Below are 109,880 nucleotides of genomic sequence, written 5' to 3' on the forward strand. Positions count from 1 at the left end.
GGGTAACCCGCCGTCTCTGATCAATCTGCCGTCGGGGTGTGCGTTTCATCCCCGCTGCCGGTGGGCCGGCGTGAACGGTGACCGGTCCCGCACCGAGATCCCGGAGCTGGGCCCTGCTGGTGCGCCGGGTCATCTGGTGGCGTGTCATCTGCCGGTCGCCGCGCGGGAGCGGATCTACCGGGACGAGGTCGCGCAGGTGGGGGCGGCTCGATGAACGGTGTGACGAACGGGCAGGCGGCGGTGGCTGGCGACGCCAGCCGGCTCGCGGGCGAGCCGCTGCTGTCGGTGCGAGGGCTGACCAAGCATTTCCCGGTGCGGCAGGGATTGCGCGCGCGGGGTGCGGTGCGGGCTGTCGACGGGCTGGACTTCGATGTGCGTCCGGGCGAGACGCTCGGCCTGGTCGGGGAGTCCGGGTGCGGGAAGACCACGACCGGGCGGATGCTGGTCCGGCTGCTGGAGCCCACCTCGGGCAGCATCATGTTCGCGGGGCGGGACATCACCCACGGCGGGCGGCGTGAGTTGCGTGCGCTGCGGCAGGACCTGCAGATCATCTTCCAGGACCCGTACGCCTCGCTGAACCCCCGCCACACCGTCGGGCGGATCGTGGCCATGCCGTTGCAGGTCAACCGGATCACCCCGCCCGGCGGCGTGAAGAAACGCGTCCAGGAACTCCTCGAACTCGTCGGGCTGAACCCGGAGCACTACAACAGGTACCCGCACGAGTTCTCCGGCGGACAACGCCAACGCATCGGCATCGCCCGCGCCCTCGCGCTGAAACCCAAGCTCATCGTCGCCGACGAACCCGTCTCCGCGCTGGACGTGTCGATCCAGGCGCAGGTCATCAACCTGCTACGCGACCTGCAACGCGACCTCGACCTGGCGTTCGTGTTCATCGCCCACGACCTCGCCGTCATCCGCCACTTCTGCCACCGCGTCGCCGTCATGTACCTCGGCACAATCGTCGAGATCGGCGACCGCGACGACATCTACACCCGCCCCCAGCACCCCTACACCCGAGCGCTGCTCTCCGCCATCCCCGACGTCACCACCCTCGGGCCCGCCGGCCGGATCCGCCTCACCGGCGACGTCCCCACCCCGTTGAACCCACCATCGGGCTGCCGCTTCCGCACCCGCTGCTGGAAAGCCACCGACCACTGCGCCACCGAAGAACCCGCACTCACCACCCGAGACGACGGCGGGCAACTCACCGCCTGCCACTACCCGGAGAGCGGACCGGTCGGCATGCCGACCGGCGAACCCGGCAGCAACGAACGCACCTGACCCACGACGGAGCCGGGGACGACCCTGCCCGGCGCAGGGATCAAGCCTGACTGTGCCCTGAGCCGGGCGCGGTCGCCCCCGGCCGCCGATGCCGGAGTCCGCGCCGGTGACGATCGCGACCCCGGTCGTAGTGCCCGTATCGCTGGGGCATGACCGCGCACTACCCGCGCGCGGCGACCTCAACCGGGCGGACGACCCCGACTCGGCCGCCGGTTTCGTCGGAGGCGGTGGCTAGGGTACGGACGTGATAGCCGATGAGTCCGATGCCGTGACCGTTCGCTTCCTGCGCATGATGAGCGCCGAGCTGCACGCCGAGCGGGCGGGCGCCGACTCGCTCGGCCGCACTGTCGAGCTGGCCCGGCAGTGGTGGGGGACCGCCGACGACCGGCTCGCCGACGCCCTGCGCGAGCTGCACGGCGAGCCGGCCGAGCCGACGGGTCGGGTGTCAGACGGTCCGGACGGGCACGGCGAACTCCGGGGCCTGCGAGGTGAGCAACGCCGTCCGTGACGGCACGCGCCACTGCTCGTCCAGCGCCGACGCCAGCTCGTCCAGCATCCGGCGTACGGTCGGCGCCGCCCCGGCGTGCATCGCCTCGATGACCACGAGGACCTCGACGGTGGCGGCCCGTACCGCCGAGGCGCCGCTCTGCCGGTGGCACCAGCGCCGGGCGTGCGCGTGTCCGCCCTCGTCGGCGAAGATCACCTCGCCGGGCGCGGGCTGCTCGGACTCCCCACCGAGGCCGAGATAGGACTCGGTGCCGTCGGCCGGGCGCACGGTCAGGTCGCCGTCGATCCCGGCCAGGTCGAGCACGGCGACCGGGACCGCGTACCCGACGGAGAGCGCGTTGCCGAGGTCCACCAGCGGGTGCAGCCGGGGCAGGTCGCCGTCGCGGCGCAGCCGGCGCAGCAGTGACTCGGCCGCGCAGCGGTAGCGCGTCGGTGGGCAGCCCATCCGGGTGAACGCGCGCCGCCACGCCTGGATTTCCGGGAAGCCGCCCTCGGGTGCGGCGGCGAGCCGGTCCCGGGCGACGTCGAGGTAATCGACGAGCTGCGGCGTAACGTCGGGGTCGGGCGTGATCCCGGTGGCGTGCAGGACCCCGCAGGTCAGCTCGGGGAAGGAAGACCAGATCTCGGGGGAGTGCCGGAAACGCACTGGTGAACTCCTTGTCGGCGAGTGCTAGGCGGCGAACGCGAGGCCGAGGCCCAGGGCGAGGAAGCTGCCGGCCACGGCGTGCCGCAGCAGCGCCCTCAGCCGGGGCCGGGCCAGCACGCGGCGGCGCAACGCGCCGGCGAGCACCGCGTACCCGGCGAACACCAGCAGCGTGACCAGCATGAACACCAGGCCGCAGGCGAGCATGCGGACGGGGGCGGCGGGCGTGCCCGGGGGTACGAACTGCGGCAGGAACGCCACGAAGAACACCGTCACCTTCGGGTTCAGCAGGTTCAGCAACACCCCGTCGCGGAACACCGCCGACGCCGGGCGCGGCGGCCGGTCCGCGTCGACGGTGAACGCGCCCCGGTCGCGCCACGCCGACCAGGCCATCCAGAGCAGGTACGCCACGCCCAGCCAGGTCACCACGCGGAACGCCGGGGTGCCGGCGCGCAGCAACGCGGCCAGGCCGGTCACCGCGGCGATCACGTGCGGAACGAGGCTGAGCGTGGCACCGGCCGCGGCGGCCAGCCCGGCGCGACGTCCCGCGGTCACGGCGGTGGCGAGCGTGTGCGTCACCCCGGTGCCCGGAGTGACTGCGACGACGAGTGCGGTCAGCAGGAAGGCGATGGTCACCCGTCCAGCCTCTGGCCATAATGGTCCGGTGGACAGGGCCAAAGCCGTCGTTTCCGAGAGGTCCAAATCGGTCGGCGCGGACTTCCTCCAGCTCGATGTGGGCGAGGCCCCGCCCGGCGGCCGCGCGGACTGGCTGGCCGCCCGGCTGCGCTCGGCGATCGCCGACGGCCGCGCGCCAGTAGGCACCCGCCTGCCACCCAGCCGGGTGCTCGCCGCCGAGCTGGGCGTCTCACGCGGCGTGGTGACCGAGGCGTACCAGCGGCTGGGCGAGGACGGCCAGGTCGCCGGGCGCGGCCGGGCCGGCACCGTCGTGGTGGCCACCCCGGCCGCCGTGCGCGCCCGGCCACCCGAGCCGAGGAGAGCACCGGAGGTGTTCACCGGCCGGCCCGGCCTCGACGTCTTCGAGGCGCTGCGCGCCGCCCCCGCGCGGGTGGACCTGACGCCCGGCGTACCCGATCTGGCGGCATTTCCCCGCGCGGCCTGGCTGCGGGCCGAGCGGGCCGTGCTGCACCGGGCCACGCCCGCCGCGCTCGGCTACGGCGACCCGACCGGCACGCCCGCGCTGCGGCGGGCCGTCGCGAACTGGCTGGCCCGCAACCGGGGCATCCGCGCCGACCCGGCCGAGGTGGTGGTAGTGGCCGGGGTGTCCCAGGCGCTCGGCCTGCTCGCGCGGGTGCTGCACGAGCGGGGTACGCGCACCGTCGCGGTGGAGGACCCCGGCTCGCTCGGCGTGCGGCAGCACCTCACGTACGCGGGGATGGCGACGCTGCCGGTGCCGGTGGACGACAGGGGCCTGCGCGTCGACGAGCTGGAGCGGTCCGGCGCGCCGGCCGTGCTGCTCACCCCGGCGCACCAGTTCCCGACCGGGGTGGTGCTCGACGGTGAGCGGCGTCGCCGGCTGCTGAGGTGGGCGCGCGACGGCGGCCTGGTGCTGGAGGACGACTACGACGCCGAGCACCGCTACGACCGCCCGCCCGTGCCGGCGCTGCGCGGCATGGCCCCCGACCGGGTCTGCTACACCGGCAGCATCTCCAAGCTGCTCGCCCCGGCCCTGCGGATCGGGTGGACGCTGGTGCCGCCGTCGCTGCACGCCGACGTGGTGGACGCGAAGCGGACGGCGGATCTGGGCAACGCGGCGCTGCCGCAGCTCGTGCTGGCCGAGCTGATGGAGTCGGGCGCGCTGGAGCGGCACCTGCGGCTGCTGCGCCACCGGCACGTACGCCGCCGCGACGCGATGATCCGGGCGGTCCGCGCGTACCTGCCGGGGGCGGTGGTGCACGGCGCCGCGGCCGGGCTGCACCTGACGGTCACGCTGCCCGGCGACGTGGACGACCTGGCGCTCGCGGCGGAGGCGCTGCGCCGGGGCGTCAAGGTCCATCCGCTGTCCTGGCACGGCCAGCGTCCGCAGCCGCCGGGCCTGGTCCTCGGGTACGCGGCGACCCCGCCGTCGGAGATCGACCGAGCCCTGTCCACAGTCGCCGATGCCCTCCACGCCCTTCCTTGATCAACGAGGGAGAGGTGGGGGGTAGAGGGCGGCCAGGGCGGTGGCGGTTTCGGCCAGGCGGGCGCGCAGCTCTTCCGGGGACAGGACCTCCACGTCGGCGCCGAGCCGCAGCAGGTCGCCGTGGGCGTGGGTGAGCGACTCGATCGGGATGACCGCGCGCACCCAGCCGCTGTCGTCGGGCGGGCCGGCGCTCGCCTCGGCGGCGGCGACCACCACGTCGCTGCCGATCTCGCGCAGCCGGGCGAACCCGCGCGGCGACAGCCGGATGTGCGCCTCGTCGCGGTGCAGCCCGGCCCGGAACGCCACCACGTGGGCGCGCCACCAGGCCGGCAGGTCGAACTCGGGCCGCTCGAACGTCTCGTCCAGCGGGGCCAGGTCGAGGATCTGGTTGACCCGGTAGGTGGCCGGTCCGGCGCGGTCCGGGCGGGCGGCCACGAGATACCAGCGCCCGCCCTTGAGCACCAGCCCGTACGGTTCGAGCACCCGGATCGTCTCGCCGCGCCAGCCCCGGTAGCGCACCCGGATCCGGTGCTCCCGCCACACCGCCTCGGCCGCCTCGGCGAGGTACGGCGACGGGTCGCCGTCGGAGTACCAGCCCGGCGTGTCCAGGTGGAACCGCTGTTCCAGCCGGGCAGCCCGGTCGGCCAGCGGCGCTGGTAGCGCGGCCCGCAGCTTGAGCTGCACGGCGGTGACGACCGACTGGTAGCCCAGCTTGGCGGCCGGTCCGGGCAGCCCGGCGAAGAGCAGCCGGTCGGCCTCCTCTGCGGTCAGCCCGGTCAGCCGGGTCCGCCAGCCCTCCACGAGCCGGTAGCCGCCGTCGTGTCCGGCCTCGCCGTACAGCGGGATACCGGCGGTGTGCAGCGCCTCGACGTCCCGGTAGATGGTGCGTACCGACACCTCGAGGCGGGTGGCCAGGTCGGCGGCGGTGAGCCGGCCGTGCGCCTGCAGGAGCAGCAGGATGGACAGGAGTCGACTGGCCCGCATTCTGCTGACACTAGCTGTCAGGGGACCGCCCCTACCGTCCCGATCATGGCTTTCCACGACAAGGAGCTGACGGTGCCGGGGACGATCGAGGTCGCCGGCCGGCACGTCAAGCGCTACCACATCGACCAGCCGGACCGTCGCCTCGAACCACGTGTGGTCGAGGCCGCGTACGCGTACCTTCCCAAGCTGCTGCCCGGTCCCGACGGCGGCACCCCGCCGGCGAGCTGGGTGGTGCTGCACCGGGGCGCGGACAGCGGCGCGTACCTGCTGGCGTACACCTGGTTCTTCGACAACGTGGTCGAGTGCCGCATCGCGATCGCCGGGCAGCCTGCGCTCGACTGCCCGGACGACGATCCGGCGCGCTTCGTGGACCTGGAGCGTCCCGGGGTGGGCTGCGTCTGGGAGCTGGGCGTGCTGGAGCACGAACGCGCCGCCTGGATCCGGCACGTGCTCGTGCCGGACGAGCCGGACCTGGCCGGCTACCTGGCCGACGCCCGGCCCGAGGGGCCGGTGGGATTCTGATGGGCGACTTCGACTTCCTCGTCGGCACCTGGGACGTGACCAACCGGCGTCTGCGGCAGCGCCACGTCGGCAGCGACGACTGGGACGAGTTCGCCGGTTTCAGCGAGGCCCGCTCGTTCTTCGACGGCGCGGGCAGCTTCGACGAGATGCGCTGCCCCAGCCGGGGCTTCTCCGGCTCCAGCGTGCGCGTCCTGAACCCGGCGACCGGGCTGTGGTCGATCTACTGGATGCACAGCGCGCGGGGCGTGCTGGAGCAGCCGCCGGTGGTGGGCCGGTTCACCGACGGCGTCGGTGAGTTCCACGCCGACGACACCGACGAGGGCCGCCCGGTGCGCTGCCGGTTCCTCTGGTCGGCGATCACCCCGGTCTCCTGCCGCTGGGAGCAGGCGTTCTCCACCGACGGCGGGCACGCCTGGGAGACCAACTGGATCATGGAGTTCCGGCGGACGGCATGACCGGCGGGGTGGTGGTCCGGTAGATCGCGGTCAGCCAGACGTCGAGCAGCACGTCGACCACGTCCCGCTCGGCCACCGCCGGGCCGTCCCCGGCGAACGTGGCGTACCAGACCCGTTCGTTCATCGAGTTCAGCGCGATCGAGAGGTCCCGGGCGGGCAGCCCGTCCGGGGCCGCGCCGCGTGCGCGTTCGGTCTCGATCGCGGCCTGCACCGCGCGGACCCAGCGTTCCAGCACCTCGGCCCAGAGCCGCCGCACCTCGGCGTTGGTGCCGCGTACCTGGGCGCAGGCCAGCACCACGTCCCGGTGCCCGCCGAACGTGGCGTGGAACCGGGCGATCAGCTCCCGCCAGTGGGCGCGCGGGTCCTCGGCGAGCCGGTCGAACACGCCGCCGGCCGCCGCGTCGGCCTCCTCGGTGACCCGGTCCAGCAGCGTGAGCAGCACCGCGTCCTTGGACGGGAAGTAGAAGTAGAACGTGGGACGGGAGATGCCCGCGCCGCGCGCCAGGTCGTCGATGGAGATGTCGCCGAACGCGCGCTGCCGCAGCAGCCGCTCGGCGGTTGCCAGGATCGCGGTCTCCCGCTCGTCGCCGGTGGAGCGGCCGGTCCGCCGCCCGCGGCTGGGCGCGGCGCCGGCCGGCGTACGGGCGGTGGTCATGTCGGCTGATGCTACACCCGCTCAACACCCTGTCGATTAAGCTCGACACGGTGTTGACTGCGCTCGACGGCGATGGATAGTGTCCGGTCCACCGCCGGTGCGAACGGGAGAAACCGATGGCCGCAGACCACGTCGACGTCCTCATCGTCGGGGCCGGCCTGTCCGGCATCGGCGCCGCCGTCCACCTCGGACGCGAGTGCCCCGGCAAGACCTACGCGGTGCTGGAGGCCCGGGGCGCCATCGGCGGCACCTGGGACCTGTTCCGCTACCCGGGCATCCGCTCCGACTCCGACATGTACACCCTCGGCTACTCGTTCAAGCCGTGGACCGACCCGAAGGCCATCGCCGACGGCGACTCCATCCGGGCGTACGTGCGCCAGACCGCCCGCGAGTACGACGTCGAGCGGCACATCCGCTTCCACCACCGGGCCGTGCGCGCGGAATGGGACAGCGCCACCGCCCGCTGGACGGTCCACGCCCGCCGCGACGACACCGGCGAGGACGTCACCATCACCTGCGGGTTCCTGTTCACCAACTCCGGCTACTACCGCTACGACTCCGGCTACACGCCGCGTTTCCCCGGCGTCGAGCGGTACGCCGGCACGCTCGTGCACCCGCAGCACTGGCCCGACGACCTGGACTACACCGGCAAGCGGGTCGTGGTGATCGGCAGCGGCGCCACAGCCGTCACCCTCGTGCCGGCGATGGCCGAGCGGGCCGCCCACGTCACCATGCTTCAGCGCTCACCCACGTACGTGATCGCGCTGCCCTCGCGCGACCCGTTCGCCGACGCCGCGCGGCGCTGGCTGCCCCCGAAGGCCGCGTACACGGTGGCGCGGTGGAAGAACGTCGCGCTCGGAGTGGCCAACTTCCAGCTCAGCCGGCGTGCCCCCGGCGTGGTGAAGCGGTTCCTGCGCCGGGCCGCGAAGGGCCGGCTGCCCGCCGGGTACGACGTCGAGCGGCACTTCTCGCCCCGGTACGACCCGTGGGACCAGCGCCTGTGCGTGGTGCCGGACGGCGACCTGTTCACCGTGCTGCGCGAGGGACGCGCGTCGGTGGTCACCGACACCATCGACACGTTCACCGAGCACGGGCTCCGGCTCGCCTCCGGCGAGGAGCTGCCCGCCGACATCGTGGTCACCGCCACCGGCCTGAACCTGCTCGCGCTCGGCGGCATGACCCTGGCGGTCGACGGTGCCGACGTCGACCTCGCCTCGACGGTGGCGTACAAGGGCATGATGCTGTCCGGCGTGCCGAACTTCGCCATGACGATCGGCTACACGAACGCCTCGTGGACGCTCAAGGCCGACCTCGTCGCCACCTACGTCTGCCGGCTGCTGCGCCACCTCGACGAGACCGGCCAGCAGATCGTCACGCCGCTCGCCCCGGACACCGACGACCTGGCGCCGATCATCGACCTGCAGTCCGGCTACGTGCTGCGCGCCGTCGACCAGCTGCCCAAGCAGGGGCCGCGCGCGCCGTGGCGGCTGCACCAGAACTACCCCCGCGACGTACGCCTGATGCGGCACGGCCCGCTCACCGACGGCGTACGCTTCGCCCGCGCCGGTGTGCCCGCCGCCGCCACCTCGGGAGGAACCGATGCGTGACCTCGTCTTTCCCGGCGGCACCGCGGTGCTCACCGGCGCGGCGAGCGGCATCGGCGCGGCGCTGGCCCACGGCCTGGCCCGGCGCGGCGCCGACCTGGTCCTGCTCGACCGCGACGCCGACGGCCTGACCTCGGTCGCCGCCGCGATCTCGGCGGCGCACCCGGACCTGCGGGTCGAGACGCACGTGGTCGACCTCGCCGACGCCGAGGCCACCGAACGGGTCGCCGCCGAGATCCACCGCGCGCATCCCCGCATCCGGCTGCTGATCAACAACGCCGGGGTGGCGCTGGGCGGGCGTTTCGACCAGGTCACAGTGGAGGAGTTCCTCTGGGTCGTCGAGATCAACTTCCGGGCGGTGGTACGCCTGACCCACGCGCTGCTGCCCGCGCTCAAGGCCGAACCCGGCGCGCACCTGGTCAACGTCTCCAGCCTGTTCGGCATCATCGCGCCCGCCGGGCAGGCCGCGTACGCGGCGAGCAAGTTCGCCGTCCGCGGCTTCACCGAGGCGCTGCGGCACGAACTCGTCGACGACGGCGTCGGCGTCACGTCGGTGCACCCGGGCGGCATCCGTACCCGGATCGCCAGCAGCGCCCGGGTCGGCAGCGGCGTTGACCGGGCCGAGTACGAGACCGGGCTCAGGCAGTTCGAGAAGCTGCTCACCATCGACCCGGCGAAGGCCGCCGAGGCGATCCTGCGCGGCGCGAAGCGGCGTCGCGGCCGGGTGCTGATCGGCTGGTCGGCGAAGCTGCCCGACCTGCTGGCCCGGGTCGCCCCCGCCGGGTACGGCCGGGTGCTCGCCCTGGGCATGCGCCCGTCCCGCCCGGCGGCGGCCGTCGCAGGGGCGCCGGCGCCGCGGGCCGAGACGCCCGCCGAGGAGGCCGCGCGGGAACCCGGACGCACGGCGTGACAGCGGCCCTCCCGCCGGCCGACGAGCGCACCGTCGACGGCCGGCGCGTGCGCTGCCGGATCAGCGGCGACGGGCCGCCCGTGGTGCTGCTGCACGGCATCGGCCGTACCCTCGACGACTTCACCGCCCTGCACGCCGCGCTGGCCCGCGACCACCTGGTGCTCGCGGTGGACCTGCCCGGGCACGGCGGCTCCGCGCCGCTGGACGGGCCGCACACGCTGCCCGCCCTGGCCGGCGCGGTCGCCCGGTTCCTCGACGTGGCCGGGGTGACCGGCCCGGCGCACCTGGTCGGCAACTCCCTCGGCGGGGCGGTGGCGATGCGCCTCGCGGTCGACGCGCCGCAGCGGGCGGCCAGCCTGGCGCTGCTCAACAGCGCCGGCTTCGGCCGGGAGGTGACGGTGGCGCTGCGGCTGCTCGCGATCCGCCCGCTGGCGCCGCTGCTGCTGCGCCCGCATCCGGGGATCGCCCGCCGCAGCGAGCGGGCCATCTTCTTCGACCCGGCGTACGTCACCGAGGAGCGGATCGCCACCGCTCTGGCGCTGGCCCGCCGGCCGCACGCCGCCCGGGTGATGCTGGAGCTGGTACGCGACCTGGGCACCTGGCGCGGGGTGAAGCCGCGGTGGCGCGCCGAACTGCTCGACGCGGTGGCCGCGCTCGACCTGCCCACGCTGCTCGTCTGGGGCGACCGTGACCTGATCCTGCCCGCCACGCACCTGGCGTACGCCGGCAGCCGGCTGCCGCACGCGCGCCGCCATCTGTTCCGCGACACCGGGCACATGCCGCAGATCGAGCGGACCGCCGAGGTGGAGGCGCTGCTGCGGGAGTTGTGGGCCTGACCCGCGGTGGCCTGCGCCACTGCCCGGACCCGCGCCGGATCGGCGCGACCAGCCGCGGAGCAAGCTTAGATACATGACGCATCCCAGCCGGACCGCGCCGTCCGCCGCCGAGCGGGCGTACCGGCACCTCAAGCAGGCCATCCTGGAACAGGTCTACCCGGGCGGCCAGCTCGTGAGCGAGGGCGAGATCGCCGACGCGACCGGCGTGTCCCGCACCCCGGTCCGGGAGGCGCTGCTGCGGCTGGAGACCGAGGGTCTGGTCAAGCTCTACCCGAAGCGCGGCGCGCTGATCCGGCCGGTGTCGGCCCGGGAGATCGCCGACGTCATCGAGGCCCGCCGGCTGGTCGAGCTGCACGCCGCCGAGCGGGTCTGGGACCGCCGCGCCGAGTTGCGCGCCGACCTGGCCCGCCGGCTGGGGGAGATGCGACGCGCGCACGCCGCCGGTGACATCAGCGCGCTGATGGGCGCCGACCGCTCGTTCCACGCCGCCGTGGTCGAGGCCGCCGGCAACGAGATCCTGGCCGAGCTGTACCACCGCCTGCGCGACCGGCAGCTGCGCATGGGCGAGGCGAGCTTCCGGCTCTCACCCGGCTGGGCCGAGGTCGCCCTGGCCGAGCACGCCGGCCAGCTCGCCGCGCTCGACGGCGACGACCCGCAGGTGTGGCGCGACGCGGTCGCCGGGCACATCGACACCGCCGCGCGGATGCTCGGGACGCTGCGGTGAGCGTGTCCCGCCGGCCCGCGGCCCTGGTGTACGCGGTGGCGCTGACCGCGTACCTGACCGCCGTGTTCCACCGCAGCTCACTCGGCGTCACCGGGGTCGACGCGGCGGATCGGTTCCACATCAACGCCTCCGCGCTCGCCACGTTCTCCGTCGCCCAGCTCGCCGTCTACGCCGCCATGCAGGTCCCGGTCGGGGTGCTGCTCGACCGCTACGGCTCGCGCCGGCTGCTGCTGGCCGGCGGCGCGCTGATGGTGGCCGGGCAGATCGTCTTCGCGGTCGCCACCGACGTGCCGGCCGCCGTCGCCGCGCGGGTGCTCGTCGGCCTCGGTGACGCCATGACCTTCATCAGCGTGCTGCGCATCGTCGCGTTCTGGTTCCCCGGCCGCCGCAACCCGCTGCTGGTGCAGCTCACCGGCACCGTCGGCCAGCTCGGCGCGGTGCTCGGCGCCGTACCCCTGGTGCTGCTGCTGCACCGCGCGGGCTGGACCCCGGCGTTCCTGACCGCCGCGGCGCTCGGCGCGACGGTGGTGCTGATGATCCTCGTCGCGGTACGCGACACCCCGCACGCCGAGCACGCCACCGCGCTCGCGCCCGACCTGGCGACCGTGCGCCGCCAGCTCGCCGAGGCGTGGGCCGAGCCGGGCACCCGGCTGGGCCTGTGGACGCACTTCGTCACGCAGTTCTCCGGCTCGGTGTTCGCGCTGCTGTGGGGGTACCCGTTCCTGGTGCAGGGCCAGGGCTTCTCGCCCACGGCGGCGGCCGGGCTGCTCACCCTGATGACGATGGTGACGCTCGTGTGCGGGCCGGTGCTCGCGCATCTGTGCGCCCGCTTCCCGTTCCACCGCTCGGTGTTGGTCTTCGCCATCACCGCCGGCACCGCCGGCATGTGGGCGGTGGTGCTGGCGTGGCCGGGTCGGGCGCCGCACGCGCTGCTGGTGGCGCTCGTGGTGGTGCTCGCGGTCAACGGTCCCGGTTCGATGATCGGGTTCGACTACGCCCGCTCGTTCAACCCGGTGCACCGCATCGGCAGCGCCACCGGCATCGTCAACGTCGGCGGTTTCGCCGCCTCGATCGTGCTGATCCTGGCCGTCGGCCTGGTGCTCGACCTGGCCACCCCGGCCGGGCACGACGCGCCGCCGCTGTCCGCGTTCCGCTGGGCGTTCGCCGTGCAGTTCCTGCTCTGGGCGCTCGGCGCGGCGCAGGTGCTGCGCTACCGCAACGCCGCCCGCCGGATCGCCGCCGACCGGGCCGCCGCGACGGCCGCGGCCCCCGTCTGAGTACGCGGCCGGCCCGGAGCGGCTTCGGCGCGGGCGGCTCAGCGCCGGTGCCGCACCAGCGAGTCGAGCATCAGCGTCAGCCCGGCGCCGACCAGCCACACGTCCTTGGCCAGCCCGATGCCCTCCTGGCTCGGCCGCAGGCTGCTGCCCTCCCGCATGCCGGGCGTCTTCAGGTAGAGCTGCACCAGCCCCGCGCCGAACGCGGTGAGCGCGGCCCCGGCCAGCAACGACGGCACGAACGGGGCGAGCAGCGCCGCGCCGAGCGCCGTCTCGCCCCGGGACAGCAGCACGGCGAACCGGTCCGGCGGGATCTGCCTCAGCTGCGGCATCGCGCCGGCCGCCATGCCGTGCATGCCCGCGGCGGCCTCACCCTCCAGGCCCCGCTTGCCCAGCCCGGAGTTCAAGATGTACGCGCCGATGGCGACCCGCAGCGGCGCATGCGACAGCCTCATGATCACTCCCGTCCCACCTGGTAGAACCGGCACACCGGGTACCCGGTCATGACCAGGACAATCCGGCGGGCTTCATTGGTTCGCGGGTCATGATCAGCGGTAGGTTCGGGGTGCAGAAGCACGCAACAAGGGAGGCACTGTGAGCCAGGAAGTCCGGGGAGTCGTGTCGCGGCGCAAGGGCGCGCCCGTGGAGGTCACCACCATCGTGGTGCCCGACCCGGGACCGGGCGAGGCGGTGGTCCGCATCCAGTCGTGCGGCGTCTGCCACACCGACCTGCACTACCGCGAGGGCGGCATCAACGACGACTACCCGTTCCTGCTGGGCCACGAGGCCGCCGGCATCGTCGAGCAGGTCGGCGACGGCGTCACCGACGTGGCACCCGGCGACTTCGTGGTGCTCAACTGGCGCGCGGTCTGCGGGCAGTGCCGGGCCTGCCGCCGCGGCCGCCCGTGGTACTGCTTCGCCACCCACAACGCGACGCAGAAGATGACGCTCACCGACGGCACCGAGCTGACGCCCGCGCTCGGCATCGGCGCGTTCGCCGAGAAGACGCTCGTGCACGCCGGGCAGTGCACCAAGGTCGACCCGTCAGCGCGGCCGGCGGCCGTCGGCCTGCTCGGCTGCGGCGTGATGGCCGGCCTCGGCGCGGCCATGAACACCGGCAACGTGACCCGGGGCGACTCGGTCGCGGTGATCGGCTGCGGCGGCGTCGGCGACGCGGCGGTGGCCGGCGCGGCCCTGGCCGGCGCGACCACGATCATCGCGGTGGACACCGACTCCCGCAAGCTCGACTGGGCGCGCAAGTTCGGCGCCACCCACACCGTCAACGCCTCCGAGGACGACGCGGTGGAAGCCATCCGCGCCGCCACCGGCGGCTTCGGCGCCGACGTGGTGATCGACGCGGTCGGCCGCCCGGAGACCTGGAAGCAGGCGTTCTACGCCCGTGACCTGGCCGGCACGGTCGTGCTGGTCGGCGTGCCGACGCCGGAGATGACTGTCGACCTGCCGCTGCTGGACGTGTTCGGTCGCGGCGGCGCGCTCAAGTCCAGCTGGTACGGCGACTGCCTGCCCAGCCGCGACTTCCCGATGCTGACCGAGCTGTACCGGCAGGGCCGGCTGGACCTGGACGCGTTCGTCACCGAGGAGATCGCCCTCGACCAGGTCGAGGAGGCGTTCAGCCGGATGCACCACGGCGACGTGCTGCGCTCGGTGGTGGTCTTCCCGTGACCGCCCGCGTCGACCACGCCGTCACGTCCGGCACGTTCTCCCTGGACGGCCAGACGTTCGACGTCGACAACAACGTCTGGGTGATCGGTGACGACGCCGAGTGCGTCGTCCTCGACGCGCCGCACGACGTCGCGGCCATCCGCCAGGTGATCGGCGACCGGCGGGTGGTGGCGATCGTGGCCACGCACGCCCATGACGACCACGTGCGGGTCGCGCCCGAGCTGGCCCGGGCCACCGGCGCGCCGGTGCTGCTGCACCCGGCCGACCGGGTGCTGTGGGACATGGTGCACCCGGACACCGCCCCGGACGGTGAGCTGACCGACGGGCAGACCATCACCGTCGGCGGGACCACGCTGCGGGTGCTGCACACCCCCGGCCACAGCCCCGGCGCGTGCAGCCTGTACGCGCCCGACCTGGGCGCGGTCTTCACCGGCGACACCCTGTTCGCCGGGGGACCGGGCGCCACTGGCCGGTCGTACAGCGACTTCGGCACCATCGTCGAGTCGATCCGTACCCGTCTGCTCACGCTGCCGCCGGAGACGGTGGTGCACACCGGGCACGGCGACGACACTACGATCGGGGCCGAGGCGCCGCACCTGGACGAGTGGATCGCCCGGGGCCACTGAGGACCACACACCCGCGCGGGTCCGGCCGGAGCAGTCCGGTCCGGGCCCGCGTGCGGCGTCTTCCGGCCCGTCCGCGCCCGGGTGGCGCCGGGTGTCCGTCCGCTTCGGACGGGTCCGGAAAACCGTGTGGCCGGGCGACGTTCCGCCCCGGTGACACTCGCGTCCGTGCCCGTCGCCACCCTCACCGACGCCCAGTCCGCCACGCTGCTGGACCGCCCGGCGGCGCTCGCCGTCATCGTCGGGCGCCTCGCCGCCTGCCGGTACGAGGAGGTCGTCGCCGCGAGCGGCTGACGCTCAACTTCCACCCGGACCGGGTGCTGCGCGGCGGCCGTACCGTGGTCCGGGCCCTCGATGCGGTGACGCTGCAGCACCTCAAGCAGCTCCGGCACGCGCTGGTCCGGCGCGGCGTCTCGCCCTGATCGTCCCATTCCTCGCCCTTCACCCAGGATGCGGACCGGGTGCCCGGAATCGCGGGTGACCTGGACCGCAGCCTCGGCGCTGCCCGGCATTTCCGGAATGACCGACACTGCGGTCTCGTTGTGTCCCCCATACCGTCGGAACCCAAACACCTACCCGGCGGTAGTCCCCCGAGGGGCGCTCATCCCGGAGCGCGTCGTAACGATCGAAAGGGCAACCATCGTGAAGCAGCACTTCACTCGATGGCTCCCCGCCATCGCGAAGACCGCCGTGGCGAAGACCGCCGTCGCGAAGACCGTCGCCGTCGCCAAGAACCGCCGCGCCCTGCTGAGCGTGGCGGGCGTGGCCGTCCTGGGCGGGCTGGCCGTCGGCCCCACCGCCGTGGCCGCGCCCGTGACCAGTGGCCCGCACGCCGGCGCCAAGGCCGCCATCGACCTGGCCACCGGCAAGCAGACCTCGACCGAGGCGGTCAAGCCCGGCCAGACCACCGGCCTGGACAAGCTGCCGACCAGGGCGGACCGGCCGGCCAAGGAGAAGCTCGTGCCGCACGGCGTCGAGGGCGCGCAGTCGCGCATCCCGCTCGACGACGCGCAGCTCGCCAACGCCAAGGCCATCGTCGAGGCGGCCAAGGAGACCGGCGTGGGGGAGCGGGGCGCCGTGATCGGCGTGGCCACCTCGCTGCAGGAGTCGAAGCTGTACAACCTGGGTCACCTCGGCGCGTACAACGACCACGACTCCGAGGGCCTGTTCCAGCAGCGCCCGTCGTCCGGTTGGGGCACGTCCGAGCAGATCACCGACCCGGAGTACTCCAGCAAGGCGTTCTTCAACGCGCTGAAGAACGTCGGCGGCTGGCACGAGCTGCCGCTGACCACCGCCGCGCAGACGGTCCAGGTGTCCGCCTACCCGTACGCGTACGCGCAGTGGGAGGAGCAGGCGGCGGACATCGTCCAGCAGGTCTGGTGACCCACCCGTAGCGAACGGCCGGCCCTCCGGGGTCGGCCGTTCTCGCCGATCTTGGAATTGTGGTGCCTCGCATACCTCAGATACCGGACATCCTGGGCGCCACAACTCCAAGATCGGCGGGGCGGGGTGGGCGGGTGGGGGGCGTTGTAAGCCGGTGCGCGACGGGAGTGGCGCCGGGGAGCGCCCCCGGGGAACAAGCCCGGGGCGTCGGTCGTTGCAGATGCACCCGGCACGCCCCGCGCTGCCGGATCCCCCCGAGAACTTCGAGCGCCTGACGGTGCCCACGCATCCCCCCGGATGCGTCGACCCCCGAACGGAGCCCACCATGAACACGATCCTGCGCAAGAGCATCCTCGGTATCGCCGGTCTCGCCTTCACCGGTGGCGTGTTCGCCGGTCCGGTCGCCGCCCACGCGGCGGAGACCGCCAAGCCGGCCGCGGCAGCGGTTCAGGGCGTGAGCCCGCAGGGCGAGCAGTCGCACGTGGACCTGAACGACGAGCAGATCGCCAACGCCAAGGCCATCATCGCGGCCACCAAGAAGGCGGGCCTGCCCGAGCGGGCCGCTGTCGTCGCGATCGCCACCGCGCTGCAGGAGTCGAAGCTGGAGAACCTGGGTCACCTGGGTGACCGCAACGACCACGACTCGCTGGGCCTGTTCCAGCAGCGGCCGTCCAGCGGCTGGGGTACGCCGGAGCAGATCACCGACCCCGAGTACTCGACGCTGGCGTTCCTCAAGGGCCTCAAGCAGGTCGACGGCTGGCAGGACATGCCGCTGACCGAGGCCGCGCAGACCGTGCAGGTCAGCGCCTACCCCGACGCGTACGCGCAGTGGGAGAAGCAGGCCGCCGAGATCGTCGCCGAGCACTGGAACAAGTAAGAACCACCGAAAGGCCGGTACCCGGATCGGGTGCCGGCCTTTCGCGTGCTCTCAGCCGCCGTGCGCGGCGAGCCACGACAGCACCGGCTCGACCACCTCGGGGGCCAGCGGCTGCTTCGCCTCGTCCCGGTACGCCCGCAGCGACGGCGGACCGGGCTGGCGCCGCAGCACGTGGGTGACGTCCGGCAGCACACCGGTCCGCACCGGCCCGCCCGCGTGCGCGGCGATGACCGGCAGGTCCGCCGGGTCGGTCTGGAGGTCCTTGTCGCCGGTGAGCGCGAGGATCGGGGCGTCGACGCGGCCCAGGTCCGGCCGGGGGTCGTAGCGCAGGAACTCCCGGAACCAGCGGGCGTTGAGCCGCTGCCCGCCGACCCACGCCACGTCCTTGTCGGTGGCGAGGATCTTCTCGTGGTTGCGGGCCACCTTCGCCACCAGGTCGGTGCGGGTGAGCCGGAGCACCAGGCGTACCGGCGCGGGCAGCGTGGGCAGCAGTCGTCCGGCCTGCCAGCGCAGCACCTCGGCGCCGCTGCGCCCGGGCGCGGACAGCAGGACCAGGCCGGCCACCGGTACGCCGCGCGCGGCGAGCGCGACAGCGGTGAGCGCGCCCTCGCTGTGCCCGACCAGGAACATCCGTCCGGCGTCCACGGCCGGGTCGTCGCGCAGCGCCGCGAACACGGCGGCCGCGTCGTCGACGTTGTCGAAGAAGCCGGTACGCAGGAACTCGCCGGTGCTCTCGCCGACGCCCCGCCGGTCGTACCGGGCGACCGCGATCCCGGCCCCGGCGAGCGCTGCGGCCAGGTGCCGCTGGATGCCCAGGGGCAGGCGGCGGTGGTCGCCGTCGCGGTTGATCGGCCCGGAGCCGGGCAGCAGCAGCGCCACCGGGTGCCCTCCGGCGCCGTCGGGCAGCGTGAGCGTGCCGGACAGCCGCTGCTCGCCCGAGTCGACGACGAGCGGACGGTCGATCGTCACGGCAGCACCGCCGCGGCCAGGGTGGAGGCGTCGTCGGCGCCGATGAGCAGGGAGTCGTACGCCTGGCCGGTGAGGGTGATGCGGACGGCCGGCTGGCCGCCGCGGACGCTGACGAACTCCTTGCCGGCCCTGCCGCGCCAGGTGCCGACGTTGCGCGTGCGGGGCACGCCGAGGCCGGGCGCCCGGATGCCGCGGGTGGCGCGCGCCCCGTCGGGCACGACGACGGCGCCCGCGACGGCGGAGCGGGGGAACGACAGGTCGCCGCGCAGGGCCCAGATCTTCTCGGCGGTGGTGAGCCGGACGTCGATGCGGTCGGGGGTGATGTCGATGGTGGCCATCGGCGCGCTCCTCGGTTCTGTTATCGTCGGTGAGAACATTACCGGAGGCGATAACAAAAAGGGGAGCGACTGTGGCACTCGACACCGTGGAGCTGCTGATGCACCCGGTCCGGCTGCGCATCGTCCAGGCGTTCCTGGGGGGCCGCACGCTGACCACCGCCGACCTGCGCAGCGAGCTGAGCGACGTGCCGCCGGCCACGCTCTACCGGCAGGTCGCCACGCTCGCCGAGAACGGCGTGCTGCACACGGTCGGGGAGCGGCGGGCCCGCGGCGCGGTCGAGCGCAGCTACCGGCTCCACGAGGCCGCCGCGTCGGTGGACCCGGACGAGGCCCGGGCCATGAGCCCGCAACGGCACCGCCAGGCGTTCCTCACCTTCGTCGCGGGCCTGCTCGCCGACTTCGACGGCTACCTCGACCGCGGCGACCCCGACCTGGCCCGCGACGTGGCCGGCTACCGGCAGAACGCGTTCCACGCCACCGACGCCGAGACCGCCGAGTTCGTCACCCGGTTCCGCGAGCTGTTCGCCGAGTACGCCGCGCTCGGCCCCGGGCCCGGCCGCACCCGGCGGCTGCTCACCACCGTGCTGCTGCCCGGCGCCGATCAGGGGCGGCCCGCCGAGCGCCGGTGACCGGCCACGATGTCCGCCACGGCGGCACCCAGCGCCAGCACGATGATCCCGGCGGCGAGCAGCAGTGAGTGGCGGAACGCCGTACCCCAGTCGCCGTGGTCGTCGGCGATCGTGGAGAAGAACAGCGCGCCCACCGCGGCGATGCCGGCGGCCGAGCCGATGCGCTGCCCGGTCTGCAGCATGCCCGCGCCGCTGCCGGCCATCGGCACCGGCACCTCGGACAGCGTGAGCGTCTGGTTCGGCGCGATCACCAGGCCGCTGCCCAGCCCCGCGACGAGCAGCGGCAGCGCGGTCCGCAGCGGCACGTTGTCGTGCGGCCCGCCCGCCAGCACCAGGTCGGTCGCGATCAGCCCGGCCACCACCGCCAGCAGCCCGATCGCGACGAGCGGACGGCCGTACCGGGTGACCACCCGGCCGCCGAGCGCGGAGGCGAGCGCCGAACCGAGCGCGAACGGCGTGATCGCCAGACCGGCCACGAGCGCGCTGTAGCCGAGCCCCATCTGCAGGTAGAGCGTGAAGATGAAGAAGATCGCGGTGAACCCGGCGAAGTAGATCAGGCCGATCAGCGCGCCGAGCGTGTACGAGCGCACCGTGAACAGCCGCAGGTCGAACAGCGGCTGGGCGCGCCGGGCGTACCGGTGCTCCCAGAGCGCGAACCCGGCGAGCAGCAGCAGGCCGACCGGGATCAGCAACCACTTGCCCGGGCCCCGCCACTGCTCCCGCTGCACCAGCGGCAGCAGGATCACCGTCACCCCGGCGCCGAGCAGCAGCACGCCGAGTGGATCGAGGCGGCCCCGCCCGGCCGGGTTCGTCGCCCGGGTCGGCATCAGCCGCCAGCCGAGCAGCATCGCCACGATCCCGACCGGGATGTTCACGAAGAACACCCACCGCCAGCCGTGCTCCGCGCCGCCCAGCTGGATGAGCAGGCCGCCGAGCAGCGGCCCCACGGCGGTGGAGATACCGATCGTCGCGCCCAGCAGGCCGAACGCGCGACCCCGGTCGGCGCCCCGGAACAGCTCCTGGATCATGCCGCTGACCTGAGGGTTCACCACACCGGCGGCGGCGCCCTGGACGAGCCGGGCCACCACCAGCCACTCCGGCGAGCGGGCCAGCCCGGCCAGCGCGCTGGTCAGCGTGAACAGGCCCACCCCGACCACGAACGCGGTACGCCGCCCGCGCGCGTCGCCGAACCGCCCGGCCGGCACCAGCACCAGGCCGAACGTCAGCGCGTACCCGGACAGCACCCACTGCAGGTCGCTCGGTGTGGCGTGCAGCGCCCGGTCGATCGACGGCACCGCGACGTTGACGATGCTGACGTCCAGCAGCGTCATGAACGCCGCGATCAGGCCGACGCTCAGCGCGCGCCAGCGACGCCGATCGTCGTACCCGGTGTCCGGCACGATCCGATCACGCCACCTGGCGCGCGCACCACCGCGGCCCGAAGTCCAGGCCGGACATGGGGGAGTCCTCGCGGTGCAGCAGCCCTCGCTCGGTGAGCGAGTGCAGCGGCTCGCGCAGTTCCTCCTCGGTCATCCCGGTCTCCTGGGCGATCAGGTCCGGGTAGGGGACGTGTCCCTGCACCTCCAGCGCGGACACCGCCTGGTACACCCGTTCCTCGACCGCAGACAGCTGGACCTGAGGCATCGCTTCCCTCCTCGGCGTGGACCGTCCGACCCGCGGACGGCCGGCGACCGGCGGTTACCCGGACGGGCCACGATGATGCTCACCCGTTCGACTGTCGTGCCGGGCGGGGCGGCACGGCGGTGCCCTAGGCTGCACCAGTGATCATCTGGGATCTCGTCGTGGTCGGCGGTGGGCCCGCCGGACTCTCCGCCGCGCATGCCGCGGCCCGCTCCGGCGTCCGCACGCTCGTGGTCGAGCGGGCCACCCACCCCCGGTACAAGACCTGCGGCGGCGGCCTGATCGGCACCTCGCTGGCCGAGGTCGCCGACCGCCTCGAGGTGCCCGCCCACGACCGGGTCGACCGGATCACGTTCACCCGCGACGGGCGGCGCGCGTTCACCCGCCGGCACCCGTCGCCGCTGGTCACGATGATCCGCCGGGAGGAGTTCGACGACCGGCTGCGCGCCGCCGCCGTCGCCGCCGGGGCTCAGGTCCGCGAGGGCGTCGCGGTCCGCGCGGTCGAGCAGGACCCCGACGAGGTACGCCTGCGTCTGGCCGACGGCGAGGTGGTGCGCGCCCGTGCCGTCATCGGCGCGGACGGCTCCTCCGGCGTCACGGCACGCCACGTCGGTGTCCGTTTCCGCCAGGTCGACCTCGGCCTGGAACTGGAACTGCCGGTGGACGGTGCCGAACGGGAACGCTGGCGCGGTCGGGTGCTGCTCGACTGGGGGCCGCTGCCCGGCTCCTACGCGTGGGTGTTCCCCAAGGGCGACCGGCTCACCGTGGGCGTCATCTCGGCCCGGGGCGACGGCGACCGCACCCGCGCCTACCTGCGCGACTTCACCGACCGGCTCGGACTGTCCGGGGTGACGCCGGAGCACGACTCCGGTCACCTCACCCGCTGCCGCGCCGACGACTCGCCGCTGCGCCACGGGCGGGTGCTGGTCGCAGGCGACGCGGCCGGGCTGCTGGAGCCGTGGAGCCGGGAGGGGATCAGCTACGCGCTGCGCTCCGGCCGGCTGGCCGGGGAGGCGGTGGCCGTCGGTGACCTCGGCGCGTACGCCCGGGAGGTCGGCCGGCGGCTGACGCCGGAGATGCGCGCCGGGCACCGGCTGCTGGAGACGTTCGAGCGGCGGCCCGACGTGTTCCACGCGATGCTCGCCAGCCCGCCCGGCTGGCGGATGTTCGTCCGGTTCTGCCAGGGCCGGGCGAGCTTCGCCGAGATGCTCGACCGGCGGCCGGTACGCGCCGGGCTCGCGGTGCTCGACCGCCTGCCCGCGAGGGCGCGGGCCGTGGCCGGTTAACCTGGCGCGGTGACCGACTGGGATCTCGTCTGCGGACGCGACTTCGCGGTGCCGGACGGCCGCGACCTGGACGACCTCGTCGCCGAACTCGCCGCCGCGCTGCGCGACCCCGACCCGGCGGTCCGGGACGGCGCGCCCTACGTGGTGCTGCGCACCTGGATCGCCCGGGACGTGATCGACGCCGGCCGCCGGGCGAAGCTCGGCGCGATCATGGCCGAGCGGTTCACCGACCCGGAGATCCAGGCCCGCACGTTCGCGCCGCTGGTGCTGGACATGATCGTCAGCCGGGGTGACCTCGACCCGGCCTGGCCGGCCGCGTTCCGCGCCTGGTACCCGGCCGAGACCGACCTGCGCGGGTACGACGCGATGCTCGGCTGGCTGCACGCGGTGGCCCACGGCGCCGACCTGCTGGCCACGTTCGGCCGCCACCCGTCTGTCGACCCGGCGAGCATGCTCGACCTGGCCGCGGCCCGCCTCGTCGCGCCGACCGGCCACCTCTTCGCGCAGCAGGAGGACGACCGGCTGGCCCGCGCGATCGCGCTGGTGCTGGCCCGGCCCGGCCTGTCCGGCGCCGACGCGCTCGGCTGGCTGGACCCGGTCGCGGCCGGCTACGCCGCGCTGCCCCGGGGCACCACACCCGCGCACGCCTCGAACAGCATGCGGACGTTGCGGGCGCTGTACGTGCTGCTGGACACCGGCATCGGGCCGAGCCGGGACGCCCCGGCGCTGCCGCAGCCGCACCGCGACGCGGTCAAGGCACGCCTGGCCGAGGTGCTCGCCCCGGTCTTCCAGCACGGCTGAACGCCCCGGGTCAGGGGACGATGACCGCCCGCCCGTGCACGTCGCCCCGGCGCAGCGCCTCGTACGCCTGCGGCGCCTCCGCGAGCGGGAACGTCTGCACGTCGGCGTGCAGCCGGCCGTCGTGGGCCAGCGCGATCACCTCGTGCAGTTCGGCCCGGGTGCCCCAGAACGGCACCGCCACAGCGGCCTCGAACGGCACGGGCGGCGGTTCGTCGGCGACCGGCCGGACCGGCAGCGTGCCGCCGGCCAGGCCGACCAGCAGCAGCTGACCGCCGGTGGCGACGACCTGCCGGGCGGTGTCCAGGGTCGCCTTCGCGCCGACGAAGTCGAGCACCACGTCCGCGCCGTCCGGGGCCGGCCCGACCAGCTCACGGATCTTCTCCACCGCGTCCGGGCCGGCCTGCACCACGTGGTGCGCGCCGAGCCGGCCGGCCAGGTCCAGCGCCGCGGCGCTGGTGTCGACCGCGACGATCCGTACCGCTGTGGTGGCGAGCAGGATCTGCAACCCCATGTGCCCCAGCCCGCCGATGCCGATCACCACACAGGTGGTGCCGGGCCGCAGCCGGGGCCGGGCCAGCTCCACCGCGTGGTACGGCGTCAGCCCGGCGTCGGTGAGCGGCGCGGCCTGGGTCAGGTCCATGTCGCCGACCGGCAGCAGCCGGGACGCGGGAACCACGACGTACTCGGCGAGCCCGCCGTCGCGGCTGAGCCCGATGCCGCCGACCGGGGTGACGCGGCACCGGTTCTCCTCGCCCCGCAGGCAGGCACGGCACCGGCCGCAGCCGATGATCCCGTAGACCGCGGCCCGTTCTCCGGGCGACCAGCCGACCACCCCGGCGCCGACCGTGTCGACGGTGCCGGCGATCTCGTGCCCCAGGGTCATCGGGATCGGGAACACGCCGGCCGGGGCGTCGAGGATGTGCAGGTCGGAGTGGCAGGCGCCGACCGCGCCGACGCGCAGCAGCACCTCACCGGGGCCGGCGTCGGGCGTGGGCACCTCCGTGTGCTCCAGCACCCCGGGTGCGGTCATCCGTACTGCGCGCATGTCTCCTCCACCTCGTCGCCGACGGTCGTCGCGGCGGCATACCCCTGCCGTGGTGGTTGATGCGCCGGCGGGACGGGCGGGCGCACAATGCGGTCATGAGTGAGCCGGCCGAGTCGTTCACCGACGAGGAGTACGCGTTCCTGCGGCACGTCCGCTTCGGCGAACTGCCGGCCCGGGTACGCCCGGAGGACCTCACGGGGTCCGTGGAGACCGAGACCCCGCCGGACCGGCCGGACCCGGTCGGCGGGGAGTCGGAGTGGCACCTGCGCGCGGGCGGCTGACGGGGCCCGGGCCCCGTCAGCCGCACGGTCAGAAGACCGGCACGCCGTCGCGGACCAGCTTCCAGTTGGGTACGAAGAAGTCGGCCGGGTCGATGACGCCCTTGGCCTGCGCCCAGTCGATGAGCAGCTGGCGGGTCTCCTGCTGGGCGTTGTAGACCTGGGTCTTCACGATGCCCGGGAAGTTGCCGCCGCCGCTGCGCCGGTAGTTGTTCACCGCCACCACGAACCGGGCGTCCGCCGCGACCGGGGTGTCGGTGCCGGCCAGCACCAGCCGGGTGACCCGCTGGCCGACCGGCTTGGCGATGTCGATGTCGTAGTCGACGCCGGAGAACACGTCGTAGTTGTAGTCCGGCACCGCCGGGTCGCTGATCGTCTCCGGGTTCACCGGCGCGCCCGACGGCAGCGTGACGAAGTACTTCGCCGAGTACTCCAGGTACGCCTTCACCTCGGCGCCGGTCAGCACGACCGCCTCCAGCGTGTTGTCGTACACGTAGAGGCCCGCCACGTCGCGGATGCGCACGTCGCCCTGCGGGAACACCGCGGTACGGCTGAACGGCGCGGCGATGGACAGCACCGGCAGGCCCGCGTACTCGCCGCCCGCGAGCGCCTCGGTGACGACCTCGGTCTGGACGTGGTTGATGAAGTCCAGGATCGGGGTGTCCTTGTACCGCGACTCGGCGGCCGACAGCTCCACGCTGGACTGCGCGACGACGCGGTTGACGTACTCGACGGTCTTGGTGTGCTGGCCGCGCACGGCCGCGAGCACCGCCGGGTCCTCGACCACCGTGTTGGTGTTGAGCGTGGTGGCCGACTTGGCGGTGACCTTCCAGCGGCCCTTGTCCCGGGTCAGCGTGAAGTCCATCCGGGTCAGCCGCTGGCCCCACTTCGACGGCTCCGAGGTGAGGACCCGCTCGCCGGTGGTGAGGTTGGTGACGAACTTCTCCGGCACCTCGTTGTGCGCGTGGCCGAACAGGATCGCGTCGATGCCGGGGACCTGCTCGGCGATCAGCGCGGTCGGGTTCTCGTTCGGCAGCTCCGGGCCGTAGCTGGAGGTGCCGCTGTCGCCGCCGTGCGCCGAGATGACGACCAGGTCGGCGCCGCGGCGGCGCATCTCCGGCACCCACTTCGCGGCGGTGGCGACCATGTCGGCGAAGACGAGGCGGCCCTCGACGTTGCCCTTGTCCCAGATGGCCACGCCGGGGTTGGTCAGGCCGAGGATGCCCACGCGCAGCTTCGGCGCGCCGTGCCCGCCGAGCTTGACCTCCTTGATCACGTACGGGAGGAACGCCGGCTTGCCGGTCTTCGCGTTGAGCGCGTTCGCGGCCAGGGCCGGGAAGCCGAGCTGCTCGATCCAGGTGGCCAGCAGCGGCAGGCCGTAGTTGAACTCGTGGTTGCCGAGCGTCACCGCGTCGTACTTGAGGATGTTCATGGCGCGGGCCATCGGGTGCGTCTCACCGGTGCTGGTGATCGGCTCCTGCTTGGCGTAGTACGTGGCCAGCGGCGTGCCCTGGATGGTGTCGCCGGCGTCGAGGACCAGCGTCGCTCTGCCCTTGCGCTCGGCGCGGATCTGGTTGACCAGGGTGGCGAGCTTCGCGACGCCGACGTCGTTCTGCTTGCTGTCGTCGAACTCCGCGTCCTTGTAGTAGTCCCAGTTGTAGACGTTGCCGTGGGTGTCGGACGTGCCGAGGATCGTCAGGTCCCAGGTCTTCGGCTGCTTCGGCTTCGCCTCGGCGGGCGCGCCGGCCAGCAGGGGAGCGGTCGCGGCGGCGGCCGCGACGGCCAGCACCTGGCGCCGGGAGGCGCCGGAGGAGGAAGTCATGAGGTGCCTTTCCAATGGGGGGTACGCGCCTCGTGGGCGCCGTTGCGCACCATAACCACCACATGTCGCGTGCGCCACACCGGCCCGTTTTGTTTCCCCTACGGTCACGGTGCTGCTGTTTCCCCTCCGGTCACCGGGGTAGGGGCGCAGACATGAGCGAGGACCAGTTCACCCAGCAGCACCCGGCCGAGCAGTACGGACAGCGTGAGGGACAGCCGTCGCAGCAGCAGACGCCGCCCGGCAGCGAACAGCAGATGGGGCCGAAGCCCGACCACGGCGAGCAGTCGTACCGGGGCAGCGACCGGCTCACCGGCAAGCGCGCGATCATCACCGGCGGCGACTCCGGCATCGGCCGGGCCGTGGCGATCGCCTTCGCCCGCGAGTGCGCCGACGTGCTCGTCACCTACCTCGCCGACGAGGAGGAGAAGGACGCCCGGGAGACGGTCGCCCTGATCGAGCAGGCCGGGCGCACCGGCGTCGCGGTCCGGTGCGACCTGCGCGAGGAGGCCAACTGCCGTGACCTCGTCGACCAGGCGCTGCGCGACCTCGGCGGCGTCGACATCCTGGTCAACAACGCGGCGTACCAGATGTCGCAGGACAACGGCCTGCTCGACATCACCACCGAGCAGTTCGACCGGGTGTTCAAGACCAACGTGTACGCCATGTTCTGGCTCTGCAAGTTCGCCGTGCCGCACATGAAGGAAGGCTCGACGATCATCAACACGTCGTCGATCCAGGCGTTCGACCCGTCGCCGCAGCTGCTCGACTACGCCACCACCAAGGCCGCCATCGCGAACTTCACCAAGGCGCTCGCGCAGAACCTCGCCGAGCGGGGCATCCGGGTCAACGCGGTCGCGCCCGGTCCGATCTGGACGCCGCTGATCCCGGCCACCATGCCGGAGGAGAAGGTGAAGCAGTTCGGCACCGACACGCCGCTGGGCCGTCCCGGTCAGCCGGCCGAGTTGGCGCCCGCGTACGTCTACTTCGCCTCCCAGGAGTCCAGCTACGTCACCGGCGAGATCCTCGGCGTCACGGGCGGCCGCCCGACGAAGTGAGTGTCCGGTCCGGCTGCGTCTCTGGTCCCGGCTCGCCCATCCGGCCGGTCCGGCTTGTCCCGGCTCGGTCGTCTGGTCCGGCGCGACTCGGGCGTCTGTCCGTCCGGCCCGGCGCGGCGGGGGTCGTCTGGTTCCGTTGCTCAGCGGGGCCAGACGGCCATCCGGCGGCGCACCTCGGCGATGCGCGGCGCGTCCAGGCCGTAGCGGGTGAACCGGCGGTCGGCCAGCCCGTCCAGGTAGCGGCCGGCGGCGCGCACGTCCTCGTCGTCCAGCGCCGGGTCCACCTGCCGGGCCAGCTCCAGCAGTTCCGCCACGCTGTACCGGTCCAGGGCGGCGGAGACGTCGATGTAGTCGCGTACCTCCCGCCGGTTGACCAGCGCGGCGGTCTTGTTGGCGATCAGGTCCCGCACGTCCATCACCGGCCCGAAGTCCATCACCACCGGGCTGCGGTGCCGGTCCAGGCGGGCCAGGCTGAGGCGGATCTGCCGGCCGTCCCGGCTCACCACGAAGTCCCGCAGGTCCCGGTCGAAGCCGTCGAACACCTCGCCCAGCCCGCCCGGATCCGCCTCGGCCACCCGGTAGCCGGCCCGTTCCAGCGCCGCGCGTACCCCGTCGGCCGCGGCCGCGGCGGCGCCCTCCACGTCGGCGAACAGGTCGACGTCCTCGGTGGGGCGGGTGACCAGGCCGTGCGCGGCCCAGGCGACACCGCCGCCGAGCACGAACCGGTGCGGGCCGGCGGCGGCCAGCGCCACCCGGGCCACCTCCCGGTAGAAGTCGTGCGGATGGGTCACGCCGGGCGCAGGCTCCGGTGCCGGCCCTCCCAGGCCAGGCGTACGCCCCGGGGCAGGTTCAACAGCGGCCACAACCGGCGCAACGTGCCCCCGTGGATCAGCTCGCGCAGATCCTCCACCCGGGTCGTCTCGCGCAGCACGTTCTCGTACATCCAGAGCAGTTCGTCCGGGTCGGCCAGGTCGAACGCGCGCTCGCTGCTCCACATGAGGCGTACCGGCAGTTCGACGATGCCGGTGGTGGGGCCGGTCAGCTCGTCCAGGGTGCGCGCCACCACGGCGGGTCGCCCGGGCCGGGCGAGGTACGCGTGCGCGGTGGCCGACATGGCATCAGGGTAACCCCAACCCGGCCCATCACCCCCCTCCCTTCCCGCCCTTGTCGCGTCGGGCGGGCCCACCCCAGCCCGTTGATCAAGAAGTTTGTGTCTGCCTCAGGCCTCACGGGTGACCCAAACTCCTTGATCAATGACCGTTCACTCGAGGCCTGATCGATCATGAGGTTGACGGTGACAAAACGGACACGAGGTGCCGTCAACCTCATGATCGACGCTTCCGGGTCACGGGAGGGTGAGCCGGGGTGTCGGGTGGGGTGGGTGTCTGGTTTCGGGGTGGTGGGGGACACCCGGGTGGCGGAATCGGTGGCGGGGCGGGGGCGTTATACCTGGTGAACGACCGCAGCAGCATCCCCCGGCGCCCCCGGAATGATCCCGGGGCGGCGGTCGTTGGACATGTCTCCGGCCCCCGCAGTCACGGGCAGCGAGCCGGATCCCCCCGAAGACTTCTCTGAGCGCCTGACGGTGCCCACGCACTCGCCCCCGGGTGCGTCGACCCCCGAATGGAGCCCCCTCATGAACACGATCCTGCGCAAGAGCATCCTCGGTATCGCCGGTCTGACCGTCGCCGGTGGCCTCGCCGCCGGCCCCCTCAACCACGACACCAGCACCCCCACCACCCGCAACGCCGCCGCGGTCACCACCACCCAGGCCGCGAAGCTCGACAGCGCCGCGCTGATCCCGCACGGCGTGCAGGGCACCCAGTCCCACATCGACCTCGACGACGAGCAGACCGCCAACGTCAAGGCCATCATCGCCGCCACCAAGAAGGCCGGCATGGACGAACGCGCCGCCGTCGTGTCGATCGCCACCGCCCTGCAGGAGTCGAAGCTGGAGAACCTCGGCCACCTCGGCGACCGCAACGACCACGACTCGCAGGGCCTGTTCCAGCAGCGCCCCTCCAGCGGCTGGGGCACGGTCGAGCAGATCACCGACCCCGAGTACTCGACCATGGCGTTCCTGAAGGGCCTGAAGCAGGTCGACGGCTGGCGCGACATGCCCCTGACCGTCGCCGCCCAGACCGTCCAGGTCTCCGCCTACCCCGACCACTACGCCCAGTGGGAGCAGCAGGCCGCCGACCTGGTCGCCGAGCACTGGAACAGCTGACCCGGCGGTGACCGGGGTCACGAGGAACGAGCGGAAGAACCGTGACCCCGGTACCGTTGTGCAGAGCGTCGGTGTGTCCAGTGTCCCCGGGCCTCACCTAAATTGCCTTCGCGGAATACCGTTCGGCTGGAGCCGCGTCGCGCCACTCGCCGAGAGGCGACATGCACACCGACGCCCAGAGCCGCCCCGGCCATTCGGCCGGGGCGGCTCTGTCTGTGGGCTCGACTCGCACGCCTCCGGCGGCTGGCCTAGGGTGAGAAGGAAGAGGTGAGAGCCGTTCTCGACGCGGAGGGGGTGCCCGGGTGGGTCTGAAGACCTTCATCCAGGGGTGGCCGGTCTACCGGCAACTCACCGGCACCGATCCGCTCGGTCGCGGCGCCGCCGCCCAGTCGGCGCGCTCCGCCGCGCTGACCGCCCGCACCGAGACCGCCGACGGCATGGCCCGCTCGGTCTGCCCGTACTGCGCGGTCGGCTGCGGGCAGCGCGTCTTCCACTCCGACGGCAAGGTCACCCAGATCGAGGGCGACCCGGACAGCCCGATCTCGCGCGGCCGGCTCTGCCCGAAGGGCTCGGCCAGCAAGAGCCTGGTGACCAGCCCGCTGCGCCAGACGAAGGTCCGCTACCGCCGGCCGTACGCGACCGAGTGGGAAGACCTGGACCTCGACGTCGCGCTCGACATGATCGCCGACCGGATCCTCGCCGCCCGCGCGGAGACCTGGGAGGACGTCGACGACGAGGGTCGTCCGCTGAACCGGACGCTCGGCATCTCCAGCCTCGGCGGCGCGACGCTGGACAACGAGGAGAACTACCTCATCAAGAAGCTGTTCACCGCGATGGGGGCACTCCAGATCGAGAACCAGGCCCGTATTTGACACTCCGCCACCGTCCCCGGTCTGGGGACCAGCTTCGGTCGCGGCGGCGCCACGGACTTCCAGCAGGATCTCGCCAACGCTGACGTCATCATCATCCAGGGCTCGAACATGGCCGAGGCCCACCCGGTGGGTTTCCAGTGGGTGATGGAGGCGAAGAAGCGCGGCGCGAAGGTCTTCCACGTCGACCCGCGGTTCACGCGCACCAGCGCGCTCGCCGACACGTACCTGCCGATCCGGGCGGGCACGGACATCGCGCTGCTCGGCGGCGTGGTGCGCTACATCCTGGACAACGAGCTGGACTTCCGGGAGTACGTGCTGGCGTACACCAACGCGGCCAACATCGTCAGCGAGCGGTTCGCCGACACCGAGGACCTGGACGGCCTGTTCTCCGGCTACAACCCGGACACCGGCTCCTACGACCACGCCAGCTGGCAGTACGAGGGCCAGGAGGACAACGCCAAGATCCGGGGTACGGGCAAGGAGCGTGACTCGGCTTCCGGGCTGGAGCACGAGTCGCACGGCGAGCCGGTGCCGGCGCAGGCCCCGCGGGACGAGACGTTGCAGCATCCGCGCTGCGTCTACCAGATCCTGAAGCGGCACTTCTCCCGCTACACGCCGGAGATGGTGGCCCGGGTGTGCGGCATCCCGGAGGAGAAATTCCTCGAACTGGCGCGTGCCTGGACGGAGAACTCGGGGCGGGAGCGCACCGGCGCGCTCGTCTACTCGGTCGGCTGGACGCAGCACAGCGTGGGCGTGCAGTACATCCGCACCGGCTCGATCATTCAGACGCTGCTGGGCAACATGGGCCGTCCGGGCGGTGGCATCCTGGCGCTGCGCGGTCACGCCAGCATCCAGGGCTCCACCGACATCCCGACGCTGTTCAACCTGCTGCCCGGCTACCTGCCGATGCCGCACCACGCCGACCACCCGACGTTCGACAGGTGGGTGGACAGCATCCGGCACCCGGGGCAGAAGGGCTTCTGGGGCAACTCGCGGGCGTTCGCGGCGAGCCTGCTCAAGGCGTACTGGGGTGACGCGGCGACGCCGGAGAACGACTTCTGCTACGGCTACATGCCCCGGATGACCGGCGACCACGGCACGTACCAGCAGGTCCTGAACATGATCGACGGCAAGGTGAAGGGCTATTTCCTGCTCGGCCAGAACCCGGCGGTCGGCTCGGCGCACGGCCGTGCCCAGCGCCTCGGCATGGCCAACCTCGACTGGCTCGTGGTCCGCGACCTGTTCATGATCGAGAGCGCCACGTTCTGGAAGAACGGCCCGGAGGTCGCCACCGGTGAGATCGTGCCGGAGGAGTGCCGTACCGAGGTGTTCTTCCTGCCGGCGGCCTCGCACGTGGAGAAGGAGGGCACGTTCACCCAGACGCAGCGGCTGCTGCAGTGGCGGGAGAAGGCCGTCGACCCGCCGGGCGACGCCCGCTCCGAGCTGTGGTTCTTCTACCACCTCGGCCGCGTGCTGCGGGAGAAGCTGGCCGGCTCCACCGAGCGCCGCGACCGGGCGCTGCTGGACCTGGCCTGGGACTACCCCACGCACGGTCCGCACGCGGAGCCGAGCGCCGAGGCGGTGCTCAAGGAGATCAACGGGTACGAGGTGGCGACCGGCCGCCCGCTGAACGCGTTCGGCGAGGCCCGCGACGACGGCTCGACGGCGATCGGCTGCTGGATCTACTCCGGCGTCTACGCCGACGGGGTGAACCAGGCGGCCCGCCGCCGGTCCCGCCACGAGCAGGACTGGGTGGCCGCCGAGTGGGGCTGGGCGTGGCCGGCGAACCGCCGCACGCTCTACAACCGCGCCTCCGCCGACCCCGAGGGCCGGCCGTGGAGCGAGCGCAAGAAGTACGTCTGGTGGGACCCGGATGCCGGCGAGTGGACCGGCTACGACGTGCCGGACTTCGAGAAGACGAAGCCGCCGTCGTACCGGCCGCCGGAGGGCGCCTCCGGGCCGGCCGCGCTCGCCGGTGACGACCCGTTCGTCATGCAGGGCGACGGCAAGGCGTGGCTGTACGCGCCGAGCGGCGTCCTGGACGGCCCGCTGCCGACGCACTACGAGCCGGCCGAGTCGCCGATGCGCAACCCGCTCTACGGTCAGCAGGCCAACCCGACCCGCAAGATCTACGAGCACCCGATCAACCGGATGAACCCGAGTCCGCCGGAGCCGCACAGCCAGGTCTTCCCGTACGTGTTCACGGTCAGCCGCCTCACCGAGCACCACACGGCCGGTGGGATGAGCCGTACCGTGCCGCGCCTGGCCGAGCTGCAGCCGGAGATGTTCGTCGAGGTGTCCCCGGAACTGGCCGGCGAGGTCGGGCTGGCGCACCTGGGCTGGGCGCACCTGATCAGCGGCCGCGCGGTGATCGAGGCGCGGGTGCTGGTCACCGACCGGCTCACTCCGCTGCGGGTGGACGGGCGGATCATCCACCAGGTGTGGCTGCCGTACCACTTCGGCACCGAGGGCCTGGTCACCGGCGACTCGGCGAACGACCTATTCGGCATCACGCTGGACCCGAACGTGCTCATCCAGGAGAGCAAGGTCGGCACCTGCGACATCCGGCCCGGCCGTCGTCCCACCGGTCCGCCGCTGCTGGACCTGGTCGGCGACTACCAACGGCGGGCCGGGATGACGCCGGACCGGAAGATCCCGCTGGTGACCACCGACGCGGCCGGCGGGGACGACGCCGCCGGCAGCACCGACGAGCAGTCGCCCGCCGCGCACCAGGACGGGGAGCCGGATGCCTGACGCCAACAGCCTGTACGGTCCGCTGGACCCGGCCCCCGACGCGGGTTGGGTCGAAGCGCCGCCCCGGATGGGCTTCTTCACCGACACCAGCGTCTGCATCGGCTGCAAGGCGTGCGAGGTGGCCTGCAAGGAGTGGAACGGCGTCCCGGACTCCGGGTTCGACCTGCTCGGCATGTCGTACGACAACACCGGCGCGCTGACCGCGAACTCGTGGCGGCACGTCGCGTTCATCGAGCAGCCCCGCCCGGCCGGGCACCGCACGCCGCCGTTCGCCGGTGACCCGACCGGCCCGGCGACCAGCCCCGCGTCCGCGGCGGTCGGCGCGGGCACGGCCCCCGACACCGGCACGAATCCCGGTCTGCCGCCGGGGCGGCCGGAGGCGGCGGCGCGGATGGCGGCCGGTCCGGAGTTCCTCGGCATGCCCGGCGCGCAGCCGCCCGGGCGGGACAGCGGCGCGGAGACCCGCACCGACTTCCGCTGGCTGATGATGTCCGACGTGTGCAAGCACTGCACGCACGCGGCCTGCCTGGACGTGTGCCCGACCGGTTCGTTGTTCCGCACCGAGTTCGGCACGGTGGTGGTGCAGGAGGACATCTGCAACGGCTGCGGCTACTGCATCTCCGCCTGCCCGTACGGCGTGATCGACCAGCGCAAGGGCGACGGCCGGGCGTGGAAGTGCACGCTGTGCTACGACCGGGTCGGCGCGGGCATGACGCCCGCCTGCGCGCAGGCGTGCCCGACCGAGTCGATCCAGTACGGCCCGCTCGACGAGCTGCGGGAACGGGCCGCCACGCGGGTCGCCGCGCTGCACGAGCGGGGCGTGCCGGAGGCGCGGCTGTACGGCCACGACCCGACCGACGGCGTGGGCGGCGACGGCGCGTTCTTCCTGCTGCTCGACGAGCCGGAGGTGTACGGGCTGCCGCCGGACCCGGTGGTCACCACCCGGGACCTGCCGAAGATGTGGAAGCGGGCCGGGTTCGCCGCGCTGGCCATGGCGGCGGCTGCCGTCGCCGCGTTCGTCGGAGGATCGTCGTGAGCCCGGACCGCCCGGTCGGTGACCTGTTCCGCCGCTTCCGCGAGCGCCTGTCCACGGAACCGGAGGACCGCGGCGCCGCCGAGCGGGAGAACGGCAGCCGGGCCACCGCGGCCGGTCCCGGCGTGGGACGCACCGACGCGGGTTCCCGCGACGCGCGGCTGGCCCCGCACCCGCCCCGCGACGCGGCCCCGCGCCGGCGCGGCAAGGGTGGTGGTGAGCAGCTCAACGTCCCGCCGGCCGAGTTCACCTCCTACTACGGCCGGCCCGTCCTCAAGCCGCCGGTGTGGCGGTGGGACATCGCCGCGTACCTGTTCACCGGCGGTCTCGCCGCCGGCTCGTCGCTGCTGGCCGCGGGCGGGCAGCTCACCGGCCGCCCGGCGCTGCGCCGCGCCGGCCGGGTCACCGCCCTGGCGGCGGTGGGCGCGAGCACGTACTTCCTGGTCAACGACCTGGGCCGGCCGTCCCGGTTCCACCACATGCTGCGGGTGGCGAAGGTGACCTCGCCGATGTCGGTGGGCACCTGGATCCTCAGCGTGTTCGGCCCGGCCGCCGGGCTCGCCGCGATCGCCGAGGCGGCGCCGCTGCTGCCCGAGCGCGGCGTGCTGGGGCTCGGCCGCCGGCTGCTGCCCCCGGCCGGGCACACCGCCGGTGTGGTCGCCGCCGTCACCGCGCCCGCGCTGGCCACGTACACCGGGGTGCTGCTGGCGGACACGGCGGTGCCGTCGTGGCACGAGGCGTACCCGGAACTGCCGGCCATCTTCGCGGGCAGCGCGCTGGCCAGCGGCGCCGGTGTCGGGCTGGTGGCCGCGCCCTGCGCCCAGGCCGGTCCGGCGCGGCGCCTCGCGGTCGCGGGCGCGGCGATGGAGCTGTGGGGTTCGCACCGGGTGGAGAACCGGCTCGGGCTGCTCAGCGAGCCCTACACGCAGGGCACACCCGGCAAGCTGCTGCGCGCGGGCCGCGCGCTGACCGCCGCCGGTGTGGTCGGCGCGCTGGTCGGTCGCCGCAGCCGGGTGCTGTCCGCGCTGTCCGGCGGCGCGCTGATCGCCGCGTCGGTGTGCACCCGGTTCGGGATCTTCCACGGCGGCGTCGCCTCCGCGCGCGATCCGCGGTACACGGTGGTGCCGCAGCGCGAACGCGCCGACCGGCGGGCCGCCGACCAGGTCTGACACCTCCCCGGGCGGCCTCCCGTCCGCTGTGGTTGACTGCTGCGTGGAGGCGTTCAGGCGGCTGGTGCCCCTCCCGGTCTTCAAAACCGGTGTGGTCCGGGACCCGGGCCAGGCGGGTTCGATTCCCGTCCGTCTCCGCCAAACCGTTCCCGGGAGTGCGCGATGCGTGAGGTCGACCCGCGACGGCGGGTGCCGCGCACCGACGCGCTGCTCGCCGATCCCGCGCTGGCCGCCGCCGCCGTGACGCTGGGCCGCGACCGGGTCAAGGCCGCGATCGTCAGCGCGCAGGACCGCGCCCGCCGCGGCGAGCTGACCCCCGAGCAGGTACGCGACGCGGTGCTCGCCGACCTGCCCGGCCGTACGCCACGCGCCGTGCTCAACGCCACCGGCGTCGTGCTGCACACCAACCTGGGCCGTGCCCCGCTCGCCCCGTCCGCCGTGGACGCGCTCGTGGCCGCCGCCGGGCACACCGACGTGGAGCTGGACCTGCGTACCGGACGGCGGGCGCGGCGCGGCCGGGAGGCGCTGGACGCGCTCGCCGCCGCCGTGCCCGACGCCGGGGCGGTGCACGTGGTGAACAACGGCGCCGCCGCGCTGGCGCTGGCCGCGACCGCGCTCGCCGCCGGCCGGGAGATCGTGGTCAGCCGCGGTGAGCTGGTCGAGATCGGCGACGGGTTCCGCCTGCCCGACCTGCTGGCCAGCACCGGCGCGCGGCTGCGCGAGGTGGGCACCACCAACCGCACCACGCGCGCCGACTACGAAGCCGCGATCGGCGAGCACACCGGGTTCGTGCTGAAGGTGCACCCGTCGAACTTCGTGGTCACCGGCTTCACCTCGGCGGTGCCGGTCGCCGAGCTGGCCACGCTCGGCGTACCGGTGGTGGTCGACATCGGGTCGGGCCTGCTCGCGCCCGACCCGCTGCTGCCCGACGAGCCGGACGCCGCCACCACGCTGCGCGCGGGCGCGCACATGGTCACCGCCAGCGGCGACAAGCTGCTCGGCGGTCCGCAGGCCGGTCTGCTGCTCGGCGACGCCGACCTGGTGCACCGGCTGCGCCGGCACCCGCTCGCGCGGGCGCTGCGCGTCGACAAGCTCACCCTCGCCGCGCTCGCCGCCACCCTGTACGCCCCGACCACGCCCACCCGCGACGCGCTGCACGCCGACCCGGTCCGGCTGCGGGAGCGGGTGGAGCGGCTGCGTGACCGGCTCGGTGAGGACGGCTGCAAGGCCGAGGTGGTGCCCAGCGCGGCAGTCGTCGGCGGCGGCGGGGCGCCCGGCGTGGAGCTGGACTCGTGGGCGCTGAGCCTGCCCGAGCGGTACGCCGAGCCGCTGCGCGCCGGCGACCCGGCGGTCCTCGGACGGGTGCTGCAGGGCCGGCTCCTGCTGGACCTGCGCGCCGTGCCGGAGGGCGCCGACGACCGGGTCCGCGTGGCCGTGCTGAGCGTGGAGGACTGACCGGCATGTGGGTGGTGGCCACCGCCGGGCACGTCGACCACGGCAAGTCGACGCTGGTGCGGGCGCTGACCGGGATGGAACCGGACCGGTGGGCGGAGGAACGCCGCCGGGGCATGACCATCGACCTCGGCTTCGCCTGGACCACGCTGCCCTCCGGCGGCACCGTCGCCTTCGTCGACGTACCCGGACACGAGCGGTTCGTGCCGAACATGCTCGCCGGTGTCGGCCCGGTCCCGGCCGCGCTGATCGTGGTGGCCGCGGACGAGGGCTGGATGCCGCAGTCCGCCGAGCACCTGGCCGCGCTGGACGCGCTGGGTGTGTCGTACGGGCTGCTCGCGGTGACCCGCGCGGACCTCGCCGACCCAGGGCCGGCGACGGCGCGGGCCCGCACGGAGATCGCCGCGACGTCGCTGGGCGAGGTGGAGGCGGTGCCGGTCTCCGCGGTCACCGGCGCCGGCCTGCCCGAGCTGCGCGCCGCCCTGGACCGCCTGACCGCCCGGCTGCCCGACCCGGCCGCTGACGCGCCGGTGCGGCTCTGGGTGGACCGGGCGTTCACGGTACGCGGCAGCGGCACCGTGGTCACCGGCACGCTCGGCGGCGGCCGGCTGCGCGTCGGCGACGAACTGGAGCTGGCCGGCACCGGCGAGGCGGTGCGGGTACGCGGACTGCACTCCCTCGGCGCCGCGCACACCGCCGTCGAGGCGGTGGCCCGGGTCGCGGTGAACCTGCGCGGCCTGCCCCGGGACCGCGTCGGGCGTGGCGACGCGCTGCTCACACCCGGCCGGTTCGGGCGTACCGACCTGCTCGACGTGCGCCTGTCCGGCGACCCGGCCGCCGACCTGCCGGCCACGCTCATGCTGCACGCCGGCTCGGCGGCGGTGCCCGCCCGGGTCCGGCCGCTGGGCCCGGACACGGTCCGGCTGCGCCTGGCCCGGCCGCTGCCGCTGCTGATCGGGGACCGGGCGCTGCTGCGCGACCCCGGCCGGCACCACGTCTGCGGTGGCGTCACGGTGCTGGACGTGGACCCGCCGCCGCTGCGCCGCCGGGGCGCGGCAGCGGCCCGCGCGGCCGTGCTCGCCGGGCTGGACGGGCGCCCGGACCTGGCCGGGGAGCTGCGCCGGCGGCTGCTGATCCGGGCCGGGGACCTGACCCGGATGGGCGTGCCGCCGACCGCGACGCCGGTGGCCGGGCAGTGGCTGGCCGACCCGGAGCACTGGCGGGACCTGGGCCGCCGCCTCACCGAGGAGGTGACCCGGTACACCGCCGAGCATCCGCTGGCCGCGGGCGTGCCGGTCGACGTGCTGCGGCACCGGCTCGACGTGCCCGACCGCGCGCTGGTGACGGCGCTGCTGCGCCCGCCGCTGCGGCTGCGCGACGGCCTGGTCACCGCCGCCGGGCAGCACACGCTGCCCGATCCGGTGGCGCGGGCGGTGGACCGGGTCCGGGCCGAGTACGGCGACCGACCGTTCCAGGCGCCCGAGGCGCACCACCTGGCCGACCTCGGGCTCGGCCCCCGCGAGATCGGCGCCGCCGTCCGGGCCGGCGCGCTGCTGAAGCTGGCCGAGAACGTGGTGCTGCTCCCCGGCGCCCCGGACGACGCGGTGCGCGTCCTGGCCGGGCTGCCGCAGCCGTTCACGCTCAGCGCCGCCCGGCAGGCGCTCGGCACCACCCGCCGGGTGGCGGTGCCGCTGCTGGAGCTGCTGGACCGGCGCGGCGCCACCCGGCGGCTGCCCGACGACGCCCGCGAGGTGCTCCGCCCGCCGGGCTGACGCAACAGGCGTCGCCCGCCCGCTCCGGTCACCTACCGTGACGCCATGGACCCTTCCGCGGTCTGGCGGGACAAGAACCACAAGTGGCGGATCGAGGCGTACCGCGCACCGGATCTGAGGTTCGCCATCTACGCCACGAACGGCCCCACCGAGTCGGCGCCGCTGTGGCTGTTCGGGATGGCCGCGCTGGCCCGCTGGCTGATGACCCACGCGATCTCCCTGGACGACCTGGAGACGGACTGACACCCGGACGGGGGACGGCCGCCCGATCCCCGCCCCGGGCGGCGCCGCCGGTCGTACGGTGCGGGCGTGAAGGACAGGGGACTGCGTACGTTCATCACCGTGCTGGCCGGACTGGCCGTGATCTACTTCGGCTTCTCGGGAAGCCGCGACAGCGGCGGGGAGGGCGGCGTCTCCGGCGGCGTGGTGCTGCTCGCGCTGCTCGCCTCGCTGCTGGCCTGGAACCTGACCAAGCCCGGGCCGGCCAAGTAGCGCTCTCAGCGCGCCGTGGCGGCGCTGCGGCTCACCTCGCCGGCCGACTCCTCGCCCAGCGCCACCCGCACCAGCGCCGACGCCAGCCGCCCGAAGTCGGCCTCGCCGACCAGCCCGACCAGGTCGCCGGGGCTCGCCGGCAGGCCCAGCCGCTTCGCCCCGGCCAGCGTGCGCCGGTCGGCGTACGGGCGCACGTCCGGCCACACCGACTGCGCCTCGCGCAGGAAGATGTCCGCCCCGGTGGGGCCGATGCCGGGGAACTCGGTGAGAAACCGGCGCAGCGCGGCCCGGTCGGCGCCGGCTTCCTGGTGCAGCCGGCGCAGGTCGCCGTGCCAGCGGTCCAGGCAGAGCCGGGCGCCGGTGCCGAGCATGGTCGCGGTCCGCTCGTCGTAGCGCCGGTAGTGGCCCCGGCCCAGCGCGTCGACCCGGTCCTGCCAGCTCGCCGCCTCCATCGTCTGCGGGGTGCGGTAACCGGCGGCGAACAGCTCCCGGGCGGCGGCCACCGCCACCGACGCCCGGATCCGGGTGCTCAGCAGCGTGGTGAGCACCAGCAACTGGTAGAGCGGGCCGGGCCGGTCGGCGAGGGTGATCCCCGCCTCCTCCGCGTACGTGCGGGACTGCCGGTCCAGCAGGGCGCGCGCGACGTTGCGATCGTCTGGCATCCATCCGGCTTACCCGTCCCGGCCCCGGCCAGACCCCCGCGCCGATCCGGAATGCGCCGGGCGGCGACGGGTACGCCTGTCTGGTGCGCGGCCGACGGCCGTGCGCCCCACCGGGAAGGAGAGAGCCGTGGTCAAGCCGCAGCAGGAGGAACTGCGCCGGAACGATCTCGGCGCCACCAGCCAGGACAGCCGCAAGACGGCCACCCAGGCGGGCGGCCGTTCGCGGAGCCGGGGCACGTCGAACGCCGACGCGGGACGGCCCGTTCCGAAGGGTCAGGTGTCGCCGTACGGCCCGGCCGGTGAGCCGGTTGCCGACGACGAGAGCTAACCGCGAGCCGACGCCGGCCGCAGCCGCCGCCAGGTGGCTGCGGCCGACAGCCCGTACGCCAGGTGCGGGATCAGGTCGGAGACCCAGTCGGCGCGCCGCCAGGTACGCGGGTCAGTCACGCCCAGCACCGTCATCGAGCCGTCCGAGGTGGCCATCACCCCACCGCCGAGCAGCACCGTGGCCAGCGGCAACGGGATCCGCCGGTGTCCGGCGAGCAGACCGAACGCGGCCCCCGCGGCGATGCCTGTGGCGTACCCGAGCAGTGGCCCCAGACCGGAACGGCGGTTCGCCGCCTCGTCGCCGGGGCCCAGGTCGACGTGCGTGACGTCGGCCAGCCGTCCGGCCACCGACTCCGGGGTGCTGCTCGCCGGCCGCGCCCGCAGCGCCATGTCGAGGTAGGAGACCGCGTTGAGCACGGCGCTGCCGACGGCGCCCGCGATGGCGCCGTCGACGGCGGATGCCGCTCTCACTTCGGGTCACCCGGTTCCCGGTTGCCCTTGGGGCCGTAGGTCCGTTCGCCCCGGACCACGCCGCGTTGCCCACGGTCGTCCTGCAGGATCCGGTTGGCGACCTGGTTGGCCTCCTTGTCGGTGGCGCGCCCGGACTGCTCGACGAGGTCGCGCAGCCGTGCCCGTTGCTTGTCGTACGCGTTGCTGCCCGGACGGGGTCCTGCCATCACTGCCTCCTCGGGTCGCCGTCGGCTGACGAACCCGTCTACCCGCCCGGGCCGGGGCCAACCGTGCGCTCAGGCCGGGGCGCGGACGACAGCGACCGGGCACGCGGCGCGGTGCAGGATCCCCTGGCTCACCGAGCCGAGCAGCAAGCCGCTGAGCTCACCGCGGCCTTGCCGGCCCACCACGACCAGTTGGGCGTCCCGGGACGCCTCGGTCAGCGCTGTGACCGGGCGGGCCCGCACCGCCTCCCGGTTGATCGGCACGTCCGGCCAGCGCTCGGCGACGCCGGCGACCGACTCGGCCAGGACCCGCTCCTGCTCGTCGGCCTGCGCCGACCGGCCGCCCGGGTGGGCGTGCAGCACACGCAGCGGGGCGCCGCGGTGGGACGCCGTTTCGGCGGCGAACTCGACGGCGGCGCGGGACAGCGCGGAGCCGTCCACCCCGGCCACCACCGGGCCGGTGTCGCGGGCGGCGCCCCGGGCCACCAGCATCGGGCAGTCGGCGTACGCGGTGACCTGCAGCGCGACCGAGCCGATCACCAGCGAGGCGAACCCGCCGAGACCTCGGTCGCCGAGCACGATCAGCGCGGCCGTGGGGGACTCGCCGATCAGCACGGCGGCCGCCTCCCCGTCGATGATCTCGCCGGTGATGCGCAGCCCGCGCTCCTGCGCCTGGGCCGCGTTGACCGCGTCGGCGACCAGTTGCTCGGCCTGGTGACGCAGGCCGGCGTGCGGCGGCGCCCCGGCCGGAGCGGCCACCGGTACGCCCAGCAGCGGCCAGATGAATCCGTGGACCACCCGCAGCGGCCGGTTGCGGCGGGCGGCCTCCCGGGCGGCCAGGAGCACGGCCCGGGTCGCCGGCTCGGAGCCGTCCACCCCGACCACCACGGCCGCACCGTCAGCGGAGTTCACCAGGTACCTCCTCGTGGCCGGCGCTCCCGCGGCCAGTATCGCGGCCGGCGGGACCGGCCCGGGGCGATACCGCGCCGGTCGCCCGGTCGGTACGCTGGCGGACAGCGCCCAGGGAGGGAGGCCCGTCGATGGATCAGCCGGACGGACCGAGCACCGCCCGCATGATCGACTACTGGCTCGGCGGCCGGCACCACCGTCCGGTCGACGTCGCCGCGGCCGCCGCGTTCGAGGCGGCGTACGGGCCCTGCGCGGCGATCTTCCGCTCGCTGCGCGGTTTCCTGGGCCGGACCGTGCGCGCCATGGCCGGCGACGGCGTGGACGGCTTCCTGGTCTTCGGTGCGGGCGTGCCCACCTGCGGAAACGTGCACGAGGTCGCACCGGAGGCGACGGTCCTCTACACCGACGTCGACCCGGAGACGGTCCGGCTCGGCCAGCGCCTGCTCGCCGGCAGTGACCGCGCCGGTTACGGCTACGGCGACGCCACCGACATCGGCACCGTCGACCGGGCGCAGCTGCACCGTTTCGTGCCGGGGTGGGGGAGACGGCCGGTCGGAGTGGTGTTCCTCGGGCTGGCCGCGTTCCTGGACGACGACACGCTCGCCCGTACCCTGGACGAGTTGTACCGGGCGGTCGCGCCGGGCAGCCGGCTGGCGATCGACTTCGACAGCGAGGAGCTGACCGGGCACCCGCAGGCGCTGGCCATGATGGGCCCGGCGTTCCGGATGCGCGCGCCCGAGCGGTTCGCGCCGCTGCTGGGCCGCTGGCGTCCCACCGACGAGGGCGTCGTGCCGGTGGCCCGGTGGCGGCCCGAGGGTGAGCCGGAGCCGGTGCCGGACGCGTTCTACGGCGCGTTGGCGCTGCGGCCGGCGGACTGAGCCGCGCCGGTCGAGGCGGGCCGTTCGGCGGTCGGGGGTCCTTCGTATGATGTTTGCTCTGTAGCAATAGTCGTCATCGGAGGATGAGCATGCCGGAGGCGTCCGGATCGGTGTCACGTGCCCTGCGCACGGCGCCACCCGACCAGCTGGTGGAGACCGCGGACGCGGTGCTGCGCCAGACGCTCGGGGCCGCGCGGGCGGAGGTGTTCGTCGCCGACTACCGCGCCAGCGGCCTCTGGCCGGTGCTCGACCCGGACGTGCCCGACGGTGGCCCGTTGCCGGCACACACCGTGGCGCAACGCTGCTTCAGCAGCCAGGAGCCGGTCCTGGACATCATCGACGACGGCCGCTGCCGGGCCTACCTGCCGCTGTCGGTGTGGGGGGAGCGGCTCGGCGTCCTGATGGTCGAGCTGCCCGGTGACCCGGACGCGGCCACAGTGGAGGCGGCGCGGGACGCCGCCGGCGAGCTGGCCGTGGCCATCCGCGCGGCCGACCGGGAGACCGACAGGTACCGCCGCGCCCGGCGGCGGGAACGGCTGAGCATGGCTGCGGAGATGCAGTGGGACCTGTTGCCGGGGCGCAGCGTGCGCCACGGCGACGCGTTGCTGGCCGGGCAGCTCGAACCGGCGTACACGGTGGGCGGTGACCACTTCGACTGGTCGGTGGACTGTGAGCGGCTCACCCTCACCGTGCTCAACGGCACCGGCAGCGGGCTGGCCGCGTCGCTGCTCACGGCGATGACGGTGAACGCCATGCGCAACGCCCGGCGTTCCGGCGGCAGCCTGGTCGAGCAGGCGGAGCTGGCCTCGGACACCATCTACTACCAGCACCGGGGCGGCCGGCACGTGGCCACGCTGCTGCTGGAGCTGGACAGCCGCCGGGGCGTGGTGCGGGCGGTGGACGCCGGTTCCCCGCAACTGCTGCGGCTGCGGGGGAGGCGGGTCACCCCGATCGCGTTGGAGCAGCAACTGCCGTTGGGCATGTTCGCCGAGACCCGGTACGACGTGCAGGAGTTCACTCTGGAGCCGGGCGATCGTCTCTTCGTGGTCAGCGACGGGGTGTACGCGGCGGAGCCCGACGGGCAGGAGCCGTACGGCGTCCGGGCCATGGCGCGCGCGATGCGGGCTACTCGGCTGCAGCCGGCGACCGAGGCAGTTGGTACGGTGATGCGCGAACTGCATGCGTACCACGCCGACGCGGATCTCCGTGACGACGCGGTCGTCGTCTGCCTGGACTGGCGCGGTTCCGGCCGGTCCGACGACGTCACGGGGCAGTGATCGGGGCGGCGGAGCGAACACGAGCGGGACGATCGCAGGGGACAGCGGGTGGAGCGACCTCCGAATCTTGCCGCGGCCATCGAGTCGGCTGCCGAGGCGCTCATCGGTGTGCTCGACTCCGCGACCTCACGGCACACCGTCAGCGTCTCGCCGACGCAGCTGCGGGTGCTGTCGCTGATCGTGTCCCATCCGGACACCAACGTGAACCGGCTGGCCGAGCTGCTGGACGTGGTCCCGTCGTCGGCGAGCCGGCTCTGTGACCGCCTGGAGGCCGTCGGCCTGCTGCGCCGGGTGGCCGACCCGCGTGACAGGCGAGAGGTGCGGCTGATCCCGACCGCGGCGGCGGACACGTTGCTGCGCGACCTGCAGCAGCGCCGGCACCGTGCGGTCCAGGCGGTGCTCGACCGGATGCCCAACCGTGCGCAGCACGAGCTGCTGCTGGCGCTCGTGGCGTTCAGTCAGGCCGCCGCGGCGGTCGCGCCGCAGGCGGGCTCCGACTCCACCGCCCGGACCGCCTGAGTCCCACCCCGGCGCTGATCCTGACCAACGGCCGTGATGGTCAGCTAGTGTCCTAGGATGCCATAGCGGTTGTGACGGTCCCCACCCTCACAACACTGAGCAACGGCGCAGCGCGGCCAGCGGCCGGAGCGGGGGAGCCCGATATAGTGGCAGCGCAACTGAGCGGCCGGTGATCACCGGCCGCGTCGGGGGAGGTCCCAGCCCGGGATCACAGAGGGCGCCGGCGTCTGACCGGCCGGCAACGCGCACGTCCCTCCAGCGGCCGCTCGTCCGGCTGCCGGACCGTGCTGCGAAGGGAGGGTTCGGTGTCGCGTCGGCCGGCTCCAGCGGAGCACCCGGATTCCGGGGACGCCACGGTCGTGGGAGACCGCGTCCTCACGCTGCCCAACCTGATCAGCTTCGTCCGGCTCGTCGGCGTGCCGATCTTCCTCTACCTGTTCCTCGTGGTCCGCGCCGACGTCGCGGCCATCGTGGTGCTCGCCGTGGGCGGCACCAGCGACTGGGTGGACGGCTGGATCGCCCGCCGGCTGGGGCAGGTGAGCCGGCTCGGCGAACTGCTCGACCCGCTGGCCGACCGGCTCTACATCCTGGCCACGCTGCTGGCCTTCACCGCGCGGGAGGTGGTGCCCTGGCAGTTCACCGGGGCGCTGCTGGCCCGCGAGTTGCTGCTGCTGGTCTCTCTCGGGGTGCTGCGCCGCTACGGCTACGGCCCGCCGCCGGTGCACTACGTGGGCAAGACCGCCACCTTCCTGCTGCTGGCGGCGTTCCCGATCCTGCTGCTGGCCGACGCCGTGCCGGACATCGGCACCGCGGCCGGCGCGATCGGCTGGGGCCTGGGCTGGTGGGGTCTGGTCCTCTACTGGGTGGCCGGCGCGATGTACGTGGTGCAGGCGAGCCGTCTCGTACGGCAGATGCGGGCGCGGCGCGCGGAGGTGGCGGCGTGACCGGGCCGGCGTCCGGCGACGCGGAGAAGGAGCGCGACCCGTCGAGCCGGGTGTACGCGCCGGACTTCCTGACCGAGCTGTTCCGCAATCCGCTGGACCCGGGGTACGGGGACGCGGCGGCGCGCCGGGCGGCGGGTGGCATGTCGCGGGTGCGGCAGGTGCTGGGCCGTCCGGTGAGCCTGCTCGTCCTGGCGGTGATCGGGTTCCTGTTCGCGGTGGCGTACCGGGAGACGATGGCGGAGGAGCCGAGCCGGGCGACGGCGCGGGCGGGGCTGATCGCCGAGATCAAGGGGCGTGAGGCGGCGACCGACCGGTTGACCGAGCGGGCCGAGCAGTTGCGCGAGGAGGTCGGCCGGCAGCGGGACGCGGCGCTGAGCGGTTCGCAGGCGTCCCGGTTGCGCACGCTGGAGGCGGGCACCGGTCTGGCTCGGGTGCGCGGTGACGGCGTGGTGGTGCGGCTGGCCGACGCGACGGCGGACCAGGACGGCGTGACCAGCGGGGACGCGGGCCCGTCCCGGGTGCTGTACTCGGATCTGCAGAAGGTGGCCAACGCGTTGTGGGCGGCGGGCGCCGAGGCGGTGGCGGTGAACGGCCAGCGGTTGACCGCGACGTCGACGATCCGGTCGGCGGGTGAGGCGATCCTGGTGGACTACCGGCCGGTGACGGGCCCGTACGAGGTGCAGGCGATCGGGCCGCGGTCGATGCGGGACCGGTTCAACGAGAGCCGGGCGGCGGCGCTCATGCGTGAGGTGGCGCGGACGACGGGGCTGTCGTTCGGGGTGAAGCGGGTCGACGACCTCACCTTGCCGGCGGCGCCGCAGCCGCGGCTACGCTACGCCGAGCCTTCGGTCAGTCCGAGTCCGCGTCCGTCGGGTTCGGGGGCCGCCGGTTCGTCGAGTCCCGGGTCGTCCGGCCCGGGTGGTTCTTCCAGCCCCTCGGGAGGTGGCCGATGATCGCGGTGCTGGCGTTGCTCGCCGGTGTGGTGCTCGGGGTGTATCTGGACCCCACGGTGCCGGCGGCGTTGCAGCCGTATCTGCCGATCGCGGTGGTGGCCGCGTTGGACGCGGTGTTCGGTGGGGTGCGGGCGAAGCTGGACCGGATCTTCGACGACAAGCAGTTCGTGGTGTCGTTCATCTCGAACGTGCTGGTGGCGGGGCTGATCGTGTACCTGGGTGACCAGTTGGGCGTGGGTGGTCAGTTGTCCACGGGTGTGGTGGTCGTGCTCGGGGTGCGCATCTTCGGAAATGTGGCGGCGATCCGTCGGCACCTGTTCCGGGCGTAGGTTTGTGGCGATGAGTGAGGAACACAGGGAGACGGGGACGGGGTGGCCGCGTCCGGTGGAGCCGGAGCGGCCGTCGGGTCCGGCGGGTGAGCCGGATCCGCGCCCGGACGCGCCCGATCCGGACGAGTTGAGCCCGTTGGCGCCGGTGGAGCCGGCGCCGGATGAGTCGTCGGAGCCGGCGGAGCGGGAGGCGGTGCCGGAGTCCGAGCCGGAGCCGGGTGCGGTGGCGCGGCCGTCGCGGTCGCGGCGGTTCTCCTCGGCGGGTCTGATGATCGCGGTGCTGCTGGCGTTGCTGGGTTTCACGCTCGTGGTGCAGTTGAAGACGACGTCGACGGATCCGACGCTCGCGGCGACGCGGGAGGAGGATCTGGTGCGGATCTCGTCGGATCTGGATTCGCGGGAGCGGCGGCTGCGTCAGGACATCGACGCCCTGGAGGAGAGTCAGCGGCAGTTGCGCTCGGGTGAGCAGGGCCGGCAGGCGGCGCTGGAGGAGGCGACGCGGCGGGCGGACGAGCTGGGCATCCTGGCGGGTACGTTGCCGGCGGTGGGTCCGGGGCTGGAGGTGCGGTTCTCGGGGCCGGCGAAGGCGGTGTCGTCGACGCGGATCCTGGACGCGGTGCAGGAGCTGCGGGGTGCGGGCGCGGAGGCGATGCAGATCCAGGGCGCTGATGGTTCGGCGGTGCGGATCATCGCGTCGACGTATTTCGTGGACGGGGCCGATGGTGTTCTGGTGGTGGACGGGCGGCGGTTGACGGGTCCGTTTACGATCATGGTGATCGGGGATCCGGCGACGATGCGTACGGCGTTGAACATTCCTGGCGGGGTGGTCGCATCGGTGCGGGACGGCGGCGGTAACGTGACCTCCGAGGATCGTGAGGTTGTGGAGGTTTCGCAGCTGCACGCGCCGATCAAGCTGGACCACGCGCGGCCGGTTTCCTGACCGGGCGCGGCCGCGCCGGTTTTTCCGGTGCACCGATGACGAAGGACGCAGTTGGTGATTCCTGAGGATCTGCGGTACACCGCCGAGCACGAGTGGGTGGTCGGTGGTGACGGTGGTGTCGTCCGCGTCGGTATCACGCACTTCGCGCAGGACGCTCTGGGTGACATCGTGTTCGTGCAGCTGCCGGATTCCGGTTCGGTGGTGGCGGCGGGCGAGTCGCTGGGCGAGATCGAGTCGACGAAGAGCGTGTCGGAGATCTACGCGCCGTTGAGCGGCACGGTGGCGGCGCGCAACGAGGCGCTTGCCGACACCCCTGAGGTGATCAACACGGATCCGTACGGTGCGGGGTGGTTGGTGGAGATCACTCCGGATGATCCGGCGGCGGTCGAGGGGTTGTTGACCGCTGATGCGTACCGCGAGCTCACCGAGAGCTGAGTTCGTGCTGTTCCGGGCGGCGGCGTGGTTCCGCGCGTCCGGTTGCCCTGCATTTCGGCGCTGGCTAGGCTCGCCCAGTCGACCGAGAACCAATAGTTTGAGCGTTGCGGAATGCGCCTTCCCGGGCACGGGGAGCCAGCCGCCGGGTGTGGTGTTGCCCGGCGGCCAGACCCGCCATTTCCTGACGCCGACCGAACAGATCCGTGAGGTGGTCCCATGACGCGCCCAGACGACGAGTTCCCCCCGCTCGACGTCACTTCGACGCTCAATCTCGGTTCGCTCGACGAAGTGCTGGAGGGGCCGGACACCGATGTGGTGCCGAGCCGGATGTCCGGTTCTTTGCCGCCGGGTATGGCGTTGCTGGTGGTTCGCCGGGGTCCGAACGCGGGCGCCCGGTTCCTGTTGGACCACGACGTGACGACGAGTGGGCGGCACCCGGACAGTGACATCTTCCTGGACGATGTGACGGTGTCGCGTCGGCACGCGGAGTTCCACCGGGACGGTGGGACGTTCACGGTGCGGGATGTGGGCAGCCTGAACGGCACGTACGTGAATCGTGAGCGGGTCGAGGCGGCGACGTTGAGCAACGGTGACGAGGTGCAGATCGGTAAGTTCCGGGTGGTGTTCATCGCCGGTCCGCGCCCGGAGGGTGAGGCCGGCCGGGGGTGAACGAGCCTGCGGCTTCGACGCCGTCCGGGGCTGGGCGGGCGCCTGCGCTGATGAGTATCGGCGAGGTGCTGGCTCAGTTGCGGCCGGAGTTTCCGGACGTCACGATCTCGAAGTTGCGGTTCCTGGAGGCCGAGGGCCTGGTGGAGCCGCAGCGGACGCCGGCGGGTTATCGCAAGTACGGCTGGGACGATGTGGCGCGGCTGCGGTTCGTGTTGACCGCGCAGCGGGATCAGTATCTGCCGTTGCGGGTGATCCGGGAGCAGTTGGCCGAGTGGGACGGTTCTGGTCCGTCGCCGGGGCGGGGGCGGCCGAATCTGGTGGCTGTGGGTCCGGGTGGTGAGGTGCCGGGCCGGGAGCCGGTGGATTCGGTCGAGTCGTCGGAGGTGCGGCTGGACCGGGCGGGGCTGATCTCGCGTAGCGGCGTGGACGAGTCGACGCTTGCGGAGTTGGAGCGGCTCGGTGTGCTGGTGTCGGATCCGCCGGGGTGGTACGACGCGGATGCTTTGATCATCGCGAGTGCGGTGGCGGGTCTGGCGGCGTACGGGTTGGAGCCTCGGCATCTGCGGGCGTACCGGTCGGCGGCGGATCGTGAGGTTGGTTTGTTCGCGCAGCTTGTGGCGCCGTTGGCGCGGCAGAGTGATCCGGCGGCGCGGGCTCGTGCGGCGGAGACGGCGCGGGAGCTGGTGGCGTTGTCGCAGCGGTTGCACGCGGCGTTGGTGCGGGTGGGGCTGCGGTCGACGTTGGGCCGGTGAGGTTGTCGGTGAAGGGCCGGGTGTCGTGGACGCCCGGCCCTTCGTCGTGGGGTGGCGCGGAAAGATCTGGTCGGGGGAGCGTGTCGTAGGCTTGCCGGGGTAAGCCCCTCCGGCGAGGCGTGGTGCACGTAGCGTGTGGGACTCCTGTGTCCTGGTCCGTGTACCGTGCAGGGAGGGGCGCGGTGCAAGGTGACGACGACACGGAGGCGGCGGTGCGCGAGCTGAGCGTGGTCGGAGTTCGGGTGGAGTTGCCGAGCAACCAGCCGATCGTCCTGCTGCGGGAGGTCGAGGGGGACCGCTATCTGCCGATCTGGATCGGCGCGGTCGAGGCGACGGCGATCGCTTACGAGCAGCAGGGGGTCAAGCCGGCCCGGCCGTTGACGCATGATCTTCTGCGGGATGTGCTGGCGGCGTTGCAGGCGCCGTTGCGGGCGGTGGAGATCACCGAGTTGAAGGACAACGTGTTCTACGCGGATCTGCTGCTGGGTGACGGGGTGCGGGTGTCGGCGCGGCCGAGTGACTCGATCGCGTTGGCGTTGCGGGTCGGCGCTCCGATTCGTTGTGCGGAGCAGGTCCTCGGCGAGGCGGGGATCGTGATTCCGGACGAGCAGGAGGACGAGGTGGAGAAGTTCCGGGAGTTCCTGGATCAGGTGCGTCCGGAGGACTTCGCGGGTTGAGGTGTGCCCGGCCGGGTGGCCGGGGTCGGCGCGGCGGTGGTTGTCACTGTGGGTGATGGCTGGCCGCCGTGTGTCGTTGGTGCCGGGCGGTCGCGCGGCGTGTCGCGGTGTCTCCTGCGGGTGAAGTGCGGGCGGCGGCGATAGGGTTGCCGTGTCGAGGGGTGCGCGTGACGGGGAGTCGGCGCGGCACCGCCACGGACGCGGGGAGGTTGGTCCGGATGCACGAGCCGCGGGATCCTGGTCCGGGTGCGGAGCAGCAGGCGGGTGTGGGGCCTGAGTCGGTCGGTGACGGTGAGGTCGGCTACCGGGGTGTGACCGCGTGTTCGGCGGTGGGCATCAGTTACCGGCAGTTGGACTACTGGGCGCGTACGGCGCTTGTGGTGCCGAGTGTGCGTGATGCTTCGGGTTCGGGGACGTCGAGGTTGTACTCGTTCCGCGACCTGGTGGTGTTGAAGGTCGTGAAGCGGCTGCTGGACGCCGGGGTGTCGTTGCAGAACATTCGGAAGGCGATCGAGGCGTTGCGGTCGCGTGGGGTGGATGATCTTGCGGGCATCACGTTGATTTCCGACGGGACGACTGTGTATGAGTGCCGGTCGCCGGAGGAGGTGGTCGACCTGTTGCAGGGCGGCCAGGGCGTGTTCGGCATCGCGATCGGTGGGGCGTTCAAGGAGATCCAGGGTTCGTTGTCGCATCTGCCGGCGGAGCCGGTGGGTGGGCAGGAGCCGGCTGCTCCGGCGGTGGAGCCGGAGGCGGACGCGGTGGGTGACGAGCTGGCGGCGCGTCGGGCGCGGCGCCGGGCCGGGTGACCTGCGTCGCGTCTCGTTGACGGGATCGCGCCGCGCCCGAAAAGGGTACGGCGCGATTCGTGTTTTGGTGACGGGGTGTGCTGTGCGGGGGCCGGGCGGGCCCGGTCCGGTGGTCGGGCGCGGCCCGGTCGGTGTATCCGCAGGTCGCGGCTGGTCGGTGCGCAATGTCCGAAAGGGACGGTACGCGCTGCGGGTTGACCGGGGGTGCTCGGCTGACTGCGGTGTGTTCATCGTATTCGCGGCTGTTGTTGACTGTCCGTAGTTGACGGTTCTCGGGATCGGGACAGGGGCGGCGTGAAGCGTGGTGGGGGGCGCGCTATCGTCCGTTCCGATCGTCGGCGTGTCGACGTCACGGTGGAACGCTGTGTGACTTCGCGCGCCGGACGGTGAGCCCCTGACGCGGCGCTGCCCGCGGACCCCTGGTGGAAGGACCGAGCATGACGGTGACGAGCGAGACCACCCCGATCTCCCATTACGAGCGCATCGGCGGCGCGGCGGCGGTGAAGGCCGCTGTGGAGTTGTTCTACGACAAGGTGCTGGCCGATGCGGATCTCGCGGGCTACTTCACCGGGGTGGACATGGTGGAGCAGCGGCGGCACCTGGCGCTCATGCTGGCGGTGGTGCTCGGTGGGCCGAACGAGTACGCCGGGCGTGGGCTGGCCGAGGCGCACCAGCCGTTGAACATTCCGGGTGAGCACTACGCGAAGGTCGGTGAGCACCTGACGGCGACGCTGGTGGAGCTGGGCGTGCCGGCCGACGTGATCGCCGACGTGCAGGTCGTGCTCGGGCAGGTCCGCGATCAGGTCGTGTCGGCGGGGGATGCCTGAGCGTGGACGCGGCACGGCTGAAGCAGAGCTGGTCCCTGGTCGCCGCGCACGGCGACCAGGTGCCGCTCTACTTCTATTCGACGCTGTTCCTGGCGCATCCGGAGACCCGGCAGATGTTCCCGACGAACATGGCCGGGCAGCGGGATCGTCTGGTGGCGGCCCTGGGGCATGTGGTGTCCCACGTGGACCAGGTGGATCAGCTGGTCGGGTTCCTGCGGGACCTGGGCGCGGATCACCGGAAGTTCGCGGTGCGCGCGGAGCACTATCCGGCGGTCGGTGAGGCGCTGCTGGCGACGTTGCGGCATTTCTGCGGTGAGGCGTGGACCGACGAGCTGGCGGCCGACTGGACCGCGGCGTACGGCCTGGTGGCGCAGGTGATGACCGACGGCGCGCAGGCGGCGGAGTCGCAGTCGCCGCCGTGGTGGGTGGCGGAGGTGCTGTCGCACGAGCAGCGCACGTTCGACGTGGCGGTGCTGACGGTGCGCCCGCAGTATCTGCTGCCGTTCAGGCCGGGGCAGTCGATCGGGGTGTCGCATCCGGCGGTGCGGTCGTGGCGGTACTACTCGCCGGCGAACGCGCCGCGTTCGGACGGCACGGTGGAGCTGCACGTGCGGGCCGCGCCGGGTGGCGTGGTGTCGTCGCGTCTGGTGTACGGGTGCGCGGCGGGTGATCAGATCCATCTGGCGTCGCCGGTGGGTGAGCGGTTGACGTTGTGGCAGGCCGGGTCGTCGGATCTGCTGCTGTTGGCCGCCGGGACCGGCTGGGCGCCGGTGAAGGCGCTGGTGGAGCAGGTGGCGGCGGAGGGTTCCGGGCGGCGGGTCGACCTGTATGTGGGGGCCCGTTCGCGTACGGAGTTCTACGACAGTGAGGCGATCGACAAGTTGGCGGCGACGCATCCGTGGTTGCGGGTGTCGTACGTGGCCGGATCGGATCCGCAGCGGCCGGGGGAGATGGTGCGGCTGGCCGACCGGGTGCTGGCCGACGGGGACTGGCGGTCGAGGCACGTGTATGTGTGCGGGTCCGACGAGATGGTCGCTGATTCGGTGGCGGCGCTGACCGCGGCGGGTTACCAGCCGGGCCAGCTGCACCACGAGGGTTTCGGCAAGCACTGGTACGGCCCGTCCTGGCGGACGGTGGCCGGTTCCGAGGGAGCAGAGGTGATCCGGTGAGCGCGAGGAGTGAGCCGGGGTTGCGAGCCCCGCAGTCGCGAACAGAGGTGATCCGGTGAGCGCGAGCCCGATCAGCAGCTATGACTCGCAGCACGTGTCGGGTCCGGTGCAGGTGCGGCTGACCGCGGACCGGGTGCGTCGGTGGGAGTTCGGGTCGGCGGCGTTCACCCGGCGCGGGTACGACCCGGCGGACGTGGACCGGTTCCGGTTGCAGGTGGCCGACGAGCTGGATCTGCTGGCGGCGCAGGTGGGGGACCTGCGGGCGGAGAACGAGCGGCTCAACGACCATCTGGAGCTGCACCGGCACGGGGTGATCCCGAGCGCGGAGAAGGCGCCGGCGGCGCCGGCGGCGAAGGAGGTCAACCTGCTGTCGGCGGCGCAGCGGGAGGCCGAGCAGATCATCGCGCAGGCGCACGACTACGCGCGCCGGGTGGCCGAGTACGCCCGTACCCAGTACGAGAGTTACATGCGGGCGGCGGCGGAGGAGGCGAAGCAGGAGGCCGAGCGGGCGGTGGCGGAGTACCGCAGCGCCGCCGGGGGCAGCTTCGACGACTCGGTGGCGACGCGGGAGGCGTTGCGGATCTTCGGCGAGATGATGATCTCCCACATGCAGGCGGCGGCGCGGCATCTCGACGACGGTAGTGAGCAGTTGGCGCGCACGATGGAGCGGATCTCCCGGGAGTTGCCGGCGGCTGGTGGCGGCGCGCCGCAGCCGGCGTTGCCCCGGCATCAGCGGTGACCGTACCGCCCGGCCTGCGGTGCGGCGGGCCGGGCGGCACGGCTCAGGTGGTGACGGCGGTGATCGCTTCGGCGATGGGCGTGTCGCCGCCGACCAGTTCGAGGGTGTGCCCGGCGGTGCCGGGGGCGTAGAGCAGGGCCAGCAGGACCCGGGCGACGTCGGCGCGGCTGATCGCGCCGCCGGTGACGTGCCGGGCCAGCGTGATGCGGCCTTCGGGTTCGTCGTCGGTGAGCCGGCCGGGCCGCAGCACCGTCACGTCGAGGTCCCGGCCGGTGATGTCGTCCTCGGCGGCTTTCTTGGCCCGCAGGTACGCCGCCCACACGTCGTCGGTGCCGTCGGCGGGTGCGTCGTCCACGCCCATGGAGGAGACCAGCAGGTAGCGGCGTACGCCGGCCTGGACGGCGGCGTCGGCGAGCAGCACTGCGGCGCCGCGGTCGACGGTGTCCTTGCGGGCGGCGCCGCTGCCGGGTCCGGCGCCGGCGGCGAACACGACGGCGTCGGCGCCGGCCAGGTGGGCGGCGAGGGTGTCGACGTCGGTGTGTTCCAGGTCGCAGAGGACCGGTTCGGCGCCGGCGGCGCGTAGCGCGGCGGCGTGGTCGGGGTTGCGGATGAGCCCGAGCGCGGTGTCTGCGCGTCCGGCCAGTTCCCGCTCCAGCAGTTTGGCGATTTTTCCGTGCCCTCCGGCGATGACGACGCGCATGCGATCAACGTAGCCCGGCCGGGCGCGCCCCGCCGGGCGTCCGGGTGGGAGGTGCGGGTCCGGCGAGGGACCATGGACGGGTGAGTGAGGCGTTCGAGGCGTTGGCGCGGCTGGTGGCCGCCGGGGACGTGGTGGTGCTCAGCGGTGCGGGCCTGTCCACCGAGTCGGGCATTCCGGACTACCGGGGGCCCAGCGGCGCGTCCCGCCGGCACACCCCGATGACGTACCAGGAGTTCACCCGGGATCCGCTGGCGCGGCGGCGGTACTGGGCGCGCAGCCACCTGGGCTGGCAGATGATCGCGCGGGCCGCCCCGAACGAGGGGCACCGGGCGGTGGCGCGGCTGCAGGACGCGGGGCTGCTCGGCGGCATCATCACGCAGAACGTCGACGGGTTGCACACCGCCGCCGGCGCCACCGGCGTGATCGAGTTGCACGGCCGCCTCGACGAGGTGACGTGCCTGGACTGCGGCAACGCCACCGGCCGCGAGGAGCTGCATCGGCGCCTGTCGGAGGCGAACCCGGGTTTCGACGCGCGGGTGGCGCGCGTCAACCCCGACGGCGACGTGGACCTGCCCGACGAGGCGGTGACCGGGTTCCGCACCGTCGACTGCGCGCTGTGCGGCACCGGCATGCTGAAACCGGACGTGGTGTTCTTCGGCGAGACGGTGCCCGCGCCGCGGGTGGCCGACTGTTTCGCCCTGGTGGAGGGGGCCCGGGCGCTGCTGGTGCTGGGGTCGTCGTTGACGGTGATGTCGGGGCGGCGGTTCGTGCTGCGCGCGGCCCGCCACGGCATCCCGGTGGCGATCGTCAACCAGGGCGTCACCCGCGGCGACACCTACGCGGCGCTGCGCCTGGACGCGCCGCTGGGCGCCACCCTGCGCGCGCTGGCGGACCGGTGCGCGGCGGCCCCGGCGCCGGTGTGATCGACAACCCCGGGACATGAGCCGGAAACACGCCCGCTGGTAGCGTTGGGGGTGCCGGTACCACCCACGTGGGAGAGACCGCCGATCCCGGCGGCGCCGAAGGGGCAGATTCTCCCCGGAACCTCTCAGGCAAAAGGACCACGTGGGCAGGCGCTGTGGAGCGCGTCAGCGCGACTCAGGGGGAGGCCGACCCGTCGACCTCGCCCCCCAAGGAGCGCAGCGCATGACCGCAGAGCAGTTCGCCGACCGGCACATCGGCCCCGGCCCGGCCGACGAGCGCCGGATGCTGGAGGCCGTCGGTTACGGCTCCGTCGACGAGCTGATGGACGCCGCGATCCCCGAGGTGATCCGCTGGCACGGCACCCTGGACCTGCCCGCCCCGGCCAGTGAGCGGGAGGCGATCGCCGAGCTGCGCGCCCTCGCGTCCCGCAACACCGTCGCCGTGTCCATGATCGGTCTGGGTTACCACGGCACGCACACCCCGGCGGTGATCCGCCGCAACGTGCTGGAGAACCCCGCCTGGTACACCGCGTACACGCCGTACCAGCCGGAGATCAGCCAGGGCCGGTTGGAGGCGCTGCTGAACTTCCAGACCATGGTCACCGACCTGACCGGTCTGGCCACCGCGAACGCCTCGATGCTCGACGAGGGCACCGCCGCGGCCGAGGCGATGACCCTCGCGCGCCGCGCGTCCAGGAGCAAGAGCCCGGTGTACGTGGTCGACGCCGACGCGCTGCCGCAGACCGTCGCGGTGATCACCAGCCGCGCCGAGCCCCTCGGCATCGACGTGCGGGTGATCGACGTGGAGCGTGACGAGCTGCCGGCGGAGTTCTTCGGCCTGCACCTGCAGTACCCGGGCGCGTCCGGCGCGGTCCGCGACGACCGGGCGCTGGTCGACGCGGCGCACGGCGTGGGCGCGCTGGTGACGGTCGCCGCGGATCTGCTGGCGTTGACGCTGCTGCGCCCGCCGGGCGAGATCGGCGCCGACATCGCCGCCGGCACCACCCAGCGGTTCGGTGTGCCGATGGGCTTCGGCGGGCCGCACGCCGGTTACCTGGCGGTGCGCTCCGGGCTGGAGCGGATGTTGCCGGGCCGCCTGGTCGGGGTGTCCCGCGACGCCGACGGCAACCCGGCGTACCGGCTGGCGTTGCAGACCCGCGAGCAGCACATCCGGCGGGAGAAGGCGACCAGCAACATCTGCACCGCGCAGGTGCTTCTCGCCGTGATGGCCGGCATGTACGCCGTCTACCACGGCCCGGACGGGCTGCGCGCCATCGCCCGGCGTACCCATGAGGCGGCGGCACGGCTCGCGGCCGGGCTGCGCGCCGGCGGCGTTCAGGTCGCGGACGTCGCGTTCTTCGACACCGTCACCGCGACCGTGCCGGGCCGGGCCGCCGACGTGGTGGCCGCCGCCGCGGCGCGCAACGTGAACCTGCGGCTGGTCGACGCCGACCGGGTCGGCATCTCCTGCGACGAGACCACCACGCCCGCGCACCTGCAGGCGGTGTGGGCGGCGTTCGGCGTCGACGGGTTCGACGGCGAGGTGGACGCGGCCCTGCCCGGCGGGCTGGCCCGCACGTCGGAGTTCCTCACCCACCCGGTGTTCCACAGCCACCACTCGGAGACGGCGATGCTGCGCTACCTGCGCCGTCTGGCCGACTTCGACTACGCGCTGGACCGCGGCATGATCCCGCTGGGGTCGTGCACGATGAAGCTCAACGCCACCACCGAGATGGAACCGATCACCTGGCCGGAGTTCGCGCACCTGCATCCGTTCGCGCCGAACGCGCAGACCGCCGGGTACCGGGAGCTGATCGCGCAGCTGGAGGGCTGGCTGGCCGAGGTCACCGGCTACGACGCGGTCAGCGTGCAACCCAACGCCGGGTCGCAGGGTGAGCTGGCCGGGCTGCTGGCGATCCGCGGCTACCACCGGGAGCGCGGCGAGGCCCACCGCGACGTGTGCCTGATCCCGTCGTCGGCGCACGGCACCAACGCCGCGTCCGCCGTGATGGCCGGCATGCGGGTCGTGGTGGTCGGCTGCGACGCCGACGGCAACGTCGACCTGGTCGACCTCGACGCGAAGATCGACAAGCACCGGGACGCGCTCGCCGCGATCATGGTGACGTACCCGTCGACGCACGGCGTGTACGAGACCGGCATCGCGCAGTTGTGCGCGAAGGTCCACGACGCCGGCGGTCAGGTGTACGTCGACGGCGCGAACCTCAACGCGCTGGTCGGGTTCGCCAAGCCGGGCCGGTTCGGCGCGGACGTGTCGCACCTGAACCTGCACAAGACGTTCTGCATTCCGCACGGCGGCGGCGGCCCCGGCGTCGGGCCGGTGGCGGTGCGTTCGCACCTGGCGCCGTTCCTGCCCGGCGACCCCCTCGGCGCCCGCGCCGACGGGCGGCCGGCGATCTCGGCGGCCAACCACGGGTCGGCGGGAATCCTGCCGATCCCGTGGGCGTACCTGCGGATGATGGGCGCCGACGGGCTGGCCCGCGCCACCGGCGTGGCCGTCCTGGCCGCGAACTACGTGGCGGCGCGGTTGCGTAACCACTTCCCGGTGCTGTACGCCGGCAACAAGGGCCTGGTCGCGCACGAGTGCATCCTGGACCTGCGTCCGCTGACCAAGGCCACCGGCGTGAGCGTCGACGACGTGGCGAAGCGGCTGATCGACTACGGCTTCCACGCGCCGACGATGTCGTTCCCGGTGGCCGGGACGCTGATGGTGGAGCCGACCGAGAGTGAGGACCTGGCCGAGCTGGACCGCTTCTGCGACGCGATGATCGCGATCCGGGCGGAGATCGACAAGGTCGGCTCGGGGGAGTGGCCGGCGGGGGACAACCCGCTGTCCAACGCGCCGCACACCGCGGCGATGGTGTCGGCCGACGAGTGGCCGCATCCGTACCCGCGGTCGGTGGGCGCCTACCCGGCGGGCGTGGACCGGGCGGGCCGCTACTGGCCTCCGGTGCGGCGCGTCGACGGCGCGTACGGCGACCGGAACCTGGTCTGCTCGTGCCCCGCGCCGGAGGCGTTCGAGGACTGAGCGGCGAACGCCGGGGCGGTGGGCTCTCGCCGCCCCGGCCGGCGCGCCGGCCGGTCATGACCGGCGCGTACGCTCACTGACGCTGCGTGATGGCTCAGGCCACGAGAGCGTGACGGGCCGGACCCCGGTGCGGGGCGATGGTGCGTCCGTCGGGGAGCAGCTCACCGGTGTCCTCGAAGACGATGACACCGTTGCAGAGCAGGCTCCAGCCCTGCTCAGGGAAGCAGGCGAGGACGCGGGCGGCCTCGCGGTCGGTCGCGTCGGCGGAGGGGCAGGTGGGCTGGTGCTGACACATCGGGTTCTCCGGACTGTGGGGGCACTGTGTCATGGTTCACATGACCAGTGACGCACAGTACCAAGGAAAACTGAGCGGCAACGAGCAAGGATGCGTCTTGTTCACCGAGAATGGGCTGAACGGATGACCCGTAACGGGCCAGACGTTGTGGAAGCGCTCCCACAGGTGGAGGTCGATACCCCAGGCGCCCCGCCCGGATGCCGTCGCCGACTGGTCGAGACGGCCCGCCTGCACTGGTCCGCCACCGACGGCGGCGACCCCGCTGACCTGGCACAACGCTTCCTCGCCGCGCACGGCGTCACCCGCGACGACCTCACCCGCCCCGGCCGCCACGACCCCGACGACGCGGTCTGCGGCGCGGCGCTCTACCTGTCCGCCGCCGCCGGCGCGTACACCCTCGGCGTGTCGCCCGGCGCGCCGAGCCCCGCGCCGACGCTGCCCGACCTGGTCGTGGTCGTCTACCACCACACCGACCGGCCCACGCCGACCCCGCCACCGGCCCACGCCGGCGGGTGGCGGCTCGGACCATGGCGCGACAGCTGGACCCCGGCCGCGCACGCCGCCGCCGTCGACGCGGTCCGCGCCGCCATCGCCCGCGGCGACGTCTACCAGACCAACCTCGTCGGCCACGCCGCCGCCCCGTACACCGGCGACCCCCGGCCGGCGCTGGCCCGCCTCGCCGCGCTGCCCGGCGCCCGCTACGGCGGCACCCTGCACGGCCCCGGCTGGGCGCTCGGCTGCGCCTCCCCGGAAACCCTCATCGCCGTCGAACACGGCCGCCTGGTCACCCGCCCCATCAAGGGCACCCGCCCGGCCACCCCCGCCGGCCGCCGCGAGCTGCTCGCCTCCGCCAAGGAACGCGCCGAACACGTCATGATCGTCGACCTGGAACGCAACGACCTGGCCCGCGTCGCCCGCACCGGCTCGGTGCGCGTCGACGAGCTGTTCGCCGTACGCCGCTGGTGTGACCTGTGGCAGGCGGAGTCGACGGTGTCCGCGGCGCCCGCCGACGGCCTCGGCCTGGCCGACCTGCTGCGCGCGGTCTGCCCCGGCGGCTCGGTCACCGGCGCGCCCAAACGCGCCGCGCTGGCGCAGATCGCCGCGCTGGAGCCGGTCGGACGCGGCGCGAGCATGGGCGCGCTCGGCTGGGTCGGACCCGACCGCCTCGACCTGGGCCTGACCATCCGCACCGCCGCCGCCGACGGCGACCTGCTGCACCTGTGGGCCGGCGGCGGCATCACCTGGGACAGCGACCCGGCCGCCGAGGTCGCCGAGGCCGCCGCCAAAGCCGCCCCGATCCGCGCCCTGCTCGCCGGCTGACGGGCCGGCCCGCTCGCGGCGGCTCCGCCGGCCGGTAGCGGCCGTGCGCGGCGGCTACCGGCCGGCGGCGAACGCGTCCAGGGCGGCGACCACCCGCTCGCTGATGCCGTGCCCGCCGCCGTGCCCGCCGGACTCCACGATCTCCAGCCGCGCATCAGGCCAGTCCCGGGTCAGCAGCCAGGCGATGTCCGGCGGGCCGCTGACATCCAGCCGGCCCTGCACCAGCACCCCCGGAATCCCCGCCAGGCGGCCCGCGTCGCGCAGCACCTGCCCGTCCGGCTGGAAACCCCGGTTCGCGAAGTAGTGCGTCACCAGCCGGGCGAACCCGTACCGGAACACCGGATCGGCGAACCGCGGATCCGGCGCGTACCCGCCCGCGAGGGACACGTGCACGTCCTCCCAGTCGCACCAGTCCCGCGCCGCCCGCTCCCGCACCGCCGGGTCCGGGTCGTCGAGCAGCCGCGCGTACGCCGCCGACAGGTCACCGTCGCGGTCGGCCTCCGGCACCCCGTCGCGGAACCGCGCCCACTCCTGCGGGAACACCCGGCCCATGTCCCGGGTCAACCACTCGATCTCCCGGCTGGTGTTGGCGACCACGCTGAACAGCACCAGCTCGGTGACCCGCTGCGGGTGCCGCTGCGCGTACGCCAGCGCCAGCGACGACCCCCACGACGCGCCGCACAACAGCCACCTGTCGATCCCCAGGTGCGCGCGCAGCACCTCCATGTCGGCCAGCAGATGCCCGGTGGTGTTCACCGACAGGTCGGTGGCCGGATCCGACGCCAGGGGAGTGCTGCGCCCACAGCCACGCTGGTCGAACAACACGACCCGGTACGCGGCCGGGTCGAACAGCCGCCGCCACCCCGCGCCCGCGCCCGAACCCGGACCGCCGTGCACCACCAGCGCCGGCCGGCCGTCCGGATTGCCGCACGTCTCCCAGTACACGCGCTGCCCGTCCCCGACGTCCAGCATCCCGTGGGCGTACGGCTCGATCGGCGGATACATGCGGTGGCCTCCCAGCGTCGGTGTCCGCACACCCTACGAGCGTCGCCGCCCCGGCGGGTGCCCCCCGCGCAGCGGTAAGCAACGGATAGCCTTCCGGGCATGACTATGCGCCCGATCCGGATCATCGGCGACCCCGTGCTGCGCACCCCCAGCGAACCCGTCACCAGCTTCGACGCCGAACTGCGCGCCCTCGTCACCGACCTGATGGACACGCTGCTCGGCGCACCCGGACGCGCCGGCGTCGCCGCGCCCCAGATCGGCGTCAACGCCCAGGTGTTCGTCTACGACGCCGACGGCCGGCGCGGCCACATGATCAACCCCACGTTGGAACTGTCCGACGAACTCCAGGACGACGACGAGGGCTGCCTGTCCATCCCCGGCCTGTACTTCCCGACCCCCCGCGCCCTGCACGCCACCGCCCACGGCTACGACCAGCACGGCGAACCCCTCACCATCACCGGCAGCGGCTTCCTCGCCCGCGCCCTGCAACACGAGACCGACCACCTGCGCGGACGCCTCTACGTCGACACCCTGCGCGGCGACACCCGCCGCCGGGCCCTGCGCGAGATCCGCGCCGGCCGATTCGACTCACCCAGCCGCGGCCGCTGACGTCAACGCGCACTCGGTGAACCCGGCCACCCGGGAGAACCCCAACCGCTCGTACAGCCGCACCGCCGCCGCGTTGTCCGCCCGCACGTTCAACGTCACATGATCCACCAACGTCAGCAGCCGCGCGCACAACGCCGCCACCACCCCCGCGCCCAGACCCCGACCCCGCACGTCCGGATGCGTCGTCACGTTCCCCAACGCCGCCACCCGCCACCGCGGCGAGAACACGTGCACCCCCGCCACCGCCACCAACCGGCCCCGCTCCCGCACACCCACGTACTGGCCCGTGTCCAGCATCCGCGGATCGAACCAGTTCCCCGGATACGCCACCGCGTACAACCCGGAAAGCTCCGCCGCGTCCGCCGGCCCCAACGGCTCACCCACCGCCGGCACCGCCGCCAGCCGCCCCGGATCCGTCAACGCCATCCGGTGATGCGCCGCCGCCTCCGACACCACGAAGCAGCGGCCCACCGCCGCCTCCAGACCGGGGGACAGGTGCGCCCACATCCGCGCCGGCAACACCGGCGCCGCCTCCGCCAGCAGCCCCGCCAGGTCCGGCACCCGATCCGGCGCCGCGAACGCCAGCAACGTCGGCAACTCCACCCCGTGATACAGCAACACCACCTGGTCGCCACGCCGGAACCACGACGTGTACGGCCAGAAAAAATCGTCCAGATCACCCAACTGGTACGCGTGCAACACCGGATCCCGGCCCAGCAGACCCGCCAGCACCGCCCGATCGTGCTCCGCCCGCACCGCCACCGCGATCAGCCCGCCAACCACTGGTCGTAACCCAACCGGGCCACCAACGCCAGCACCACCACCAGCAGCACCACCCGCACGAACCCCGCACCCCGCCGCAACGCCATCCGCGCGCCCACCGCCGCCCCCACCACGTTGCACACCGCCATCGCCGCACCCAGCGCCCACCACACGTGCCCCGTCAACCCGAACACCACAAGCGCACCCAGATTCGTACCCGCGTTCACCACCTTCGCCATCGCCGACGCGTGCACGAAATCCGAACCCAGAATCGCCGTGAACGCCAACACCAGAAACGTGCCCGTACCCGGCCCGATCAACCCGTCGTACAGGGCGATGCCCAACCCGGCCACCGCCACCGCCACCACCACCCGCCCCGGCGTGCGCCGCGGCGACGACACCACACCCAGCGACGGCCGCGCCATCACGAACACCGCCACCGCCACCAGCACCACAAGCACCACCGGCCGGTACGCGCCACCCGGCACCGCACCCGCAAGCGCCGCACCCAACCCCGCCGTCAGCACCGCCAACCCCGCCGCCGGACCCGCCACACCCCAGTCCAGCTTCGTGCGCCGCGCATACGTCACCGCCGCCGTCGACGTACCGAAAATCGCCGCCAGCTTGTTCGTGCCCAACGCCGTCGCCACCGGCACACCCGGCGCCGCCACCAGCAACGCCGGCAACAACAACAGACCACCGCCACCCACCACCGCGTCCACCCACCCCGCGACAAGGGCAGCGGTCAGCAACGTCGTCAACGACAGGGCATCCACCGCCGCATTCTGCCCACCCCGCCACCAGCGACAACGCCACCTGTGGCAAGCCTCACCGGCCCCGACGACGCCGCAACCACACCCCCACCGACCCCACCGCCACGAACACCAGCATCGAACAGCACAACAGTCTCAGCACCCGGCAAGACTGCCACGACGACGTAGGGTGTCCAGGTGCGCCTGGCCACCTTCAACCTGCTGCACGGCCGATCCCTCACCGACGGACTCGTCGACCCCGACCGGCTCACCGCCGCCGTCACCGCCCTCGACGCCGACGTCCTCGCCCTCCAGGAAGTCGACCGCGACCAGAGCCGCAGCGGCAAACTCGACCTCACCGCCCTGGCCGCCCGCGCCCTGCACGCCGACCACCACCGCTTCGCCGCCGCCGTCGTCGGCACCCCCGGAGAACAGTTCCGCCCCCTCACCCACGACGACGACGGCCACGGCGAACCCCTCTACGGCATCGGCCTGATCAGCCGCCACCCCGTCCGCTCCTGGCAGGTCACCCGCCTACGCGCCGCCCCCGTCCGCTCACCCATCTACGCACCCGGACCCGGCGGCGGCCTCATCCTGCTCCGCGACGAACCCCGCGTCGTGCTCGCCGCCGTCCTCGACACCCCCCACGGCCCCCTCACCGTCGCCGCCACCCACCTGTCCTTCGTCCCCGGCTGGAACGTCTGGCAACTACGCCGCGTCATCCGCGCCCTGCGCACCCTGCCCGCACCCCGGATCCTGCTCGGCGACCTCAACCTGCCCGCCGGACCCGCCGCCGCGCTCACCCGCTGGCGACCCCTCGCCCGCCGCCCCACCTACCCGGCCGGGCAACCCCGCGTCCAACTCGACCACATCCTCGCCGACCGGCACGCACTCGACCGGCTCCCACCCGTCACCGCCGTCCACACACCGCTGGCCACCATCTCCGACCACCGGCCCCTCGTCGTCGACCTCGGCTGACGCTCAACCCAGCCCGGCCTGCCGCCGCGCCGCGTCCACCGCGTTACGGAACAACATCGCCACAGTCGTCGGACCCACCCCGCCCACACGCGGCGTGATCGCACCCGCCACCTCGGCACACGACTCGTCCACGTCCGGCAACAACCGCCGCCCCTCGTACCGCACCCCACCACCGACCACCACCGCACCCGGACGCACATGCTCCGGCCGCACGATCCCCGGCACCCCCGCCGCCGCGATCAGGATCTCCGCCCGCCGCGTGTACCGCGGCCAGTCCGCCACCCCCGTGTGCACCACAGTCACCGCCGCGTTCGCCGTCGGCCGCTTCTGCGCCAGCAACATCGCAAGCGGCCGACCCAACGTCGCACCCCGGCCCAGGATCACCACCTCCCGCCCCGCCACCGGCACACCGTGGAACGCCAGCAACGCCTCGATCCCCGCCGGCGTACACGGCAACGGACCCGGCAACCCCAACGCCAGCCGGCCCATGTTCACCGGATGCATCCCGTCCACGTCCTTGTCCGGATCCAGCACCGCCAACGCCCGGTCGTAGTCCAGATGACCCGGGATCGGATACTGCACCAGCACCCCGTGGACCGTGGCGTCCGCGTTGAAATCCGCCAGCACCGCATGCAGATCCGCCTGCGACGCCGACGCCGGCAGATGCACGTGCGGCGACACGAAACCCAGCTCCGCCGCCTGGCGCTGCTTGATCCGGATATAACCCGCGCTCGCGTCGTCGTCACCCACCAGCACCGTCGCCAGCGCCGGCGTCACCCCCGCCGCACGCAACTCGGCCACCGACGCGGCGACCTCCGACAACACCCGCTCCGCCACCGGAGCACCCGGCAACAACCGCGCAGAAGACATACGACACCTCGCCCGCGGAGGCCCAGGCGGTCGACCCCCACGACGAGCTCCCCGATGGTTCACCCATCCCCGTGCCGCCAGTCGCGTTCCCCCTCAGCCTGCCACAGCCTCCGCCGCCACCGCATCCACCACCGACTGCCACCCCGGCAACGCCGCCAGCAAACCGTCCGCCCGCCGCCGCCGATCCGCCGCCGACGCCACACCCAGATCCGCCAGCACCGCCCCGAACGCCCGCTCCCGCTCCGGCGCCACCGCGCCCGACACCACATGACACCGCGCGTACGTCACCAGCACCCAGAACATCGCCTCCCGATGCCGGCCCGCCGCGATCAGCTCAGCCGCACCGTCGAACACCACCGGACGCCCCGCCGCACCCAGATCCGCCCCGAACGCGAACCCCTCCCGCGGCAGCCGCGCCACCTCGTCGAACACCACCGCCAACCCGGCCAGATGCTCCCGCACCCGCGCCGCGTCCACGCCCACCCCGCCACCGTCGAGCGTGTCCAGCAACCCCGGATACCGATCGGCGAACCCGAACCGCGACAGCACGCGCTCCGCCCGCACGTACCGCCGCCGCACCGTCGGATCCACCAGCCCCGCCACCGCCGGCCACACCGCCAGCAACGACGTCGGAAACACCCACGCCAACACCTGCTCCGCGGTTGGCAGCTCGGCGTCGACCGCCCGCAACCCGGCCTCGATCCGCCGCCGCACACCCGCACACCGCGCCCGCACCCACACCGGATCCGCGAACCCCGCCGCCACCCGCTCCCGCACCGCGGCCAGCCGGCCCGACGGATCCGCGATCACCCCATCGGTACGCAACATCGGCGCGAACACCCACGACCCCAGCACATCCTCCGGGCCGCCCAACTCCGCCCACGTGATCGTGCTGACCTCCAGCAGCACCCCCCGATACACGAACTTGCCCACCTTCACACCGGGCTCCCGGCACACCAGCAACACATCCACGTCCGACCACGGCGGCAACAACGCGTCGTCCGGCGACCCCACAGTCGACCCGCTGAAGAACGCCCCCTCGATCGCCGGATCGACGCGCATCCGCTCCCGTACCCACCCGGCCGCCACCGCCCGTGCCGCACCCACCCGCATCCGCCCGATCCTGCCAGCCCGGCAGACCGCCGCGCGGCCCTCACCGCCGCGGCGCCAACCCCGACAACGCCCGGTTGGTGCGATTCGCCGCCACCGCCGCCCGCTGCTGACCCGCCGTCACCTCGATGTACGTCTGCGACGACGCCAACGACGCATGCCCCAGCAACCGCATGATCTCCGCCGCGCTCGCCCCGTCCTCCGCCAACCGCGTCGCGAACGTGTGCCGCAGCGCGTGCAACCGCGCGCCCCGGGGCACCCGGTCACCGATGCCCGCCCGCCGGTAACACGACTCCACCAGGTACTGCAGCCCACCCCGCCGCAACGCCTCACCCTGGCGGTCCACCAGGAACGCAGAGTCCGGCCGCACACTGCGCGCCCCGAAGCGGAGCCGCCGGCTGTCCAGATAACCCGTGAGCACCCGGTCCACGGCATCCTCGATCGGCACCGTACGCGGCCACCCGCCCTTGCCCGCCACGTCCACCCGCCGCTCGCCGTCGCGCCCCGCCACCGACGACACCCGCAGCGCCAGCAGTTCCGACAGGCGCAACCCGGCGCACAACGCCAGCGCCAGCACCGCCAGGTCGCGCTCCGGCCACGGGTCACGCTGCCGGCCCTCCGCGCGCGCCACCGCCGCCAGCAACTCCTCCGGGGTGTCCTCACCCCGGAGCGGCTTGGGTCGGGGGAGCGGCGTACGGGGCCGCCCCACCGCCGGCATCGGATTGCCCGGTACGACGCCCTCGGCCACCAGGAACGTGAAGAAGCTGTTCCACGTCGACCAGGCACGATGGACCGACGCGGCGGCGCGGGGAGCGGCGAACCGCGCGAACGCCGCGCGCATCACTCTGGGGGAGAGGGAGCTGATCGCAACCCGGTCCAGGGGGAGGGGAGTGGCGTCGCCGTCGGCGGCGATCAGCTCGGCCACCGCGGTCAGATCCCTCCGGTACGCAGCCAGGGTGTGGGGGGAGGGCTTGCGGGTGGCCCGGGCGGTCAGGAACTCTTCGATCAGAGCGCCTACCGTTTCGTCCGGTTTGTCATGCATAAGGGATATTATGCATGATTCTCGCGTCCCTGCCAGGGGGTCCTTTCGAGGGGGAGCGCGGCCCGCTCAGTCGATGATCAACTCCACTACGCCGAGGTGGCGGCAACCCGGGCGCTCCGATGCAGCCACATCCGCGTACTGGCAGCGGCAGTCACACCTGTCGGCACTCGGCCGGAGCAGGGAGGGCGGTGAAAGGGGCCGGTGCCCTCTGCGCTCCGGCGATCATGAAGTTGACTGCGGATGCTGTCCCATTTGTCGCCGCCAACCTCATGATCGCCGGATGGTGAACGGTTGAGAGGGCGGCGTCGGCGGGGATTCGCGCTCGGGCGGCCGGTGCCTGCGGTCAAGTGCCAGCGACGCCGCGCCTGGTTGTGCGCCAACTAGCCGGACCGCGCGGTGGATGACGAGAGTGATGCCGTGTCCCGGCGGTGCGACGGGGTGAACGATTGGACCTCCAGGCCCCGGAGGGCCAACCATCTCGCGAGAGTGCCTGGGGAGGGCCACCTGAAGCGCACTTGACATAATGTGCATTATCGAATCGCGGCTCAGGAGGGCTTTACGTCTTCGCCGAGGGTGTCCGACATGACCTTCAGAAGCGCGGCCAGCCGTGGCTGGTGACCTCCGGCCCGCAGTCTCGCGAGTGCCGCGTCCACCTCTGCCTTGACCGCCTGCCGCTGCGACACCTGCCCCGAGTCGAGCGCCTTCTGGACTCGCGGTGTCAGGTCGGCCAACAACGTCAGGGCCTCCGTGTCCGGCGTATCCGCGTCGTCGGACAGTTCCGGGGCCTGCTGCCGGAGGTCCGCGAATCGCCCTGCCCCGAACCGGGCCAGGGCGTCCGCCACGTCGTCCGCCGGCTGCCGCACCTGATCGAGGTCGAGCAGCTTCAGGGCCGGCCGCCCGTCGACCGGGCTCCGGCTGGTGAGCGGACGGTCGATCGTCGCGGCGGTGGCCGGCACCAGCAGCACCTTTGCGGCTCTCTGGTTCCGGCCACGGGACGGTAGCGGCTGGTCGAGCACGACAGCGTCGATCTCGGCCCATGCCACCAGCCGGTTGAGCCCGGCGACCCGCAGATCCAGTCCGTCGGCTCCGATGCGGAACCGGAACGGCCTGAGCTGGTAGGCGACGAACAGGCCGGCCGACACAAGCCAGAGGCCGAGAAGGATCCATCGTCCGGTCGACGCGGAAGTGTGGTACAGCAGCGGGAGCACGCCGACTCCGAAGACCGTGAGGCCCCTCCACAGCTTCTCTCGGCTCCTACGCAGCTCCATGCCGGCACCTCGTCCCTTGTGGCCTGTCCTGGGAGGGCCCTACATGGTGGCACGGGCGAGGCGCTCTCGTGATCATCCGAACGTCCCCGGAAAGACCAGCACCTCTCCCCTGCCTGCCGGTACGAAGATCAGCTCAGACCGGCTGCGGGTCGCGGCGCTCGGCCTCGCCGGGCTCCGGGGCTTCCTCGACGGCCCGCAGGTCGGGCATGGCGCGTACGGCGGGCGCGACGGCCGCGCCGACGGCGAGCGCCAGCATGATCGCCGCGAAGCTGCCGAACACCACCGGCGCCGGTACGCGGTCGATCAGCAGGCCGGACAGGGCCGGGCCGAACGGCGCCACGATCAGCGCGATGAAGCTGGTCGCGGCGTTCGCTCTCCCCTGCAGGTCGCCGGGGGTGAGCAGGGTCTGGAGGGTCAGCATGCTGATGTTGGCGGCCGGTACCACCAGGACGCAGGCGCCGGCGAGCGCGCCCAGGACCAGTCCGTTGTCCGTGGTGGCCATCGCGGCGGTCAGCACGGCGCAGGCCCAGACGACAGCGAGGATCAGCCAGCGGGTGGGTACCCGGGCGGTCAGCCAGGACGCGACGAGTGATCCGGCGACGGCGCCGAGGCCGACGCATGCCATGACGGTTCCGGCGGACAGGCCGGAGGCGCCGTTGCGGACCGGCACGACGATGATCGCCAGCAGGACGCCGGCGAACGCGAAGTTCAGGACGGCGCCGCAGAGCAGGGTGAACCGCAGCGACGGTTGCCGCCACAGGAATCGGACTCCGGCGACGGCCTGCTGGGGCAGGGACTCCCCCGGCGTGGTCGCCGACCGGCCGAGTGGGCCGCGTAGCAGGGCCACGGCGACCAGGGAGACGGCGTACGAGAGCGCGTCGACGAGGAACGGCAGTGCCGGGGCGAGGCCGAACAGGAAGCCGCCGAGCGGCGGACCGGCGAGGTGGACGACGCCGTTGCGGGTTTCGTTGAACACGGTGGCCGTACGCAGGTCCCGGGCTGGGACGACGGCGCGGGTGGCGGCCGCGGCGGCGGGTTGCAGCGCGGCGCCGAGGCCGGCGGTGGCGGCGGCGAGGACGGCGATGAGCAGGACTGGCGCGTGTCCGACGAGGGCGAGCACGGTGACGCCGGTGACGGCGAGCAGCGCGCCGGCGTCGCAGCAGAGCATGAGGATGCGCCGGTCGCGGCGGTCGGCGAGCAGGCCGGCGGGCAGGAGTACGAGGACCAGGGCGATTCCTTCGGCGAAGGCGACGAGGCCGGCGTCGGTGGCGGAGCCGGTGGTCAGCAGGACGAGCAGCGGCGTGGCGACGGCGGTGACCTGGGTGCCGAGTTTCGACGCGGTGCGGGCGACGGTGATGAGGAGGAAGTCGCGGTTGTGTCGTAGGCCGGTGGGCGGCATGGGGGCTCCGTGTGCGTGGTGGCGGGCGGGATGCCGGCTTCACCGGGCCGGGTTGACGACGGACCCGGGCGGGCGGTGGCCGCCCGCCCGGGTCGCCAGGCGGATCAGGTGTGGCTGGGGCTGGTGGCCCGTTCGCCACTGCCGTCTCAGCCGTTGCAGCAGGCGATGCTGATGCTGCTGGACTGCGGCGGGACCGCGTGGCGGGTGCCGTTCTGCGTGGCCATGGCCTGCAGGTTGAGGAGCTTCGTCATGGGGGTTCACCTCCTTCTCGGGTGTGGTGGATTGGCCGTCGGTGGTTCCGACGGGGTCTGTGGGTGTCGGCCGGATCTCAGCTCGCGGCGAGGAGGTGGCCGGTGGGTGCGACGTGGGTGGGCGCGTCGAGGAAGGGCAGTGTCACTGCGGTGCGGTGCAGCGCGGCGTGCATGGCGGACAGGATTCCGGCGCCGCCGGCGGCGAGGTCGGTGGAGATGCGCAGCAGGGTGTCGCCGGGGAACGCGAGGTGGCCGTCGAGGGCGTAGGCGTGCCAGGCGAGGCGGGCCAGGTGCGCGGGGACGTGGTGGGGCGCGTCGTCGCGGACGAGTCCGACGGGGCCGTGCGGGGTGGCGCGGCGCGGTGGGTCGTCGGTGAGCAGGGCGGCGGTGGCGAGAAGTCCGGCGCGGCCGTGGAAGAGGCCGGGCAGCAGGACGAATTCGACGTCGATGGTGCGGCGGACGGTGGTGACGATGTCGCGCAGCCACTGGCGTTCGCCGTGGCGGAGCAGTGTGTGCGCGGTGACGGCGATGCCGGCGCTGCCTTCGTCGAGGTAGAACAGCCGTCGTGCGCCGTCGCGTACGTGGAGGTTGCCGTTGTCGTCGCGGACGGTGTGTTGCAGGTCGCGGCGCAGGGCGGTGCGGGCGGCGCGGAGCCAGGCGGGGTCGCCGGTGGTTTCGTGCAGGCGGGTGAGGAAGGTCGCGGGGCCGGACCAGCCGTGGAGCAGGCCGGGGCGGGTGGGTTCGGGTACGGGTTGCGTGGTGTCGCCGGTGAGGGTGCGGGCGAGTCGGTCGCCGATGTGCAGGGCGTCGTCGGGGGCGGGTCTGCCGGGGCGGAGCAGGGCGAGTCCGATGCCGGCGAGGCCGCTGTGCAGGCCGGGGCCGTAGCGGTGGTGGAGGCCGGTGCGACATCGGTCGAGCAGTTCGTCGGCGTCGTCGTGGCGTCCGGTGCGGTCGAGGAGGGCGGCGATGCCGGCGAGGCCGTCGTAGAGGCCGAGGTGGGCGGCGGGCAGGCGGTGGGCGGCGCGGGTGAGCCAGTCGAGGTGTTCGTCGCGTTCGGGGTAGTCGACGCCGGTGGTGACGAGTGCCCACATGATGCCGGCGGCGCCGTGCGCGAGGGTGGCGCCGCCGTGCGGGAACTGGCCGGGGTCGCCGGGGAAGAGCCGGTCGGTGCGGTGTGGTGTGGCGGTGGCGCGGATGCCGGCGGCCAGGGATTCGATCAGCTGGCGCGGGTCGGCGGACCACTGGTGGCGGGTGACGCGGCGGCGGCCGGGCGTGGGTGGGTGCAGTGCGGTGCGCAGGTCGTCGCGGATGCGGTCGAGGTATCCGGGTGGTAGCGGGAAGCGCCGGGCGATCGTGAGGAGGTCGTCGAACTTGTCGTCGCTCAGGGCGGCGAGTGGTGTCAGTGGTACGAAGACGGCGAGGCGCAGGCAGGCGAGGGCGTAGGTGTCGACGGCGGTGCCTCGGCGGATGCGGGGGGTGGCGAAGCCGGGGTCGCCCAGTGAGGGGGTGAAGTCCTCGTCGGTCAGGTACGCCTGTTCGAAGTCGACGAGCACGATCCGGCCGTCGGGGCGGATCATGATGTTGGCGGTGTGCAGGTCGCCGAAGACCACTCCCCTGGCGTGTATCCGGGCCAGGGCTGCCTCGACCTGGTCGATGACGTCGAGTGCCCAGGTGGTGTAGTCGGTGAGGTCCTGCTCGGTGGGGTCGGGGTGGATCAGTGGGTGCCGCATGGCGAGGTGGTGTTGGAGGGTGTCGCCGTCGACGTGCTCTTCGACCAGGAACTGATGTTCCCACCAGGTGAGGCGGTCGAGTAGTTGGGGTACGCAGTCGAGGCCGGCGAGGCGCCGCAGCATGGTCTCTTCGCGGCGCAGGCGGGTGAGCGCGTCGGTTCCGGCGCCGTCGAGTCCGGCGTGCGGGCGGGCTTCGCGCAGGACGACGGTGCGGCCGTCGCGTAGGTCGGTGGCGCGGTAGACGCCGCCGGCGTTGGAGTGGTGCAGGGCTTCCTCGATGCGGTAGGGCGGTTCGTCGTCGGTGTGCGCGTCGACAGCGGCGACGGCGGCGATGTGCTCGGCGACGAAGTCGGGCACGGGGGCCCAGTCGGGCACGGTGAAGACGGGTTCGCGGCGGTCGGGGACGAGGGTTCCGTCGGGGCGTGCGACGGCGGGGACGGGCTGGTCGCCGTCGACGCACCAGAGTTCGGCGAATCCGCCGTAGCGCAGGTAGAGGGGTCCGTCGTGCCAGCGCAGGTCGCTGAGGACGTAGGGGCCGCGGTATCCGGCGAGGCGGGCGCCGAGGTCGTCGAGGACGCGGCGCAGGGCGGTGTCGTCGGCCGGGTAGAGGGCGGCGAGTTTGCCGCTGCCGGCGCGGTGGGCGTACTTCTCGTTGTTGACCAGGGCGAGGCGGCGGCTGCGTTGGAACTTGAACGCGACCCGGTGGGTCACGCAGTGGTCGCGTACCAGGTCGAGGACGTCGGCGGCGTCGTCGAGGTTCACCGAGACGTGGACTTTCCAGCCCTGCTGGGGCAGCTGGGTGTGCGTGGGGTGCCACATGATCCAGCCGCCGTGTTCGGCGACGCGCCAGCCGTCGGGCGGGGTCTGGTCGGCCAGCGGGAACCGGCTCGCCGTGTCGGCGACGTACGCCGGTGAGTCGACGTGGACCGGGTCGGCGATCAGGAACGCTCCGGGCGTGGGCATGGCAAACCTCGCGGCCGTGACGATGGGTTGGGTGTCCGGGACGGGTTCGGTGTGTTGCCGTCGTCGTCCGGACTGGTTCCATCGTGGTGGTAGCCGGCCGGTCCTGGCGTCCGGCCGTGGGGCGAGGTTCGGGGTCCGTCCCGGCCCGGTGGTGGACGTCGGGGGTCCGTCTGGAAGGTGACACCGGATGTCACCCGGTACGGGGACGTCCGGCGGGCCGGTGTGGACCAGAATTTCTCGCGTACGCGGGCTGTTCGCCCGCATTTCCTTCTGTGGAGGTCTGTGATGAGGACCGAGGTCCAGTCGCCGCCGGTGGTGGTGTTCCTGCAGGCGCAGCGGCCGGCGGGGTGGGTGACCGTCGCGCGTGGGGTGCCGTTGGACGGACGGCGGTGTCTGCTGAGGACGGTGGGTGCGGGCCGGGCGCGTTCCGGCGACGCGGTGCGGCTGGTGGGGGTGGCCGGCGGGGACGCGCGGTCGCTCGCTGTCGCCGAGGTGTCGGTGTTGCACCGTGACGAGGCGGACCTGGTGATGGTGTCGCTGGCCGGCGCGACGGTTCCCGGTGGCCACGGCACGGACGCTTCGTCGGTGCGGCGGGTGCTGGCGATGCTCGCCGACGACGCGGACGGGCGGTGGCGGGTGGCCGCGGACGCGGCGGCCGACGTCGTGGCGCCGGTCGTGCTGGTGGGGGCGGGCCGGGCGGGTGCGCCGGGCCGGGTGGGTGCGCCGGGCCGGACGGCGGTGCCGGTGACCACGCACCGGGTGGGCGCGGCCACGCCGTCGCCGGACGGTGACGGCGGCGGTGACGACGACGGCTCGCCGCTGTCCTGGACGTGCCGGTTGTTCGGCATCGGCTGCCCTACGGAAAACTCCTGATCCGCCGATGACGTCGGTGACCGGTGCGGTGGCGCCGTCCGGCCCGGCGCGGGCGGCGAGATGGTGGCGTCAAGATCTTCTGCTGCTGCCGGTGCTGGGCCTGCTCGACCTGTTCACGGCGTCGTCCGTGGTGATCCAGAGCGAGCCGGTCGGCCCGGCCCGGCAGTGGCTGCAGGTGCTCGCCGCGGTGTTGTCGGTCGGCGCCCTGTGGTGGCGGGCCCGCGCGCCGGTGGCGGTGTTCGCGTTCGAGTGCGTGCACGGCGTGGCGATGTGGTTCCTGCTGCACGACTACCGGCCGTGGGTGGGCCTGATCGTGGCGTTGTACACGGTGGCGGCGTTGCGGCCGCTGGTGGTGTCGGCGGCGGCGTACGCGGCGGCGTGCGCGCGGAGCCTGCTCAGCGCGTTCGACTCGTTCCGGGTGGAGCCGAGTGCGGGCGCGCGGGCCGGGGAGTTCGTGGTGACCGCGTTGATGTTCGCGCTCATCTACGCGGCTGCGTGGGCGGCCGGGTCGGTGGTGCGGCGGCACCGGCGGCGGGTGGCCCAGTTGGAGCGGGAGCGGCGGGTGGCGCGGGCGGAGGCGGTGGCGTTGGAGCGTCGCCGGATCGCCGCGGAGCTGCACGACGTGGTGTCCCACTCGGTGACGGTGATGGTGCTGCAGGCCGCCGGCGCGGCGCGGATCAGCGCGTCCGATCCGGAGCGGACCCGGGAGGCGCTGCTGCACATCCAGCAGGCCGGGCAGCAGGCGATGGCGGAGTTGCGGCGGCTGCTGGCGGTCATGCGGGCCGAGTCGGGGCCGGTGGGCGACGGTGAGCCGGGTCCGCAGCCGCGGCTGGACGACATCGAGGTGCTGCTGACGTCGATGCGGTGCGCGGGGCTGACCGTGACGATGTCGGTGTCCGGCAGCCCTCGGCCGCTGGATCCGAGTATCGAGCTGGCGGCGTACCGGACGGTGCAGGAGAGCCTGACGAACACGCTCAAGCACGTCGGCCGGCGGGCCTGCGCGACTGTTCATTTCGGGTGGCAGGAGCGGGTGCTGTTGCTGCGCGTCGACGACGACGGCTCGGGCCGCGAGGCGGGCGCGGCGGCGGGACTGTCGACCGGTAACGGGCTGGCCAGCCTCGCCGAGCGGCTGGAGCGTGTCGGCGGTCGTCTGGTCGCCGGGCCGCGTGCCGAGGGCGGGTTCCGGGTGAGCGCGACGCTGCCGGTCGCGCAGCACGGCGACCTGGTGGCGGCCTCGGGTGACGGCGGGGCGCCGGCTGTCGGGTGAACGGCGTGTCCGCTGTGCGACATCAGGGTGGCCGCCGCCGCCGGCGCCGATGATCATGTGGTGGGGCCACTGTCCCGGCCGCCGACGACGGGAGCCTTCATGATCCGGGTGCTGCTCGCCGACGACCAGCCGCTCGTACGGGCGGGACTCGCGATGCTGCTCACCAACGAACCTGACATCGAGGTCGTCGCCGAGGCCGACGACGGGGCGCAGGCCGTGGAGGTCAGTCGGCGGCTGCGCCCGGACGTGGTGCTGATGGATGTGCGGATGCCCGGCACCGACGGGTTGGCCGCGACCAGGCTGATGGCCGACGAGCAGCTCATCGACGACCCGCAGCAGCCGGTACGGATCATCATGCTGACCACGTACCACGTGGACGAGGCGGTGCACGCCGCGTTGCGGGCGGGCGCGTCCGGTTTCGTGCTCAAGGACGCCGCGCCCGCCGAGCTGGTGTCGGCGATCCGGGCGGTCGCCGACGGCGAGGCGTGGCTGGATCCGGCGGTGGCCCGGCGGCTGCTCGACGACCTCGCCGCCCGGCCCGACCCGGGACTGCCCACCCCGGTGCAGATGCGCCGGCTCACCCCGCGGGAACGGGAGGTGCTGGTGCTGATGGCGTACGGGATGTCGAACCGGGAGATCGCCGAGCATCTGGTGCTGGGCGACGCGACTGTCAAGACGCACGTCAGCCGGGTGCTGACGAAGCTGGGGCTGCGGGATCGGACGCACGCGGTGGTGGCCGCGTACCAGTGCGGCCTGGTGGAGCCCGGCACGGCGCCGCCGGCCCGGATGGCCGGCCTGTCCCGCTGAGACCGCGGCGCGGCCGGGGTCTCAGCGGGCGCGCCGGTCAGGCGCCGACGTAGTCGGCGAGGTGTTCGCCGGTGAGCGTGGACCGGGCGTCCACCAGATCCGCCGGGGTGCCCTCGAACACGATCCGGCCGCCGTCGTGACCGGCGCCCGGGCCGAGGTCGATGATCCAGTCGGCGTGCGCCATGACCGCCTGGTGGTGTTCGATCACGATGACGGACTTCCCGGCGTCGACGAGCCGGTCGAGCAGGCCGAGCAGCTGGGCGACGTCGGCCAGGTGCAGGCCGGTGGTGGGTTCGTCCAGGACGTACACGCCGCCCTTGTCCCCCATCCGGGTGGCGAGCTTGAGGCGCTGGCGTTCCCCGCCGGACAGCGTGGTCAGCGGCTGGCCGAGCGTGAGGTAGCCGAGGCCGACGTCGGCGAGCCGGTCGAGGATGGTGTGGGCGGCCGGGGTGCGGGCCTCACCGTCGCTGAAGAAGATTTCGGCCTCGTCGACGGACATCGCGAGGACCTGGCTGATGTCGCGGCCGCCGAGGTGGTAGTCGAGCACGGCGGGCTGGAACCGTTTGCCTTCGCAGTCCTCGCAGGTGCTGGCGACGCCGGCCATCATGCCGAGGTCGGTGTAGATGACGCCGGCGCCGTTGCAGGTCGGGCAGGCGCCTTCGGAGTTGGCGCTGAACAGGGCGGGTTTGACGCCGTTGGCCTTGGCGAACGCCTTGCGGATGGGGTCGAGCAGACCGGTGTAGGTGGCCGGGTTGCTGCGGCGGGAGCCGCGGATGGCGGTCTGGTCGACGCTGACGACGTCGTCGCGTCTGGCCAGTGAGCCGTGGATGAGGCTGCTCTTGCCGGAACCGGCGACGCCGGTGACCACGACCAGGACACCGAGGGGGATGTCCACGTCGACGTCGCGCAGGTTGTGGGTGCGGGCGCCGCGGATCGGCAGCGCGCCGGTGGGCGTACGCGGCTTGTCCTTGAGGGTTGCGCGGTCGTCGAGGTGGCGGCCGGTGGTGGTGCCGCTGGCGCGCAGGCCGGCGACGGTGCCCTCGTAGCAGATGGTGCCGCCGGCGGTGCCGGCGCCGGGGCCGAGGTCGACGACGTGGTCGGCGATGGCGATGGTTTCGGGTTTGTGTTCGACGACGAGGACGGTGTTGCCCTTGTCGCGCAGTTGCAGCAGGAGGTTGTTCATGCGGGCGATGTCGTGCGGGTGCAGCCCGATGGTGGGTTCGTCGAAGACGTAGGTGACGTCGGTGAGGGACGAGCCGAGGTGGCGGATCATCTTGGTGCGCTGGGCCTCGCCGCCGGAGAGGGTGCCGGCGGGCCGGTCGAGGCTGAGGTAGCCCAGGCCGATCTCGACGAACGAGTCGAGGGTGTCCCCCAGCGCCTTGAGCAGCGGGCCGACGGAGGGTTCGCGCAGGTCGCGTACCCAGGTGGCGAGGTCGCTGATCTGCATGGCGCAGACGTCGGCGATGCTGACGCCGTTGATCTTCGAGGAGCGGGCTTCGGGGGCCAGGCGGGTGCCGTCGCAGTCGGGGCAGGTGGTGAACGTGATGGCGCGTTCGACGAAGGCGCGGATGTGCGGCTGCATGGCGTCGACGTCCTTGGCGAGCATCGACTTGCTGATGGCGGGGATCAGGCCGGTGTAGGTGACGTTGATGCCGTCGACCTTGATCTTGGTGGGTTCCTTGTGGAGCAGGTCGCTCAGTTCCCGCTTGGTGTAGTCGCGGATCGGCTTGTCCGGGTCGAACAGGCCGCTGGAGCGGAAGATGCGGCCGTACCAGCCGTCCATGCTGTAGCCGGGGATGGTGATGGCGCCCTCGTTGAGGGACAACTTCTCGTCGTAGAGGACGGTCAGGTCGAAGTCGGTGACCGCGCCGCGGCCCTCGCAGCGGGGGCACATGCCGCCGAGGCGGTTGAAGGTGCCCTTCCTGGTCTGGGTCTTGCCGGGGCCCCGCTCGACGGTGATCGCGCCGGCGGCGCGTACGGAGGGGACGTTGAACGAGTAGGCGTTGGGCGGGCCGATGTGGGGGTCGCCGAGGCGGCTGAACAGGATGCGCAGCATCGCGTTGACGTCGGTGGCGGTGCCGACGGTGGAGCGTGGGTCCGCGCCCATGCGTTCCTGGTCGACGATGATGGCGGTGGTGAGGCCCTCCAGGACGTCGACCTCGGGCCGGGACAGGGTGGGCATGAACCCCTGGACGAAGGCGCTGTAGGTCTCGTTGATCAGGCGCTGGGACTCGGCGGCGATGGTGCCGAAGACCAGTGAGCTCTTGCCGGAGCCGGACACGCCGGTGAACACCGTGAGGCGGCGTTTGGGCAGCTCGACGTGGACGTCGCGCAGGTTGTTCTCGCGGGCGCCGAGGACGCGGATGACGTCGTGGCTGTCGGCGCGGTGCAGGCCGGTGGTGGCCTCGCTCATGATCTCTCCGTCCGGGTCGGGTGTTCCGGTCGAGCCAGCGTCCGCCGCGGGCGCCGTCAGCGCCGCTCGTTGATGCGGATGAGGTTGCCGGTGGGGTCGCGGAACGCGCAGTCGCGCACGCCGTAGGGCTGTTCGGTGGGTTCCTGGACCACGTCGGCGCCGCTGGCCGCCAGCCGGTCGAACAGGCCGTCGAGGTCGTCGGTGGCGAGGGTGAGCGCGCCGTAGCTGCCCTTGGCGATGAGTTCGAGGACGGTGCGGCGCTCGTCGTCGCTGATGCCGGGGTCGACGGCCGGCGGGTGCAGGACGATGCCGGTCTCGGGCTGGTTCGGTGGGCCGACGGTGAGCCAGCGCATGGTGTCGCCCTGGCCGACGTCGTTGCGCAGTTCGAAGCCGAGGGTGTCGCGGTAGAAGGCGATGGCGGCGTCGGCGTCGGTGTGCGGCAGGAACGTGTAGTGAATGGTGATCGTCATGGTGGTCACGCTAACGGTGGCCGGCCGGTGCGGGCTTCTCGATTCCTGATCGGTCGGGTCGCCTGTTTGGTCAGGCACGGGGGCGGCTCGGCGGTGTCGGGGGCGTGACGGGCGCGGTAGGCGCTGGGCGGTTCGCCGACGAGTTCGGTGAACCGGGTGCTGAAGGTGCCCAGGGACTGACAGCCGACGGCGAAGCAGACATCGGTGACGCTGAGGTCACCACGGCGCAGCAGGGCCATCGCGCGTTCGATGCGGCGGGTCATGAGGTACGAGTACGGGGACTCGCCGTAGGTCTGGCGGAACTGGCGGCTGAGGTGGCCGGCGGACATGTGCTCGCCGCGGGCGAGGGCTTCGACGTCGAGGGGACTGGCGTACTCGCGGTCGATGCGGTCGCGGACGCGGCGCAGCCGGGTCAGGTCGCGCAGCCGTTGGGCGAACGCGGGGTCGTCGGTGCCCTGGTGCGGTGACACGTCCGCATCCTGCCTGCTGGGCGGTGGTGTCGTCCACCTGTTCGAGCGGCGAGTCGCCGCCCGGGTGCACCTGGGCGGCTGGTGCACCCGGGCGGCGGTCAGCGCAGCCGGCGGGCGGTGAACCGGGTGGGCGGCTCGGCGATGGCGTCCTGGGCGGCGACGAGTTGCAGCTCCCGGGTGCCGGCGTCGAGGGTCGCCTCGAGTACCGCGTAGATCGAGTTTGTGGTGCGTTCCAGCGCGGTCTGCGGTGAGCCGGTGGTGGCCAGGTGCGCCAGGTAGAGGGCGGCGGTGACGTCGCCGCCGCCGTTGGGAGCGATCGGCAGCAGCGGGGTGGTGACGGCCCAGGCGCCCTCGTCGGACACGGCGACGACTTCCAGGTGCCCGGCGGGCAGGTCGCCGTGCAGGACGCTGGTGACCAGGACGTGCCGGGGGCCGGTGGCGCGGACGGTGTCGACGGCGGCGAGCAGGTCGTCGAGGGTGTCGGTGGTGCGGCCGGCGAGGAACTCCAGCTCGAACTGGTTGGGGGTGACGATGTCGGCGCGGGGGACGACGGTGTCGCGGAGGTACTCGGGGATGCCGGGGCGGACGAACATGCCGCGGCCGACGTCGCCCATGACCGGGTCGCAGCAGTAGAGGGCGGCCGGGTTCGCCGCTTTGACCTGGGCGACGGCGTCGAGGATGACCGCGCCGACGGCGGGGTCGCCCTGGTAGCCGGACAGGACGGCGTCGGCGGTGCCGAGCACCCCGCGGTCGGCGATGCCGGCGATGACGTCGGCGACGTCGGTGGGGGCGAGCAGGGGGCCGCGCCAGGCGCCGTAGCCGGTGTGGTTGGAGAAGTGCACGGTCAGGACCGGCCAGACCTCGTGTCGGAGGCGTTGCAGCGGGAACACGGCGGCGGAGTTGCCGACGTGGCCGTAGGCGACCGACGACTGGATGGACAGGATCTTCACCTGCTCATGGTCGCATCCCCGGCGAGGGCTGACGGCCCGTGGTGGGGTGATGACGGGCCGGGACCGCGGTGACCGTTCGGCTCAGGGTTTCGACCGCCGGGCGCGGGGCGGGTTTGGGCGCAGCGTGCGGTGGGGGCATGAACGGGCTGTTCTCGCCTTCTGGACGGAGGAAGCAACGATGCTTTCCGCACTCGATCGTCGGCACACCGTCGCGCCGCCGGGGTACAGCCGCTGGCTGATCCCCCCGGCGGCGCTGGCGATCCATCTGTGCATCGGGCAGGTGTACGCGACGAGCGTGTACAAGAACTCCCTGATCGCGCATTTCGACACAAGTCAGACGGCGATCGGGGTGATCTTCAGCATCGCGATCGTGATGCTGGGGTTGTCGGCCGCGGTCGCCGGTACGTGGGTGGAGGCGAACGGGCCGCGTAAGGCCATGTTCGTGTCGGCGTGTTTCTGGGCGGCGGGGTTCCTGGTCGGGGCGCTGGGCATCGCGACCGGGCAGCTGTGGCTGCTGTACCTGGGGTACGGGGTGCTGGGCGGGATCGGTCTGGGGATCGGGTACATCTCCCCCGTCTCCACGTTGATCAAGTGGTTCCCGGACCGGCCGGGGCTGGCGACCGGGCTGGCGATCATGGGGTTCGGTGGCGGGGCGATGGTGGCCTCTCCCCTGTCCCGGCAGCTGCTGTCGTTCTACGACGCCGGGTACGACCCGTCGGACAGCGGTTCCACCGCGTCGGGCTCGGCGCTGGTGTGGCTGTTCGTGACGCTCGGCATCGGCTACTTCGTGATCATGATGTTCGGGGTGTTCAACGTGCGGGTGCCGGCGCCGCACTGGCGGCCGGCCGGTTTCGACCCGTCGACGGTGGCGGAGAAGCCGCTGGTGACCACGGCGAACGTGTCGGCGGCCAACGCCCTGAAGACGCGGTCGTTCTGGCTGCTGTGGGTGGTGCTGTTCTGCAACGTGACGGCGGGTATCGGCATCCTGGAGCAGGCCAGCCCGATGATCCAGGACTTCTTCCGCGACAACGGGACCTCGGCGGTGTCGGTGGCGGCGGCCGGCGGGTTCGTGGGAGTGCTGTCGCTGTTCAACATGGCGGGCCGGTTCGTGTGGTCGTCCACGTCGGATGTGATCGGCCGTAAGCCGATCTACGTGGTGTACCTGGGTGTGGGCATGGTGCTGTACCTGCTGCTGGCGCTGGTGGGGCAGACCTCGACGGCGTTGTTCGTGCTGCTGGCGTCCGTGATCCTGTCGTTCTACGGCGGCGGGTTCGCGACCATTCCGGCGTACCTGCGGGACCTGTTCGGCACGTTCGAGGTGGGCGCGATCCACGGCCGGCTGCTGACCGCGTGGTCGGCGGCCGGGGTGGCCGGGCCGCTGATCGTCAACGGGTTCCTCGACGCGCAGGGCGAGCCGGGCACGTTGACCGCGGCGGCGTACCGGCCGGCGCTGTTCACGATGGTCGGCGTGCTGGCCGTCGGCCTGGTGGCGAACCTGCTGGTGCGGCCGGTGCCGGAGCGCTACCACGAGCCGGCGTCGGGACGGGACGGGACAGCGCAGGGGCCGACGGAGAGGAGCGGATCGTGAACGAGCACAGCGGTGGCGGGCAGCGGACCCGCCTGGTGGTGTCGTGGCTGGTGGTGTCGGTGCTGCTGGGCTACGGGGTGGTGCAGACGGTGATCACGGCGGCGAAGCTGTTCACCCAGTAGCGCAGGAGGCGAGGCGGCGGCCCGGGGCGGACACCCCGGGCCGCCGTCGTGTCAGAGCCCGCCGCCGACGCGCAGGACCGCGCCCGTGGTGTACGAGGCGTCCGGGCCGAGCAGGTGGGCGATCGCGCCGGCGACCTCCTCGGGTTCCCCGGCGCGGCCCATCGGGATCCGCCCGGCGGCGGAGTCGGGGCGGTCGGGCACGCCGGAGCGGGCGTGGATGGTGGTGCGGATGATGCCGGGGGCGACGGCGTTGACGCGGATGCCGTGCGGCGCGAGTTCCTTGGCGAGCCCGACGGTGAGGGTGTCGGTGGCGGCCTTGACGGCGGCGTAGTGGACGTACTCGCCGGGTGAGCCGAGCGTGGCGGCGACGGAGGAGACGTTGACGATGGCGCCGCCGCGGGTGAGCCGCCGGGCCGCCTGCTGGGCGCAGAGCACGTACCCGATGAGGTTGACGTCGACGACCTCGCGCAGGTCGTCGACGCGCAGGTCGGTGAACGGGCCGATCGGGCTGGTGACGCCGGCGTTGTTGACCAGGCCGGTGAGCGGGCCGAGCTGGTCGGCGGCGTCGAAGATGCGGCGTACCTGGTCCGGGTCGGTGGTGTCGGCGGCGACGGTGACCGCGCGGCGGCCGGCCGCGCGGACGTCGGCGGCCACGGATTCGGCGGCGGTGTGGTCGGCGCGGTAGCCGATGACCAGGTCGTGGCCCTCGGCGGCGAGCCGCCGGGCGGTGGCCGCGCCGATGCCGCGTCCTCCCCCGGTGACGATGGTGACGGAGGTCAATGCAATTCTCCCCTGCCTTGCGGTGGGGGCGACGTTACCGTGGGCGGGACCATCCGGGGTGGAGAGGACTGTCACATGGGGCGCGCGTTGGTGCTGGGTGGCGGCGGGGTCACCGGGGTGGCCTGGGAGCTGGGTCTGCTGGCCGGGCTGGCCGGGCACGGCCTGCGGTTGGACGAGGCGGAGCTGGTGGTGGGCACGTCGGCCGGGTCGGTGGTCGGGGCGCAGGTGCGTTCGGGTACGCCGGTGACGCAGTTGTACGAGGCGCAGCTGCGGCCGCCCCGCGAGGAGGTGCCGGCGCGCCTCGGGACGGGGGTGCTGTTGCGCTGGGCGTGGGCCGGTGGGCGGGGCCGGGACGCGGCGCGGGCCCGGGCGCGTATCGGCGCGATGGCGTTGTCGGCGCGTACCCCGTCGGAGCAGTCGCGGCGGGCGGTGATCGCGGCGCGGCTGCCGTCGTCGGACTGGCCGGCGGCGCGGCTGCTGGTCACCGCCGTGGACGCGGCCTCCGGCGAGTTCGTGGTGTTCGACGCGGACAGCGGGGCGTCGCTGGTGGACGCGGTCGGGGCCAGTTGCGCGGTGCCGGGGGTCTGGCCGCCGGTGACGATCGGTGACCGGCGTTTCGTCGACGGCGGCGTCCGGTCGCCGGTGAACGCGGACCTGGCGGCCGGGTGCGAGCGGGTGGTGGTGCTGGCGCCGACCCGTGCGGCGGTCGGACCGATGCCGCGGCTGTCGGCGCAGGTGACGGCGCTGCGGGCGGCCGGCGCGCGGGTGGCGGTGGTGTCGCCGGACCGGGCGGCACGCACGGCGATCGGCCGTAACGTGCTGGATCCGGCGCGGCGGGCCGCGTCGGCGCGGGCCGGGTTCGCCCAGGCCGACACGGTGGCCGACGAGGTGGCCGGGGTGTGGCGGTGACCGCGATCAGGAGTCGCTGGTCAGGCGCGCCAGCCGCCGGTTGAGGTAGCGCTGTTCGGGCAGGCTGCCGGTGAGCCGGGCGGCCAGCCGGTAGTGCTCGGCGGCGGCCTGCGGGTCGCCGTGCAGCTCCAGCAGGTGGGCGCGGACGGCGTGCAGCCGGTGGTGGCCGCGCATGGCCGGGTCGGTCAGCAGCGGGCCGAGCAGCGCCAGCCCGACGTCGGGGCCGTGCGCCATGGCCACGGCGACGGCCTGGTTGAGTGTGACGAACGGGCTGGGGGCGACCCGGCTCAGCATGTCGTAGAGGACGCTGATCTGCAGCCAGTCGGTGCGGTCGAACGTCGGGGCCTCGGCGTGGACGGCGGCGATGGCCGCCTGGAGCTGGTAGCGGCCCACCGGGCCGTGGGGCAGGGCCCGGCCGAGCAGCGCGACGCCCTCGTCGATCAGGTCGCCGCGCCAGCGGGAGCGGTCCTGGTCGGCCAGCGGCACGAGGTCACCGGCGGCGTCGGTGCGGGCGGGCGACCGGGCGTGGGTGAGCAGCATCAGCGCCAGCGCGCCGGTCACCTCGTGGTGCTCGGGCAGCGCGGCATGGACCTGGCGGGTGAGCCGGATCGCCTCCTCGGCGAGTGCGACGTCCAGCAGCTGGTCGCCGGAGGTGCGGGTGTAGCCCTCGCTGAACACCAGGTGGCACACGTCGAGCACGGCGGCCACCCGGGCGGGCAGCGCGTGCGGCGGCGGCATGGTGAACCGGGCGCCCGCCTCGCGCAGCGTCGCGCGGGCCCGGCTCAGCCGCTGCGTCATGGTCCGGGCCGGCACCAGGTAGGCGGCGGCGATCTGCTCGACGCGCAGGCCGGCCACCGCGCGCAGGGTCAGCGCGACCTGTGAGGGGCGGCTCAGCGCCGGGTGGCAGCACAGGAACAGCAGCCGCGTCGTGTCGTCGGCGCCGGTCACCGGCGTGTCGTCGACGGGCGGTACGCGGCCTGCGTCGGGTTGCCGGGCCGCGTCGAGCCGCTCGCGGCGGGTACGGGCCGCGTCGGCGCGGATCCGGTCGATCAGTCGCCGCGCGGCGACCCGGATCAGCCAGGCGCGGGGGTCGTCGGGGACGCCGGTTCGCGGCCAGTTGGCGGCGGCCGCCTCCGCCGCGTCCTGCAGGGCGTCCTCGCAGGCGTCGGGGTGCCCGTAGCGGCGCAGCAGCGCGGCGCGGACGTGCGGCGCCTCCCGGCGCCACACGTCCGCCAGCGCTGTGGCGTTACTGATCGGAGCCGCCCGGCCACATCAGGGGCCGCAGCTCGACGGTCTCCCCCGGGCCGGCGAACTTCGCCGCGACGGCCTCGGCGCGGGCCTGGTCCTCCACGTCGATCAGGAAGAACCCGGCGAGGTGTTCCTTGGCTTCGGAGTACGGGCCGTCGGTCACCAGCGGCGCGCCGTCGCTCCACCGGTACAGCCGTGCGGTGGCGGGGTCGGCGAGCGCCTCACCGACGACGAGCTCACCGTTGGCGTGCAGCTCGGTCAGCACCTGCTCGAAGTCGGCGTTGAGCCGGTCCCGTACCTCGGCGGGCAGCTCCTGGTAGGAGGCCAGATACTCGGAGGTGGGGTGGCCCCACGGCTCCGGGTTGGAGTGGATCATGATGACGTACTTCACTGTCGGTCCTTCGCGTCGTGCGGCGGTGCCTCCCCGCCGCTCGCCGGGTACGACGGAGCCGGATCGCCGATGTCTACATATCCTCGCGTCATGAGTAACGCGTTGGGTGTCGGTGACCTGGTCGAGGATTTCACGCTGCCGGACGAGACGGGGACGCCGCGTCGCCTGTCGGAGTTCCTGGCCGCCGGGCCGGTGGTGTTGTTCTTCTATCCGGCGGCGATGACGCGGGGCTGCACGGCGGAGAGCTGTCACTTCCGGGATCTGGCGGCGGAGTTCGCGGCGGTGGGCGCGCAGCGGGTGGGGATCAGCCGTGATCCGGTGGAGCGGCAGGCGGAGTTCTCCCGCCGGCACGGGTTCGACTATCCGCTGCTCTCCGACGTCGACGGCGCGGTGGCGGACGCGTTCGGGGTGCGGCGGCGGCTGCCGCTGGGGCCGCTGAGCACGCGGCGGATGACGTTCGTGATCGGCACGGACCGGCGGGTCCTCGCCGTGGTGCGCAGCGAGCTGAGCATGAACGAGCACGCCGACGCGGCGTTGCGGGCCCTCGGGGGCTGATCATCGTGGTGTCGCAGCCGGCTGGTATCAAGGCTGCGTCAAACAGGTGTACGGAAGAGGGCGTGATGGCGGGTCAGGGTTTGTCCACTGACGAGGTTCAGGGGATCCGGGAGGCGCTCGCGGCGGGCCGCAAGCCCCGGGTGGTGTTCACCGAGGCGGCCGGGCAGATCGCCGGGCAGATCGGGCAGGTGGTGGAGCTGACCGACCCGGAGGCGTCGGAGGAGTTCGTGGTGGTGCGGTTCGGCCGCGACGAGCTGCCGTTCTCCCCCGCCGACGTGGCGGTCGCGCCGAAGGGCGCCGGGCGGCGTCCGGCCGCCGAGGCGAAGCCGGAACCGGAGCAGCCGCCGGCCGCGCCGGAGCCGGAGTTCGTGCTGGACACGCCGCGGGTGCCGGCGCCACGACGGGAGGAGCCGAAGACCGAGGCGCCGCAGGCGGAGCCGAAGCCGGCGAAGCGGGCGGTGAAGGCCGCGAAGCCGAAGACCCCGCCGGGGTTGACGGTGACGCTGGCGTACGCAGAGGGCGAGTGGACGGTGGCCGCGCAGCAGGGCACGAAGGCGCTGGCCCGGCCGTACGTGGTGAAGCCGGCCGAGGCGCTGCGGATGGTGGCGCTGGTGGACGTGCCGGGGGTGCAGGAGGCGGTGGAGCAGATCCTCGCCGCCGAGCGGGCGGAGGCGGAGCAGCAGGCGGAGAAGCTGCGCGCCGAGCTGGCCGAGATCGAGGCGCGGCTGGCGGAGCTGCGCGAGGCGCGCTGAACGCCCCGCGGGGCCGGTGCGACCCCTCGCACCGGCCCCGCGCCCCTGCGCCCACAGGTCGATCAGTGTTGCGGAATGTTCTGTACCCCGATCCGGCGGCGGAACACCCAGTACGTCCAACCCTGGTACGCCAGCACGATCGGCGTGAAGATCACCGCCACCCAGGTCATGATCTTCAGGGTGTACGGGGTGGACGCGGCGTTTGTGGCGGTGAGCGTGCCGGCCGCGTCGAGCGTGGACGGCATCACGTTCGGGAACAGCGCCGCGAACAGCGTCGCCACGGCCAGCGCGATCGCCACGGCGGTGCCGGTGAACGCCCAGCCCTCCCGGCGTACCTTGGCCGCGGCCAGACCGCCGAGCAGGGCGAGGGCGGCGCCGACGGCGAGCACGACGGCGGCGGCGCTGGAGCGGATGGTCAGCGACCAGCTCAGGAACGCCACCGCGGCCACGGCCGTGCCGACGCCGAGCTTGACGGCGAGGGCGCCGGCGCGCTCGCGGATGTCGCCGGTGGTCTTGAGCGCCAGGAACACCGCGCCGTGGGTGAGGAACAGCCCCAGCGTGGTCAGGCCGCCGAGCAGCGCGTACGGGTTGAGCAGGTCGAGCAGCCCGCCGACGTACTCGTGGTCGGCGTCCAGCGGCACGCCGCGGAAGATGTTGGCGAACGCCACGCCCCACAGCACGGCCGGGATCGCCGAGCCCCAGAAGATGGCCTGGTCCCAGCGGCGCTTCCAGGACGCCTCGGGCCGCTTGTGGCGGTACTCGAAGGCGACGCCGCGGGCGATCAGGGCCAGCAGGATCAGCAGCAGCGGCAGGTAGAAGCCGGAGAACAGGGTGGCGTACCACTCGGGGAAGGCGGCGAACATGGCGCCGCCGGCGGTGATCAGCCACACCTCGTTGCCGTCCCAGACCGGGCCGATGGTGTTGATCAGGACACGGCGCTGCCGGTCGTCGCGGCCGAGCACCGGCAGCAGCATCCCGACGCCGAAGTCGAAGCCTTCGAGGATGAAGTAGCCGGTGAAGAGCACTGCTACGAGGAGAAACCAGACGGTCGTCAGTTCCACGGTTGGGCTCCGGGGTGTCAGTAGGCGAACGCCAGCGGGCGCTCGGCGTCGTCGGTGTCGTCGTCGTCGGTCTGCGGGGTGACGTCCGGGACGCCGGCGCGGGCATAGCGGACCAGCAGCTTGAACTCGACCACCGCGAGGACGGCGTAGATGAGCGTGAACGCGGTGAAGGAGGTGAGGACCTCGGTCAGGGAGACGCTGCGGGACACGCCGTCACGGGTGAGCATCTCGCCGAAGACGATCCACGGCTGGCGGCCCATCTCGGTGAAGATCCAGCCGAAGGAGTTGGCCAGCAGCGGCAGCACGGGCATGACCAGGCCGGCGCGCAGCAGCCACTTGCTGGTGGGGGTGCGGCCCTTGCGCTGGCTCCAGAGCACCAGCAGCGCGATCGCGGCGGCGGCCAGCCCGAAGCCGATCATGAAGCGGAAGCTCCAGTAGGTGACCGGGATGATCGGTGCGTAGTTGCCGGGGCCGTACTGGCTGGCGTACTGGGCCTGGAGGTCGTTGATGCCCTGCACGGTGCCGTTGGGGTCGCCGGTGCCGAGGAACGACAGCAGGTACGGGATCTTGAGAGCGAAGATCTCGCGGCTGCCGTCGAGGCTGCCGACGGTGAGCACGGAGAACGAGGCGGGGCTCTCGGTGGTGTAGAGGCCCTCCGCGGCGGCCATCTTCATCGGCTGCACCTCGGTCATGATCTTGCCCTGGATGTCGCCGGTGAGGATCACCAGCGCCGAGGAGATCAGGACGACCCAGGAGCCGAGCTTGGTGGCGAAGCGGTACGCGCCGGTGTCGGCGCTGTCGCGGTTGCGCATCACGTGCCACAGGCCGACGGTGACCATCAGCGACCCGGCGACCAGGAACGAGCCGGCCAGCGTGTGCGGGAAGGTGACCAGGGCGACCTTGTTGGTGAGCACGGCGACGAAGTCGGTCAGCTCGGCGCGGCCGCTCTCCGGGTTGATCCGGAAGCCGACCGGGTTCTGCATGAACGAGTTGGCGGCGAGGATGAAGTACGCCGACAGGTTGGTGCCGATCGCGGCGGCCCAGATCGCGGCCAGGTGCAGGCGTTTGGGCAGCCGGTCCCAGCCGAAGATCCACAGGCCGATGAACGTGGACTCCAGGAAGAACGCGACAAGGGCCTCGATGGCCAGCGGCGCGCCGAAGATGTCACCGACGAAGCGGGAGTAGTCACTCCAGTTCATGCCGAACTGGAACTCCTGCACGATGCCGGTGACCACACCCATCGCAAAGTTGATCAGGAAGAGCTTGCCGTAGAACTTGGTGAGTTTGAGGTACCGCTCGTTGCCGGTGCGGTGCCACATGGTCTGGAGGATCGCCACCAGCACGGACAGGCCGATGGTCAACGGCACGAACAAGAAGTGGTAGACGGTGGTGACACCGAACTGCCAGCGGGCGACGTCCAACGCGTCCACCAGAAAACCCCCAGCTGTGCATACTACGAGACGTAGTAGATACTACTCGGCGTCGTAGCGAAAGCAGCAGGGCCGCAGGGCCCCACCCGGCCCGGGACCAATGACCCTGATCACCCTTGCCGGAGGACCCCCACCGGCTCCCACCGCCACCCCTGCGCGTGCGACCATCCAGCACTGATGAACAGCACCCTCTGGCGCGCGCCGCTGCTGTGGCGGGGCGCGCAGACGCTCGCCCGCGCCGCCGTCGGGCTGGTCGGCCGGCTGGAGGTCACCGGCGACGTGCCCGACGCGCTGCGCCGCGGCCCGCTGATCCTGGCCGCCAACCACATCAGCCCGTTCGACCCGGTCGTGCTCGCCGCCGCCTGCCGGGTCCGCGACGTCGCGCCACGGATCATGGCCACCGGCGGCCTGTTCCGCACCCCGGTGATCGGGGCGCTGATGCGCCGCGCCGGGCACATCCGCGTCGACCGCGGCACCGCCGCCGTGCACCGCTCGCTGGAGGTCGCCGCCCAGGCCGTGGCCGGCGGCTCGGTGGTGCTCGTCTACCCGGAGGGACGCATCGGGCTCGACCCGGGCATGTGGCCCGAGCGGGGCAAGACCGGCACGGCCCGGCTCGCGTTCGCCAGCGGCGCCGCCGTCGTACCGGTGGCGCAGTGGGGTTCGCACGAGGTACTGCCGTACCGCGCGCCGAAGGGGATGCTGCGTGGGGTGGCCCGCGCGCTCGTCCGCCGGCCCGCCATCCGGGTGCACTTCGGCGCCCCGGTGCCGATCGACGACCTGCGGTCGGGCTCTCCCGGCGCGGCCCGGCACGCCACCGACCGGATCATCGACGCGATCACCGACGACCTGGTCCCGCTGCGCCCCGACGAGCCGGAACTGCCGCGCCACGTCGACCCGGGCCGGCCGGTCGACACCGCCCGCGCCCACCGCCGCCACCGCCCCGGCTGACGCATCCCGGCCCCGGAGGCGGGTATCAAGTCCCGCAATCCCGAGGCGGAGAGGATCCGGCCATGACCGCTGTTCGAGCACTCGTCCTCAACTGCACCCTGAAGCGCTCACCGGCGACGTCCAGTTCCCAGGTGCTCGGTCAGGAGGTGCTCGACGCGCTGGCCGATCAGGGTGTCGACGGCGAGATCGTGCGCGTGGTCGACCACGACGTGCGCTTCGGGGTCTCCGTGGACGAGGGTGCCGGCGACGGCTGGCCCGCCATCCGCGCCAAGCTGCTCGCCGCCCAGATCCTGATCATCGCCACGCCCATCTGGCTCGGTCAGCCCTCGTCGGTCACCAAGATGGTCCTGGAACGGTTGGACGCCGAACTGTCCGAGACCGACGACCAGGGCCGCCTGCGTACCTACGGCAAAGTCGGCGGGGTGGCAGTGGTCGGCAACGAGGACGGCGCGCACCACACCATCGCCGAGGTGCAGCAGGCCCTCAACGAGGTGGGGTTCACCTGCCCGGCCGCCGGGGCCACCTACTGGGTCGGCGAGGCGCTGCACAAGACCGACTACGTCGACGCCCGCCCCAAACCCGACACGACCGGCCGCACCACCGCCGCGCTGGCGCTCAACAGCGCCCACCTGGCCCGGCTGCTCGCGGAGCAGCCCTACCCGCCGCCGGGAACCCGCGACGCAGGCAGCTGACCCGCCACTCCCGCGCCCCCTTGCTCCGCCGATCTTGCGGTTGGTGCCCCGGCAAACCGGGCCAATCACCCCCGACGAGGGCCGCAAGTGCAAGATCAGCGAGGCGGGGCGAAGGTCAGCCGGTGGCGCGCAGGCGGGCGTCGAGGGCGGTCAGGTCGGGCACGAACCACACCTGGTCGTGCCGGTTCGACTCGGCCACCAGCGCCCGCAGCGCGCCACTGCGCTCCAGGTGCGCGGAGATGTCGCCGACAATCGCCAGGCGCAGCCGGTAGTTGACGAACTTCTGCATCACCTCGCCCGCGAAGCGGGTGCCGAGCGTGAAGAAGCCGGGGTCGAGCCGCTCGGCCGGCACCGCCACCACAGTCGCGCCGAGGAACGCCGCGCCGATCAGGTCCAGCGCGTCGCGCTCGGTGGCGATCGGCGGGCCGTCCGGATCGCAGACCAGCACCGCCACCCCGGCGCGCTCCTGCATCAGGTCAGTCACGGCCGCCGCCGAGCAGGTCGTTGCCGCCGCCCAGCACCCCGTCGACCAGGCGCAGCAGGTCGGCGGTGGCGGTGGGGTCGCCCAGGATCATGATGGTCATGCGCTGCCGCTCCTCGTCGTGGACCGTCTGCACCCGCAGCGGACGGTCCGGGTCGTGGTGGGTGTTCACGCCGGCCAGCACCAGCGTCGCGAGCCGGTCGGCGGCGGCCCGGTCGACGCCGTCGAGCCGCAGGACGCTCGACACCTCCGCCGCCGGTCCGGTGGCCGCGACGACCGGCCGGCCGGTCAGCGCGTCCAGGTCCGCACGCGCGATCCGGTACTGCTTGCCGATCCGGGTGGCCCGCAGCCGACCGGACCGGATGTAGCCGCGCACCGTTCGCACGTGCAGCCCGAGCAGGTCAGCGACCTGCTCGACCGAATACATGTCGTTACTCATCGCACCCTACCTTAGTCACGATAGGGAACGATAGGTAATTTCATCGCCCGGCCATGTGCGCGCCACCCGGGCCGGGCATACTGCCCGCGTGCAGCCCCGTCACGGCTACCTCGACGCGCCCGCGCCGCTGGCGTTCGCCCACCGCGGCGGCGCGGCCGACGGCGACGAGAACACCGCCGCCGCGTTCGCCCGTGCCGTCGCCCTGGGCTACCGGTACGTGGAGACCGACGTGCACGCCACCGCCGACGGCGTACCCGTGGTCTTCCACGACCCGACGCTGCGCCGGGTCACCGGCGAGCCCGGTCGCATCGCGGACCTGCGCTGGGCCGACCTGGCCTCGGTGCGCGTCGGCGGGGCCGCCCTGGTGCCCCGGCTGGACGACGTGCTGAACGCCTGGCCGCAGGTGCGGTTCAACATCGACGTCAAGTCCGACGGCGGCGTGGCGCCCACGGTCGCCACCGTCACCCGGGCCGGCGCGGGTGACCGGGTGCTGCTCGCCTCGTTCAGCGACGCCCGGCTGTCGCGGCTGCGCGCGCTGGCCGGCCCGACGGTCGCCACCAGCCTCGGCATGCGCGGCGTGGCCCGGCTGCGGCTGGCCTCGCTGCACGGGCGACCGGTGCGGCTGCCCCCGTCCGTGGTCGCCGCGCAGGTCCCGGTCTCCTTCGGGCGGGTGCCGGTGGTGGACCGGCGGTTCCTCGCGTACTGCCGCCGGATCGGGTTGCACGTGCACGTCTGGACGATCGACGAACCCGCCCAGATGCACCACTTACTTGATCTTGGTGTGGATGGCATCATGACCGATCACGTCAGCGTGCTCCGCGACGTCTACCGCAGCCGCGGCCACTGGGCCGCCTGACCCCCCGAGGACGACCCCCGATGGCCGATACGGTCACCCCCGCCGTCGCCGACCCCGCCGGACCGGGCAGCACCCGCCGCGAGCGCACCGGCTGGTACTTCTACGACTGGGCGAACTCCGCGTTCCAGACCACGGTCATCACGGTCTTCCTCGGGCCGTTCCTGACCACCGTCACCGAGCTGGCCGCCGGCTGCGAACTGGGCGCGGACAGCTGCGACGGCGCGGTGTACCCGCTGGGCGTCAAGGTCGCCGCCGGCTCGTTCTACCCGTACCTGATCTCGCTGTCGGTCTTCCTCACCGTGTTCGTGCTGCCGGTGATCGGCGCGATCGCCGACCGGTCGGCGCACAAGAAACGGCTGCTCGCCGCGGCGGCCTTCACCGGCGCCGGCGCGACCATCGCGTTCGCGTTCGTCACCGGCGAGCGCTACCTGCTCGGCGGCGCGCTGTTCCTGGTCGCGAACATCTCCTTCGGCGCCGCCGTGGTCGTCTACAACTCGTTCCTGCCGCAACTCGGCGGCCCGGACGAGCGCGACGGCATCTCCAGCCGCGGCTGGGCCATCGGCTACCTCGGCGGCGGTCTGCTGCTCGCGCTGAACCTCGTCGCCGTCACCATGCTCAGCGAGGAGGGCAACGCCCAGCGCACGCTGGACCTGGCCCGCTGGTCGATCGTGTCCGCCGGCGTGTGGTGGGCGGCGTTCACCCTGGTCCCGCTGCGCTGGCTGCGCGAGCACCCCACCGCCGCCGCCTTGCAGGCGGGCGGCAATGTGCTCACCGACGGGTTCCGGCAGCTCGGGCGCACCCTGCGCGAACTCAAGACGTACCCGCTGACGCTGTTCTTCCTGCTCGCGTTCCTGGTCTTCAACGACGGCATCCAGACCGTCATCACCCTGGCCAGCCAGTACGGCACCGAGGAGCTGCGACTGGACCAGAGCACGCTGATCGTCACCATCCTGCTGGTGCAGTTCCTCGCGTTCGGCGGCGCGCTCGCCCTCGGCGCGCTCGCCAAGCGCATCGGCGCCTGGAAGACGGTGCTGCTGTCGCTGGTGCTCTGGACCGGTGTGATCATCGCCGCGTTCCGGCTGCCGGCCGAGGCGCCCGTGCCGTTCATGATCCTCGGCGGCTGCATCGGCCTGGTCCTCGGCGGCAGCCAGGCGCTGAGCCGGTCGCTGTTCAGCCAGCTCATCCCGGCCGGCAAGGAAGGCGAGTACTACGGCTTCTACGAGATCAGCGACAAGGGCACCAGCTGGCTCGGCCCGCTGGCGTTCGGCCTGGTGTTCCAGCTGACCTCGTCGTACCGGGTGGGCCTGGTGTCACTGTTGATCTTCTTCGTGGTCGGCTTCGCGCTGCTCGCCGCCGTGCCGATGCGCCGGGCCATCATCGCCGCCGGCAACACCCCGCCCCGGGTGCTCTGACGGGTCGATCATCGCGGACCGGATCCGGCGGCGTCGATGGACTAGGCTGCCCCGACGTGACCGACGACGCCGCCCCGACCTGCCTGGCCCGTCCCCTGCCGGGGCCGGGCGACGACCGAGCCGCCGGCTGCGCCGCCGCCCGCGGCGTCGACGGCCGGCCGCTGCACGCCGCCGCCCTGAAGTTCTTCTGGGGGCCGATGGACTGCGGCAAGTCCACCATGGCGTTGCAGATGAACCACAACCACGCCCGCCAGGGCCGCCGCGGCCTGGTCACCACCCGCATCGACCGCTCGCTGGGCCCGCAGGTCACCACCCGCATCGGCCTGGCCCACGAGGCCGTCGAGGTCACCGACGACCTGGACCTGCGCGACCTGGTCCGCGACGCCTGGGCCGAAGGGGTACGGGTGGACTACCTGATCTGCGACGAGGCGTCGTTCTACAACCTCGAACACGTCGAGCAGATGGCCGAACTGGTCGACCGGTTCGACGTCGACGTCTACGCCTTCGGGCTGGCCACCGACTTCCGCTCCTGCCTGTTCCCGGCCGCGCAGCGGCTGTTCGAACTTGCCGACGAGGTGGCCCGGATCCAGGTCGAGGTGCTGTGCTGGTGCGGCCGGGAAGGGCTGCTCAACGCCCGGGTCGTGCAGGGCGCGGTGGTCCGCGAGGGCGCCCAGGTCGTCATCGGCGACACCGTGGACACCGCCGACGTGCGCTACCAGGTGCTGTGCCGGCGGCACTACCGCTCCGGGGACCTCGGCCCCCGCGCCTGAGCCTCAGAACGGGTCCCCGCACACCCGCCACGACCCGCCCTCCGACACGATCGGCAACTCACGTTCCTCGCTGCCGCCACCGTCACGGTTGATCCGCACGATCACCGTCCCGGTCGGCTTGCCGGAGCGGGTCGCCACCGACACGTCGACGATCTCGTAGCCGCTGACCTGCGGCGGCGTACGCACCCAACTGCCGAAGCCGGCCTTGCTCCACCTACCCCGGGCCTCGGCGCACAGCCGCTCGTACGCCGCGTCGGTGTCCCCGGCGGCGACGTCGCGGAAGAACCCGTCGGCGGTCTCCCGGACCGGCCCGTCGGACTGGAGCACCACCTGCGCGTTCCACACCGCCAGCCCGGCCACCCCGATCAGGCAGGTGCCCACGCCGAGACCGGCGATCAGCACGCCCGCGCGTAGCGGCCGGCGCTGCCGGGCCGTGTGGTGCCACTCCTGCTGCCTGCCCATCACCGTCGACGGTAGGCAACCGGAACGCGCCGCGCAGGCGGTTGCGCCGCGCGCCCGTGACGGGCCGAAGACGTCAGGGGGCGGCGGCAGACTGCCGGTACGCCCGATCGGGCAGCCGTTCTGCCTCTGCCCCCGCCCGCAGGGCTGACCGGTCCGCGCGACGGCTCAGCCGCGACGGCGGGCGCGGGCCGCCCAGATCGCGTACGCCGGATCGCGGTCCAGGTTGTGCCGGTCCCGGTCGTAGCGGCGGGTGGTACGCGGATCGGCGTGCCCCATCGCGTCCTGCACGTCCTCCAGCGGCACTCCCTCCGAGCGGGCCGTGGTGGCGAACGCGTGGCGCAGCGAGTGCGGCGACAGTTTCGCCCAGGCGGCTATCCCGGCGCGCTGCGCGAGGCGGCGCACCAGCCGGAACACGGCATGCCGGTCCAGCCGGCCGCCGGTCGCGGTGACCAGCAGCGGACCGGTCAGCTCCGGCACCGTCACGCCCTGCGCCTCGGCCCGCGCGGTCAGGTAGGCGTCGAGGGCGTACGCGGTGCCCGGGGTGAGCGCGCGCCGGCGTACCTTGCCGCCCTTGCCGACGAAGCGGACGCTGCGGTGACCGCGCTCGGTGCCCAGGTCGGACACCTCCAGCGCGACCAGTTCCCCCACCCGCAGCCCCAGGTCGGCCAGGAGCGCGACGGCGGCCCGGTTGCGGGCGGCGGTCGGGCCGGTGTCCGTCTCGGCGGCGGCGATCAGCGCGTCGACCTCCTCCGGCGTCAGGCCGACGGTGGCGGAGTGGTCCCGGTCCACCCGCGGCCGGTCCGCCGCCGACACCGGGTTGGCGGTCACCGCGCCCAGCTTGGCGAGGAAGTCGTACCAGCTCGACAACGCGGACAACCGGCGCGCCACGGTGGCCGGCGTGAGCGTCCGGCCGTCGCGCCCGCGCGGCGTGGACTCCAGCTCCCGGCCGTAGGCGTTGACGTCGAGGAAGGTGGCCCGCAGCGGGTCGAGCCCCCGCTCGGCGCACCAGCTCAGCCAGCCGGTGACGTCACGGCGGTACGCGTCACGGGTGTGCTCGGACAGCCGCCGGTTGCGCAGCCACGCCTCGGTGACGTCGGCCGGGCCGGCGGGCAGGGCGGCGGTGCGGGCGCGCGGCAGCACCTCGGGGCGAAGCATGTGAGAAAGGCTCTCAGCCCGCGGATGGTTTGGCGATCAGGCGCGCTGGTACGACAACGCGGGGTCGGCCGGCGCTCCGGCCTCCCCCGCGTCGGCGTGAACGATCAGGCGGTGGTGAGCTGGCGGCGGCCGTTGCCCTCGGCGGGCGTGGCCACGGTGATCCGGCGCGGCTTGGCGCGCTCGGCGATCGGGATGCGCAGCGTCAGCACGCCGTTCTCGTAGCCGGCCTCCAGCCGGTCGGTGTCGAGCGTGTCGCCCAGGAACAGCTGCCGGGTGAACGTGCCCATCGGACGCTCGGCGGCGACCAGTTCGACGTTCTCGCCGCTGGGGCGACGGCGCTCGGCGCGGACGGTCAGCACGTTGCGCTCGACGGTGCAGTCGATGCTGTCCGGGTCGACGCCGGGCAGGTCGAACGCCGCGTAGAAGTGGTCACCGTCGCGGTAGGCGTCCAGGTGCATCACGGCGGGCCGGGCGGCGGTGCCGAAGAACTGCTCGGCGATCCGGTCGATCTCGCGGAACGGGTCGGTACGCATCAACATGGCTCTTGCCTCCTCGGTTCTCCTGGCCCAAGGTCTCAAGTTGAGTCTTGGTGACTCAAGTTCCTGGTTCTGTTTTAACGCGCCCGCGCCGCGTCGTCAACTCGCGCCGGCAGTGACTTCTCGAACCAGTGCTGCGCGTACGGGCCGCTGGTGAAGGCGGGGATCTCCCGGTAGCCGTGCCGGGCGTACAGGGCCCGCGCCTCGACCAGGTCGGAGCGGGTGTCCAGCCGGATCCGCGTCGCCCCGCCACCGACGGCGTACGCCTCGATCGCGGCGAGCAGCGCCGCTCCACCACCGGCGCCACGGTGCTCCGGGCGCACGTACACCCGGGTCAGCTCGGCCCAGTCCGGCTGCCATCGCAGCCCGGCGCACCCGGCGAGGCGACCGTCGCGGCGGGCCAGCACCAGCAGCCCGCTCGGCGCGACCAGGTCGTCGCTCGGGTCCTCGGCCAGCGCGGCGTCCACCTCACCGGGCCGCTCCGGGCGCCCGTACCAGCGGCGCACCATCTCCGCCATGTACTCGCGCAGCATCAGCGCCGCGTCCGGCTCGTCCGGACGCGCGACGTGCGTGCTCCAGCCGGTCACGGGCCGGTCCGCCAGTAGACGCCCTGCTCGCGGGTGAGCAGCATGTCGTCGATCAGGTAGCGGCGCAGCGTCACGTGGTCGGCCTCGCCGCCCTCGCACCACCGGCGCAGCGCGTCGTCCACCTCCCGCTCCGGATAACGACGTCCCGGCTCGAAGGTGCGTTCGGTGATGTGCTCCAGCAGCACGCGGCGGCGTCCGCGCTGCGCGGGCAGCCGGGTCAGCGCGCCGTCGCGCAGGAACGTGCGCAGGATCATCTCGCGCGGGTTCGCCGCCGGGGCTACCGGCGACGCCGCCCCGGCCCGGGCGAACTCGCGCAGCCGCTCGGCGTCGACCCGCAGCCCGCCCCCGTCGTCGGCGAGCACACCGGTGTCGGTGAGACGGCGTACGGCCACCGCGGCATCGCGGGCCGGCAGCCCGGTGCGGGCCACCACGGCAGACAGGTCCCGGGCGCCGAGCACGATCGCGGCGAACACGGTCCGGCGGCGCTCGTCGGCGAGCGCCCCGGCGAGGGCATGAGCGGTCATGGCGGGCAGCCTGTCAGCAACCCACCCGGTCCGGCCAGGCGTTTTCCGGCCGCCGATGTCACAGCCGCCGGTGCATGACGTGCAGCCCGACCCGGCCCAGCGTCGGGTGGGCGAACGACTCCGGCACGGTGCCGATCACCGTGAAGCCCAGCCGCCGGTACAGCTCCACCGCCGCCGTGTTGGTCTCCACCACGGCGTTGAACTGCATCGCGGCGAAGCCCTGCCGCCGCGCCCAGTCCAACGCGTCCTCGCACAGCGCACGGCCCACGCCCCGGCCGCGCGCGTGCGCCGCCACCATGAAGCTCGCGGTCGCCACGTGCGAGCCCGGCCCGGGCCGGTTCGGGCCCGTCTTCGCGGTGCCGCGCACCGCGCCGTCGTGGTCCACCGCGACCGAGGTACGCCCCGGCGGCCGCTCCACCCACACCTCGCGCGCCGTCTCCGGCGACCATTCCGGGTCGTACGCGAACGTGTCGGCGGCGGTCACGACGTCGGCGAAGATCGGCCAGACCTGGTCCCAGTCGGCGTCGGCGTAGTCACGAATCCTCATCGCCGGGCACGCTAACCGTCGCCCCGGCCGTCCGGCCACCGGTTTCCGTCCACCCGGCCGAGGGTCACGGGGCATCGACGGCCCACCGGTGCGGTCCATCATGGGCAGGTGGCCGAATCAGTCGCCGACGTCGATCGGAGCCAGGCCGCCGCGCCCGGTGGCCCGCCGCCCGCCGGTCCGCGTACCGCAGCGCCCATGGTGGTGGGCGCGGTCCTCACCGTCGTGCTGCTGTCGCTCGCCGGCCGCTACGGCTACCACCGCGACGAGCTGTACTTCCTGCTGTGCGGCCGGCACCTCGACTGGGGCTACGTCGACCAGGGGCCTCTCGTGCCGGCGCTGGCCCGGCTGGCCGACACGATTGCGCCGGGCAACCTGGTCGTGCTGCGTACCCCGTCGGCGTTCATCGGCGGCGCGGCGGTGGTGCTGGTCGCCGCCATCGCCCGGCAGTTCGGCGCCGACCGCGTCACCCAGAGCGCCGCGGCGGTGCTCGCCGCCGCCTCAGGCATCGTGCTGGCCGGCGGCCACCTGCTCAGCACCACGAGCGTCGACCTGCTGGTGTGGCTGGCCGCGGCGCTGTGCGTGGTGCGGATGCTGCGCACCGGCGACAGCCGGTGGGCGCTCGGCGCCGGGCTCGCGCTCGGCGTCGGCCTGCTCAACAAGCCGCTGCCCGCCCTGCTCGGCGTCGGCCTGGTCGCCGGTCTGCTGATCGCCGGGCCGCGCCGGCTGCTGCGCGACCGGTGGGTGCTCGCCGGCACGGGCGTCGCCGTGCTGCTCGCCGTGCCGTACGTGGCGTGGCAGGCCGCGCACGGCTTCCCGCAGCTCGACGTCGCCGCGTCGATCGCCGACGGCGACAGCTCCTACAGCGGCCGGATCGACGCGCTGGTGCTCCAGTTCCTGATCATCAGCCCGTTCGCGGTTCCGGTGTGGGTGGCCGGGCTGGCCGCGCTGCTGCGCCGGCCGTCCTGGGCGGCGTACCGGTCGCTTGCCTGGGCCTGGCTGGTGGTGGTCACGATCGTGCTGGTGGCCGGCGGCAAGGGCTACTATGACGCGCCGCTGCTGCTGGTGCTCACCGCCGCCGGGGTGGTGCCGGCCGTCGAATGGGCGCGGCGGGGCGCGCCCCGGATCCGGCAGGCGCTGCTGGTCACCGCCGCCGTGCTGATGGCCGCGAGCAGCGCGGTGCTGCTGCTGCCCACGCTGCCCGCCGACCGGCTGCCCGGGTTCGTGGTCGCGGCGAACTACGACGCGGGCGAGACCATCGGCTGGCCCGAGTTCGCCGACTCGGTCGCCGCCGTGCACCGCGCCCTGCCCCCGCCCGAGCGGGACCGGGCGGTGGTGCTGACCGGCAACTACGGCGAGGCCGGCGCGCTGGCTCGGTACGGGCCGCAGCGGGGACTGCCCCGCGCGTACTCGGGGCACAACAGCATGGCCACGTTCGGCCGGCCGCCCGACGACGCCGACGTGGTGATCGTCGTCGGCTGGTCCCGCCCGGACCGGTTGCGCGCCTGGTTCACCGAGGTCACCGAGGCCGGCCGGGTCGACCAGCGGGTCGACGTCGACAACGACGAGAACGGCGAGCCGATCTTCGTCGCCCGAGGGCTGCGCCGCCAGTGGTCGCAGATCTGGGACTCCGAGGTACGGCACGGCTCCTGACATACTTGCCGCCATGCTCTGGGGAGTCAGCGGGTCGATCTTCCTCCTCGACTACCTCGGCGCGGTCGCCGTGGCCGTCGCGATCGCGATCGCGGTACGCGAACTGACCGGCCGCCGTACCCGGGGCGCGACGCCCGACCGGGTCGAGCTGGCGTACCTGACCGACCGGGCGCTGCTGGCCTGCCAGCTCGGGGTGGCCGCGCTGCGCCGCGCCGGTGGCGTCGAGATCGGCGAGCTGGCCACCCTGCACGCGCAGGGGCGTCCCCCGGCCGGTTCGCCCGCGCTGGTGCGCGCCCTGCACAGCGCGCTGCGCCGCCCGCAGACCTGGGCCGCGGTGCTCGCCGACCCGGAGGTGGGCCGGGCGCTGCGCCGTACGGTCGGGCGGCTGGTCCGCGACGGCTGGCTGCTCACCCGCGCGCAGCGACGGCGGATCGCGCTGGGCACGGTGCCGCTGTTCGCGGTCGCCGTGGTCGGGCTGACCCGGCTCGTGGACAGCGCCGTCGAGGGGCGCTCCGCCGGTGGTCCCGCCTCGGTCGCCGGGCTGCTGCTCTGCTGCCTGGCCACCGCGCTCGGCGGCTGGTGGCTGACCGAGGTGCCGGAGACCGGGTCCGCCGCTCGGCGCCTGCTGCGGCGGCTGCGCCGCGAGCACGCCGACCTCGACCCCGAGCGCCGCCCGGTCTGGCAGGGCCGCGACACCGACACGCTGCTCACCGGAATGGCGCTGTTCGGCCCCCGCCCCCTGCTGGCCGTGGACCCGGCGTTCGCCGTCCAGGTGGGGATCGACCCGGACCGGGACCGCCCGCGCCCCGACCGCAAACCCGCCCGCCGCTGACCGAACCTCCCATTTCGCGTCGATCATGAGGTTGACGGTGTCCGGCGCCCGGTTTGTCCGGTACAACTTCATGATCGACCCGGCGGTGGCAGGCCCGCCGGTTTCCTTGTCTTGAGGGGCGGGAAGGCTCGGGCATGGCCGAGACATTCGTGAGCGAAGACCTGAAGACACTGCAGGCGATTGCGCGCGGGGCCGGGATACAGGAGGTCGACCGCCTGTCGCCGGACCAACTGGTCGAGGCGCTGCGCCGCGCCGGGGTGACCGACGGTACGCAGGACCAGTGGCCGCCCCAGCCGATCGAGGACCCGGCTCACCTGGCCGGGCTGCCCCGCAGTTCGCTGAAGCAGGGCGACGAGAGCACCGGCGGCCGGGCCGCCGAAGAGTCGATCGGCGCGATGCCCGGCGAGTCCGGCACCGAGATCAACGACCGTACGGAACGCTGACCGGTATCGCACAAGGGGCCGCCCCCGGTGACTCCCGGGGGCGGCCCCACGCTCGACCGTGCGGGATCAGTGCATCCCGGCGGCCGCCGCCTCCTCACGGGCCCGGCGCTCGTCACCGCTGAGCGTGTTCAGCGGCTTCTCCTTGATGAACAGCACGACGACCAGGGCGAGCAGCGCGAACGGCGCGCCGATGAGGAACATCTCCGACGTCGCGGTGCCGTAGACCTCCTGCACGATCCGCAACACCGGCTCCGGCAGGGCCGACAGGTCCGGCACCTCGGCCGAGCCGCCGCTGGTGGCCAGCGGGCCGAGCTTCTCCGTGGTCAGCGACGTGACCCGGTTGGCCAGGACGGCGCCGAGCGCGCTGACCCCGACCGCGCCGCCCATGCTGCGGAAGAACGTCAGCACCGAGGTCGCCGCGCCCAGCTCGGCGGCCGGCACATCGTTCTGCGCGGCCAGCACCAGGTTCTGCAGCAGCATGCCGACGCCGACGCCCAGCACCGCCATGTACACCGAGAGCATCGGCACGCTCGTGTTCGCGTCGATGGTGCTCAGCAGCAGCATGCCGACCGTCATCACCGCGGCGCCGGCGACCAGGAACATCTTCCACCGGCCGTACTTGGTGATCAGCTGACCCGCCACGGTCGAGGAGACCAGCAGGCCGAGGACCATCGGCAGGCTCATCAGGCCGGCCACCGTCGGCGACTTGCCGAGCGAGGTCTGGAAGTACTGCGACAGGAACACCGTGCCGCCGAACATCGCCACGCCGACCAGGATGCTGGCCACCGTGGTGAGGCTTACTGTGCGGTTGCGGAAGATGCCGAGCGGGATGATCGGTTCGTCGGTGCGGGACTCGACGAACACGGCGAGCGCGAGTAGCGCCAGCCCGCCGCCGACCAGCAGCGCGGTCCAGCCCGAGGCCCAGTCGAACTTGTTCCCGGCCAGCGACGACCAGATCAGCAGCGTGGACACACCGGAGGTGATCAGCAGGGCGCCGAGCCAGTCGATGCGGACCCTGCGGCGGACCACCGGAAGGTGCAGCGTCTTCTGCAGCAGCGCGATGGACAGCAGGCTGAACGGCACACCGATCAGGAAGCACCAGCGCCAGCCGAGCCAGGACGTGTCGACCAGGACGCCGCCGATCAGCGGGCCGGCGATGGTGCCGACACCGAAGACCGCGCCGAAGATGCCGGCGTACCGGCCCAGCTCACGCGGCGGGATCATGGCCGCCATGACGATCGTGGCGAGCGCGGTCATGCCGCCTGCGCCGATGCCCTGGATGACCCGGCTGAGCAGCAGCACCTCGACGTTCGGGGTGAATCCGGCGACCAGCGAGCCGACCACGAACAGGCCGAGGGACGACTGGATCAGCAGTTTCTTGCTGTAGAGGTCGGCCATCTTGCCCCACAGCGGGACCGTCGCGGTCATCGCCAGCAGCTCGCTGGTGACGATCCAGGTGTAGACGGTCTGGCTGCCGTTGAGGTCGGCGATGATCCGGGGCAGCGCGTTCGCCACCACCGTCGAGGCGAGGATCGCCACGAACATGCCGACCATCAGGCCGGACAACGCCTGGAGGATCTCCCGGCGTGACATCCGCGTACCCGTCTCGGCGGGCGGAACAGTGGCGGTGGTCATCGAACTCCTTGTCGTGTGCGCGGGCGGGCGGCCGCGGCCGGTACGGATGGGAGGGGTCAGGACGGATCGGGCAGGCCGGCGGCGACGGCGGCGAACGCCTCGGCGGTCAGCTCGCGCAGCGTCGTCGTGTCGGGTCGCTCGACCCACTGCATCAGGGCCGTGCGGAAGACCGCGCCGGCGACAGTGGTGACGAGCGTCGGGTGGCCGTGGCACGGGTCGAGGCCCAGCCGGGCGGCCACCGCCGCGACGATCACCTGTTCGGTCTCGGCGTTGCCGCTGATCAGACGCGGAAGAAGCGACGGGTTTGCCGCGATGACCCGCAGCCGCAGCAGCCACACCTCCCGGTCGGCCTCGACGGCTTCGACGACGTCGCCGAAGGCCAGCCGCAGCGCGTCGAACGCGGACACCTCCGGCGGCGCGGCGACGATGTGGGCGGCCAGCACCCCGCGGTCGGTCGGCTGGTCGCCGAGCAGCGCCTCGTCCTTGCTGGGGAAGTAGTTGAAGAAGGTGCGGGCCGACACGTCGGCGGCCTCGCTGATCTCCTCCACCGTCACCTGGTCCAGGCCGCGCTCGGCGACCAGGCGCAGCGCGGCGGCGCTGAGGGCGGCGCGGGTCTGCCGCTTCTTGCGGTCGCGCAGGCCGGGGCGGCTCTGATCCGTGGTCACGCCACGACCCTACGAGCGATCTTGCAGGGACTGCAAACTTTTAGTCAGTGAAGTGATGCGTGACGCAGCGGTGCCGGAAAACGGGTTGAGAGCGGTTCCGCACGTCCCGTACGGTTCCCGCACTCCCGTCGCAGCGAAGAAGGACGATTCCACGTGACCCCTCCTGCTCTCTGACCCTGACACGTTCCCCACGCCTGTAGCCGTCGCCTGCGCGACGGCTCCCCGGGCTGCCCTCGCGCGCCCGGCCACAGCGTCCGAGGCCGCGCGTAATCGGCCTCGCGTCAGGTCTTCAGAGATCAGGTCTCCATGTCATCCCAACCTCATATCGTGCTGCCCTGGGTCGTACGCCGGACCCGCCTTCCGCTGCTGTCGCTGCGCTGCGTCATCTGCCGGGCGGAGACGGCCACCGCCGCCCGGGGCCGGTTCCGCGTCAACGCCAACGGCAAGCTGCTGGACGTCTGGCTGCTGGTGCACTGCGTGTCCTGCGGCCGGACCAGCAAGCTCACCGTCCGTGAGCGGGCGGCGGTCAGTTCGTTCGATCCCACCGATCTGCACGGCCACCAACTCAACGATCCCGACCTGGTGGCGGCCACACTGCTGGACCCGGCGTTCGCCCGGCGCTGCCACTTCACCCTCGACTGGACCGGAGCGTGGCGCCTGGACGCGCCGGTCGTACCGCTCGACGGGTGGCCGGTGCAGGTGAACGTCACGTTCGACGACCCGGTGCCGGTGCGCCCGGACCGGCTCATCGCCCACCGCTTCGGCCTCACCCGGTCCGAGGTGCTGCGCCGGGTCAAGTGCGACATCCCGCTGAACCGTCCGACGAGCACCGCATTCACCTTCACGGTGCTGGCGGAGGACTGACCGCGCCGTGGTCGCGGCGGCCCTGGTGCCGCCGCGACCACGGCTCTACCCGCCGAGCGCGACGGCGAGTTCGGCCTCGATCAGGTCGGCGGCCCGGTCGGCACCACCGGCGGCGCGGGCCTGCCGCTTCAGCTCGGCGCTGCGGGCCACCACGGCCGGGGCCGACGTGAGGGCGAGCAACGTCTCGCGCAGCTCCGCGGCGGTGACGGTGCCCGAGTCGACGACCCGGGCGACGCCGAGCGCGGCCAACTGCTCGGCGTTCGCGAACTGGTCGGCCGCCTGCGGTACGGCGATCATCGGCGTCCCGCAGTAGAGACCTTCGCTGCTGCCGCCCATGCCGGCGTGGGTGACGAAGGCATCCGCCTGCTCCAGTACGGCCAGCTGCGGCACCCACCGGTGGACCTCGACGCTGTCCGGGACGGGACCGAGTTCGGCCGGGTCGACGTGCTCGCCGATCTGCAGGACGGTGTGCCAGCCGGGCAGGTCGCCGAACGCGGCGACGCAGCGGCGGTAGAACTCGGGCTGCCGGGTGAAGGCGGAGCCGAGCGAGACGAGCAGCACCTTCCCGGCGTGCTCCGGTCGTACCCAGGAACCCTGCTCGGCGCGGTCGCCCAGCACCGGGCCGACGAAGCTGTAGACCGACCGGTCCACGCGGTCGGCGTTCGGCTGGAGCGCCTCCGGCGGCAGGACGAGGCTGCGGGGCGGCCGCCCCTGGAACGCCATGCTGTCGGTGACCGAGGAACCCTCGGCGGTCAGCCATGCGGTGAACCGCCGGTAGTAGTCGGCGCCGCGCGGATCGGCCCGCATCGCCTCCACAGCGGATGCCATCTCCTGCTCGTAGCCGTCCCAGGCCACGAACGTCGAGGACAGCTGGACGGCCGGGATCCCCCACTGCTCGCCGAGCAGCCGGGCCGGCGCGCCGGCGATGTCGTAGAGGAACAGGTCCGGCCGGTCGTCGGCGTAGGCGGCCCGCAGCTGCGGCAGCATGGCGATCGCGTCGTCGAGGAAGAGCGTGAGCTGCGCGACCGGGTCGTCGATGCCGGCGCCGCCGTCAGCGGGCAGCGTCGAGGCGTACGGCTTCAGCTCCGCGCCGGTTGACCGGATGACCTCGGTGAAGGCGGGGTCGTTGGCGTACGTGACCCGGTGGCCGCGCCGCACCAGGGTACGGATGATCTCCAAGCTCGGGTTGACGTGCCCGTGGAACGGGATGCTGACCATGGCGATGTGCGGCAAGTGATCTCCTGATCTCTGCTGAGACGAGACGTCCCGTCTCGCTTGCCCAGCAGAGCATGGCACGACCACCTCCGTCAAGACGATACGTCTCGTCTCGCGGTAGGCTGCCGCTGTGACTCCGCAGCCCACCCGCCGCAACGAGCAGTCCCGCCGCGCGATCCTCGCCGCCGCCCTGGAGCTGCTGACCGAGACCGGCTATTCGGCCCTGACCGTCGAGGCGATCGCCGCCCGCGCCGGGGTCGGCAAGCAGACCATCTACCGCTGGTGGCGCGGCAAGGGCGCGGTCATCCTGGACGCGCTCGCCGACGACATGCCGGAGGTGATCGCGCTGCCCGACACCGGTGACCTGCGGGCTGATCTGCGTGCGGTTCTCCGGGCCACAGTCGCCGAGTTCGCCGATCCCCGGCTGTCCGCCACCACCCGTGCCATCACCATCGAGACGCTCGCCGACGAGGACCTGGCCGCCCAGGCGCGCGACCGGCTGCTCCGCCCTCAGTTGAACGCGGTCCGCGCCCGGCTGGAGGCCGCCCGCGAGGCCGGCCAGGTCCGCCCCGACGCGGCGCTGGACCTGGTGGTGGAGTTGCTGTTCGGCCCGCTGTACCACCGCTGGCTGCTGCGCAACGGCCCGCTGACCGACGACTACGCCGACGGGATCGTCGACCTGGTCGTCGCCGCGGTCACCCCGTCGACGAACGCTGGCCGCTAGCCATTCGTCTGCGGTCTATCCGGCGGACAGTTCCTGCGACAGCCGGTCCAGTCCGCCTCGTATCAGCTTCCCGTAGCCGTCGTCGCCGAGCGCCCCGATCCCGTCCCGGGCCCGCCGGAGATGGTCCCGCGCCTGGTCGAGTTCACCGAGCTTGCGGTGGCACTCCGCCAGGTTCAGATGCAGCGACGGGTACAGCCCGGCGACCGACATCGGCACCCCGGCCTGCGCGACCCGCTCGTCGGTGAGCAGGTCGGCCGCCGCGAGCGCCCGCCGGTCCCAGACAAGCTCCTGACGTGCGTCGTCCTGCACGTCGGCCATCGCGTGGGCGAGGACGCAGACGTGCAGGGGGTCGCCCTGTTCCCCGCCGATCTCGTCCCAGATCCGGGCGAACAGGTCGCGGGCGTCCTCCCGTCGGCCGTGCTGGTGGTGCATCTGTACGCCGTCGTTGATCCGGGTCAGCGTCGCGTCGAACACCATCGCCTGCTCCCTGGGATCGGCTGCGGTGGCGTGATCGTACGCCGACAGCGGCCCTCTGAACCCGCCCGCACATAACTGTCATTATGGTGTAGCGCCGATTCGTCCTATTTGACCGGCCAGGAAGGTCGATTACTGTTACCGGTAATCCGATAATAGTCGCGGCACCGACAGTGTTCGGCGAGCCGAACACTGTCGGCTCCCGGCCTGCTCGACAATCCACGGGTGACGACGACATCCCCCGCGCGCCAGATGGCCGGCTCACCTCCCGCACTGCACTACTACGTGCTGTACGACGCCGCCGGCGCGCCGGAAGGACTGCTGGCCGAGGAGTTCCTGCTCGCGGCGGACTACTCCTCCGCCGGCCTGGTGAGCGGTGGTTGGATCCGGTCCGAGGGGCGTTGGCACGAGGCGTCGGCCACCAGCCGGCGGCTACGTGCGGACGCCGGGTTACGCGAGCGGGTGACGCCCGTCGACCGCGACGCGGCGGCGGCGCTCTATCGAGATCTCTGCGGCGCGGACCTGCCGGACGAGGACACGCTGCGGGAGTGCTTCGGCGCCCCTGCGGCTCAGCCGCCCTCCCCTTTGCGGCTGGGCGACTCCGGACCCCGGCCGGGGTTCCGCGAGACGCGCGTCTACCGGATCCTGTTCGCCGGCGAGTTGAGCCCGGACGGTCTCACGGCACTCGGCGAGGCGTGGCAGATGCCGATCACCGGCGACCCGGCGGATCCCGGCACGCGTGTCCTGGGAGCGGCGCGCCGACAGGTCCGCGGCGACGCCTTCCGCTGGGATCTGCGCCGCGTTGCCGCGGGTGCCGCCTGGGGACTGGACGTGACCTGCGACCTTCTCGGCGACCGCGATGAGGCCGTCGGTGTGCTTCTGTACGGTCTGACGACTCGGATGCGCGAGCAGGGGATGCTTCCCGTCACCGTCGACCGGTTCCGCTGACGCCTACCTCGCGAACAGCCTGGTCACCTCGAAGGGCTCGGGGAACCGTACGGGGATCCGGGCCTCCGCACTCCTGCGGTCGAGGAACGCCTTCGTCACGGCGAACCTGTCGAAGACGGGCGGCAGCGGGCGGAGCCTGCGGTCCAGCGACACGAAGAAGTTGTCCTAGTGGATCGGCACGATGAGGCCGGGCCGCGTCGCTTCCACCACGTGCCGCCAGTAGTCGTCCTGGAACCGCCGCGGCTGAACACCCAGAGCGCCTGTCGCGAGGTAGAGGACGTCGACGTCGAGCCCGTCGAACTTGCCGGGTACGAAGTTGGCGCTCGGATGGATCAGCAGCGAGCCGCCGGGATGGGTGATGAGGAAGGAGAAGCACCCGCCGTCGCGGTAGCTGCTCGCCCTGACCGGTGGGACGAGCGGTTCGTCGATCGTGCCCGGGAACCTGTTGCCGGGGCTGTGGACGGCGGCGAGCACACGCACGGTGAACGCGCCGACCGTGTGCTCGCCGCCGTCCGCGATGCGCGTCATCGACTCCTCGGCGAGGCCCGCGCCACGCCCCACGTTCAGGGTCGACTCGGAACCGAAGAGCCTGCCCCCGAGATGCTTGACGACCTCGGGGGCATCCATGGCGTGGTCGTAGTGGGAGTGGGCGACGAAGAGCGCGTCGAGACGGGTCACCCCGGCCCGGGCGAGAGCACTGGTGATCCGCCCGAGGTCGGGAGCGACGCGACCGAACGCGACGCGGAGCAGCGAGGGCCTGCTCAGGAAGCCGTCGATCAGGATGCCGGACGTCCCGTCGGACAGCCAGACGGTCGTGGTGCCGAAAAAGATGGCCTCGACAGACGTCCCGCTGGAGTCCATGCGCAGATGGTAGTGCGCCCGTTCTCGCGCTGGTGGCTGTCCGAACGGCGCCGTGAGGGCCGCAGCCGAAGGCGCCCGTCGATAGGGTGACCCGATGGACGAAGACGCACGACGCCGGCACTCCTCGTCGTTCGGCGCAGCGGCCACCGCGTACGCCGAACACCGTCCCGACTACGCGCGGGCCGCCCTGCGGTGGGCGCTCGAACTCGCACCCGGCGCGCGGGTGCTCGACCTCGGTGCGGGCACCGGCAAGCTCACCGCCACGCTGGCCGAGGTGAGCGACGACGTCACGGCCGTGGAGCCGGACCCGGCGATGCTCGCCGAACTCCGCCGCACCCTGCCTGGCGTACGGGCGCTGTCCGGCAGCGCCGAGGCGATCCCGCTGCCGGACGCCTCCGTCGACGCCGTGGTCGCCGGCAACGCCATGCACTGGTTCGACATGGCCGTGGCCGGGCCGGAGATCGCCCGCGTCCTCTTCCCCGGCGGTGTCCTGGCCGGACTGTGGAACGTCGTGGACGACCGGGTCGACTGGGTGGCCGGGCTCGCGGCGGTCAGCGGCAGCGCCGCCATCGGCCCCCGGGACACGCCCGCGAGCTGGCGCGACGCGACGGCGACCATGCACCTGCCGAAGACCGGCGGGGCCCGGTTCGGCTCGCCCGAGCAGGCGGAGTTCCCGCACGGGCAGCGCCGGACCGCCGACTCGCTCGTGGCGACGCTCGCCACCAGGGCCGGGATGCTGGTCATGCCGGAGCGGGAGCGCGCGGCGGCGCTCGACCGTATCCGCGCGTACCTGGCGAGCCGGCCGGAGACCGCCGACGGCGAGTTCACGCTGCCGATGCTCACCTGTGTGCTGCGCGTGCGGCGATTGTGAACGGCGCGGACCTCCGCGCCGCCGCCGCGGCGACGACCGCCGTGCTGCGGCCCGCCGCCGGCCGGGACTGGACGGTACGCGCGGGAGACCTGGACTGGTCCTGCTGGACCACCGCCGCGCACATCGCGCACGACCTGATCGCGTACGCCGGTCAGGTGTCCGGCCGGCCCGACGGCGGCTACCTCCCGTACGACCTGCGGGTACGCGCGGACGCCGCGCCCGCCGAGGTGCTCACCGTCGTGGCGGCCGCGGCCGGGATCCTGGCCGCCACTGTCGACGCCGCGAGCCCGGACGACCGGGCGTGGCACTTCGGCCCCTGCGATCCGGGCGGCTTCGCCGCGATGGGCGTGGCCGAGATGCTGCTGCACACCTACGACCTGACCCGAGGGCTCGGCCTGGACTGGTCGCCACCCGCCGAGCTGTGCGCCCGGGTGGTGAGCCGGTTGTTCCCGGATGCGCCCGACGGCAGGCCGGCGCCGGTGCTGCTGTGGCTGACCGGCCGCGCGCCGCTCGGCGACCGGCCACGGCGTACCTCGTGGACCTGGCAGGCGGCGCGCCCCTGAACGCTCAGCGGCGCCACCAGCGCCAACGGCGGCGCGGGCGGGCCGACGCGGCACGGGGTGGCTCCGGCGTCGTGACGACCGGCGCGGCGCGTTCCCGGTCGGCGCGCCAGCCGCGCACCGCCTCCTCGACGTTCACCGGGCGTACCACCACACGTGGCCCGGTCGGGGTACGCAGCCAGGCGACCACCTCGGTGTTGAGCGTCGCCACGTACGAGCGGACGGCGTCCTCGGTGGGCAGGTCGCGCAGCTCGGCCGGAAGCTGTTCGATGCGGCGGCGCAGCTGCAGCGGCGTGGGCAGCAGCAGGTCGGACGGGATCTGCTCGCGCTCCATGAAGCTGCGGATCCACCAGCCCTCGTCGTAGGGCGTGTCACGCCCCGGGATGGGCTTGCCGGCG

121 protein-coding genes, 1 tRNA gene, 1 pseudogene and 1 riboswitch (1 of these 124 running past the window's edge) are annotated in these 109,880 nt (G+C 73.2%); of the genes and pseudogenes, 72 read left to right on the forward strand and 51 right to left on the reverse strand.

Features of this window, described 5'->3' with window-relative positions:
- The 3 genes and pseudogenes from HA073_RS24865 to HA073_RS24875 all read left to right on the forward strand — a co-directional run.
- A pseudogene (locus HA073_RS24865) lies at positions 1 to 214 on the forward strand (ABC transporter ATP-binding protein); the annotation flags it as partial.
- Positions 211 to 1,281 (forward strand): ABC transporter ATP-binding protein, encoded by a 1,071-nt coding sequence (locus HA073_RS24870; protein ID WP_166457396.1) that lies wholly within the window; start codon positions 211 to 213, stop codon positions 1,279 to 1,281. The pseudogene HA073_RS24865 and the gene HA073_RS24870, both read left to right, overlap by 4 nt.
- 268 nt (positions 1,282 to 1,549) lie before the next feature.
- Positions 1,550 to 1,789: a hypothetical protein gene (locus tag HA073_RS24875; RefSeq protein ID WP_205798602.1), complete on the forward strand. Its 240-nt coding sequence runs from the start codon at positions 1,550 to 1,552 to the stop codon at positions 1,787 to 1,789.
- Here the strand turns inward: HA073_RS24875 and HA073_RS24880 are convergent.
- Entirely contained in the window at positions 1,727 to 2,434 is a 708-nt protein-coding gene (locus HA073_RS24880) for a B3/4 domain-containing protein (RefSeq protein WP_166457397.1), read from the reverse strand. The two genes, HA073_RS24875 and HA073_RS24880, sit on opposite strands and share 63 nt — an antisense overlap.
- 24 nt (positions 2,435 to 2,458) lie before the next feature.
- A complete protein-coding gene (locus HA073_RS24885) occupies positions 2,459 to 3,067 on the reverse strand; it encodes a LysE family translocator (RefSeq protein WP_043323912.1) in 609 nt (202 codons plus the stop codon).
- Positions 3,068 to 3,095: 28 nt separating this feature from the next.
- On the opposite strand from HA073_RS24885, the gene HA073_RS24890 reads away from it, so the two are divergent.
- Positions 3,096 to 4,571 (forward strand): PLP-dependent aminotransferase family protein, encoded by a 1,476-nt coding sequence (locus HA073_RS24890; RefSeq protein WP_166457398.1) that lies wholly within the window; start codon positions 3,096 to 3,098, stop codon positions 4,569 to 4,571.
- Here the strand turns inward: HA073_RS24890 and HA073_RS24895 are convergent, their stop codons facing one another.
- Positions 4,572 to 5,555, reverse strand: coding sequence for a YafY family protein (locus tag HA073_RS24895; protein ID WP_166457399.1), 984 nt, complete (start codon positions 5,553 to 5,555; stop codon positions 4,572 to 4,574).
- Between the two features lie 45 nt (positions 5,556 to 5,600).
- Between HA073_RS24895 and HA073_RS24900 the strand changes: the two genes are divergently transcribed.
- A complete protein-coding gene (locus HA073_RS24900) occupies positions 5,601 to 6,077 on the forward strand; it encodes a hypothetical protein (protein ID WP_166457400.1) in 477 nt (158 codons plus the stop codon).
- Positions 6,077 to 6,532 carry a hypothetical protein gene (locus HA073_RS24905; protein WP_166457401.1) on the forward strand — a complete coding sequence of 152 codons (456 nt, stop codon included), beginning with the start codon at positions 6,077 to 6,079 and terminating at the stop codon, positions 6,530 to 6,532. The genes HA073_RS24900 and HA073_RS24905 overlap by 1 nt, the downstream gene beginning before the upstream one ends.
- Here HA073_RS24905 and HA073_RS24910 read toward each other — a convergent pair.
- A complete protein-coding gene (locus tag HA073_RS24910) occupies positions 6,507 to 7,187 on the reverse strand; it encodes a TetR/AcrR family transcriptional regulator (RefSeq protein ID WP_043323920.1) in 681 nt (226 codons plus the stop codon). The two genes, HA073_RS24905 and HA073_RS24910, sit on opposite strands and share 26 nt — an antisense overlap.
- 116 nt (positions 7,188 to 7,303) lie before the next feature.
- Between HA073_RS24910 and HA073_RS24915 the strand changes: the two genes are divergently transcribed.
- The 5 genes from HA073_RS24915 to HA073_RS24935 all read left to right on the forward strand — a co-directional run bounded on the left by HA073_RS24915 (position 7,304) and on the right by HA073_RS24935 (position 12,538).
- Positions 7,304 to 8,794 (forward strand): NAD(P)/FAD-dependent oxidoreductase, encoded by a 1,491-nt coding sequence (locus tag HA073_RS24915; protein ID WP_166457402.1) that lies wholly within the window; start codon positions 7,304 to 7,306, stop codon positions 8,792 to 8,794.
- The gene (locus tag HA073_RS24920) at positions 8,787 to 9,701 is read left to right on the forward strand and encodes an SDR family oxidoreductase (RefSeq protein WP_166457403.1); all 915 of its coding nucleotides are present in this window, start codon (positions 8,787 to 8,789) and stop codon (positions 9,699 to 9,701) included. Before HA073_RS24915 ends, HA073_RS24920 begins: the two co-directional genes overlap by 8 nt.
- Complete coding sequence (locus HA073_RS24925) at positions 9,698 to 10,537, forward strand: alpha/beta fold hydrolase (protein ID WP_166457404.1); 840 nt, start codon at positions 9,698 to 9,700, stop codon at positions 10,535 to 10,537. Before HA073_RS24920 ends, HA073_RS24925 begins: the two co-directional genes overlap by 4 nt.
- A 73-nt stretch (positions 10,538 to 10,610) precedes the next feature.
- Entirely contained in the window at positions 10,611 to 11,261 is a 651-nt protein-coding gene (locus HA073_RS24930) for a GntR family transcriptional regulator (RefSeq protein WP_166457405.1), read from the forward strand.
- Entirely contained in the window at positions 11,258 to 12,538 is a 1,281-nt protein-coding gene (locus HA073_RS24935) for a nitrate/nitrite transporter (protein WP_064445915.1), read from the forward strand. The genes HA073_RS24930 and HA073_RS24935 overlap by 4 nt, the downstream gene beginning before the upstream one ends.
- 38 nt (positions 12,539 to 12,576) lie before the next feature.
- Here HA073_RS24935 and HA073_RS24940 read toward each other — a convergent pair whose 3' ends face one another.
- On the reverse strand, positions 12,577 to 12,990 hold the full coding sequence (locus HA073_RS24940) for a hypothetical protein (RefSeq protein WP_030504610.1): 414 nt from the start codon (positions 12,988 to 12,990) through the stop codon (positions 12,577 to 12,579).
- A gap of 139 nt (positions 12,991 to 13,129) precedes the next feature.
- On the opposite strand from HA073_RS24940, the gene HA073_RS24945 reads away from it, so the two are divergent.
- The 5 genes from HA073_RS24945 (at position 13,130) to HA073_RS24965 (ending at position 17,101) form a co-directional block, all read left to right on the forward strand.
- On the forward strand, positions 13,130 to 14,218 hold the full coding sequence (locus HA073_RS24945) for an S-(hydroxymethyl)mycothiol dehydrogenase (RefSeq protein WP_043323928.1): 1,089 nt from the start codon (positions 13,130 to 13,132) through the stop codon (positions 14,216 to 14,218).
- Positions 14,215 to 14,844, forward strand: coding sequence for an MBL fold metallo-hydrolase (locus tag HA073_RS24950; RefSeq protein ID WP_166457406.1), 630 nt, complete (start codon positions 14,215 to 14,217; stop codon positions 14,842 to 14,844). Before HA073_RS24945 ends, HA073_RS24950 begins: the two co-directional genes overlap by 4 nt.
- Before the next feature lie 165 nt (positions 14,845 to 15,009).
- The gene (locus tag HA073_RS30960; protein WP_255481625.1) at positions 15,010 to 15,135 is read left to right on the forward strand and encodes a hypothetical protein; all 126 of its coding nucleotides are present in this window, start codon (positions 15,010 to 15,012) and stop codon (positions 15,133 to 15,135) included.
- 348 nt (positions 15,136 to 15,483) lie between these two features.
- The gene (locus HA073_RS24960; RefSeq protein WP_281606078.1) at positions 15,484 to 16,224 is read left to right on the forward strand and encodes a hypothetical protein; all 741 of its coding nucleotides are present in this window, start codon (positions 15,484 to 15,486) and stop codon (positions 16,222 to 16,224) included.
- A gap of 325 nt (positions 16,225 to 16,549) precedes the next feature.
- Positions 16,550 to 17,101 carry a hypothetical protein gene (locus tag HA073_RS24965; protein WP_166457408.1) on the forward strand — a complete coding sequence of 184 codons (552 nt, stop codon included), beginning with the start codon at positions 16,550 to 16,552 and terminating at the stop codon, positions 17,099 to 17,101.
- A 51-nt stretch (positions 17,102 to 17,152) separates the two neighbouring features.
- On the opposite strand, the gene HA073_RS24970 is transcribed toward HA073_RS24965, so the two are convergent.
- Both HA073_RS24970 and HA073_RS24975 read right to left on the reverse strand, forming a co-directional pair.
- Positions 17,153 to 18,070, reverse strand: coding sequence for an alpha/beta fold hydrolase (locus tag HA073_RS24970; RefSeq protein WP_166457409.1), 918 nt, complete (start codon positions 18,068 to 18,070; stop codon positions 17,153 to 17,155).
- Positions 18,067 to 18,408, reverse strand: coding sequence for a hypothetical protein (locus HA073_RS24975; RefSeq protein ID WP_166457410.1), 342 nt, complete (start codon positions 18,406 to 18,408; stop codon positions 18,067 to 18,069). The genes HA073_RS24970 and HA073_RS24975 overlap by 4 nt, the downstream gene beginning before the upstream one ends.
- A 71-nt stretch (positions 18,409 to 18,479) precedes the next feature.
- Here HA073_RS24975 and HA073_RS24980 point away from each other — a divergent pair, with 71 nt between their 5' ends.
- Entirely contained in the window at positions 18,480 to 19,037 is a 558-nt protein-coding gene (locus HA073_RS24980) for a helix-turn-helix domain-containing protein (RefSeq protein WP_043323940.1), read from the forward strand.
- Here HA073_RS24980 and HA073_RS24985 read toward each other — a convergent pair.
- Positions 19,010 to 20,440 carry an MFS transporter gene (locus HA073_RS24985; protein WP_043323942.1) on the reverse strand — a complete coding sequence of 477 codons (1,431 nt, stop codon included), beginning with the start codon at positions 20,438 to 20,440 and terminating at the stop codon, positions 19,010 to 19,012. The two genes, HA073_RS24980 and HA073_RS24985, sit on opposite strands and share 28 nt — an antisense overlap.
- Positions 20,441 to 20,444: 4 nt before the next feature.
- Positions 20,445 to 20,681: a hypothetical protein gene (locus tag HA073_RS24990; RefSeq protein WP_043323944.1), complete on the reverse strand. Its 237-nt coding sequence runs from the start codon at positions 20,679 to 20,681 to the stop codon at positions 20,445 to 20,447.
- A gap of 137 nt (positions 20,682 to 20,818) precedes the next feature.
- Between HA073_RS24990 and HA073_RS24995 the strand changes: the two genes are divergently transcribed.
- The gene (locus HA073_RS24995) at positions 20,819 to 21,964 is read left to right on the forward strand and encodes a geranylgeranyl reductase family protein (protein WP_166457411.1); all 1,146 of its coding nucleotides are present in this window, start codon (positions 20,819 to 20,821) and stop codon (positions 21,962 to 21,964) included.
- 9 nt (positions 21,965 to 21,973) lie between these two features.
- Entirely contained in the window at positions 21,974 to 22,765 is a 792-nt protein-coding gene (locus HA073_RS25000) for a DUF2785 domain-containing protein (RefSeq protein ID WP_166457412.1), read from the forward strand.
- 10 nt (positions 22,766 to 22,775) lie between these two features.
- On the opposite strand, the gene HA073_RS25005 is transcribed toward HA073_RS25000, so the two are convergent.
- Positions 22,776 to 23,810: an NAD(P)-dependent alcohol dehydrogenase gene (locus tag HA073_RS25005; protein ID WP_166457413.1), complete on the reverse strand. Its 1,035-nt coding sequence runs from the start codon at positions 23,808 to 23,810 to the stop codon at positions 22,776 to 22,778.
- Positions 23,811 to 23,905: 95 nt separating this feature from the next.
- Here HA073_RS25005 and HA073_RS25010 point away from each other — a divergent pair, with 95 nt between their 5' ends.
- Positions 23,906 to 24,091, forward strand: coding sequence for a hypothetical protein (locus tag HA073_RS25010; RefSeq protein ID WP_223201055.1), 186 nt, complete (start codon positions 23,906 to 23,908; stop codon positions 24,089 to 24,091).
- A 28-nt stretch (positions 24,092 to 24,119) separates the two neighbouring features.
- Here HA073_RS25010 and HA073_RS25015 read toward each other — a convergent pair whose 3' ends face one another.
- Positions 24,120 to 25,910: a bifunctional UDP-sugar hydrolase/5'-nucleotidase gene (locus tag HA073_RS25015; protein WP_166457414.1), complete on the reverse strand. Its 1,791-nt coding sequence runs from the start codon at positions 25,908 to 25,910 to the stop codon at positions 24,120 to 24,122.
- A 152-nt stretch (positions 25,911 to 26,062) separates the two neighbouring features.
- Between HA073_RS25015 and HA073_RS25020 the strand changes: the two genes are divergently transcribed.
- Positions 26,063 to 26,965, forward strand: coding sequence for an SDR family oxidoreductase (locus HA073_RS25020; protein ID WP_166457415.1), 903 nt, complete (start codon positions 26,063 to 26,065; stop codon positions 26,963 to 26,965).
- 140 nt (positions 26,966 to 27,105) lie between these two features.
- Here HA073_RS25020 and HA073_RS25025 read toward each other — a convergent pair whose 3' ends face one another.
- Both HA073_RS25025 and HA073_RS25030 read right to left on the reverse strand, forming a co-directional pair.
- Positions 27,106 to 27,756 (reverse strand): nucleotidyl transferase AbiEii/AbiGii toxin family protein, encoded by a 651-nt coding sequence (locus tag HA073_RS25025; RefSeq protein ID WP_166457416.1) that lies wholly within the window; start codon positions 27,754 to 27,756, stop codon positions 27,106 to 27,108.
- The gene (locus HA073_RS25030) at positions 27,753 to 28,079 is read right to left on the reverse strand and encodes a hypothetical protein (protein WP_043323958.1); all 327 of its coding nucleotides are present in this window, start codon (positions 28,077 to 28,079) and stop codon (positions 27,753 to 27,755) included. The genes HA073_RS25025 and HA073_RS25030 overlap by 4 nt, the downstream gene beginning before the upstream one ends.
- A gap of 522 nt (positions 28,080 to 28,601) precedes the next feature.
- On the opposite strand from HA073_RS25030, the gene HA073_RS25035 reads away from it, so the two are divergent.
- The 9 genes from HA073_RS25035 to HA073_RS25080 all read left to right on the forward strand — a co-directional run bounded on the left by HA073_RS25035 (position 28,602) and on the right by HA073_RS25080 (position 38,736).
- Positions 28,602 to 29,192 (forward strand): hypothetical protein, encoded by a 591-nt coding sequence (locus HA073_RS25035; protein ID WP_166457417.1) that lies wholly within the window; start codon positions 28,602 to 28,604, stop codon positions 29,190 to 29,192.
- A 302-nt stretch (positions 29,193 to 29,494) separates the two neighbouring features.
- On the forward strand, positions 29,495 to 32,818 hold the full coding sequence (gene fdh / locus HA073_RS25045) for a formate dehydrogenase (RefSeq protein WP_274478477.1): 3,324 nt from the start codon (positions 29,495 to 29,497) through the stop codon (positions 32,816 to 32,818).
- Positions 32,811 to 33,854, forward strand: coding sequence for a 4Fe-4S dicluster domain-containing protein (locus HA073_RS25050; protein ID WP_166457419.1), 1,044 nt, complete (start codon positions 32,811 to 32,813; stop codon positions 33,852 to 33,854). Before fdh ends, HA073_RS25050 begins: the two co-directional genes overlap by 8 nt.
- The gene (gene nrfD, locus HA073_RS25055) at positions 33,851 to 35,020 is read left to right on the forward strand and encodes an NrfD/PsrC family molybdoenzyme membrane anchor subunit (protein ID WP_166457420.1); all 1,170 of its coding nucleotides are present in this window, start codon (positions 33,851 to 33,853) and stop codon (positions 35,018 to 35,020) included. Before HA073_RS25050 ends, nrfD begins: the two co-directional genes overlap by 4 nt.
- Before the next feature lie 45 nt (positions 35,021 to 35,065).
- A tRNA-Sec gene (locus HA073_RS25060) sits at positions 35,066 to 35,161 on the forward strand.
- A gap of 21 nt (positions 35,162 to 35,182) precedes the next feature.
- Positions 35,183 to 36,475, forward strand: a complete 1,293-nt coding sequence (gene selA, locus HA073_RS25065; protein WP_166457421.1) for an L-seryl-tRNA(Sec) selenium transferase — start codon at positions 35,183 to 35,185, stop codon at positions 36,473 to 36,475.
- A 5-nt stretch (positions 36,476 to 36,480) separates the two neighbouring features.
- Complete coding sequence (gene selB / locus HA073_RS25070) at positions 36,481 to 38,244, forward strand: selenocysteine-specific translation elongation factor (protein WP_166457422.1); 1,764 nt, start codon at positions 36,481 to 36,483, stop codon at positions 38,242 to 38,244.
- A 45-nt stretch (positions 38,245 to 38,289) separates the two neighbouring features.
- On the forward strand, positions 38,290 to 38,487 hold the full coding sequence (locus HA073_RS25075; protein WP_030503909.1) for a hypothetical protein: 198 nt from the start codon (positions 38,290 to 38,292) through the stop codon (positions 38,485 to 38,487).
- A gap of 66 nt (positions 38,488 to 38,553) precedes the next feature.
- A complete protein-coding gene (locus tag HA073_RS25080) occupies positions 38,554 to 38,736 on the forward strand; it encodes a hypothetical protein (protein ID WP_064445937.1) in 183 nt (60 codons plus the stop codon).
- Between the two features lie 5 nt (positions 38,737 to 38,741).
- On the opposite strand, the gene HA073_RS25085 is transcribed toward HA073_RS25080, so the two are convergent.
- Positions 38,742 to 39,398, reverse strand: coding sequence for a hypothetical protein (locus tag HA073_RS25085; protein WP_043323971.1), 657 nt, complete (start codon positions 39,396 to 39,398; stop codon positions 38,742 to 38,744).
- Positions 39,399 to 39,525: 127 nt separating this feature from the next.
- On the opposite strand from HA073_RS25085, the gene HA073_RS25090 reads away from it, so the two are divergent.
- Positions 39,526 to 39,726: a hypothetical protein gene (locus HA073_RS25090; protein ID WP_043323973.1), complete on the forward strand. Its 201-nt coding sequence runs from the start codon at positions 39,526 to 39,528 to the stop codon at positions 39,724 to 39,726.
- Here the strand turns inward: HA073_RS25090 and HA073_RS25095 are convergent.
- The 3 genes from HA073_RS25095 to HA073_RS25105 form a co-directional block, all read right to left on the reverse strand.
- Positions 39,723 to 40,196 (reverse strand): hypothetical protein, encoded by a 474-nt coding sequence (locus tag HA073_RS25095; protein WP_113974167.1) that lies wholly within the window; start codon positions 40,194 to 40,196, stop codon positions 39,723 to 39,725. The two genes, HA073_RS25090 and HA073_RS25095, sit on opposite strands and share 4 nt — an antisense overlap.
- The gene (locus tag HA073_RS25100) at positions 40,193 to 40,402 is read right to left on the reverse strand and encodes a hypothetical protein (RefSeq protein WP_030503913.1); all 210 of its coding nucleotides are present in this window, start codon (positions 40,400 to 40,402) and stop codon (positions 40,193 to 40,195) included. Before HA073_RS25100 ends, HA073_RS25095 begins: the two co-directional genes overlap by 4 nt.
- A gap of 69 nt (positions 40,403 to 40,471) precedes the next feature.
- Positions 40,472 to 41,311 (reverse strand): universal stress protein, encoded by an 840-nt coding sequence (locus HA073_RS25105; RefSeq protein WP_166457423.1) that lies wholly within the window; start codon positions 41,309 to 41,311, stop codon positions 40,472 to 40,474.
- 128 nt (positions 41,312 to 41,439) lie between these two features.
- Between HA073_RS25105 and HA073_RS25110 the strand changes: the two genes are divergently transcribed.
- From HA073_RS25110 to HA073_RS31050, 15 genes are all read left to right on the forward strand, one after another.
- Positions 41,440 to 42,186 (forward strand): SAM-dependent methyltransferase, encoded by a 747-nt coding sequence (locus tag HA073_RS25110; RefSeq protein ID WP_166457424.1) that lies wholly within the window; start codon positions 41,440 to 41,442, stop codon positions 42,184 to 42,186.
- Positions 42,187 to 42,275: 89 nt separating this feature from the next.
- On the forward strand, positions 42,276 to 43,463 hold the full coding sequence (locus HA073_RS25115; RefSeq protein ID WP_043323981.1) for a PP2C family protein-serine/threonine phosphatase: 1,188 nt from the start codon (positions 42,276 to 42,278) through the stop codon (positions 43,461 to 43,463).
- A 48-nt stretch (positions 43,464 to 43,511) separates the two neighbouring features.
- The gene (locus HA073_RS25120) at positions 43,512 to 43,982 is read left to right on the forward strand and encodes a MarR family transcriptional regulator (RefSeq protein ID WP_043323983.1); all 471 of its coding nucleotides are present in this window, start codon (positions 43,512 to 43,514) and stop codon (positions 43,980 to 43,982) included.
- A gap of 305 nt (positions 43,983 to 44,287) precedes the next feature.
- Positions 44,288 to 44,926, forward strand: coding sequence for a CDP-alcohol phosphatidyltransferase family protein (locus HA073_RS25125; protein WP_043323984.1), 639 nt, complete (start codon positions 44,288 to 44,290; stop codon positions 44,924 to 44,926).
- Complete coding sequence (locus tag HA073_RS25130; RefSeq protein ID WP_043323986.1) at positions 44,923 to 45,879, forward strand: DUF881 domain-containing protein; 957 nt, start codon at positions 44,923 to 44,925, stop codon at positions 45,877 to 45,879. The genes HA073_RS25125 and HA073_RS25130 overlap by 4 nt, the downstream gene beginning before the upstream one ends.
- Positions 45,876 to 46,208 carry a small basic family protein gene (locus HA073_RS25135; protein ID WP_007071104.1) on the forward strand — a complete coding sequence of 111 codons (333 nt, stop codon included), beginning with the start codon at positions 45,876 to 45,878 and terminating at the stop codon, positions 46,206 to 46,208. Before HA073_RS25130 ends, HA073_RS25135 begins: the two co-directional genes overlap by 4 nt.
- A 10-nt stretch (positions 46,209 to 46,218) precedes the next feature.
- Positions 46,219 to 47,148, forward strand: coding sequence for a DUF881 domain-containing protein (locus HA073_RS25140; protein ID WP_043323991.1), 930 nt, complete (start codon positions 46,219 to 46,221; stop codon positions 47,146 to 47,148).
- A 54-nt stretch (positions 47,149 to 47,202) separates the two neighbouring features.
- Complete coding sequence (gcvH, locus tag HA073_RS25145; RefSeq protein ID WP_043330119.1) at positions 47,203 to 47,583, forward strand: glycine cleavage system protein GcvH; 381 nt, start codon at positions 47,203 to 47,205, stop codon at positions 47,581 to 47,583.
- 216 nt (positions 47,584 to 47,799) lie between these two features.
- Positions 47,800 to 48,252: an FHA domain-containing protein gene (locus HA073_RS25150; RefSeq protein WP_030503922.1), complete on the forward strand. Its 453-nt coding sequence runs from the start codon at positions 47,800 to 47,802 to the stop codon at positions 48,250 to 48,252.
- Positions 48,253 to 48,302: 50 nt separating this feature from the next.
- The gene (locus HA073_RS25155) at positions 48,303 to 49,004 is read left to right on the forward strand and encodes a MerR family transcriptional regulator (RefSeq protein WP_176722889.1); all 702 of its coding nucleotides are present in this window, start codon (positions 48,303 to 48,305) and stop codon (positions 49,002 to 49,004) included.
- Between the two features lie 212 nt (positions 49,005 to 49,216).
- Positions 49,217 to 49,681: a bifunctional nuclease family protein gene (locus HA073_RS25160; RefSeq protein ID WP_043330120.1), complete on the forward strand. Its 465-nt coding sequence runs from the start codon at positions 49,217 to 49,219 to the stop codon at positions 49,679 to 49,681.
- A gap of 218 nt (positions 49,682 to 49,899) precedes the next feature.
- Complete coding sequence (locus HA073_RS25165; RefSeq protein WP_064446489.1) at positions 49,900 to 50,487, forward strand: MerR family transcriptional regulator; 588 nt, start codon at positions 49,900 to 49,902, stop codon at positions 50,485 to 50,487.
- Between the two features lie 437 nt (positions 50,488 to 50,924).
- A complete protein-coding gene (locus tag HA073_RS25170; protein ID WP_069089632.1) occupies positions 50,925 to 51,314 on the forward strand; it encodes a group 1 truncated hemoglobin in 390 nt (129 codons plus the stop codon).
- 2 nt (positions 51,315 to 51,316) lie between these two features.
- Positions 51,317 to 52,483, forward strand: a complete 1,167-nt coding sequence (locus HA073_RS25175) for a globin domain-containing protein (RefSeq protein ID WP_166457425.1) — start codon at positions 51,317 to 51,319, stop codon at positions 52,481 to 52,483.
- Positions 52,484 to 52,538: 55 nt separating this feature from the next.
- On the forward strand, positions 52,539 to 53,222 hold the full coding sequence (locus tag HA073_RS31050) for a DivIVA domain-containing protein (protein WP_064445943.1): 684 nt from the start codon (positions 52,539 to 52,541) through the stop codon (positions 53,220 to 53,222).
- A 43-nt stretch (positions 53,223 to 53,265) separates the two neighbouring features.
- Here HA073_RS31050 and HA073_RS25185 read toward each other — a convergent pair whose 3' ends face one another.
- Entirely contained in the window at positions 53,266 to 53,922 is a 657-nt protein-coding gene (locus HA073_RS25185) for an NAD(P)H-binding protein (RefSeq protein ID WP_166457426.1), read from the reverse strand.
- 80 nt (positions 53,923 to 54,002) lie between these two features.
- On the opposite strand from HA073_RS25185, the gene HA073_RS25190 reads away from it, so the two are divergent.
- Both HA073_RS25190 and gcvP read left to right on the forward strand, forming a co-directional pair.
- Positions 54,003 to 54,845, forward strand: a complete 843-nt coding sequence (locus HA073_RS25190; protein ID WP_166457427.1) for an NAD-dependent protein deacetylase — start codon at positions 54,003 to 54,005, stop codon at positions 54,843 to 54,845.
- A gap of 59 nt (positions 54,846 to 54,904) precedes the next feature.
- Positions 54,905 to 54,996: riboswitch (glycine riboswitch) on the forward strand.
- A gap of 72 nt (positions 54,997 to 55,068) precedes the next feature.
- Positions 55,069 to 57,891, forward strand: a complete 2,823-nt coding sequence (gene gcvP / locus HA073_RS25195) for an aminomethyl-transferring glycine dehydrogenase (protein ID WP_166457428.1) — start codon at positions 55,069 to 55,071, stop codon at positions 57,889 to 57,891.
- A gap of 94 nt (positions 57,892 to 57,985) precedes the next feature.
- On the opposite strand, the gene HA073_RS25200 is transcribed toward gcvP, so the two are convergent.
- Positions 57,986 to 58,186, reverse strand: a complete 201-nt coding sequence (locus HA073_RS25200) for a DUF5999 family protein (protein ID WP_013286363.1) — start codon at positions 58,184 to 58,186, stop codon at positions 57,986 to 57,988.
- A 123-nt stretch (positions 58,187 to 58,309) separates the two neighbouring features.
- Between HA073_RS25200 and HA073_RS25205 the strand changes: the two genes are divergently transcribed.
- A complete protein-coding gene (locus HA073_RS25205) occupies positions 58,310 to 59,506 on the forward strand; it encodes a chorismate-binding protein (RefSeq protein ID WP_140946320.1) in 1,197 nt (398 codons plus the stop codon).
- A gap of 54 nt (positions 59,507 to 59,560) precedes the next feature.
- Here HA073_RS25205 and pip read toward each other — a convergent pair whose 3' ends face one another.
- On the reverse strand, positions 59,561 to 60,511 hold the full coding sequence (gene pip, locus HA073_RS25210) for a prolyl aminopeptidase (protein ID WP_166457429.1): 951 nt from the start codon (positions 60,509 to 60,511) through the stop codon (positions 59,561 to 59,563).
- A gap of 99 nt (positions 60,512 to 60,610) precedes the next feature.
- On the opposite strand from pip, the gene def reads away from it, so the two are divergent.
- The gene (def, locus tag HA073_RS25215; protein ID WP_064445948.1) at positions 60,611 to 61,120 is read left to right on the forward strand and encodes a peptide deformylase; all 510 of its coding nucleotides are present in this window, start codon (positions 60,611 to 60,613) and stop codon (positions 61,118 to 61,120) included.
- Here def and HA073_RS25220 read toward each other — a convergent pair.
- A complete protein-coding gene (locus tag HA073_RS25220; RefSeq protein WP_166457430.1) occupies positions 61,100 to 61,903 on the reverse strand; it encodes a GNAT family N-acetyltransferase in 804 nt (267 codons plus the stop codon). The genes def and HA073_RS25220 overlap by 21 nt on opposite strands.
- Positions 61,888 to 62,658: a TSUP family transporter gene (locus HA073_RS25225; protein WP_176722890.1), complete on the reverse strand. Its 771-nt coding sequence runs from the start codon at positions 62,656 to 62,658 to the stop codon at positions 61,888 to 61,890. Before HA073_RS25225 ends, HA073_RS25220 begins: the two co-directional genes overlap by 16 nt.
- A 174-nt stretch (positions 62,659 to 62,832) precedes the next feature.
- On the opposite strand from HA073_RS25225, the gene HA073_RS25230 reads away from it, so the two are divergent.
- A complete protein-coding gene (locus tag HA073_RS25230) occupies positions 62,833 to 63,612 on the forward strand; it encodes an endonuclease/exonuclease/phosphatase family protein (protein ID WP_166457431.1) in 780 nt (259 codons plus the stop codon).
- A gap of 3 nt (positions 63,613 to 63,615) precedes the next feature.
- Here the strand turns inward: HA073_RS25230 and HA073_RS25235 are convergent, their stop codons facing one another.
- From HA073_RS25235 to lanKC, 6 genes are all read right to left on the reverse strand, one after another.
- The gene (locus HA073_RS25235) at positions 63,616 to 64,482 is read right to left on the reverse strand and encodes a bifunctional 5,10-methylenetetrahydrofolate dehydrogenase/5,10-methenyltetrahydrofolate cyclohydrolase (protein ID WP_064445951.1); all 867 of its coding nucleotides are present in this window, start codon (positions 64,480 to 64,482) and stop codon (positions 63,616 to 63,618) included.
- Between the two features lie 93 nt (positions 64,483 to 64,575).
- Entirely contained in the window at positions 64,576 to 65,595 is a 1,020-nt protein-coding gene (locus HA073_RS25240; protein WP_166457432.1) for a hypothetical protein, read from the reverse strand.
- Between the two features lie 40 nt (positions 65,596 to 65,635).
- Positions 65,636 to 66,634 carry a tyrosine-type recombinase/integrase gene (locus tag HA073_RS25245; RefSeq protein WP_166457433.1) on the reverse strand — a complete coding sequence of 333 codons (999 nt, stop codon included), beginning with the start codon at positions 66,632 to 66,634 and terminating at the stop codon, positions 65,636 to 65,638.
- 545 nt (positions 66,635 to 67,179) lie between these two features.
- The gene (locus tag HA073_RS25250; protein WP_166457434.1) at positions 67,180 to 67,902 is read right to left on the reverse strand and encodes a hypothetical protein; all 723 of its coding nucleotides are present in this window, start codon (positions 67,900 to 67,902) and stop codon (positions 67,180 to 67,182) included.
- A gap of 133 nt (positions 67,903 to 68,035) precedes the next feature.
- Entirely contained in the window at positions 68,036 to 69,301 is a 1,266-nt protein-coding gene (locus HA073_RS25255) for an MFS transporter (RefSeq protein WP_166457435.1), read from the reverse strand.
- Positions 69,302 to 69,629: 328 nt separating this feature from the next.
- Positions 69,630 to 72,245, reverse strand: a complete 2,616-nt coding sequence (gene lanKC / locus HA073_RS25260; protein ID WP_166457436.1) for a class III lanthionine synthetase LanKC — start codon at positions 72,243 to 72,245, stop codon at positions 69,630 to 69,632.
- 285 nt (positions 72,246 to 72,530) lie between these two features.
- Between lanKC and HA073_RS25265 the strand changes: the two genes are divergently transcribed.
- From HA073_RS25265 to HA073_RS25275, 3 genes are all read left to right on the forward strand, one after another.
- Positions 72,531 to 73,118 (forward strand): hypothetical protein, encoded by a 588-nt coding sequence (locus HA073_RS25265; protein WP_166457437.1) that lies wholly within the window; start codon positions 72,531 to 72,533, stop codon positions 73,116 to 73,118.
- A 7-nt stretch (positions 73,119 to 73,125) separates the two neighbouring features.
- On the forward strand, positions 73,126 to 74,385 hold the full coding sequence (locus HA073_RS25270; protein WP_166457438.1) for a sensor histidine kinase: 1,260 nt from the start codon (positions 73,126 to 73,128) through the stop codon (positions 74,383 to 74,385).
- A gap of 99 nt (positions 74,386 to 74,484) precedes the next feature.
- On the forward strand, positions 74,485 to 75,192 hold the full coding sequence (locus HA073_RS25275) for a response regulator transcription factor (protein ID WP_043324014.1): 708 nt from the start codon (positions 74,485 to 74,487) through the stop codon (positions 75,190 to 75,192).
- Between the two features lie 37 nt (positions 75,193 to 75,229).
- Here the strand turns inward: HA073_RS25275 and HA073_RS25280 are convergent, their stop codons facing one another.
- The 4 genes from HA073_RS25280 to pdxY all read right to left on the reverse strand — a co-directional run bounded on the left by HA073_RS25280 (position 75,230) and on the right by pdxY (position 79,495).
- Positions 75,230 to 77,605: an excinuclease ABC subunit UvrA gene (locus HA073_RS25280; protein WP_166457439.1), complete on the reverse strand. Its 2,376-nt coding sequence runs from the start codon at positions 77,603 to 77,605 to the stop codon at positions 75,230 to 75,232.
- 56 nt (positions 77,606 to 77,661) lie between these two features.
- Positions 77,662 to 78,075, reverse strand: coding sequence for a VOC family protein (locus HA073_RS25285; RefSeq protein ID WP_104114071.1), 414 nt, complete (start codon positions 78,073 to 78,075; stop codon positions 77,662 to 77,664).
- Positions 78,076 to 78,080: 5 nt separating this feature from the next.
- Complete coding sequence (locus HA073_RS25290; protein ID WP_043324018.1) at positions 78,081 to 78,545, reverse strand: helix-turn-helix transcriptional regulator; 465 nt, start codon at positions 78,543 to 78,545, stop codon at positions 78,081 to 78,083.
- 98 nt (positions 78,546 to 78,643) lie between these two features.
- A complete protein-coding gene (gene pdxY, locus HA073_RS25295; RefSeq protein WP_043324020.1) occupies positions 78,644 to 79,495 on the reverse strand; it encodes a pyridoxal kinase PdxY in 852 nt (283 codons plus the stop codon).
- Positions 79,496 to 79,673: 178 nt separating this feature from the next.
- On the opposite strand from pdxY, the gene HA073_RS25300 reads away from it, so the two are divergent.
- Positions 79,674 to 81,083, forward strand: a complete 1,410-nt coding sequence (locus HA073_RS25300) for an OFA family MFS transporter (protein ID WP_064445960.1) — start codon at positions 79,674 to 79,676, stop codon at positions 81,081 to 81,083.
- A complete protein-coding gene (locus HA073_RS30965) occupies positions 81,080 to 81,205 on the forward strand; it encodes a hypothetical protein (RefSeq protein ID WP_255361250.1) in 126 nt (41 codons plus the stop codon). The genes HA073_RS25300 and HA073_RS30965 overlap by 4 nt, the downstream gene beginning before the upstream one ends.
- Positions 81,206 to 81,256: 51 nt before the next feature.
- Here HA073_RS30965 and HA073_RS25305 read toward each other — a convergent pair whose 3' ends face one another.
- Entirely contained in the window at positions 81,257 to 81,985 is a 729-nt protein-coding gene (locus HA073_RS25305) for an SDR family NAD(P)-dependent oxidoreductase (protein WP_043324027.1), read from the reverse strand.
- A 75-nt stretch (positions 81,986 to 82,060) separates the two neighbouring features.
- Here HA073_RS25305 and HA073_RS25310 point away from each other — a divergent pair, with 75 nt between their 5' ends.
- Positions 82,061 to 82,894, forward strand: coding sequence for a patatin-like phospholipase family protein (locus HA073_RS25310; protein WP_043324028.1), 834 nt, complete (start codon positions 82,061 to 82,063; stop codon positions 82,892 to 82,894).
- A gap of 6 nt (positions 82,895 to 82,900) precedes the next feature.
- Here the strand turns inward: HA073_RS25310 and HA073_RS25315 are convergent, their stop codons facing one another.
- Both HA073_RS25315 and HA073_RS25320 read right to left on the reverse strand, forming a co-directional pair.
- Positions 82,901 to 84,121 carry an RNA polymerase sigma factor gene (locus HA073_RS25315; protein WP_166457440.1) on the reverse strand — a complete coding sequence of 407 codons (1,221 nt, stop codon included), beginning with the start codon at positions 84,119 to 84,121 and terminating at the stop codon, positions 82,901 to 82,903.
- A 19-nt stretch (positions 84,122 to 84,140) separates the two neighbouring features.
- Positions 84,141 to 84,533, reverse strand: a complete 393-nt coding sequence (locus HA073_RS25320; RefSeq protein WP_043324033.1) for a YciI family protein — start codon at positions 84,531 to 84,533, stop codon at positions 84,141 to 84,143.
- A 90-nt stretch (positions 84,534 to 84,623) separates the two neighbouring features.
- Here HA073_RS25320 and HA073_RS25325 point away from each other — a divergent pair, with 90 nt between their 5' ends.
- Complete coding sequence (locus tag HA073_RS25325; protein ID WP_304441228.1) at positions 84,624 to 85,088, forward strand: peroxiredoxin; 465 nt, start codon at positions 84,624 to 84,626, stop codon at positions 85,086 to 85,088.
- A 65-nt stretch (positions 85,089 to 85,153) separates the two neighbouring features.
- Positions 85,154 to 85,840, forward strand: coding sequence for a hypothetical protein (locus HA073_RS25330; RefSeq protein ID WP_064446491.1), 687 nt, complete (start codon positions 85,154 to 85,156; stop codon positions 85,838 to 85,840).
- Positions 85,841 to 85,902: 62 nt separating this feature from the next.
- Here the strand turns inward: HA073_RS25330 and cydB are convergent, their stop codons facing one another.
- Together cydB and HA073_RS25340 are read right to left on the reverse strand one after the other, a co-directional pair.
- The gene (gene cydB, locus HA073_RS25335) at positions 85,903 to 86,901 is read right to left on the reverse strand and encodes a cytochrome d ubiquinol oxidase subunit II (protein ID WP_069089654.1); all 999 of its coding nucleotides are present in this window, start codon (positions 86,899 to 86,901) and stop codon (positions 85,903 to 85,905) included.
- A gap of 17 nt (positions 86,902 to 86,918) precedes the next feature.
- Positions 86,919 to 88,331, reverse strand: a complete 1,413-nt coding sequence (locus HA073_RS25340; RefSeq protein ID WP_043324038.1) for a cytochrome ubiquinol oxidase subunit I — start codon at positions 88,329 to 88,331, stop codon at positions 86,919 to 86,921.
- Positions 88,332 to 88,508: 177 nt separating this feature from the next.
- Between HA073_RS25340 and HA073_RS25345 the strand changes: the two genes are divergently transcribed.
- Positions 88,509 to 89,279, forward strand: a complete 771-nt coding sequence (locus HA073_RS25345; RefSeq protein WP_113974122.1) for a 1-acyl-sn-glycerol-3-phosphate acyltransferase — start codon at positions 88,509 to 88,511, stop codon at positions 89,277 to 89,279.
- A 62-nt stretch (positions 89,280 to 89,341) separates the two neighbouring features.
- Positions 89,342 to 89,971: a flavodoxin family protein gene (locus HA073_RS25350; RefSeq protein WP_166457441.1), complete on the forward strand. Its 630-nt coding sequence runs from the start codon at positions 89,342 to 89,344 to the stop codon at positions 89,969 to 89,971.
- 115 nt (positions 89,972 to 90,086) lie between these two features.
- Here HA073_RS25350 and HA073_RS25355 read toward each other — a convergent pair whose 3' ends face one another.
- Positions 90,087 to 90,455, reverse strand: coding sequence for a DUF4180 domain-containing protein (locus HA073_RS25355; protein WP_166457442.1), 369 nt, complete (start codon positions 90,453 to 90,455; stop codon positions 90,087 to 90,089).
- Positions 90,448 to 90,891 (reverse strand): helix-turn-helix domain-containing protein, encoded by a 444-nt coding sequence (locus HA073_RS25360; protein ID WP_240925948.1) that lies wholly within the window; start codon positions 90,889 to 90,891, stop codon positions 90,448 to 90,450. The genes HA073_RS25355 and HA073_RS25360 overlap by 8 nt, the downstream gene beginning before the upstream one ends.
- A gap of 88 nt (positions 90,892 to 90,979) precedes the next feature.
- Between HA073_RS25360 and HA073_RS25365 the strand changes: the two genes are divergently transcribed.
- From HA073_RS25365 to HA073_RS25375, 3 genes are all read left to right on the forward strand, one after another.
- The gene (locus tag HA073_RS25365; RefSeq protein ID WP_166457443.1) at positions 90,980 to 91,747 is read left to right on the forward strand and encodes a glycerophosphodiester phosphodiesterase family protein; all 768 of its coding nucleotides are present in this window, start codon (positions 90,980 to 90,982) and stop codon (positions 91,745 to 91,747) included.
- A 20-nt stretch (positions 91,748 to 91,767) separates the two neighbouring features.
- Entirely contained in the window at positions 91,768 to 93,159 is a 1,392-nt protein-coding gene (locus HA073_RS25370; protein ID WP_043324045.1) for an MFS transporter, read from the forward strand.
- A gap of 83 nt (positions 93,160 to 93,242) precedes the next feature.
- Positions 93,243 to 93,929, forward strand: coding sequence for a thymidine kinase (locus HA073_RS25375; protein WP_369799353.1), 687 nt, complete (start codon positions 93,243 to 93,245; stop codon positions 93,927 to 93,929).
- Positions 93,930 to 93,932: 3 nt separating this feature from the next.
- Here the strand turns inward: HA073_RS25375 and HA073_RS25380 are convergent, their stop codons facing one another.
- The 6 genes from HA073_RS25380 to HA073_RS25405 form a co-directional block, all read right to left on the reverse strand.
- The gene (locus HA073_RS25380) at positions 93,933 to 94,391 is read right to left on the reverse strand and encodes a hypothetical protein (RefSeq protein WP_166457444.1); all 459 of its coding nucleotides are present in this window, start codon (positions 94,389 to 94,391) and stop codon (positions 93,933 to 93,935) included.
- Between the two features lie 165 nt (positions 94,392 to 94,556).
- Entirely contained in the window at positions 94,557 to 95,546 is a 990-nt protein-coding gene (locus HA073_RS25385) for a tyrosine-type recombinase/integrase (RefSeq protein WP_043324051.1), read from the reverse strand.
- Positions 95,547 to 95,650: 104 nt separating this feature from the next.
- Positions 95,651 to 96,085 carry an Hsp20/alpha crystallin family protein gene (locus tag HA073_RS25390; protein ID WP_030504676.1) on the reverse strand — a complete coding sequence of 145 codons (435 nt, stop codon included), beginning with the start codon at positions 96,083 to 96,085 and terminating at the stop codon, positions 95,651 to 95,653.
- Positions 96,086 to 96,159: 74 nt separating this feature from the next.
- Positions 96,160 to 96,669, reverse strand: a complete 510-nt coding sequence (locus HA073_RS25395; protein WP_309228060.1) for a GNAT family N-acetyltransferase — start codon at positions 96,667 to 96,669, stop codon at positions 96,160 to 96,162.
- Positions 96,666 to 97,193, reverse strand: coding sequence for a DUF2087 domain-containing protein (locus HA073_RS25400; protein ID WP_166457445.1), 528 nt, complete (start codon positions 97,191 to 97,193; stop codon positions 96,666 to 96,668). The genes HA073_RS25395 and HA073_RS25400 overlap by 4 nt, the downstream gene beginning before the upstream one ends.
- Positions 97,194 to 97,251: 58 nt before the next feature.
- A complete protein-coding gene (locus HA073_RS25405; RefSeq protein ID WP_166457446.1) occupies positions 97,252 to 97,740 on the reverse strand; it encodes a GNAT family N-acetyltransferase in 489 nt (162 codons plus the stop codon).
- Positions 97,741 to 97,848: 108 nt separating this feature from the next.
- Between HA073_RS25405 and HA073_RS25410 the strand changes: the two genes are divergently transcribed.
- The 3 genes from HA073_RS25410 to HA073_RS25420 all read left to right on the forward strand — a co-directional run bounded on the left by HA073_RS25410 (position 97,849) and on the right by HA073_RS25420 (position 100,665).
- Complete coding sequence (locus HA073_RS25410) at positions 97,849 to 99,390, forward strand: glycosyltransferase family 39 protein (protein ID WP_166457447.1); 1,542 nt, start codon at positions 97,849 to 97,851, stop codon at positions 99,388 to 99,390.
- A 13-nt stretch (positions 99,391 to 99,403) separates the two neighbouring features.
- Positions 99,404 to 100,222, forward strand: coding sequence for a TIGR04222 domain-containing membrane protein (locus tag HA073_RS25415; protein WP_113974108.1), 819 nt, complete (start codon positions 99,404 to 99,406; stop codon positions 100,220 to 100,222).
- A gap of 134 nt (positions 100,223 to 100,356) precedes the next feature.
- Positions 100,357 to 100,665, forward strand: a complete 309-nt coding sequence (locus HA073_RS25420) for a hypothetical protein (RefSeq protein ID WP_013286318.1) — start codon at positions 100,357 to 100,359, stop codon at positions 100,663 to 100,665.
- Between the two features lie 66 nt (positions 100,666 to 100,731).
- Here HA073_RS25420 and HA073_RS25425 read toward each other — a convergent pair whose 3' ends face one another.
- Entirely contained in the window at positions 100,732 to 102,300 is a 1,569-nt protein-coding gene (locus tag HA073_RS25425; protein WP_166457448.1) for an MDR family MFS transporter, read from the reverse strand.
- 56 nt (positions 102,301 to 102,356) lie between these two features.
- On the reverse strand, positions 102,357 to 102,965 hold the full coding sequence (locus tag HA073_RS25430) for a TetR family transcriptional regulator (protein ID WP_166457449.1): 609 nt from the start codon (positions 102,963 to 102,965) through the stop codon (positions 102,357 to 102,359).
- A gap of 327 nt (positions 102,966 to 103,292) precedes the next feature.
- Between HA073_RS25430 and HA073_RS25435 the strand changes: the two genes are divergently transcribed.
- A complete protein-coding gene (locus tag HA073_RS25435) occupies positions 103,293 to 103,829 on the forward strand; it encodes a DUF1062 domain-containing protein (RefSeq protein WP_231915439.1) in 537 nt (178 codons plus the stop codon).
- Between the two features lie 45 nt (positions 103,830 to 103,874).
- Here HA073_RS25435 and HA073_RS25440 read toward each other — a convergent pair whose 3' ends face one another.
- The gene (locus HA073_RS25440) at positions 103,875 to 105,047 is read right to left on the reverse strand and encodes a macrolide family glycosyltransferase (RefSeq protein ID WP_375336243.1); all 1,173 of its coding nucleotides are present in this window, start codon (positions 105,045 to 105,047) and stop codon (positions 103,875 to 103,877) included.
- Between the two features lie 127 nt (positions 105,048 to 105,174).
- On the opposite strand from HA073_RS25440, the gene HA073_RS25445 reads away from it, so the two are divergent.
- Positions 105,175 to 105,768: a TetR/AcrR family transcriptional regulator gene (locus HA073_RS25445; RefSeq protein WP_166457451.1), complete on the forward strand. Its 594-nt coding sequence runs from the start codon at positions 105,175 to 105,177 to the stop codon at positions 105,766 to 105,768.
- A 15-nt stretch (positions 105,769 to 105,783) separates the two neighbouring features.
- On the opposite strand, the gene HA073_RS25450 is transcribed toward HA073_RS25445, so the two are convergent.
- Entirely contained in the window at positions 105,784 to 106,245 is a 462-nt protein-coding gene (locus HA073_RS25450; protein ID WP_166457452.1) for a tetratricopeptide repeat protein, read from the reverse strand.
- Positions 106,246 to 106,467: 222 nt separating this feature from the next.
- On the opposite strand from HA073_RS25450, the gene HA073_RS25455 reads away from it, so the two are divergent.
- Complete coding sequence (locus tag HA073_RS25455) at positions 106,468 to 107,190, forward strand: hypothetical protein (RefSeq protein ID WP_309228061.1); 723 nt, start codon at positions 106,468 to 106,470, stop codon at positions 107,188 to 107,190.
- Positions 107,191 to 107,355: 165 nt separating this feature from the next.
- On the opposite strand, the gene HA073_RS25460 is transcribed toward HA073_RS25455, so the two are convergent.
- The gene (locus HA073_RS25460; RefSeq protein WP_240925949.1) at positions 107,356 to 108,051 is read right to left on the reverse strand and encodes an MBL fold metallo-hydrolase; all 696 of its coding nucleotides are present in this window, start codon (positions 108,049 to 108,051) and stop codon (positions 107,356 to 107,358) included.
- A gap of 94 nt (positions 108,052 to 108,145) precedes the next feature.
- Here HA073_RS25460 and HA073_RS25465 point away from each other — a divergent pair, with 94 nt between their 5' ends.
- Together HA073_RS25465 and HA073_RS25470 are read left to right on the forward strand one after the other, a co-directional pair.
- Positions 108,146 to 108,922 carry a class I SAM-dependent methyltransferase gene (locus tag HA073_RS25465; protein WP_166457453.1) on the forward strand — a complete coding sequence of 259 codons (777 nt, stop codon included), beginning with the start codon at positions 108,146 to 108,148 and terminating at the stop codon, positions 108,920 to 108,922.
- Positions 108,919 to 109,485 (forward strand): maleylpyruvate isomerase N-terminal domain-containing protein, encoded by a 567-nt coding sequence (locus HA073_RS25470; protein WP_166457454.1) that lies wholly within the window; start codon positions 108,919 to 108,921, stop codon positions 109,483 to 109,485. The genes HA073_RS25465 and HA073_RS25470 overlap by 4 nt, the downstream gene beginning before the upstream one ends.
- Before the next feature lie 4 nt (positions 109,486 to 109,489).
- On the opposite strand, the gene HA073_RS25475 is transcribed toward HA073_RS25470, so the two are convergent.
- Positions 109,490 to 109,880: the 3' portion of a DUF1992 domain-containing protein gene (locus HA073_RS25475; RefSeq protein ID WP_166457455.1), read on the reverse strand. 80 nt of this gene lie beyond the right edge of the window; only the last 391 of its 471 coding nucleotides appear in the window; the start codon falls outside the window, past its right edge; the stop codon is at positions 109,490 to 109,492.

The organism is Micromonospora sp. CMU55-4 (assembly GCF_011602315.1).
In the GTDB taxonomy this organism is placed as follows: Bacteria; Actinomycetota; Actinomycetes; order Mycobacteriales; family Micromonosporaceae; genus Micromonospora; species Micromonospora chalcea.

Bases quoted from the DNA above. Each gene is read 5' to 3' on its own strand.
- HA073_RS25310 (WP_043324028.1), top strand. From the start codon at position 82,061: ATGGGGCGCGCGTTGGTGCTGGGTGGCGGCGGGGTCACCGGGGTGGCC.
- HA073_RS25345 (WP_113974122.1), top strand. From the start codon at position 88,509: ATGAACAGCACCCTCTGGCGCGCGCCGCTGCTGTGGCGGGGCGCGCAG.
- HA073_RS24965 (WP_166457408.1), top strand. From the start codon at position 16,550: ATGAACACGATCCTGCGCAAGAGCATCCTCGGTATCGCCGGTCTCGCC.
- HA073_RS25385 (WP_043324051.1), bottom strand. From the start codon at position 95,546: ATGCTTCGCCCCGAGGTGCTGCCGCGCGCCCGCACCGCCGCCCTGCCC.
- HA073_RS25235 (WP_064445951.1), bottom strand. From the start codon at position 64,482: ATGTCTTCTGCGCGGTTGTTGCCGGGTGCTCCGGTGGCGGAGCGGGTG.
- HA073_RS25275 (WP_043324014.1), top strand. From the start codon at position 74,485: ATGATCCGGGTGCTGCTCGCCGACGACCAGCCGCTCGTACGGGCGGGA.
- HA073_RS25020 (WP_166457415.1), top strand. From the start codon at position 26,063: ATGAGCGAGGACCAGTTCACCCAGCAGCACCCGGCCGAGCAGTACGGA.
- HA073_RS25460 (WP_240925949.1), bottom strand. From the start codon at position 108,051: ATGGACTCCAGCGGGACGTCTGTCGAGGCCATCTTTTTCGGCACCACG.
- HA073_RS25005 (WP_166457413.1), bottom strand. From the start codon at position 23,810: ATGCGCGCAGTACGGATGACCGCACCCGGGGTGCTGGAGCACACGGAG.
- HA073_RS25325 (WP_304441228.1), top strand. From the start codon at position 84,624: ATGAGTAACGCGTTGGGTGTCGGTGACCTGGTCGAGGATTTCACGCTG.
- HA073_RS24975 (WP_166457410.1), bottom strand. From the start codon at position 18,408: ATGGCCACCATCGACATCACCCCCGACCGCATCGACGTCCGGCTCACC.
- HA073_RS25205 (WP_140946320.1), top strand. From the start codon at position 58,310: ATGACCCGTAACGGGCCAGACGTTGTGGAAGCGCTCCCACAGGTGGAG.
- HA073_RS25085 (WP_043323971.1), bottom strand. From the start codon at position 39,398: ATGCCAGACGATCGCAACGTCGCGCGCGCCCTGCTGGACCGGCAGTCC.
- HA073_RS24990 (WP_043323944.1), bottom strand. From the start codon at position 20,681: ATGCCTCAGGTCCAGCTGTCTGCGGTCGAGGAACGGGTGTACCAGGCG.
- HA073_RS25280 (WP_166457439.1), bottom strand. From the start codon at position 77,605: ATGAGCGAGGCCACCACCGGCCTGCACCGCGCCGACAGCCACGACGTC.
- HA073_RS25015 (WP_166457414.1), bottom strand. From the start codon at position 25,910: ATGACTTCCTCCTCCGGCGCCTCCCGGCGCCAGGTGCTGGCCGTCGCG.
- HA073_RS25110 (WP_166457424.1), top strand. From the start codon at position 41,440: ATGGATCAGCCGGACGGACCGAGCACCGCCCGCATGATCGACTACTGG.
- HA073_RS24915 (WP_166457402.1), top strand. From the start codon at position 7,304: ATGGCCGCAGACCACGTCGACGTCCTCATCGTCGGGGCCGGCCTGTCC.
- HA073_RS25360 (WP_240925948.1), bottom strand. From the start codon at position 90,891: ATGAGTAACGACATGTATTCGGTCGAGCAGGTCGCTGACCTGCTCGGG.
- HA073_RS25155 (WP_176722889.1), top strand. From the start codon at position 48,303: ATGAGTATCGGCGAGGTGCTGGCTCAGTTGCGGCCGGAGTTTCCGGAC.
- HA073_RS25405 (WP_166457446.1), bottom strand. From the start codon at position 97,740: ATGAGGATTCGTGACTACGCCGACGCCGACTGGGACCAGGTCTGGCCG.
- HA073_RS25075 (WP_030503909.1), top strand. From the start codon at position 38,290: ATGGACCCTTCCGCGGTCTGGCGGGACAAGAACCACAAGTGGCGGATC.
- HA073_RS25265 (WP_166457437.1), top strand. From the start codon at position 72,531: ATGAGGACCGAGGTCCAGTCGCCGCCGGTGGTGGTGTTCCTGCAGGCG.
- HA073_RS25330 (WP_064446491.1), top strand. From the start codon at position 85,154: ATGGCGGGTCAGGGTTTGTCCACTGACGAGGTTCAGGGGATCCGGGAG.
- HA073_RS25425 (WP_166457448.1), bottom strand. From the start codon at position 102,300: ATGACCACCGCCACTGTTCCGCCCGCCGAGACGGGTACGCGGATGTCA.
- lanKC (WP_166457436.1), bottom strand. From the start codon at position 72,245: ATGCCCACGCCCGGAGCGTTCCTGATCGCCGACCCGGTCCACGTCGAC.
- HA073_RS25420 (WP_013286318.1), top strand. From the start codon at position 100,357: ATGGCCGAGACATTCGTGAGCGAAGACCTGAAGACACTGCAGGCGATT.
- HA073_RS25400 (WP_166457445.1), bottom strand. From the start codon at position 97,193: ATGACCGCTCATGCCCTCGCCGGGGCGCTCGCCGACGAGCGCCGCCGG.
- HA073_RS24940 (WP_030504610.1), bottom strand. From the start codon at position 12,990: ATGAGGCTGTCGCATGCGCCGCTGCGGGTCGCCATCGGCGCGTACATC.
- HA073_RS24930 (WP_166457405.1), top strand. From the start codon at position 10,611: ATGACGCATCCCAGCCGGACCGCGCCGTCCGCCGCCGAGCGGGCGTAC.
- HA073_RS25185 (WP_166457426.1), bottom strand. From the start codon at position 53,922: ATGCGCGTCGTCATCGCCGGAGGGCACGGAAAAATCGCCAAACTGCTG.
- HA073_RS25270 (WP_166457438.1), top strand. From the start codon at position 73,126: ATGACGTCGGTGACCGGTGCGGTGGCGCCGTCCGGCCCGGCGCGGGCG.
- def (WP_064445948.1), top strand. From the start codon at position 60,611: ATGACTATGCGCCCGATCCGGATCATCGGCGACCCCGTGCTGCGCACC.
- HA073_RS24910 (WP_043323920.1), bottom strand. From the start codon at position 7,187: ATGACCACCGCCCGTACGCCGGCCGGCGCCGCGCCCAGCCGCGGGCGG.
- pip (WP_166457429.1), bottom strand. From the start codon at position 60,511: ATGTATCCGCCGATCGAGCCGTACGCCCACGGGATGCTGGACGTCGGG.
- HA073_RS25170 (WP_069089632.1), top strand. From the start codon at position 50,925: ATGACGGTGACGAGCGAGACCACCCCGATCTCCCATTACGAGCGCATC.
- HA073_RS25380 (WP_166457444.1), bottom strand. From the start codon at position 94,391: ATGGGCAGGCAGCAGGAGTGGCACCACACGGCCCGGCAGCGCCGGCCG.
- selB (WP_166457422.1), top strand. From the start codon at position 36,481: ATGTGGGTGGTGGCCACCGCCGGGCACGTCGACCACGGCAAGTCGACG.
- HA073_RS25465 (WP_166457453.1), top strand. From the start codon at position 108,146: ATGGACGAAGACGCACGACGCCGGCACTCCTCGTCGTTCGGCGCAGCG.
- HA073_RS25165 (WP_064446489.1), top strand. From the start codon at position 49,900: ATGCACGAGCCGCGGGATCCTGGTCCGGGTGCGGAGCAGCAGGCGGGT.
- selA (WP_166457421.1), top strand. From the start codon at position 35,183: ATGCGTGAGGTCGACCCGCGACGGCGGGTGCCGCGCACCGACGCGCTG.
- HA073_RS25035 (WP_166457417.1), top strand. From the start codon at position 28,602: ATGAACACGATCCTGCGCAAGAGCATCCTCGGTATCGCCGGTCTGACC.
- HA073_RS25415 (WP_113974108.1), top strand. From the start codon at position 99,404: ATGCTCTGGGGAGTCAGCGGGTCGATCTTCCTCCTCGACTACCTCGGC.
- HA073_RS25030 (WP_043323958.1), bottom strand. From the start codon at position 28,079: ATGTCGGCCACCGCGCACGCGTACCTCGCCCGGCCCGGGCGACCCGCC.
- HA073_RS25390 (WP_030504676.1), bottom strand. From the start codon at position 96,085: ATGTTGATGCGTACCGACCCGTTCCGCGAGATCGACCGGATCGCCGAG.
- HA073_RS24870 (WP_166457396.1), top strand. From the start codon at position 211: ATGAACGGTGTGACGAACGGGCAGGCGGCGGTGGCTGGCGACGCCAGC.
- HA073_RS24920 (WP_166457403.1), top strand. From the start codon at position 8,787: ATGCGTGACCTCGTCTTTCCCGGCGGCACCGCGGTGCTCACCGGCGCG.
- HA073_RS25140 (WP_043323991.1), top strand. From the start codon at position 46,219: ATGAGTGAGGAACACAGGGAGACGGGGACGGGGTGGCCGCGTCCGGTG.
- gcvP (WP_166457428.1), top strand. From the start codon at position 55,069: ATGACCGCAGAGCAGTTCGCCGACCGGCACATCGGCCCCGGCCCGGCC.
- HA073_RS25150 (WP_030503922.1), top strand. From the start codon at position 47,800: ATGACGCGCCCAGACGACGAGTTCCCCCCGCTCGACGTCACTTCGACG.
- HA073_RS25300 (WP_064445960.1), top strand. From the start codon at position 79,674: ATGCTTTCCGCACTCGATCGTCGGCACACCGTCGCGCCGCCGGGGTAC.
- HA073_RS25135 (WP_007071104.1), top strand. From the start codon at position 45,876: ATGATCGCGGTGCTGGCGTTGCTCGCCGGTGTGGTGCTCGGGGTGTAT.
- HA073_RS25245 (WP_166457433.1), bottom strand. From the start codon at position 66,634: ATGCATGACAAACCGGACGAAACGGTAGGCGCTCTGATCGAAGAGTTC.
- HA073_RS25250 (WP_166457434.1), bottom strand. From the start codon at position 67,902: ATGGAGCTGCGTAGGAGCCGAGAGAAGCTGTGGAGGGGCCTCACGGTC.
- HA073_RS25240 (WP_166457432.1), bottom strand. From the start codon at position 65,595: ATGCGGGTGGGTGCGGCACGGGCGGTGGCGGCCGGGTGGGTACGGGAG.
- HA073_RS25200 (WP_013286363.1), bottom strand. From the start codon at position 58,186: ATGTGTCAGCACCAGCCCACCTGCCCCTCCGCCGACGCGACCGACCGC.
- HA073_RS25350 (WP_166457441.1), top strand. From the start codon at position 89,342: ATGACCGCTGTTCGAGCACTCGTCCTCAACTGCACCCTGAAGCGCTCA.
- HA073_RS25370 (WP_043324045.1), top strand. From the start codon at position 91,768: ATGGCCGATACGGTCACCCCCGCCGTCGCCGACCCCGCCGGACCGGGC.
- HA073_RS25050 (WP_166457419.1), top strand. From the start codon at position 32,811: ATGCCTGACGCCAACAGCCTGTACGGTCCGCTGGACCCGGCCCCCGAC.
- HA073_RS25285 (WP_104114071.1), bottom strand. From the start codon at position 78,075: ATGACGATCACCATTCACTACACGTTCCTGCCGCACACCGACGCCGAC.
- HA073_RS25450 (WP_166457452.1), bottom strand. From the start codon at position 106,245: ATGGTGTTCGACGCGACGCTGACCCGGATCAACGACGGCGTACAGATG.
- HA073_RS25100 (WP_030503913.1), bottom strand. From the start codon at position 40,402: ATGGCAGGACCCCGTCCGGGCAGCAACGCGTACGACAAGCAACGGGCA.
- HA073_RS24900 (WP_166457400.1), top strand. From the start codon at position 5,601: ATGGCTTTCCACGACAAGGAGCTGACGGTGCCGGGGACGATCGAGGTC.
- HA073_RS25255 (WP_166457435.1), bottom strand. From the start codon at position 69,301: ATGCCGCCCACCGGCCTACGACACAACCGCGACTTCCTCCTCATCACC.
- HA073_RS24895 (WP_166457399.1), bottom strand. From the start codon at position 5,555: ATGCGGGCCAGTCGACTCCTGTCCATCCTGCTGCTCCTGCAGGCGCAC.
- HA073_RS25440 (WP_375336243.1), bottom strand. From the start codon at position 105,047: ATGGTCAGCATCCCGTTCCACGGGCACGTCAACCCGAGCTTGGAGATC.
- HA073_RS25115 (WP_043323981.1), top strand. From the start codon at position 42,276: ATGCCGGAGGCGTCCGGATCGGTGTCACGTGCCCTGCGCACGGCGCCA.
- HA073_RS25010 (WP_223201055.1), top strand. From the start codon at position 23,906: ATGAGTGAGCCGGCCGAGTCGTTCACCGACGAGGAGTACGCGTTCCTG.
- HA073_RS24905 (WP_166457401.1), top strand. From the start codon at position 6,077: ATGGGCGACTTCGACTTCCTCGTCGGCACCTGGGACGTGACCAACCGG.